Annotated in this window: 89 protein-coding genes and 1 riboswitch (1 of these 90 running past the window's edge); of the genes, 41 read left to right on the top strand and 48 right to left on the bottom strand. The window is 68.0% G+C overall.

Annotated elements, in window-relative coordinates:
- The 4 genes from tuf to rpsL all read right to left on the bottom strand — a co-directional run.
- The coding region (gene tuf / locus BM436_RS24065) for an elongation factor Tu (RefSeq protein ID WP_093558081.1) at positions 1-947 on the bottom strand (947 nt) is incomplete at its 3' end.
- A 74-nt stretch (positions 948-1,021) separates the two neighbouring features.
- Entirely contained in the window at positions 1,022-3,127 is a 2,106-nt protein-coding gene (gene fusA, locus BM436_RS24070; RefSeq protein WP_093558082.1) for an elongation factor G, read from the bottom strand.
- A 110-nt stretch (positions 3,128-3,237) separates the two neighbouring features.
- On the bottom strand, positions 3,238-3,708 hold the full coding sequence (gene rpsG, locus BM436_RS24075; protein WP_093558083.1) for a 30S ribosomal protein S7: 471 nt from the start codon (positions 3,706-3,708) through the stop codon (positions 3,238-3,240).
- A gap of 139 nt (positions 3,709-3,847) precedes the next feature.
- A complete protein-coding gene (rpsL, locus tag BM436_RS24080; protein WP_093558084.1) occupies positions 3,848-4,231 on the bottom strand; it encodes a 30S ribosomal protein S12 in 384 nt (127 codons plus the stop codon).
- Positions 4,232-4,522: 291 nt separating this feature from the next.
- On the opposite strand from rpsL, the gene BM436_RS24085 reads away from it, so the two are divergent.
- From BM436_RS24085 to BM436_RS24095, 3 genes are read left to right on the top strand one after another with little or no spacing between them, the layout of a single operon-like run.
- Positions 4,523-5,473 (top strand): GlcNAc-transferase family protein, encoded by a 951-nt coding sequence (locus BM436_RS24085; RefSeq protein WP_093558085.1) that lies wholly within the window; start codon positions 4,523-4,525, stop codon positions 5,471-5,473.
- Positions 5,474-5,522: 49 nt separating this feature from the next.
- A complete protein-coding gene (locus BM436_RS24090; RefSeq protein WP_229490654.1) occupies positions 5,523-7,511 on the top strand; it encodes a phosphoethanolamine transferase in 1,989 nt (662 codons plus the stop codon).
- A 19-nt stretch (positions 7,512-7,530) separates the two neighbouring features.
- Positions 7,531-8,703, top strand: coding sequence for an acetyltransferase domain-containing protein (locus BM436_RS24095; RefSeq protein WP_093558086.1), 1,173 nt, complete (start codon positions 7,531-7,533; stop codon positions 8,701-8,703).
- On the opposite strand, the gene BM436_RS24100 is transcribed toward BM436_RS24095, so the two are convergent.
- From BM436_RS24100 to BM436_RS24110, 3 genes are all read right to left on the bottom strand, one after another.
- Positions 8,645-9,190, bottom strand: a complete 546-nt coding sequence (locus tag BM436_RS24100) for a GNAT family N-acetyltransferase (RefSeq protein WP_093558087.1) — start codon at positions 9,188-9,190, stop codon at positions 8,645-8,647. The genes BM436_RS24095 and BM436_RS24100 overlap by 59 nt on opposite strands.
- Positions 9,191-9,292: 102 nt before the next feature.
- On the bottom strand, positions 9,293-10,876 hold the full coding sequence (locus BM436_RS24105; RefSeq protein WP_229490656.1) for a MutS-related protein: 1,584 nt from the start codon (positions 10,874-10,876) through the stop codon (positions 9,293-9,295).
- 154 nt (positions 10,877-11,030) lie between these two features.
- Positions 11,031-14,117: a TonB-dependent receptor gene (locus BM436_RS24110; RefSeq protein WP_093558088.1), complete on the bottom strand. Its 3,087-nt coding sequence runs from the start codon at positions 14,115-14,117 to the stop codon at positions 11,031-11,033.
- Between the two features lie 350 nt (positions 14,118-14,467).
- Between BM436_RS24110 and BM436_RS24115 the strand changes: the two genes are divergently transcribed.
- The 8 genes from BM436_RS24115 to BM436_RS24150 all read left to right on the top strand — a co-directional run bounded on the left by BM436_RS24115 (position 14,468) and on the right by BM436_RS24150 (position 25,362).
- Complete coding sequence (locus tag BM436_RS24115; RefSeq protein WP_093558089.1) at positions 14,468-15,736, top strand: efflux RND transporter periplasmic adaptor subunit; 1,269 nt, start codon at positions 14,468-14,470, stop codon at positions 15,734-15,736.
- Between the two features lie 33 nt (positions 15,737-15,769).
- Positions 15,770-16,474 (top strand): ABC transporter ATP-binding protein, encoded by a 705-nt coding sequence (locus BM436_RS24120; protein WP_093558090.1) that lies wholly within the window; start codon positions 15,770-15,772, stop codon positions 16,472-16,474.
- Positions 16,475-16,478: 4 nt separating this feature from the next.
- On the top strand, positions 16,479-17,792 hold the full coding sequence (locus tag BM436_RS24125) for an ABC transporter permease (protein WP_093558091.1): 1,314 nt from the start codon (positions 16,479-16,481) through the stop codon (positions 17,790-17,792).
- Between the two features lie 18 nt (positions 17,793-17,810).
- Positions 17,811-19,046, top strand: a complete 1,236-nt coding sequence (locus BM436_RS24130; protein WP_093558092.1) for an ABC transporter permease — start codon at positions 17,811-17,813, stop codon at positions 19,044-19,046.
- A 138-nt stretch (positions 19,047-19,184) separates the two neighbouring features.
- The gene (locus tag BM436_RS24135; RefSeq protein WP_093558093.1) at positions 19,185-20,522 is read left to right on the top strand and encodes a sigma-54-dependent transcriptional regulator; all 1,338 of its coding nucleotides are present in this window, start codon (positions 19,185-19,187) and stop codon (positions 20,520-20,522) included.
- A 30-nt stretch (positions 20,523-20,552) separates the two neighbouring features.
- Positions 20,553-21,914: a sensor histidine kinase gene (locus BM436_RS24140; RefSeq protein WP_093558094.1), complete on the top strand. Its 1,362-nt coding sequence runs from the start codon at positions 20,553-20,555 to the stop codon at positions 21,912-21,914.
- A gap of 55 nt (positions 21,915-21,969) precedes the next feature.
- Positions 21,970-22,737 carry a spermine/spermidine synthase domain-containing protein gene (locus BM436_RS24145; protein WP_093558095.1) on the top strand — a complete coding sequence of 256 codons (768 nt, stop codon included), beginning with the start codon at positions 21,970-21,972 and terminating at the stop codon, positions 22,735-22,737.
- A gap of 195 nt (positions 22,738-22,932) precedes the next feature.
- Entirely contained in the window at positions 22,933-25,362 is a 2,430-nt protein-coding gene (locus BM436_RS24150) for a TonB-dependent receptor plug domain-containing protein (RefSeq protein ID WP_093558096.1), read from the top strand.
- On the opposite strand, the gene pdxR is transcribed toward BM436_RS24150, so the two are convergent.
- Complete coding sequence (gene pdxR, locus BM436_RS24155) at positions 25,359-26,912, bottom strand: MocR-like pyridoxine biosynthesis transcription factor PdxR (RefSeq protein WP_093558097.1); 1,554 nt, start codon at positions 26,910-26,912, stop codon at positions 25,359-25,361. The genes BM436_RS24150 and pdxR overlap by 4 nt on opposite strands.
- 88 nt (positions 26,913-27,000) lie before the next feature.
- Between pdxR and BM436_RS24160 the strand changes: the two genes are divergently transcribed.
- Positions 27,001-27,648, top strand: coding sequence for a pyridoxamine 5'-phosphate oxidase family protein (locus BM436_RS24160; protein WP_093558098.1), 648 nt, complete (start codon positions 27,001-27,003; stop codon positions 27,646-27,648).
- A gap of 49 nt (positions 27,649-27,697) precedes the next feature.
- Here BM436_RS24160 and BM436_RS24165 read toward each other — a convergent pair whose 3' ends face one another.
- The 10 genes from BM436_RS24165 to BM436_RS24210 form a co-directional block, all read right to left on the bottom strand.
- Positions 27,698-29,425: a hypothetical protein gene (locus BM436_RS24165; protein ID WP_229490658.1), complete on the bottom strand. Its 1,728-nt coding sequence runs from the start codon at positions 29,423-29,425 to the stop codon at positions 27,698-27,700.
- Positions 29,422-31,509, bottom strand: a complete 2,088-nt coding sequence (locus BM436_RS24170; RefSeq protein WP_093558099.1) for a DUF4175 family protein — start codon at positions 31,507-31,509, stop codon at positions 29,422-29,424. Before BM436_RS24170 ends, BM436_RS24165 begins: the two co-directional genes overlap by 4 nt.
- Positions 31,493-32,563 carry a BatA domain-containing protein gene (locus BM436_RS24175; RefSeq protein ID WP_093558100.1) on the bottom strand — a complete coding sequence of 357 codons (1,071 nt, stop codon included), beginning with the start codon at positions 32,561-32,563 and terminating at the stop codon, positions 31,493-31,495. Before BM436_RS24175 ends, BM436_RS24170 begins: the two co-directional genes overlap by 17 nt.
- Complete coding sequence (locus tag BM436_RS24180; RefSeq protein WP_093558101.1) at positions 32,560-33,450, bottom strand: DUF58 domain-containing protein; 891 nt, start codon at positions 33,448-33,450, stop codon at positions 32,560-32,562. Before BM436_RS24180 ends, BM436_RS24175 begins: the two co-directional genes overlap by 4 nt.
- Before the next feature lie 13 nt (positions 33,451-33,463).
- Complete coding sequence (locus BM436_RS24185; RefSeq protein WP_259741441.1) at positions 33,464-34,468, bottom strand: AAA family ATPase; 1,005 nt, start codon at positions 34,466-34,468, stop codon at positions 33,464-33,466.
- Positions 34,469-34,470: 2 nt separating this feature from the next.
- Positions 34,471-35,091, bottom strand: coding sequence for a DUF4159 domain-containing protein (locus tag BM436_RS24190; RefSeq protein ID WP_093558102.1), 621 nt, complete (start codon positions 35,089-35,091; stop codon positions 34,471-34,473).
- A gap of 102 nt (positions 35,092-35,193) precedes the next feature.
- Complete coding sequence (locus BM436_RS24195; protein WP_093558103.1) at positions 35,194-36,531, bottom strand: TldD/PmbA family protein; 1,338 nt, start codon at positions 36,529-36,531, stop codon at positions 35,194-35,196.
- A 13-nt stretch (positions 36,532-36,544) separates the two neighbouring features.
- Positions 36,545-38,182: a TldD/PmbA family protein gene (locus BM436_RS24200; RefSeq protein ID WP_093558104.1), complete on the bottom strand. Its 1,638-nt coding sequence runs from the start codon at positions 38,180-38,182 to the stop codon at positions 36,545-36,547.
- Between the two features lie 89 nt (positions 38,183-38,271).
- Positions 38,272-39,609, bottom strand: coding sequence for a TldD/PmbA family protein (locus BM436_RS24205; protein ID WP_093558105.1), 1,338 nt, complete (start codon positions 39,607-39,609; stop codon positions 38,272-38,274).
- A 16-nt stretch (positions 39,610-39,625) separates the two neighbouring features.
- Positions 39,626-41,263, bottom strand: a complete 1,638-nt coding sequence (locus BM436_RS24210; protein ID WP_093558106.1) for a TldD/PmbA family protein — start codon at positions 41,261-41,263, stop codon at positions 39,626-39,628.
- 372 nt (positions 41,264-41,635) lie between these two features.
- Between BM436_RS24210 and BM436_RS24215 the strand changes: the two genes are divergently transcribed.
- From BM436_RS24215 to aqpZ, 4 genes are all read left to right on the top strand, one after another.
- Positions 41,636-42,442, top strand: a complete 807-nt coding sequence (locus BM436_RS24215; protein ID WP_093558107.1) for a class I SAM-dependent methyltransferase — start codon at positions 41,636-41,638, stop codon at positions 42,440-42,442.
- A gap of 189 nt (positions 42,443-42,631) precedes the next feature.
- Positions 42,632-44,203 (top strand): methyl-accepting chemotaxis protein, encoded by a 1,572-nt coding sequence (locus tag BM436_RS24220; protein ID WP_093558108.1) that lies wholly within the window; start codon positions 42,632-42,634, stop codon positions 44,201-44,203.
- 109 nt (positions 44,204-44,312) lie between these two features.
- Positions 44,313-44,897 (top strand): transporter substrate-binding domain-containing protein, encoded by a 585-nt coding sequence (locus tag BM436_RS24225; protein WP_093558109.1) that lies wholly within the window; start codon positions 44,313-44,315, stop codon positions 44,895-44,897.
- Positions 44,898-44,992: 95 nt separating this feature from the next.
- Positions 44,993-45,721 carry an aquaporin Z gene (gene aqpZ, locus BM436_RS24230; RefSeq protein ID WP_093558110.1) on the top strand — a complete coding sequence of 243 codons (729 nt, stop codon included), beginning with the start codon at positions 44,993-44,995 and terminating at the stop codon, positions 45,719-45,721.
- On the opposite strand, the gene BM436_RS24235 is transcribed toward aqpZ, so the two are convergent.
- Both BM436_RS24235 and BM436_RS24240 read right to left on the bottom strand, forming a co-directional pair.
- The gene (locus tag BM436_RS24235) at positions 45,722-47,353 is read right to left on the bottom strand and encodes a serine hydrolase (RefSeq protein ID WP_229490660.1); all 1,632 of its coding nucleotides are present in this window, start codon (positions 47,351-47,353) and stop codon (positions 45,722-45,724) included.
- A gap of 20 nt (positions 47,354-47,373) precedes the next feature.
- Positions 47,374-49,227, bottom strand: coding sequence for a M1 family metallopeptidase (locus BM436_RS24240; RefSeq protein WP_177307459.1), 1,854 nt, complete (start codon positions 49,225-49,227; stop codon positions 47,374-47,376).
- A gap of 119 nt (positions 49,228-49,346) precedes the next feature.
- A riboswitch (yybP-ykoY riboswitch) is annotated at positions 49,347-49,455 on the top strand.
- Positions 49,456-49,544: 89 nt separating this feature from the next.
- Here BM436_RS24240 and BM436_RS24245 point away from each other — a divergent pair.
- Positions 49,545-50,120, top strand: a complete 576-nt coding sequence (locus BM436_RS24245) for a TMEM165/GDT1 family protein (RefSeq protein ID WP_093558111.1) — start codon at positions 49,545-49,547, stop codon at positions 50,118-50,120.
- Between the two features lie 5 nt (positions 50,121-50,125).
- Here the strand turns inward: BM436_RS24245 and BM436_RS24250 are convergent, their stop codons facing one another.
- Both BM436_RS24250 and BM436_RS24255 read right to left on the bottom strand, forming a co-directional pair.
- Complete coding sequence (locus BM436_RS24250) at positions 50,126-58,864, bottom strand: GH36-type glycosyl hydrolase domain-containing protein (protein ID WP_371859663.1); 8,739 nt, start codon at positions 58,862-58,864, stop codon at positions 50,126-50,128.
- 189 nt (positions 58,865-59,053) lie between these two features.
- Complete coding sequence (locus BM436_RS24255; RefSeq protein WP_093558113.1) at positions 59,054-60,616, bottom strand: aminotransferase class V-fold PLP-dependent enzyme; 1,563 nt, start codon at positions 60,614-60,616, stop codon at positions 59,054-59,056.
- A gap of 127 nt (positions 60,617-60,743) precedes the next feature.
- Here BM436_RS24255 and BM436_RS24260 point away from each other — a divergent pair, with 127 nt between their 5' ends.
- A complete protein-coding gene (locus BM436_RS24260; RefSeq protein ID WP_093558114.1) occupies positions 60,744-61,226 on the top strand; it encodes an Lrp/AsnC family transcriptional regulator in 483 nt (160 codons plus the stop codon).
- Entirely contained in the window at positions 61,226-62,389 is a 1,164-nt protein-coding gene (locus BM436_RS24265; RefSeq protein WP_093558115.1) for an HPP family protein, read from the top strand. The genes BM436_RS24260 and BM436_RS24265 overlap by 1 nt, the downstream gene beginning before the upstream one ends.
- Here the strand turns inward: BM436_RS24265 and BM436_RS24270 are convergent.
- Complete coding sequence (locus tag BM436_RS24270) at positions 62,386-63,009, bottom strand: helix-turn-helix domain-containing protein (protein ID WP_093558116.1); 624 nt, start codon at positions 63,007-63,009, stop codon at positions 62,386-62,388. The two genes, BM436_RS24265 and BM436_RS24270, sit on opposite strands and share 4 nt — an antisense overlap.
- Before the next feature lie 185 nt (positions 63,010-63,194).
- Between BM436_RS24270 and BM436_RS24275 the strand changes: the two genes are divergently transcribed.
- On the top strand, positions 63,195-65,009 hold the full coding sequence (locus BM436_RS24275; protein ID WP_093558117.1) for a DUF885 domain-containing protein: 1,815 nt from the start codon (positions 63,195-63,197) through the stop codon (positions 65,007-65,009).
- A gap of 82 nt (positions 65,010-65,091) precedes the next feature.
- Here the strand turns inward: BM436_RS24275 and BM436_RS24280 are convergent, their stop codons facing one another.
- The 3 genes from BM436_RS24280 to BM436_RS24290 form a co-directional block, all read right to left on the bottom strand.
- A complete protein-coding gene (locus tag BM436_RS24280) occupies positions 65,092-65,403 on the bottom strand; it encodes an Mpo1-like protein (RefSeq protein ID WP_093558118.1) in 312 nt (103 codons plus the stop codon).
- Position 65,404: 1 nt separating this feature from the next.
- A complete protein-coding gene (locus tag BM436_RS24285; RefSeq protein WP_093558119.1) occupies positions 65,405-66,007 on the bottom strand; it encodes a helix-turn-helix domain-containing protein in 603 nt (200 codons plus the stop codon).
- 387 nt (positions 66,008-66,394) lie between these two features.
- A complete protein-coding gene (locus tag BM436_RS24290) occupies positions 66,395-67,930 on the bottom strand; it encodes a class I adenylate-forming enzyme family protein (protein WP_177307462.1) in 1,536 nt (511 codons plus the stop codon).
- A gap of 185 nt (positions 67,931-68,115) precedes the next feature.
- Between BM436_RS24290 and BM436_RS24295 the strand changes: the two genes are divergently transcribed.
- On the top strand, positions 68,116-68,559 hold the full coding sequence (locus BM436_RS24295; protein WP_093558121.1) for a PaaI family thioesterase: 444 nt from the start codon (positions 68,116-68,118) through the stop codon (positions 68,557-68,559).
- A 40-nt stretch (positions 68,560-68,599) separates the two neighbouring features.
- Here the strand turns inward: BM436_RS24295 and BM436_RS24300 are convergent, their stop codons facing one another.
- The 6 genes from BM436_RS24300 to BM436_RS24325 all read right to left on the bottom strand — a co-directional run bounded on the left by BM436_RS24300 (position 68,600) and on the right by BM436_RS24325 (position 74,280).
- Positions 68,600-68,794 carry a hypothetical protein gene (locus BM436_RS24300; protein WP_093558122.1) on the bottom strand — a complete coding sequence of 65 codons (195 nt, stop codon included), beginning with the start codon at positions 68,792-68,794 and terminating at the stop codon, positions 68,600-68,602.
- A gap of 17 nt (positions 68,795-68,811) precedes the next feature.
- Entirely contained in the window at positions 68,812-70,470 is a 1,659-nt protein-coding gene (locus BM436_RS24305; RefSeq protein WP_093558123.1) for an acyl-CoA dehydrogenase family protein, read from the bottom strand.
- A gap of 30 nt (positions 70,471-70,500) precedes the next feature.
- Positions 70,501-72,150 (bottom strand): methyl-accepting chemotaxis protein, encoded by a 1,650-nt coding sequence (locus BM436_RS38545; protein ID WP_093558124.1) that lies wholly within the window; start codon positions 72,148-72,150, stop codon positions 70,501-70,503.
- Between the two features lie 53 nt (positions 72,151-72,203).
- Positions 72,204-72,959 carry an SDR family oxidoreductase gene (locus BM436_RS24315; RefSeq protein WP_229490662.1) on the bottom strand — a complete coding sequence of 252 codons (756 nt, stop codon included), beginning with the start codon at positions 72,957-72,959 and terminating at the stop codon, positions 72,204-72,206.
- Positions 72,960-72,972: 13 nt separating this feature from the next.
- On the bottom strand, positions 72,973-73,242 hold the full coding sequence (locus BM436_RS37220; protein WP_177307464.1) for a YciI family protein: 270 nt from the start codon (positions 73,240-73,242) through the stop codon (positions 72,973-72,975).
- Between the two features lie 177 nt (positions 73,243-73,419).
- On the bottom strand, positions 73,420-74,280 hold the full coding sequence (locus tag BM436_RS24325) for a helix-turn-helix domain-containing protein (protein ID WP_093558126.1): 861 nt from the start codon (positions 74,278-74,280) through the stop codon (positions 73,420-73,422).
- A gap of 168 nt (positions 74,281-74,448) precedes the next feature.
- Here BM436_RS24325 and BM436_RS24330 point away from each other — a divergent pair, with 168 nt between their 5' ends.
- Positions 74,449-75,345 carry a LysR family transcriptional regulator gene (locus tag BM436_RS24330; RefSeq protein WP_093558127.1) on the top strand — a complete coding sequence of 299 codons (897 nt, stop codon included), beginning with the start codon at positions 74,449-74,451 and terminating at the stop codon, positions 75,343-75,345.
- 18 nt (positions 75,346-75,363) lie between these two features.
- On the opposite strand, the gene BM436_RS24335 is transcribed toward BM436_RS24330, so the two are convergent.
- The 8 genes from BM436_RS24335 to BM436_RS24370 all read right to left on the bottom strand — a co-directional run bounded on the left by BM436_RS24335 (position 75,364) and on the right by BM436_RS24370 (position 87,372).
- Positions 75,364-77,010 (bottom strand): GMC family oxidoreductase, encoded by a 1,647-nt coding sequence (locus tag BM436_RS24335; protein ID WP_093558128.1) that lies wholly within the window; start codon positions 77,008-77,010, stop codon positions 75,364-75,366.
- Between the two features lie 7 nt (positions 77,011-77,017).
- On the bottom strand, positions 77,018-78,523 hold the full coding sequence (locus BM436_RS24340) for an aldehyde dehydrogenase family protein (RefSeq protein WP_093558129.1): 1,506 nt from the start codon (positions 78,521-78,523) through the stop codon (positions 77,018-77,020).
- Positions 78,524-78,557: 34 nt separating this feature from the next.
- The gene (locus tag BM436_RS24345) at positions 78,558-81,014 is read right to left on the bottom strand and encodes an efflux RND transporter permease subunit (protein WP_093558130.1); all 2,457 of its coding nucleotides are present in this window, start codon (positions 81,012-81,014) and stop codon (positions 78,558-78,560) included.
- Positions 81,004-82,143 (bottom strand): WD40/YVTN/BNR-like repeat-containing protein, encoded by a 1,140-nt coding sequence (locus tag BM436_RS24350; protein WP_093558131.1) that lies wholly within the window; start codon positions 82,141-82,143, stop codon positions 81,004-81,006. The genes BM436_RS24345 and BM436_RS24350 overlap by 11 nt, the downstream gene beginning before the upstream one ends.
- Positions 82,144-82,178: 35 nt before the next feature.
- Positions 82,179-83,540 carry a DUF1329 domain-containing protein gene (locus BM436_RS24355; protein WP_093558132.1) on the bottom strand — a complete coding sequence of 454 codons (1,362 nt, stop codon included), beginning with the start codon at positions 83,538-83,540 and terminating at the stop codon, positions 82,179-82,181.
- 13 nt (positions 83,541-83,553) lie between these two features.
- The gene (locus tag BM436_RS24360) at positions 83,554-85,200 is read right to left on the bottom strand and encodes a DUF1302 domain-containing protein (RefSeq protein WP_093558133.1); all 1,647 of its coding nucleotides are present in this window, start codon (positions 85,198-85,200) and stop codon (positions 83,554-83,556) included.
- Between the two features lie 158 nt (positions 85,201-85,358).
- Entirely contained in the window at positions 85,359-85,880 is a 522-nt protein-coding gene (locus BM436_RS24365) for a DUF3237 domain-containing protein (RefSeq protein WP_093558134.1), read from the bottom strand.
- Between the two features lie 10 nt (positions 85,881-85,890).
- The gene (locus BM436_RS24370; protein ID WP_093558135.1) at positions 85,891-87,372 is read right to left on the bottom strand and encodes an aldehyde dehydrogenase; all 1,482 of its coding nucleotides are present in this window, start codon (positions 87,370-87,372) and stop codon (positions 85,891-85,893) included.
- A gap of 159 nt (positions 87,373-87,531) precedes the next feature.
- On the opposite strand from BM436_RS24370, the gene BM436_RS24375 reads away from it, so the two are divergent.
- Genes BM436_RS24375 through BM436_RS24385 form a run of 3 tightly spaced genes read left to right on the top strand, consistent with a single transcriptional unit; the run spans position 87,532 to position 89,154 of the window.
- On the top strand, positions 87,532-88,200 hold the full coding sequence (locus tag BM436_RS24375; protein WP_229490664.1) for a nuclear transport factor 2 family protein: 669 nt from the start codon (positions 87,532-87,534) through the stop codon (positions 88,198-88,200).
- Positions 88,201-88,231: 31 nt separating this feature from the next.
- Positions 88,232-88,762 carry a 2,4'-dihydroxyacetophenone dioxygenase family protein gene (locus BM436_RS24380; RefSeq protein WP_093558136.1) on the top strand — a complete coding sequence of 177 codons (531 nt, stop codon included), beginning with the start codon at positions 88,232-88,234 and terminating at the stop codon, positions 88,760-88,762.
- The gene (locus BM436_RS24385) at positions 88,759-89,154 is read left to right on the top strand and encodes a nuclear transport factor 2 family protein (RefSeq protein WP_093558137.1); all 396 of its coding nucleotides are present in this window, start codon (positions 88,759-88,761) and stop codon (positions 89,152-89,154) included. Before BM436_RS24380 ends, BM436_RS24385 begins: the two co-directional genes overlap by 4 nt.
- Here BM436_RS24385 and BM436_RS24390 read toward each other — a convergent pair.
- Complete coding sequence (locus BM436_RS24390) at positions 89,151-90,104, bottom strand: alpha/beta hydrolase (protein WP_177307466.1); 954 nt, start codon at positions 90,102-90,104, stop codon at positions 89,151-89,153. The two genes, BM436_RS24385 and BM436_RS24390, sit on opposite strands and share 4 nt — an antisense overlap.
- 181 nt (positions 90,105-90,285) lie before the next feature.
- Here BM436_RS24390 and BM436_RS24395 point away from each other — a divergent pair, with 181 nt between their 5' ends.
- The 10 genes from BM436_RS24395 (at position 90,286) to BM436_RS24440 (ending at position 101,036) form a co-directional block, all read left to right on the top strand.
- Positions 90,286-91,968: a GMC family oxidoreductase gene (locus BM436_RS24395; RefSeq protein WP_093558138.1), complete on the top strand. Its 1,683-nt coding sequence runs from the start codon at positions 90,286-90,288 to the stop codon at positions 91,966-91,968.
- A gap of 94 nt (positions 91,969-92,062) precedes the next feature.
- Positions 92,063-93,421, top strand: a complete 1,359-nt coding sequence (locus BM436_RS24400) for an MFS transporter (RefSeq protein ID WP_177307468.1) — start codon at positions 92,063-92,065, stop codon at positions 93,419-93,421.
- Positions 93,418-94,335, top strand: a complete 918-nt coding sequence (locus tag BM436_RS24405; RefSeq protein ID WP_093558140.1) for an SDR family oxidoreductase — start codon at positions 93,418-93,420, stop codon at positions 94,333-94,335. Before BM436_RS24400 ends, BM436_RS24405 begins: the two co-directional genes overlap by 4 nt.
- A gap of 131 nt (positions 94,336-94,466) precedes the next feature.
- Positions 94,467-94,997, top strand: a complete 531-nt coding sequence (locus BM436_RS24410) for a VOC family protein (RefSeq protein WP_093558141.1) — start codon at positions 94,467-94,469, stop codon at positions 94,995-94,997.
- A 3-nt stretch (positions 94,998-95,000) separates the two neighbouring features.
- Positions 95,001-96,122, top strand: coding sequence for an alpha/beta hydrolase family protein (locus BM436_RS24415; protein WP_093558142.1), 1,122 nt, complete (start codon positions 95,001-95,003; stop codon positions 96,120-96,122).
- A 2-nt stretch (positions 96,123-96,124) separates the two neighbouring features.
- The gene (gene leuC / locus BM436_RS24420) at positions 96,125-97,531 is read left to right on the top strand and encodes a 3-isopropylmalate dehydratase large subunit (protein WP_093558143.1); all 1,407 of its coding nucleotides are present in this window, start codon (positions 96,125-96,127) and stop codon (positions 97,529-97,531) included.
- Between the two features lie 13 nt (positions 97,532-97,544).
- Positions 97,545-98,174: a 3-isopropylmalate dehydratase small subunit gene (gene leuD, locus BM436_RS24425; RefSeq protein WP_229490666.1), complete on the top strand. Its 630-nt coding sequence runs from the start codon at positions 97,545-97,547 to the stop codon at positions 98,172-98,174.
- A gap of 12 nt (positions 98,175-98,186) precedes the next feature.
- Positions 98,187-99,848 carry an FAD-dependent oxidoreductase gene (locus BM436_RS24430; RefSeq protein WP_093558145.1) on the top strand — a complete coding sequence of 554 codons (1,662 nt, stop codon included), beginning with the start codon at positions 98,187-98,189 and terminating at the stop codon, positions 99,846-99,848.
- A gap of 13 nt (positions 99,849-99,861) precedes the next feature.
- Positions 99,862-100,086, top strand: coding sequence for a DUF2783 domain-containing protein (locus BM436_RS24435; protein WP_093558146.1), 225 nt, complete (start codon positions 99,862-99,864; stop codon positions 100,084-100,086).
- Positions 100,083-101,036: an MBL fold metallo-hydrolase gene (locus tag BM436_RS24440; RefSeq protein WP_093558147.1), complete on the top strand. Its 954-nt coding sequence runs from the start codon at positions 100,083-100,085 to the stop codon at positions 101,034-101,036. Before BM436_RS24435 ends, BM436_RS24440 begins: the two co-directional genes overlap by 4 nt.
- Before the next feature lie 60 nt (positions 101,037-101,096).
- Here the strand turns inward: BM436_RS24440 and fdhA are convergent, their stop codons facing one another.
- From fdhA to BM436_RS24470, 6 genes are all read right to left on the bottom strand, one after another.
- Positions 101,097-102,299, bottom strand: coding sequence for a formaldehyde dehydrogenase, glutathione-independent (gene fdhA, locus BM436_RS24445; protein ID WP_093558148.1), 1,203 nt, complete (start codon positions 102,297-102,299; stop codon positions 101,097-101,099).
- Positions 102,300-102,333: 34 nt separating this feature from the next.
- Positions 102,334-103,074: an acetoacetyl-CoA reductase gene (phbB, locus tag BM436_RS24450; RefSeq protein ID WP_093558171.1), complete on the bottom strand. Its 741-nt coding sequence runs from the start codon at positions 103,072-103,074 to the stop codon at positions 102,334-102,336.
- A 62-nt stretch (positions 103,075-103,136) separates the two neighbouring features.
- Positions 103,137-103,907: an SDR family NAD(P)-dependent oxidoreductase gene (locus BM436_RS24455; protein WP_093558149.1), complete on the bottom strand. Its 771-nt coding sequence runs from the start codon at positions 103,905-103,907 to the stop codon at positions 103,137-103,139.
- A 44-nt stretch (positions 103,908-103,951) separates the two neighbouring features.
- Positions 103,952-104,737 (bottom strand): enoyl-CoA hydratase/isomerase family protein, encoded by a 786-nt coding sequence (locus BM436_RS24460; RefSeq protein ID WP_093558150.1) that lies wholly within the window; start codon positions 104,735-104,737, stop codon positions 103,952-103,954.
- Between the two features lie 13 nt (positions 104,738-104,750).
- Positions 104,751-106,298, bottom strand: a complete 1,548-nt coding sequence (locus BM436_RS24465) for a class I adenylate-forming enzyme family protein (protein ID WP_093558151.1) — start codon at positions 106,296-106,298, stop codon at positions 104,751-104,753.
- 20 nt (positions 106,299-106,318) lie between these two features.
- Positions 106,319-107,557, bottom strand: coding sequence for a thiolase family protein (locus BM436_RS24470; protein WP_093558152.1), 1,239 nt, complete (start codon positions 107,555-107,557; stop codon positions 106,319-106,321).
- Between the two features lie 165 nt (positions 107,558-107,722).
- Between BM436_RS24470 and BM436_RS24475 the strand changes: the two genes are divergently transcribed.
- The 5 genes from BM436_RS24475 to BM436_RS24495 all read left to right on the top strand — a co-directional run bounded on the left by BM436_RS24475 (position 107,723) and on the right by BM436_RS24495 (position 113,649).
- On the top strand, positions 107,723-108,250 hold the full coding sequence (locus BM436_RS24475; protein ID WP_218164921.1) for a nuclear transport factor 2 family protein: 528 nt from the start codon (positions 107,723-107,725) through the stop codon (positions 108,248-108,250).
- A 46-nt stretch (positions 108,251-108,296) separates the two neighbouring features.
- Entirely contained in the window at positions 108,297-109,895 is a 1,599-nt protein-coding gene (locus BM436_RS24480) for a GMC family oxidoreductase (protein ID WP_093558153.1), read from the top strand.
- On the top strand, positions 109,892-111,046 hold the full coding sequence (locus tag BM436_RS24485) for a CaiB/BaiF CoA transferase family protein (RefSeq protein ID WP_093558154.1): 1,155 nt from the start codon (positions 109,892-109,894) through the stop codon (positions 111,044-111,046). Before BM436_RS24480 ends, BM436_RS24485 begins: the two co-directional genes overlap by 4 nt.
- 307 nt (positions 111,047-111,353) lie before the next feature.
- A complete protein-coding gene (locus BM436_RS38550; protein ID WP_143133299.1) occupies positions 111,354-112,889 on the top strand; it encodes a methyl-accepting chemotaxis protein in 1,536 nt (511 codons plus the stop codon).
- 40 nt (positions 112,890-112,929) lie between these two features.
- Positions 112,930-113,649, top strand: coding sequence for a substrate-binding periplasmic protein (locus BM436_RS24495; protein WP_093558156.1), 720 nt, complete (start codon positions 112,930-112,932; stop codon positions 113,647-113,649).
- A gap of 11 nt (positions 113,650-113,660) precedes the next feature.
- Here BM436_RS24495 and BM436_RS24500 read toward each other — a convergent pair whose 3' ends face one another.
- Entirely contained in the window at positions 113,661-114,392 is a 732-nt protein-coding gene (locus tag BM436_RS24500; protein WP_093558157.1) for a substrate-binding periplasmic protein, read from the bottom strand.
- A 258-nt stretch (positions 114,393-114,650) separates the two neighbouring features.
- On the opposite strand from BM436_RS24500, the gene BM436_RS24505 reads away from it, so the two are divergent.
- Positions 114,651-115,343: the 5' portion of an EAL domain-containing protein gene (locus BM436_RS24505; protein WP_177307470.1), read on the top strand. 2,268 nt of this gene lie beyond the right edge of the window; 693 of the gene's 2,961 nt are visible here — the first part of the coding sequence; it begins with the start codon at positions 114,651-114,653; its stop codon lies beyond the right edge, outside the window.

Below are 115,343 nucleotides of genomic sequence, written 5' to 3' on the forward strand. Positions count from 1 at the left end.
TTCGACAGCACATAGATCTCGCCGGTGAAGTGGTTGTGCGGCTTGATCGAGCCTGGCTTCGCCAGAACTTGACCACGTTGCACGTCTTCACGCTTGGTGCCGCGCAGCAGCAGACCGACGTTGTCGCCGGCTTGACCCTGGTCCAGCAGCTTGCGGAACATTTCCACGCCGGTGCAGGTGGTTTTCACCGTGTCGGTGATGCCGACGATTTCGATCTCTTCGCCGACTTTGACAACGCCGCGCTCGACACGACCGGTCACCACGGTGCCGCGGCCGGAGATCGAGAACACGTCTTCCACTGGCATCAGGAAGGCGCCGTCCACTGCGCGCTCTGGCGTAGGGATGTAGCTGTCCAGCGCGTTGGCCAGGGCCATGATGGCTTCTTCGCCCAGCGGACCGGTGTCGCCGTCCAGTGCTTTACGTGCCGAACCCTTGATGATCGGCAGGTCGTCGCCTGGGAACTCGTATTTCGACAGCAGCTCGCGCACTTCCATCTCAACCAGTTCCAGCAGCTCTTCGTCGTCCACCAGGTCGCACTTGTTCAGGAACACGACGATGTATGGAACGCCAACCTGACGGGCCAGCAGGATGTGCTCGCGGGTCTGTGGCATTGGGCCGTCGGCGGCGGAGCACACCAGGATCGCGCCGTCCATCTGCGCGGCACCGGTGATCATGTTTTTGATGTAGTCGGCGTGGCCTGGGCAGTCAACGTGGGCGTAGTGACGGTTGGCGGTTTCGTATTCAACGTGCGCGGTGTTGATGGTGATGCCGCGCGCTTTTTCTTCCGGTGCGGCGTCGATCTGGTCGTACGCTTTGGCTTCGCCGCCGAATTTCTTCGACAGAACGGTTGCGATCGCAGCGGTCAGGGTGGTTTTGCCGTGGTCGACGTGACCGATGGTGCCTACGTTGACGTGCGGTTTAGTCCGCTCGAACTTTTCTTTTGCCATTTTATTCTTCCTTAGAACAAGATTTAAAGTTGACCGGCCGGGGGATCGACCCGCGGCCGGCCAAGCATTTGATTTTACTTCGCTTTAGCGGTGACGATCGCGTCGGTCACGTGCTTAGGCGCTTCGGAGTAGTGCTTGAATTCCATCGTGTAGGTCGCACGGCCTTGCGTCGCGGAACGCAGGGTGGTCGAGTAACCGAACATTTCCGACAGAGGCACTTCAGCTTTGATGATCTTGCCACCGCCGCCTGGGATTTCGTCCATGCCCTGCACCATACCACGGCGGGACGACAGGTCGCCCATCACGGTACCGGCGTAGTCTTCCGGCGTTTCCACTTCCACCGCCATCATTGGCTCCAGGATGACTGGAGCCGCTTTGCGGCAGCCATCCTTGAAGGCCATCGAAGCGGCCATCTGGAACGCGTTTTCGTTCGAGTCCACATCGTGGTACGAACCGAAGAACAGCGTGACCTTGACGTCGACCACTGGGTAGCCGGCCAGCACGCCGGTGTTCAGCGTGCCGCGCACACCCTTTTCAACCGCAGGGATGTATTCGCGTGGAACGGTGCCGCCCTTGATGGCGTCAACGAACTCGAAGCCCTTGCCCGGCTCTTGCGGCTCGATCTTCAGAACCACGTGGCCGTATTGGCCGCGGCCGCCCGACTGCTTGACGAACTTGCCCTCGGACTCTTCGCAGGTCTTGCGGATGGTTTCGCGGTAGGCCACTTGCGGCTTGCCGACGGTCGCTTCCACGCCGAATTCGCGCTTCATGCGGTCGACGATAATTTCCAGGTGCAGCTCGCCCATACCACCGATGATGGTCTGGCCGGATTCCTCGTCGGTCTTGACGCGGAACGAAGGATCTTCCTGCGCCAGGCGGTTCAGCGCCAGGCCCATTTTTTCCTGGTCGGCCTTGGTCTTAGGCTCGACAGCCTGCTGAATCACAGGCTCGGGGAACACCATGCGCTCCAGGATGATGATCGACGATGGATCGCACAGGGTTTCACCGGTGGTCACGTCTTTCAGGCCCACGGCGGCGGCGATGTCGCCGGCGCGCACTTCCTTGATCTCTTCGCGCTGGTTGGCGTGCATCTGCAGAATACGGCCCAGGCGCTCTTTACGGCCTTTGACCGAGTTGTACACGGTGTCGCCCGAGTTCACGGTGCCGGAGTACACGCGGAAGAAGGCCAGCTGGCCGACGAACGGGTCGGTCATGATCTTGAAGGCCAGCGCCGAGAATTTCTCGTCGTCGGCGGCTTTGCGGGAGGTCGGCTCTTCGTCCTCGTCGGTGCCCTTGACGTCTTCGATGTCCAGCGGCGAAGGCAGGTACTCGATGACGGCGTCCAGCATGGCCTGCACGCCCTTGTTCTTGAAGGCGGTGCCGCACAGCATGGGAACGATCTCGGAAGCGATGGTGCGGTCGCGCAGCGCCTTCTTGATCTCGGCTTCGGTCAGGTCGCCTTCTTCCAGGTACTTGTTCATCAGGTCTTCGTTCGCCTCGGCGGCGGCTTCAACCATCTTCTCGCGCCACTCGGCGGCGGAATCGGCCAGCTCGGCCGGGATGTCGACGTAGTCGAACTTCATGCCTTGCGAAGCGTCGTCCCAGATCACGGCCTTCATCTTGACCAGGTCGATCACGCCCTTGAAGTTCTCTTCGGCGCCGATCGGGATCTGGATCAGGACAGGGTTCGCCTTCAGGCGGGCGCGCATCTGCTCGTAGACCTTGAAGAAGTTGGCGCCGGTGCGGTCCATCTTGTTCACGAAGGCCAGACGCGGCACCTTGTATTTGTTGGCCTGGCGCCATACGGTTTCCGACTGTGGCTGAACACCGCCCACTGCGCAGTAAACCATGCAAGCACCGTCCAGCACGCGCATCGAGCGCTCGACTTCAATGGTGAAGTCGACGTGGCCCGGGGTGTCGATGATGTTGATGTGGTGCTCTGGGAAGTTGTTCGCCATGCCCTTCCAGAAGCAGGTGGTCGCCGCGGAGGTGATGGTGATACCGCGCTCTTGTTCCTGCTCCATCCAGTCCATGGTGGCTGCGCCGTCGTGCACTTCACCAATCTTGTGGTTCACGCCGGTGTAGAACAGCACGCGCTCGGTGGTGGTCGTCTTACCGGCGTCGATGTGAGCGGAAATACCGATATTGCGGTAGCGCTCGATGGGGGTCTTGCGGGCCATAGTTGATCCTAAATCTTTGAATGAACAAAACCGGACGCCATTTTTTCACAAAAATGAGCCCGGCTTCGTACAATGAATAAATGGCCGGGAAGCTGTCCCGGCCGAATTTATTAGAAGCGGAAGTGCGAGAACGCCTTGTTCGCTTCAGCCATGCGGTGGACTTCGTCGCGACGCTTCATCGCGCCGCCACGGCCTTCAGCCGCTTCCATCAGCTCACCGCCGAGGCGTTGTGGCATGGATTTTTCGCTGCGCTTGTTGGCGGCTTCACGCAGCCAGCGCATGGACAGGGCCATGCGGCGCACTGGGCGGACTTCAACCGGCACTTGGTAGTTTGCACCACCGACGCGGCGGGATTTCACTTCAACCAGCGGCTTGGCGTTGTTGATCGCGGTGGCGAACACTTCCAGCGGATCCTTGCCCGATTTGGTGGCGATGTGCTCGAAGGCACCGTAGATGATGTTTTCAGCGACCGACTTCTTACCGGACAGCATCAGAACGTTCACGAACTTGGCGACATCGGTGTTGCCGAATTTTGGATCCGGCAGAATCTCGCGCTTGGGTACTTCACGACGACGTGGCATATCAATTCCTTTCAATCTTCAGTTGAGCTTGCGACGATATGTTTCGCAACCTCGCGGATCACCATCATAGTGGTCCACTTACTCGGCCAGTACGACCGATTACATTCACTTAGTTAGCTGCAACCAGGCGAAACTTGTCTTACTTCTTGCCAGCCTTGGCACGCTTCGCGCCGTACTTCGAGCGAGCTTGCTTACGGTCTTTAACGCCCTGGGTATCCAGTGCACCGCGAACCATGTGGTAACGCACACCCGGCAAGTCTTTCACACGGCCGCCGCGCAGCAGGACCACGCTGTGCTCTTGCAGATTGTGGCCTTCGCCGCCGATGTACGAAATCACTTCGAAACCGTTGGTCAGACGCACTTTGGCGACTTTACGCAGTGCCGAGTTAGGCTTCTTAGGAGTGGTGGTGTATACGCGGGTGCATACGCCACGCTTTTGCGGGCAGTTTTCCAGTGCCGGCGATTTGCTCTTCACGCGCAGGGAAACGCGTGGGTTGCGAATCAATTGATTGATGGTTGGCATCGTTCTTAATCCAACAAAATACTACGTTGACAACCCGCACAGCCAAAACGCTGTCCGGGGGCTAAAACCTAGACCCAAGCTACCGGCACCGAAGGCACGAACAGCCACTCACGCAGAGCGGCCCGTTTTGCGTATACGATGCGCAGGATAAAATGAGAACTCGCGAGTATAGACTGGTGCGCAACCGCGGTCAACCGCTTTTGCACATTTTTGCGGCAAGGGCGCAGGCCGCGGTTGCATGCCCCACGGGAACTGTTACTATTTCCGGCAACCCACCGCTGGAGCGCGCGCTTGAACCAGAACATCTTCGTCAGCCTGGCGTCCTACCTGGATCCCATGCTGTTTTTCACCCTGAACGACGCCATCGCCAAGGCGGCCCGGCCGGAGCTGCTGCGCTTCGCCGTGGTGGACCAGAACCACGCCAGCCAGCGCGAGGCGATCGCCGCGCTGCCCTTCGCCGGCCAGATCCGCTACCTGCACGTGCAGGTGCAGGACACGCTGGGCGTGTCGTGGGCGCGCAACCAGGCCTTCTCGCTGTACGACGGCGAGCAGTACCTGCTGCAGATCGATTCCCACATGTGCTTCGAGCCCGGCTGGGACGAGGTGCTGCGGCGCCAGCACAGCCAGTTGCTGGCGCGCTCGGCCAAGCCCATCCTGAGCACCTACCCCTACCGCTTCGACATGGTGGACGGCAAGCCCGAATACGTGCGGCCCGAGGGCAAGACGGTGCTGGTGCTGCGCCCGCACCCGGACACGCCGCTCACCCCCAGCGAGGTGGTACTGCGCTTCATCGCCAAGCACCTGTTCACCGACCAGCCGGTGCCGGGCTGCCACATCGCGGCCGGCTTCGTGTTCTGCTGCGGCAACTTCATCGAGGAAGTGCCCTACGATCCCTATCTGTACTTCCACGGCGAGGAGCAAAGCCTGGCGGTGCGCGCCTACACGCGCGGCTGGGACATCTTCCACCCGCTGCACGTGCCGATCTACCACCTGTACAAGGCCGCCAACACGCCGCACGAGACCCACCACTGGCATGGCGAGGTGAACAACCAGCGCGCCTTCACCGGCAGCTACCTGACGGCGCGCGCCGCCAGCCGCCTGAACCGCCTGCTGTGCGGCGACGGCCTGCCCGGCGCCTACGGCCTGGGCTCGGTGCGCACGCTGGAGCAGTTCGCCGCCTTCAGCGGCATCAATTACCGGCTGCGCCAGGTGGGCGACCCGTTCAACGGCCAGCTGTGCTGACCGGGCGGGCCGCACAAAGCGCTCGCCGGGTGGGCCAAAGGGCCCGATAATGGGCGCCTTCGCCCCCACCCTTCGTCCCATGCGCGTGCAACCCGGCCCCCTCTTCCTGCTCCTCAGCTACATCGCCCTGTCGGCCGTGCCCTTCGTGCCGCTCGCCATGGGCAAGCCGGTGGACCAGCCGTGGCAGATGCTGGGCATGGAGATCGTGGCCTGGACCGCCGTGTGGGCCGCCTTCAAGCGGCCCGCCTACTTCCACTGGCTGCTGCTGCCGGCCTTCCTGGCGCTGCCCACCGAGGTCTACCTGATCATCTATTACGGCCAGGGCATCTCCACCCATCACCTGGGCATCATCGCCGAGACCAGCCCCAAGGAGGCGATGGAGTTCCTGGGACGCACCGTGTGGCTGATGGGCGCGGTGCTGCTGACGGCCATCGCCTGGTTCGTCGCCGGCTGGCGCATGGCCTTCAAGACGCGCGCGCTGGACTGGAACGACGCCTCGCGCTGGGTGGCGCTGGCCATCGTCGGCGTGCTGGGCGGCGTGGCCGCCTACGGCTGGGAATTCGGCGTGGCCGGCAAGCCGGCGCCGCCCAAGGCCGCCCCGGCCAAGGCGCCGGCGAAGGCGGCGGACAAGGCATCGGCCAGTGGAGCGCCCGCCGCCGGCGCTTCCGCGCCCACCGCGTCGGCCGCCGCCTCGGGCTTCGGCGACGTCGTCCCCGGCGAGGACGAGGAGGAGGTGCAGGACGCGGTGGAGGCCGACGAGGCCCCGGAGACCGGCTCGGTGCCGGCCGCAGGCCGCACCGGCTGGAAGCTGCGCCCGCTGGCGCACTGGGCGCGGGTGCCGGTGGAGTTCGACGCCTTCACCGGCACCTGGCCGTTCGGCCTGATGGCGCGCGGCGTGGACTTCTACAAGGAGCGCCAGCACCTGGCGGAGCTGGGCAGCCGCAGCGGCGCCTTCACCTTCAAGGCGCGCCAGGCCGAGCCGAACGAGGAGCCGGAGGTGGTGGTGCTGGTGATCGGCGAGTCCTCGCGCTACGACCGCTGGAGCCTGAACGGCTACCAGCGCGAGACCAATCCGCTGCTGTCCAGGGAGGGCAACCTGGTGGCGCTGCGCGACGTGATCACCGCCGTTTCCGCCACCCGGCTGTCGGTGCCCGTCATCATCTCGCGCAAGCCGGCGACGCAGAGCCTGCGGGACGGCTTCGCCGAGAAGTCCTTCATCACCGCCTACAAGGAGGCCGGCTTCAAGACCTACTGGCTGTCGAACCAGATCTCGTTCGGCCAGTTCGACACGCCGGTGTCGGTGTTCGCCAAGGAGGCGGACGTGATCCAGTTCCTGAACCTGGGCGGCTTCACCAACAACTCGAACTTCGACCAGATCCTGCTGGCGCCGCTGAGGCAGACGCTGGCCGCGCCCGCGCCGAAAAAGCTGATCGTGCTGCACACGCTGGGCAGCCACTGGAACTACAGCCAGCGCCACCCGGCCGAATTCGACAAGTGGAAACCGTCGCTGTACGGCGTGAACAAGCCGGCCTACACGGACCTGCGGATCAAGGAACAGCTGAACAACAGCTACGACAACTCCGTGCTGTACACGGACTGGTTCCTGTCGCAGGTGATCGCCGCGCTGAAGTCGGCGCCGCTGCGCAGCTCCCTGGTGTACGTGTCCGACCACGGCCAGACCCTGTACGACGGCGCCTGCCGCCTGGCCTTCCACGGCCACAACACGCAGTACGAGTTCCACGTGCCGGCCTTCGTCTGGTACTCGGACCAGTACAAGGACCGCTACCCGGACAAGGTGCGCCAGCTGGAGCGGCACAGAAAGTCGCGCCTGGCCACGGAGAACATGTTCCACACGCTGCTGGACCTGGGCGACATCCGCTATCCGGGCGAGCGCCTGGAGTGGAGCTTCGTGAACAAGCAGTTCAAGCACCACAAGCGCTACGTCGACAGCTATGGCTGGACCAACTACGACAACGCCATCGTCAAGGGCGCGTGCCGCGAGGTGATCGACAGGAACAAGCCGCTCAAACAGGACTAGCGGCCACACGGGAGACGACATGATGGCTGACACGGAAACCACGGCGCGGCTGCAATCGATCGACATGCTGCGCGGGCTGGTGATCGTGCTGATGGCGCTGGACCATGTGCGCGACTTCTTCGGCCCCGCGCCCTTCCAGCCGGAGGACCTGGCCGCCACCACGCCCGCGTGGTTCTGGACGCGCTGGATCACCCACCTGTGCGCCACCGTGTTCGTGTTCCTGGCCGGGACCTCGGCCTGGCTGCGCGGCGCGAAAGGCGGCGCCGGCGCGGACCGATCCGCCCGCAGGCGCGAGCTGTCGCGCCATCTCGCCACGCGCGGCGCCATGCTGGTGGCGCTGGAATGGACCTGGATCAGCTTCAGCTGGCAATTCGGCTACGAGGTGATGATCGCGCAGGTGATCTGGGCGTTGGGGATGGGCATGATCGCGCTGGCCGGCCTGGTGTGGCTGCCGCGCCCTGCCATCGCCGCCTTCGCCGCCGCGCTGATCCTGGGCCACAACGCGCTCGATGGCTGGCGGCCGGGCGGCCTGCTGTGGCAGGCCCTGCACCAGGGCGGCTTTTATCCGCTCGCTGGCGGCTTCGGCATCGTGTTCATGTACCCGCTGGTGCCCTGGGTGGGCCTGATGGCGGCCGGCTACGCGTCCGGCCCCGTGTTCGCGCTGCCCGCGGCGCGGCGCCAGCGCCTGCTGCTGGCCGCGGCGGGCGCGCTGCTGCTGGCGTTCGCGCTGCTGCGCGCCTGGAACGTGTATGGCGATCCCCAGCCCTGGTCGCCGCAGGGGCGCGGCTGGATGTTCGACCTGATGTCGTTCGCGCGCGTGCACAAATACCCGCCGTCGCTACAGTACCTGTGCGTGACCGGCGCCATCGGCCTCGCCCTGCTGGCGCTGTTCGAGCGCGTGCGCGCGATGGCTCGCCTGCTGCCTTTCGTGCTGGCGTTCGGCCGTTCTCCGCTGTTCTTCTACACCATCCACATCGCGCTGATCCACCTGCTGGCGGGGGTGCTGTTCGAGGTCCGCTTCGGCGCCGCGCCCGAATTCGTCGACGGCTCGCTGCGGCTGCCGGATGGCTACACGCCTTCGCTGCCGGTGGTGTACGCCGCGTGGGTGGCCATCCTGTTCATCATGTACGGGCTCACCCGGCTCTGGCAGCGGCGGCGGCGGCCACTCCGCCCCGCCGCGCCAGCCATCTGAAGACGGTGGTGCCGTCCTCGTCGGTGGCGATGCCCAGGCGGGTGAAGCCCAGCTTGCGCACCAGGCAGGTCGACGCCACGTTGGACGGCTCCACCTGCGCCAGCACTTCGCTGGCCTCGCCGCTGTCGAACGCCAGTTCCAGCAAGGCGCCGACGGCGGCGCCGCCTATGCCCTGCCGCATGCAGGCGGGCGCCACCGCGTAGCCGATCTCGACCCGGTCGCCATACGGTTCGTCCTTGAAGCCGCAGCCGCCGACGATGTAGCCGTCCGATTCGCGGACGATGTAGAAGGTGCTGCACCAGAACGCCGGCTTGCCCTCGGCCAGCTGCCGCAGGGCCCGCTCGGCCACGAACGGGGGCGGCAGCGCGCCGTCGATGAAGCGTTCGGAGGCCGGCGCTTCCGACGCCGCGATCGCGCGCAAGTCGTCCACCGGAACCACGCGCAGGGCCACAGCCGTTTCGGATCTCGTGCTCCCGGTGGTCGACATACGGGCCTCCCATATTCAATCGGACATGTGCATCCGCACCCTTTCAGAGTAGCATAATTATTGCATTACGGAAATAACTCTTAAATGAGTTTTAACGCGCTCTTATACCTCGCTCAATACATGGCCGCATTCCGACGGGTGGGCGAGGTAGTCGCTGAGCCAGTTGTGCACGCTCAGCGCCTTGGACTCGATGGCGGGGCCGAAGCCGCGCTCGGCCAGCAGGGCGATGCCGTTGGTGCGCGCCAGCACGCCGGGGCGCACGCGCAATCGGCCGCCCTCCTCGCCCACGCACAGCGGGGCCAGCGCGTGCTCCAGCAGCGGCGCCAGCACCAGGTTGTGGGACGAGACGAGCACCGTCCCGGAGCGCGCCAGCGTGTCCAGCACGGCCGCCGCGGCGGACACCGATTCCAGGTGGTTGGTGCCCCGGAATATCTCGTCGATGATGAACAGCGCCGGTCCCTTCGCGGCCAGCGCCAGCAGCTCCCGCGCGCGCCGCAGCTCGGCGATGTACAGGCTTTCGCCGCCGGCCAGCGAATCCTCGCTCTGCATGCTGGAATACACGGGCAGCGGCGGCACGCTGGCCGCGTCCGCGTAGCAGAAGCCGAAGGCGCGCGCGGTCACCAGGTTCAGGCCAATGGTGCGCAACAGCGTGCTTTTTCCGACGCCGTTCTGGCCTGAGATGAAGGCGCCCCGCCCTCGCAGCTCCAGCGTCAGCGGCGTGGCCTCGTCCAGCAGCGGATGCACCACGCCGTCCAGCGCGATCGCGCCATCGCCGCCGGATTCGGCAGACTCGCCGCAATCGCCGGACTCGCCCAGCCCGGCCCAGCAGAAGCGCGGCGCTTGCCCCAGGTGGCGGGCCAGCGCGATATCGGCCTCCAGGTTGGCGACCAGCAGGTAGCTGCCGCGCAGGAAGCCGCGCAGGGCCAGGAAGGCGTCACGGCTGGCGTAGTAGTGGCGGATGTTCGACAGCCATATCCAGTCGTTGTACTCCTTCACGCCCGGCATGGCGCGCGCCAGCGGCGAGCGGCCCAGCTTGCGGCTGGCCTTGCCCGCCAGCGACGCGTCCGGCCGCAGCGCGGCGACGCAGGCGTCCACGGCGGCGTCGGCGGGCAGCGCGCCCACCAGGCTGTGGACGCGCAACTGCTGCTGCAAGGCCGTCACCAGGCGTTCCCAATCCTGGGCGCGCTGGTAGTAGGCGGTCTGCATGGCCATCAGCGCCAGCCACAGCGCCACCGCCACGATCCATCCCGGCGCCCAGAAAAAGGCGCCCGCCAGCGACGCCAGGAAGACCAGCGGCAGCAGGGCCAGGCAGCGGCTCCAGCGCGGCGAGGGTGGCGGCCCCTCGCCGAACAGCAGGCCGGCCACGTCGGCGTCGGCCGCGCGCAGGCCGCCGCAGGCCTGGTGCAGCCGCTCGCGGGTCGCGCCGTCGTCCACCAGCAGGCGCACGCGCGCGATGGACTCGGCCGAGGCGGCGGCGCCGCGCAGGCGGCCGTGCAGCATCTGCCTGCCGAAAATGCTCGTGTCCCGGCCCAGGCGCTCCGCGTACCGCTCCAGCAGCAGGTCGCGCCAGGTGTGGTCGTCCAGGCTGTCCGGGCCGGACACGGCGGCGTGGTACATGGCCACGTCGCTGGGCGCGAACGGGTAATCGATAACCGGGGCCTCATAGCCCATCAACATCTTCAGCATGGCGGATCGCAAAGTGGACACCGTCGTCAGATGTGTCCGGTTGTCAACTTTTCAAGCATAAAAAAAACCGCCGCCCGGGATTGCGGCGGCGGAAACTGACTGCGGGACTAGTGCAGTCGGGAGATAAGGGACGGCCGCCGAGGCGGCCTCGAAATCAGAACTTCATGCGCAGGCCCAGCGAGTAGGTGCGGCCCGGCGAGTATTGCGAGAACGTGGCGTTGGAGAACTGGAAGTAGGTGCGGCGCGACGCCCGGTTCAGGTTGACGACGTCGAACGACAGCGTCGGCCAGCCATCCTTGTCGAACACCTGGTCCAGTTCCACGCTGGACGAGAAGTCGAGCTGCTTGTAGTCGCTGACGAACAGCGCGGCGTCCGGAATGCCGTTCTGGTTGCCGCCGGAGACCTGGCTGCCTTTCGAGAAGGTGTGCGACAGGCGCGCCATGTAACCGTGGTTGTCGTAGTAGACGCCAAAGTTGTTGGTGCGCTTCGGTACGCCCAGCGCGATGAAGCCGGCCGAGCCCTCGCCGCTGGCGCGCTGGTTGATCAGGGTGACGGTCTCGCTGAAGCCGAAGCCGCGCAGCGGCAGCAGCTTGTCCAGCGGCTGCACCCAGCCCAGTTCCAGGCCGCGGATGCGCAAGGTGCCGGCCGCGTTGCGGGGACGGGTCAGCACCACGGTGGCGGCGTCCGGGCCGCCGCGCGAGTTGATGGCGCTCTGCTGGTTGGGCGCCAGCGAACCGTAGGTGACGCCGTAGGCCGCCAGCGCGCTGAACGGCATGGTGATGTTCTCGTTGACGGTGAAGCCGTCCACCTTCTTCTGGAACGCGGTCAGGCTGACGTAGCCTTCGCGGCCGGTGTACCAGTCCAGGCCCAGGTCGATATTGTCCGACAGGTAGGGCGTGAGGCCGGCGTTGCCGACGCTGCCGATGTCGGCCGACGGCGACGAGAAGTTGATGCCGGGGCGCAGCGCGTTCGGATCGACGCGGGTCATGCTGCGCGACGCGGCGGCGCGGGCCACCAGGTCGCTGCGCAGCGTGAGGGCGGCCGTGGCGGAGGGCAGCGTGTTGCTGTACTCCGTCTCCTGGTACACCCACTGGCTCAGGTTGGGATACTTGCTGCCATTGAGCGGCAGCGCGGCGTTGCGCGGATCGGTCTGCGAGTTGAACGAACCCACCGACTGGCGGGTGCGCACGTGGCGCACGCCGGCGTTGTAGCGCAGCTCGTAGCCCAGCGGCTTGGCCTCGCCGCCGATCTCGGTGTAGACGCCGGTGGCCTTCTCTCCGATGTAGCCGGCGCTGGCGCCGGTGGACGAGGAGCCGGCGTCCGGAGCGGTGCTGTTGTAGTGGTCGTAGTTCGCGTCCTTGCGGAAGCGCGCCCAGTCGATGATGGGCTTGCCGTACGGGCCGGGCACGATGTAGCCGCCCAGCGCGGCCAGCGGTATCAACGAGCCGCCGTAGGTCAGCGCGTCGTTGCGGCCGGCGGTGTAGCCGGTGCCGAAGCCAGGATACAGCGCGGCGGCGCTGGCGCCCGGCGTGTTGGCGCCGTCGCAGGCCGGCGCGCCGTTCGGGCCCGGCAGGAACACGCTGGGGTTGTTGCCGCACACGGCGGCCTGCCACGCGGCCGAATTCTCCTGCGCGCGGATGCGGCGGTTGATGTCGTCGAAGGCCACGCCGCCCTTGACGCTGAAGGCCTTGTCGCCCCAGGTCAGGTCGGCGCGCGCGCCCTTGGTCTTGGTTTCGCGCAGTTCGTTCTGGATGTTGACGCGGCCGCCGCCCCACACGTAGCTGGCCGGGTTGTTCAGGTCCAGGCTGGAGCTGATGTTCGGCACGCCGCCGTTGTTGTTGTCGTAGGTGACGGTGTTGCCGCCGTTGACCGCGGTGATCGGCATCACCGTGGGCGCCTCGTGGCTGAAGCGGCTGCGGTTGTAGTTGGCCTGCGCCTCCAGTTTCAGGGTCGGGCTCAGCTTCCATTCCATGCCGGGGTTGAAGCCCAGCAGGTCCACCTTGTCGTGCCGCGGCCCGTATTCGATGAAGTTCAGGCTGTTGGCGAAGGTGCCGCCGGTGGCCACGCAGCCCTTGCTGCAGTCGGAGCGGTCCACCGTCATGTTCAGCGGGATGGCGGCGTTGTTGCGGACCGCCCAGTTGTAGGCGACGCGCTGGGCCTCGTCGTCCTTCTTGCTGTACATGGTGTCCAGGTAGAAGTGCAGGTTCCCGGTGGGGCGGTACTCGGTGCTGAAGATGGCAGAGATCTTGTCCTTGGTGCCGAAGTAGTCCATGGTGCGCCCCAGGCGCGGCACGATGGCGTTGTCGATCTGCTGGATGGTCAGGCCGGGATTGTGCGCCAGCAGGAAGGCCTGGTCGATGGGCGTGCCGGCCACCAGGCCGTTGCCGGCGTTGGCCGGCACCACGGACGGGATGGTCCAGTTGCCGCCGCCGGTGTTGTTGCGGGTGGCCGAGGTGTTCTGCGACGCCGACAGGTTGGCGTTGGTCCAGCCGACCGACTCGAAGCCGGTGGTGCGCGTTTCCTGGCGCGAGAAGGAGATCCCGCCCAGCACGCCGAAGGTGCCGCCCCAGGTCTGGCTGCCCAGCAGCGAGCCGCGCATGCCGGCCTTGTCGGCGATCTGGGTCTTGGTGCCGGTCAGGCTGCCGGCCACGTAGCGGCCTTCCTTGTCGAAGGGCCGCGCGCTGCGCAGGTTGACGACGCCGGCGGCGCCGCCCTCGAGCATCCCCGCCGTCGGGCTCTTGCTGACGGTGAGCTTGGTGAACAGGTCGGTCGGCAGCAGGTCCAGGTCGATCTCGCGGTTGCTGTTCTGGCCGTCGATCGGGCCGGACGAGGCCACCGCGATCTGCGCGTTGTTCAGCAGGACCTTGGTGAAGCTCGAGCCCAGGCCGCGGATCTGGATGTTCATGCCCTCGCCCGTCACGTCGCGCGCCACCTGCACGCCGGGGATGCGGCTGAGCGACTCGGCGATGTTCTTGTCGGGGAATTTGCCGAAATCCTCGGCGTTGATGGAGTCCTGGAAGCCGACCGCCTCCTTCTTGTCGCGGGCGGAGGACAACAGCGAGTTGCGATAGCCGCTGACCTGGACGGTCTGCATGGGCTGGGCGGCCTCCTGGGCGGCGCCGGGGCTGGCCGGGGCCGCGTCCTGCGCGTAGGCCTGCGAAATGAGGCCGGCCATGACCGTGAGGCCCAATGCCACCTGGCGGCGCGCCCGCACGGCGGACCTTCCGTGTTGCTTCATCATCTTTAAGTCTCCTGTGGTGTTCTATTTTTGATGCTTGCAGCTCAGTGTAGAAGCGCGCAATGACGTTGTCAACAATTTCTAACATTAAATGTTATACGCAACCATTCACCTCTCTCAGAACAGGAAACCGAAGCTCCGGTAGCCGGCGGGATCGGCTTCGTTGCGCTTCGACATGGAATGTTATACGCAATCATTGCCCCGGACGGTGCTTGTCCGGGCGGACGGCGGCGGACAGGCGGACACGGACGGACAGCGGACATGGCCTATCGGATTCCATTGAAAACAAGGACTTAGGCATTGGCACGAATCATGCGTTAGTGACCACAACCGCATACCCTTATTCGACCGCCATGATTCGCGACACCTCACACCAAGACACCGTCATCGCCCCGCCCCCGCGCCAGCACCTGAAGCGCAAGGCGATAGGCGCCGCCATCGCGCTGGCCGTGGCGGCCGGCGGCGCCCTGCTGTTCCAGACCTGGAGCGGCAGCAGCCACTCGGTGAACGCGGCGCGCCTGCGCATCGCGGAGGTCAGCCGCGGCACGCTGGTGCGCGACGCCGCCGTCAACGGCCGCATCGTGGCCGCCGTCAGCCCCACCCTGTATTCGACCTCGCCCTCCACCGTCACCCTGAAGACCCACGCCGGCGACACGGTGAAGAAAGGCGACATCCTGGCCGTGCTGGAATCGCCCGACCTGGCCGATGAGCTCAAGCGCGAGCAGGCCACCTACACGGAACTGGCGGCCGAGGTGGCGCGCCAGCAGATCCTGGCGCGCAAGCAGAAGATGCTGGCCAGGCGCGACGCCGACACCGCCGAGATCGACCGCCTGTCCGCCCAGCGCACGCTGGAACGCTACGACAGCGTGTCCAACGAGGGCGTGGTGGCCAAGATCGACTACCAGAAGGCCAGGGACGCGCTGCAGGCGGCCGAGATCCGCGCCCGCCACGCGGCGCAGGCGGCCGAACTGGAGGGCGACAACGTGCTGCTGGAGCTGAAGACCAAGTCCGCCCAGCTGGAACGCCAGAAGCTCAACCTGGCCAACGCCCAGCGCAAGGTGGACGAGCTGACCGTGCGCGCGCCGGTGGACGGCTTCATCGGCACGCTGTCGGTGCCGAACCGCAGCGTGGTGCAGGCCAACGCGCCGCTGATGACGCTGGTGGACCTGTCCGCGCTGGAGGTCGAGGTCGAGGTGCCCGAAACCTATGTGGCCGACATGGGCCTGGGCATGAGCGCCGAGATCCAGGTCGGCGCCACCAAGGCCATGGGCAAGCTGTCGGCGCTGTCGCCGGAAGTGGTGAAAAACCAGGTGCTGGCGCGCGTGCGCTTCAGCGGCGCGCAGCCGGAGGGCCTGCGCCAGAACCAGCGCGTGTCGGCCCGCCTGCTGATCGACGAGAAACCGAACGCCCTGATGCTGCCGCGCGGCTCCTTCGTCGAGTCCGAGGGCGGTCGCTACGCCTACGTGCTGCGCGACGGCGTGGCCGTGCGCACGCCGATCAAGCTGGGCGCCACCAGCGTCAACGCGGTGGAAATCCTGGGCGGCTTGAAACAGGGCGACAAGGTCGTCATCGCCGGCACCGAGACCTTCGAGAACGCGGAACGCGTCTCGATCAAGCAATAAGATCAACCGAACAATCCCACCCACGAGGCCACCATGCTGCGCATGCAAAACCTGAGCAAAGTCTACCGCACCCACATGATCGAAACCCACGCGCTGCGCGGCTTCGAGATCAACGTCCAGCAGGGCGAGTTCGTCACCGTGACCGGCCCCTCGGGCTCCGGCAAGACCAGCTTCCTGAACATCGCCGGCCTGCTGGAGGAGTTCACCGACGGCGAATACATCCTGGACGGCACCAACGTGAGGGGCCTGGACGACAACGCCCGCTCGCGCCTGCGCAACGAAAAGCTGGGCTTCATCTTCCAGGGCTTCAACCTGATCCCCGACCTGTCGCTGTTCGACAATGTGGACGTGCCGCTGCGCTACCGCGGCTTCAACGCGGCCGAGCGCAAGGAGCGCATCGAGGACGCGCTGGCCAAGGTGGGCCTGGCCTCGCGGATGAAGCACTATCCGGCGGAGCTGTCCGGCGGCCAGCAGCAGCGCGTGGCGATCGCGCGCGCGCTGGCCGGCACGCCCAAGCTGCTGCTGGCCGACGAGCCGACCGGCAACCTGGACACCCAGATGGCGCGCGGCGTGATGGAGCTGCTGGAGGAGATCAACGCGCAGGGCACCACCATCCTGATGGTGACGCACGACCCCGAGCTGGCGGTGCGCTCGCAGCGCAATGTGCACATCATCGACGGCCAGGTGTCGGACCTGGTGCGCAAGGCGCCCACCCTGGTGGCCGCGAAAGGGGTGTAGGCGCATGTTCTCCTACTACTTCATGCTCGGCGTGCGCAGCCTGCGCCGCAACCCCGCGCTGACCGCGCTGATGGTGGTGACGCTGGCGGTGGGCGTGGCGGCCAGCATCGCCACGCTGACCATCCTGCACGTGATGTCCGGCGACCCCATCCCCCACAAGAGCGAGCGCCTGATCGTGCCGCTGGTGGACAACGGCCCGCTGCAGGGCTACACGCCGGGCGACAAGCCGAACGACCGCCAGCTGTCCTATATCGACGCGGCCAACCTGCTGGCCGGCAAACAGGGCGACCGCCGCACCGCCATGTACGGCGTGGCCGGCCCGGTGGAGCCGGCGCGCAAGGACTTGAACGTGTTCACGGCCAGCGGCATGGCGCCCACGCGCGACTTCTTCGCCATGTTCGACGTGCCCTTCCTGCACGGCCAGGCCTGGAGCGGGCAGCACGACGCCGCCGGCGCCGACGTGGTGGTGCTGAGCCGCAAGCTGTCCGAGAAGCTGTACGGCGGCGCCAACCCGGTCGGCCAGCGCGTCGCCCTGATGGGCCACGAGTACCAGATCACCGGCGTGATCGACAGCTGGAACCCGATCCCGCGCTACCACCGCATCATCGGCGGCAGCGGCGCCTTCGGCACCGAGGACGAGTTCTACATCCCCTTCTCCTCCGCCATCCGCCACCAGTACAGCCACAACGGCAGCATGAACTGCACCGCCGACCGCGATCCCGGCTTCGACGCGCTGCTCAAGTCCGAATGCACGTGGATCCAGTTCTGGTACGAGCTGCATTCGGCCGGCGACCGGCCCGCCCTGCACAACTACCTGAACGCCTACGCCGCCGAGCAGCACAAGCTGGGACGCATGAAGCGCAAGGCCGACACCCAGCTGTACAACGTGATGGAATGGCTGGAGTTCCTCAAGGTGGTCGGCAACGACAACAAGCTGTCGGCCTGGCTGGCGTTCGGCTTCCTGGTGCTGTGCCTGGTGAACACCATCGGCCTGCTGCTGGCGAAGTTCTCGGTGCGGGCGCCGGAGGTGGGCATCCGCCGCGCGCTGGGCGCCTCGCGCAAGGAGATCTTCGCGCAGTTCCTGATCGAGACGGCGGTGGTCGGCCTGGCCGGCGGCGTGCTCGGGCTGCTGCTCGCCTTCGGCGCGCTGGCGCTGATCGCGATGCAGTCCAAGCAGCTGACGGTGGTGGCGCACATGGACTGGTTCATGCTGGCGATGACCTTCCTGATGGCCGTGACGGCCGCGATCCTGGCCGGCCTGCTGCCGACCTGGCGGGCCTGCCAGGTGACGCCGGCCCTGCAACTGAAATCACAATAATCCGAACGGAGCACAGACATGGAATTCCGTCCCATCCTCTCCTCGCTGATGCGCAACAAGACCGGCCCGGTGCTGGTGGCCGTGCAGGTCGCGCTCAGCCTGGCCATCCTGGCCAACGCGCTGCACATCGTAAACATCCGCCAGGCCGTGGCCGCGCGGCCCAGCGGCGTGCAGGCCGAGCGGGACATCTTCCACCTGCAGGTGCGCGAACTGAGGGAGCAGGGCCACGAGCAGCAACTGGCCACGCAAAAGGCGCAGACGGCGACGCTGCGGGCGGTGCCGGGCGTGGTCTCGGTGGCCAAGACCAGCCAGGTGCCGCTGTCGCGCTCCGGCAGCTACAACAGCGTGTCGGCGGACCTCAAGCAGGACAAGGAGAGCGGCATCGCCGCGTTCTACGTGTCGCCGGACTCGCTGGTCAAGACCTGGGGCCTGAAGCTGGTCGAGGGCCGCGACTTCAACGACGCCGACGTGATGGAGATCGACCAGAACACCAGCAAGGAATTCCCGGCCGTGATCCAGATCACCAGGGCCATGGGCGAGAAGGTGTGGCCCGGGGCCACCAGCTTCCTCGGCAAGACGCTGTACATGGGCGTGGGGCCGGACGCCAAGCCGGTGCGCGTGATCGGCGTGATCGACACGCTGCAATCGCCCGGCGCGCAGGTCAACGTGGACGGCGGCACCAGCGTCGTCACGGCGGTGCGGCTGACGGGCGACTCGAACGCCACCTACACCGTGCGCGCCGAGCCGGGCCAGCGCGACCGCGTGATGAAGGAGGCCGAGGAGGCGCTGCGCCGCGCCGGCAACAACCAGGTGGTGGTGAAGGCGAAGACCATGGACGAGGACCGCCAGGAGCGCTACCGCGCGGACACCGGGCTGTCGTGGATGCTGATCACGGTCAGCGCGCTGCTGCTGCTGATCACGGCCAGCGGCATCGTCGGCATGGCCAGCCTGTGGGTGACGCAGCGGCGCAAGCAGATCGGCGTGCGGCGCGCGCTGGGTGCGCGGCGGATGGACATCCTGCGCTACTTCATCACCGAGAACGTCATGATCACGACGATCGGCGTGGTGGCCGGCGTGCTGCTGGCGCTGGGCCTGAACCAGCTGCTGGTGAGCGCGCTGGAAATGGCGCGGCTGCCGGCCGGCTACATGCTGGCCGGCGCCGGCGTGTTCTGGACGCTGGGCGTGTGCGCCGTCTACGGCCCCGCCTGGCGCGCCGCCTCCACCTCCCCCGCCCTCGCCACCCGCAGCGCCTGAAGTTGCTCCACCTACATCGGTGTCAGGCGCGACATTCGGACACGAGCTCTTCGCTCGCTCCCAAAATGTCCGAATGTCGCGCCTGACACCGATGTGGTGGCGGTAACTTTTCGGGGGGTTTTGCGGTATGCTGGCGGGATGCCTACCGTATTGATAATCGACGACAACGCCGCCATCGCCGTCGCGCTCGAAGTGCTGTTTTCGCTGCACGACATCGACGCGCTGCGCGCCGCCTCGCCCGAGGAGGGCCTGGCCCTGCTGGAGAAACGCTGCGGCGCGATCGACCTGGTGATCCAGGACATGAACTTCACCGCCGACACCACCTCCGGCGAGGAGGGCGTGGCGCTGTTCCGCGCCATCCGCAAGCGCCACCCGGACCTGCCCGTCATCCTGCTCACCGCCTGGACCCACCTGGACGCCGCCGTGGACCTGGTCAAGGCCGGCGCGGCGGACTACCTGGCCAAGCCCTGGGACGACCAGCGCCTGCTGGCCACCGTGACCAATCTGATCGAACTGGGCCAGGCCAACCGCGCGCTGGCGCAGCGCATGCGCAGCGACCTGCGCATGCGCCGCGACCTGGAACGCCACGACCTGCGCGGCATGGTCTGGCAGGACCCCGCCACCGAGCGCGTGATCCACCTGGCCTGCCAGGTGGCGAAGTCCGACGTGCCGGTGCTGATCAGCGGCCCGAACGGCGCCGGCAAGGAGCGCGTCGCCGAGATCATCCAGGCCAATTCGGCCGTGCGCGAGGGCCCGTTCGTGGTGCTCAATTGCGGCGCGCTGCCGGCCGAGTTGATCGAGGCGGAGCTGTTCGGCGCCGACGCCGGCGCCTACACCGGCGCCTCCAGGGCGCGCGAGGGCAAGTTCGAGGCGGCCGACGGCGGCACGCTGTTCCTCGACGAGATCGGCAACCTGCCGCTGGCCGGCCAAATGAAGCTGCTGCGGGTGCTGGAGACGGGCCGCTTCGAGCGCCTCGGCTCGAACCGCGAGCGCCAGGTGCGGGTGCGCGTGGTGAGCGCGACCAACGCGGACCTGCAGGCGATGATACGGGCCGGCACCTTCCGCGAGGACCTGTTCTACCGCCTGAACGTGATCGAGCTGACCCTGCCGCCGCTGGCCGGCCGCCCGCTCGACATCCTGCCGCTGGCGACCCATTTCCTCGACGGCCGCAAGACGCTGGACGCGGGCGCGCAAGCCGCGCTGCAGGCGCACGCGTGGCCGGGCAATGTGCGCGAGTTGAAGAACGTGATGGCGCGCGCCTGCCTGCTGGCCGGCGGGGACGTGATCAAAGCGTCCGACCTGGGCCTGCCGGCCGCCGCCGCGCCGCTGGCGGCGCCGGACGCGGAGCCGGACCGCGAGGCGATCGCGCAGGCGCTGCGGCGCGCGCACGGCGTGGTGGCGCAGGCCGCCGCCGAACTGGGATTGTCGCGCCAGGCGCTGTACCGCCGCATGGAGCGGCTGGGCATCGCGCGGTGATGGCCGCCGCCGCGCCGCCGGGACGGCGCCATGCCCGCTGACCGCGCCGCCAAAGGCATCCGCCTGTCCCTGCTGACCCGCTGGTCCGCCCTGGTCGGCACCCTGCTCACGCTCGGCATCCTGATCGCGCTGGCCCTCACCCGCCTGCTGCCGGACCAGCCGGTGCTGGTGGTCGGCATCTGCCTGCTGGCCGTGATCCCGCTGGCGATGATCACGATACGCGCGCAACTGGAGCACATCCTGTCGCTGTTCCGCGCGCTCACCGGCACCGTAACCAGCTACAAGGACGGCGACTTTTCCTTCAGCCTGCACTGGCCGCAGAACGACGAGTTGAGCGACCTGGTGGCGGCCCACAACGAACTGGGACGCGTGCTGCGCGAACAGCGCCTCGGCCTGGTCCAGCGCGAGCTGCTGCTGGACACCATGGTGCAGAACACGCCGGTGGCGATGCTGCTGGTCAGCGAGGGCGGCCCCATCGTGTACGCCAACGTGGCCGCGCGCCAGTTGCTGCACCAGGGCCGCCGCCTGGAGGGCCACCGCATCGACGCCATCCTGGAGCAGGCCACGCCCGCGCTGCGCGAGGCGATGGCGCGCGGCGGCGACGGCCTGTTCACGGCCGGCGCCGACGCCGATGGCGCGGACGAGGAGGACGTGTACCACCTGGCCCGCCGCAGCTTCAACCTGAACGGCCGCCGGCACGAGCTGCTGCTGCTGCGCCAACTGACGCAGGAACTGCGCCGCCAGGAGGTGCAGACCTGGAAGAAGGTGATACGCGTGATCAGCCATGAGCTGAACAACTCGCTGGCGCCATTGACCTCGCTGGCGCACTCCGGCGCGGAGCTGGTGCGGCGCGGCCAGACCGAGCGCCTGCCGCAGATCCTGGCCACCATCGAGGAGCGCAGCCGCCACCTGGAAACCTTCATCCTCGGCTACGCGCGCTTCGCCAAGCTGCCCACGCCACGGCTGGAGGAGCACGACTGGGCCGCCTTCACCGGCCAGTTGGCGCACCAGGCGCAATTCACGCTGGCCGGCGAATTGCCGCTGGAGCGCGTGTTCTTCGACGGCGCGCAGATGGAGCAAGCCTTGCTGAACCTGCTGAAGAACGCCCACGAATCGGGCTCCCCGCCCGAGGGCGTGAGCCTGGAGGTGCGCCGCGTGCAGGGCGTGGTGCGGATCGACGTGCAGGACCGGGGCCCGGGCATGAGCGAGACGGTGTTGACCAACGCGCTGGTGCCCTTCTACTCCACCAAGCGCAGCGGCACCGGCCTGGGGCTGGCGCTGGCGCGCGAGATCGCCGAGGCGCACGGCGGCCGCATCACGCTGGCCAACCGCGACGGCGGCGGGCTGACGGTGACGATGGTGTTGCCGCTGCCGGCGGCGCAAGGAACTTAGGTTCCCGCCTGCGCGGGAACGACAGGCCCCGGGACTGTTTGGTAAACTGCGCCCCATGAACAAACCCGCCTCCCTCCGCTTCGACCAGCCCGGCCATCCCCCGGCCACCATCACCGAATACCAGGGCGTGCGCTCGCTGCACCTGGGCACCTCCTGGGTGCAGGGGGCGATGCGGCTGTCCAAGCCGGACGCGATCGAACTCGAATACGTGCAGATGATGATGATGTGGATGCTGTTCCAGGACAATCCGCGCCACATCGTGCAGCTGGGCCTGGGCAGCTCGGCGCTCACCAAGTTCTGCTACCACCGCTTCCCCCTGGCGAAGGTCACCGCCGTGGAGCTGAACCCGAACGTGATCGCCATCTGCGAGTCGCAATTCGGCCTGCCGCCCAACGACGGGCGCCTGAACGTGGTGGAGATGAACGCGCTGGACTTCGTCATGGACCCGGCCAACCACGGCACGGTGGACATCCTGCAGGTGGACCTGTACGACGAGGAGGCGCGCGGCCCGGTGCTGGACACGCCGGAGTTCTACCAGGCCTGCTTCGACTGCCTGGGCGAAAACGGCGTCATGACCACGAATGTGTTCGGCGAGTACATGAACTACGGTAAAAACCTGGAGGCGATGGAGCTGGTGTTCGACGCGGTGGTGTGGTTGCCCGAGGTGCACGACGCGAACATCATCGTGGTGGCGTTCAAGCGGGCGCCGTCGATCGATTTCAGCGTGCTGTACGAGCGCGCCGGCGTGATCAAGAACCGCATGAACCTGCGGGCCAAGACCTGGGTGGACGGCTTGAAATCGTGGATGCTGGACCAGCAGTAGCCGGACGCACAATTAATCAGATTAATATATATCTCACTGGAAATCACGATTTATTAAATATAGTTCGTCATTTCCGGTTATTCCGTGGTTTTTGTGTCAATAGGCCTTTGTGCACCGTTACGGTGCAGGTAGTATTTTCGCGCGATGATCGAACGGCATCATTGCGCGAAAAGAAACCACACGAGAGAAGCCCATATGACCAAAGCCCCACCCCTCTTCCGACGCACCCTGATCGCCAGCGCCATCCTGCTGGCCGCCTCGCAGGCATACGCACAGACCGCACCCGCCACCACGGGTGAGGAACAGACCGTGGTCGTGCTGGGTTCGCGCTCGACCGCCAAGACCGCGCTGGACACGTCCGCGCCGGTCGGCCTGATCAGCATGAAGGACATGCAGTCCGCCGGCCCGCTGGAACTGGGCAAGCTGCTGCAGACGCTGGACCCGTCGTTCAACTTCTCCACCACCTTCATCAGCGACGGCACCGACATCATCCGTCCCGCGACCCTGCGCTCGCTGGGCCCGGACCAGCTGCTGGTGCTGGTGAACGGCAAGCGCCGCCACCAGCAGGCGCTGGTGAACGTGCAGCAGACCATCGGCCGCGGCTCGGCCGGCACCGACATCAACGCCATTCCGCTGGCGTCCATCCACCACATCGAGGTGCTGCGCGACGGCGCCGCCGCCCAATACGGCTCGGACGCGATCGCCGGCGTGATCAACATCGTGCTGAAGTCGAACGTCAACGAGACCGCGCTGAGCGGCCAGCTGGGCACCACCAAGGAGGGCGACGGCGACATGTTCTCCGGCAGCGTGAACCGCGGCTGGGCGCTGGGCGAGAACGGCGGCTTCCTCAACGTCACCCTGGAAGGCCGCAAGCGCGAGGAAACCAACCGCGCCGGCGTCGACTCGCTGCGCGTCAATCCGCCGCGCGTGACCCAGCGCATCGGCGACAGCGACGCCAAGGACGCCTACCTGTGGTGGAACGCGGCCCTGCCGATCGACAAGGCGAGCGAGTTCTACGCCTTCGGCGGCTTCTCCAAGCGCAAGGGCGATTCGTCCGGATTCTTCCGCTCCAAGGGCGACGGCCGCAATGTGCCGTCCGTGTATCCGGAAGGCTTCCTGCCCAACATCCGCACCACCGTGACCGACGGCTCCTACGCCTTCGGCTACCGCCGCGACCTGGCCAACGACTGGAAGGCCGACGTCAGCATCAACCACGGCATGAGCGAGCTGGCCTTCCACGAGAAGCAGACCATCAACATCTCCTACTGGTACGAGCCGAAACCGGGCGGCGGCATCTACGCGCAGTCGCCGTTCGAGGCCGACACCGGCACGCTGAAGTTCAACCAGACCACCTTCAACGCCGACGTCAAGGGTCCGGTCAAGCTGGGCGGCGAGGAGATCTTCGTGGCCACCGGCTTCGAATACCGCCAGGACAACTACCAGATCATCGCCGGCGACCCGGTGTCCTACCAGTACGGCCGCACCAACAACCCGGCCATCGTCATCAAGGACCAGAACGGCGGCGTCGCGGCATCGGGCACCCAGGGCTTCCCCGGCTACACGCCGTCCACGGCGGTCGACGAGGGCCGCCACAACATCGCGCTGTTCCTGGACACCGAATACCGTCCGGTCAAGGACCTGCTGCTGGCCGGCGCCGTGCGCTACGAGAAGTACTCGGACTTCGGCAACACCGTCACCGGCAAGTTCAGCGCGCGCTGGGACCCGTCCAAGCAGTTCGGCCTGCGCGGCAGCGTGTCGTCCGGCTTCCGCGCGCCGGGCGTGCAGCAGAAGTTCTACAGCTCCGTGTCCACCAATCTGAACCAGGCCGGCCAGCTGACCGAGACCCTGACCGCGCGCGAGGGCAGCACCGTCACCACGGCGCTGGGCATCAAGCCGCTGAAGGAGGAAACCTCGCGCAACGCCAGCTTCGGCATGGTGCTGCGTCCGGCCACCAACATGTCGCTGACGGCGGACGTGTACCAGATCAAGATCAAGGACCGCATCGTCTTCTCCAGCGAGATCTCGCCCGAAGCGGGCGGCGGCCCGATCGCCAACGTGCTGAATCCGCTGGGCGTGGGCCAGGCGCAGTTCTTCACCAACGCGGTCGACACCCAGACCCGCGGCCTGGACATCGTGGCCGACCACACCACCCGCTTCACCGGCGCCACCCTGGTGCTGTCCGGCCAGCTGGGCTTCAACAAGACCGAGGTGACCAAGCGCCACTCGCCATCGAGCCTGCTGAGCGGCGCGCAGCTGTTCAACCAGGCGCAGGTGACGCTGATCGAACGCGGCCAGCCGCGCAAGCACCACGTGGTGGCGGCCGACTTCACCACCGGCCCATGGAACGTGAACGCGCGCGCCAACTACTACGGCGAAGTGCAGGGCGAGGGTTTCAGCCCGCTGCAGACCTGGGCCGCCAAGTGGCTGCTGGACATGTCCGGCCGCTACAACTTCAGCAAGAAGACCAGCGTCTCGGTCGGCGTGAACAACGTGTTCGACACCTTCCCGTCCGAATGGACCAACGGCGGCGACTTCCCGAAACTGGGCTTCAAGTACTGCTGGGAGACCTGCCCGTTCGGCGTGAACGGCCGCTCCATGTACGTGCGCTTCGACACGGCGTTCTAAGCGCCGTTTGACAGGGAGCGGTCCCGCCGGGCCGCGCCCTCGTAGGCCGCCAGGTGGACCACGGCGGCCAGCCGCCGCGCCAGGCCGTCCATGCGCTCGGCCGGTATCTGGGCGTAGCCCAGCATCAGGCCGCGGCAATCCGGCACGCCATCGGTGGCGTGCGCGCTCAGCGCGTGCGCCACCACTCCCTCCTCCATCAGCCTGTCGCTGATTTCCCCGTCGTCCAGTCCCGCGTCGTCGAAGCGCAGCGCCAGGTGCATGCCGGCCGACGCGCCCACCACTTGCGCGATGCCGCCCAGGTGCTGGCGCAGCGCCGCCTGCAACGCGTCGCGCCGCTGGCGGTACAGGCGGCGCATGCGCCGCAGGTGCAGCGCGAACTGGCCGCTGCGCAGGAACTCCGCCAGCGCCAGCTGCTCGGCCACGCGCCCGCGCGCGCTGGACTGGGCGCGCATGGTCGCCAGCGGCCCGGCCAAGGCGGCCGGCACCACCAGGAAGCCCAGGCGCAGCGAGGGGAACATGGTCTTGCTGAAGGTGCCCAGATAGAGCACCGGCGCGTCCGGCGCCAGGCCCTGCATGGCGGGCAGCGGCGGGCCGTCGTGGCGGAACTCGCTGTCGTAGTCGTCCTCGATGATCAGCGCGCCCGCCGCGCGCGCGTCCGCGATCAGGCGCAGGCGGCGCTCCAGCGACATCACCGTGCCCAAGGGGTATTGGTGCGAAGGCGTGGTGTAGACCAGCTTGGGGGGCCGCTCGCGCCAGTCGCCGGCGGTGGGCGCCAGTCCCTGCGCGTCGACGGAGATGCCGGCGATGCGCAGGCCGGCGCCGCGGAAGGCCGCCTGCGCGCCGGCGTAGCCGGGGTTCTCGATCCATACGGTGTCACCCTCGTCGGCGCAGACGCGCGCGCACAGATCCAGGCTGCTCTGCGTGCCGTCCGTGATGAACACCTGGTCCACGCCGCACAGCACGCCGCGCGAGGCGCGCAGATAGTCGGCGATGGCGCCGCGCAGCGCCGGCTCGCCGGCCTGGTCGCCGTAGTTCAGCTGCACGGTGCCCATGCCGCGCCAGGCGCGGTCCAGCAGGCGGCGCCACAGCGCGGTGGGGAAGGCGTCCAGCGCGGGCACGCCGGGGACGAAGGCGCCCATCATGTCGGCCGGTCCCGCCACGGCGCGCAGGTCGCGGGCGCGGCGCGACAGCATCGGCGCGGCGGCGGCGTCTTGTACGCCGTCGCCACCGGTGGCGCGGTCCGGCCCCGGCGTGGCGCCACCGCCGCCGGGTGGCCGCGCGATGGCCGCCGCCACCGGCGCCACCACCGTGCCGCCGCGGTCGCTGACGACGAAGCCCTCGCACGCCAGCTGCTCGTAGGCGTAAAGCACCGTGTTGCGCGCCACGCCCAGTTCGGACGCCAGCGCGCGCGTGGCGACCAGGCGCGTGCCCGCCGCCAGCGTGCCGTTGCGGATCGCCGCGCGCAGGCATTCGTGCAACAGGCGCTGGCGCGGCCAGGCGCGCTGGCCATGGTCGCGGGTGTAGGTGTCGAGCAGCAGGGCGTAATCCATCATGGCTCCATTAAATTGAACATCGCTGGACCTTATGACGGGGCCAGCGAGCCATTATATTCGCGCTTCAACCAATTGAAGGGAGATCATGACCACCCATTCCACCGCCCGCACCCGAGTGCGCCGCATTCCCACCAACGCCGCCTACGACACGGCGACCCTGCACGCGATCATCGACGACGCCTACGTGTGCCACATCGCCTTCAGCGATGATGGCGGCCCGCATTGCATCCCGACCGCCTGCTGGCGCGAAGGCGATCACCTGTACATCCACGGCTCGAACGGCAGCCGCATGCTCAAGCGGCTGACCGAGGACGAGTGCTGCGTGACGATCACGCACGTGGACGGCCTGGTGCTGGCGCGCTCCGCATTCAACCACTCGATGAACTACCGTTCGGCGATGGTGTACGGGCGCTTCGAGGTGGTGGAGGGCGAGGCCAAGAAGGCGTCGATGGAGGCGTTCATGGAGAAGCTGGCGGCCGGCCGCCAGGCCGAGGTGCGCGGCGGCAGCGACAAGGAATACGCGGCGACGACGGTGATGCGCATCCCGCTCGCGGAAGCGGCCTGCAAGGTGCGCAAGGGCGGCCCGGAGGACGACGCCGAGGACATGGCGATCGAGGTCTGGACGGGCGTACTGCCGCTGCGGCGCGCGCAAGCCGCGCCGATCGCGGCGGAGGGCAACACGCTGCCGCAGCCGGCCTATGTCCAGGCCTGGCAGCACAACACGATCTACTAAGCGGGCTGAGCCCCATTTGGGGCCTGGCCCCAAATGGGGCTCAGCCCGCTTAGCGGCGCTCGCGGAACCACAGGGTGAGCATGGCGAGCGTGAAAAGCAGCGCGAAGGGCCAGGCGGGGTAGGCGGGGCCGGTCGCGGCGGCGTTTGTCGCAGCCGGCGAGCGGGCGGCGTAGGCGGCGGTGGCGTCGTGGCGCAAGGCGCGCTGCCAAGCCGGCCAGTCGTTCGCCGCGTGGACGTAGACGCGGTGAACGTTGTCACCGCTGCGCAGCGCCTGCCAGCCGGAGCGCGCCGGCCAGAACGCGGCGCACACGGCGTCCGCCTTGTCGGCGCGGGGCTGCCAGTTCACGGACGCTTGCCCTTCGATCTCCAGCGCGCCGCCCGGGCTGGCGCCCTGCGCGCAGATCTCGGTGCGCAGGCCGGCGACCGGCATGGCGGCGGGCTGCAGCCAGGCCAGCTTGCGCGCGCTGCCAATGGCGGCCTGGTCGAGCAGTCCCTGCCACCAGTGGCCCAGCGCGGCCGGGGCGGTGATGGCGTAGCGGTGCCAGTCGCCCACGCCCAGCCACACGACGCGCCCGCCCTTCCAGTCGCGCTGCCACAGCCAGGGCTTGCCCTTGGCGTCCCGCGCCAGCACGGTCCATGGCGCGCCAGCCTGCTCCGCCGGGTTGAGCGCGGCAGGCGCCAGCGCCAGCTGGGTCGTACCGGAACCGAACTGGCGCGCGTCCTCCTTTTCGGTGGTGGCGGACTGGGGGACCAGCCGCAGCCCCAGTTCGCGCTGCCAGACGCCCGCGTCGGCTGCATTCCCGGCCAGGACGATCAAGGGGACGCCCTGCGCTGTTTGCGCCAGCAGCGCGGCGCGCGCGGGGACGGACGCGCTTTCGAACCAGGCGGCGTCGATGAAGCGCGCATGCACCTCGCTCAGGGCGGCGCGCGCGGTCTCGCTGCGCGCGAGACCCTTGCCCAGCGTGGTTTGCCAGTCGGCGATGGCGTTGCTGTCCGTGAGGAGCTGGTTCAACACCCGCGTGTCGAAGGAAGGCGCGCCGAAGCGGCCTTCGACCTGCAACGGGATAGGCGCCTCGACTCGCAGCGGCACCGGTCCTTCCGCGATGGTTTTGCCGGCGCCGTCGAGCAGGCGCGCTTTCAGCGTGAGGGTTTCGGCCAGCGGCGGCAGCCACTGCACGGTGAGCCGCGCCGGCGCGCCGGACGGCTCCTTGCCGGATTCGGCGAGGATTTCGCCGTTCTCGGCCAGCAGTTGCAAGCGCCAGCCGGCGGCGGGCCGCGTGCGGTGCGCGGTGAGCGTGAACTGGCGGCCGAGCGGCAGCGCGCGCGGACTTTCGAGGCGCAGCAGGTCGACCTCCGGCTCGGTCCATCGCAAGGGGCGGGCTGGAAGGTCCCGCCATTGCGCAGCGTGCAGGCCGTGGCCGTCCAGGACGATGGACCGCGCGCCCGGCACGGCCAGCAGCGCGCGTGTCATGGCGTCCGGATAGCCGCGGTTCTCGGTGGCCAACGCCACTTCCCCACCCGCCGCGCCGGGACCGCGCGGCGCGGACAGCAGCGCCCACAGCGCGAGCGCCGCGACGAGGACCAGGGCGGCGTCCGGCCATTTGCGCTTGCGCGCGTACATGGCCGCGCTAAGCAGCCCGGCCAGCAGGCCAGCGAAAAGCACCACCACGGGTAGGCCCGATGCGGGCAGGCCCCACGATGCCAGGGCCGATCCAGCCAGGTCCAAGGCGCCAGAGCTCCGCGCGCCAAGTTCCAATACCGCGCCGCTAGCGCTCATGGCTGCTCCTTGCCGCGCCAGGCCTGGCCGAATTTCGTGTCCGACCGCGGCCGGGCCTGCAGCACCACCGGCACCTCGGTGAGCGTGCCGCGCAGCCAGGCGCGCAGCTCGTCGCGGCAGGCGTGGCAGCCGTCGGCCACGTCCTGCACGGCGCGCTGGGCGGCCAGCTTCTGTTCATCGTTGGCGATGCGGGCGGCGATGACGTCGCGCGCGGTCTTGCTCCACAGCGCGGGCAAGACGCCCCCAGCGCCCAGCGACTGCACCAGTTCGCGCACGTCTTGCGGTATCACGTCGTTGGCGGCGCCCTGCGCGCGCTTGTAGCTTTGCGCGCCCACCACGTCGCCGCTCATGCGCTTTTCCTCCTTGATCGCCGGCGGCACGAAGGCGGTGCGGTGCAGGTAAACGCGCTCGGCTTGCTGCAGTTCCTTGATGGCGGCCAGCGCCTTGTATTCCGGCGGCAGCGCGGGCTTCGGCGCGATGGCGCGCAACTGCTTCTCCGCCTCCCACATGGCTTTCAGCGCACGGCGCAGCACTTCCTTGGTCTGCGGGTCGAAGATCGTGGCGTTGTCCGCCTCGTCGTGGGCGTGGCCGAACCGCTGCAGCACATTGTCCATTTTGCCGAAGCCGCCCGGCGCCGGGGCCGAACCGCCGTGGTCGTGGCTATCGCCGGGGCCGTGCTCGTCGTCGCCGAAGAGCGTGGATTCCTCGCCCAGGAACTGGCCGTAGCGCAGCCTTAGCTTGGCCTGGTCGCCGGCGATGGCCTCGCTGCGGGCCCGGAGTGCGGCCGGGCCGAGCTTGGGCATGTCCGCCACCAGTTGTTCGGTGTCGATGATGATCTGGCGCTGGCTGCGCAGGTTCTCCGGCTTGACCAGGGTGGGCAGCGCGGTGGCGTCCAGGCTTTCGGCCTGCGGGCCGGGCAGGCGCAGCGTGTAGGTCGGCGATTGCACTGTATGGGGGTGCTCGGGCGCGTTGTCGGTGGCGCGCACGAAGAAATAGAGTTCGTCGCCCGGCTCCATGCCCAGCTCCTCCAGCGACCAGTTCTTTTGCCATTGGCGGCCGCGCGGGTCGTTCGATTGCGGCAGCGGCATTTCCTTGTCGCTGAAGCGGATGTTTTCCCCGCTGCCGCGCGCGAGTGTCATGTGCAGGCTGGCGCGGACGATGCCGTAGTCGTCGCGCGTGGAAACCGAAAGCTGCACGTTCTTCGCGCCGGCGGCCAGCAGGTGGATCGCTTCCTTGGGCGCGGCGATGGCGACCCGCGGCGGCTGGTCCGGCGTGACGAGGATGTTGTGGCGCGCGGTGGGCAGATGGCGGGCTCGCCAGAACACGGACTCGGTGGCCTTCCAGGCGGCGCACTCCCGCGCCACCGGCAGCGACTGGCCGTCGCTCAGCTCGACCGCGGACGCGGGTTCCCCCGGGCGCGCGAAGCACCAGCGGACGTCGCTGTACTGCGGGATCTGGATGTCCTTGGCGGCGGTCTCGAACGCGGCCGCCTTCGTGTATGCGGGCGGGGTGACGCGCAGGGTCAATTCGCCTGGCGCCGCCGGCCTGGCGGCCGCCGAAGCGCTCGACGCCGCCGGCTTCGGCGCCGCCACCTGTTGCAAGGCCCAGGCGGCGCCCGCCGCCAACAGGCTGAGGATGAGGGGCAGGACGCGCCATCGCACGCGGGTGCGGGCGATGGCGCGGTAGCCGTCGTCGTTCAGCACGTCGAGCAGGCGGGCTTGCAAGCGTTTGCGCTGCAGCCGCGCGATGGCGGAGGCGGGTTCGCTGGCGAGCAGCTCGCTGCTGTCCTCCAGCGCCGGGAAGGCGGCGTCCAGCCAGCGGGGCCACTCGACGGCCAGGCGGCGGCGCAGCGCGCGCAGGTCGAGTATGAGCCAGATCAGACCAACGCCCAGCAGGAAGAGTGGGATCGCGAATGGCGGCAGGCCGGCGGCGCCTTGGGAGGCGGTGCGCGGGCCCGCCACGGTGAGCGCACACACCAGCAGCGGCGGCAGCAGCACGAGCGCCCACAGCGGCGCGCGGCGCAGCAGGAACGCGCGCCAAAGACGGCGCTGGACGGTGGCGCGGAAATCAGCGTCGACGGACATGGCTTAGCAGACGTTCAAGGACAAACAATGCCAGCAGCGCGTGGGCGAGCCAGGCGGCGGGGGTGGTGTCCGGCATCGCCAGCGGCGCGCCGCGGCCGGCGGGCAGCGACAGCGCGGGCATGGCGTAGGGTTGCGCGGGGTACGCGAGCGCTTGCCAGGTTTCGTAGAGCGCGCGGGCGGAATCGGCATCCGCGGGCGGCCAGTTTGACGAGGCCCACAAGCGGCCGCGCGGGCTGTCGGCGATTTGCAGGGCCACGCCGTTGATGCTGAGCGCTTGCGCCGGGGCCCGGGTCGCGGCGGGCATCAGCGGCAGGGCATCCGGGGGCAGCCACCATAGCGGCGCGCGCCAGTCGGCCGGTGGCGCCGCGGCGCGGTCCCAGACGATCAGCTCGGTCTTCGCGGTTGGCGCGTCGGCCAGGATGTAGCGGCTGTTGCCGGTGCCGGCGGCGTCGAAGGCGGCGAACAGCGCGCGCCAGGCGGCCAGGCGCTCCCGGGGAGCCGACAGCGCGATGTGGCGCTCCTTGATGGGCGATTCCGCTGAGGGAAGCGTGGACGCGGGCGGAATTCGGATATCGACGGCATGGGCGAATTGTGGGATCCGCGCGGGCATGGGCAGCGACGCGGCCAGTATCAGCACGCGCGCGCCGGAACGCCATTCGTGTTCGTTTGCCTGCAGCCAGGCGAGCGCGCCAGCGGGCAACGGCGTGCGCCGCGCATCCTGGAAGCCAGCGGCCGCGATCTGCCGCTCGATCCAGGCGGCGCTTGCCGGTGGCGTGGTGAGCGCGGGATCAATCAACACGGTGTCGGCGCGCCAGGGGATGGTGGTGACGGCCAGCCACGCGATCAGCGCCACCAGCAGCAGGCAGCGCACGGCAAGCAGCGCCACGTCTTCCCAGCGCCAGATGCGTAGTTGCCGGGGCGGCGCGGCGGGCAGGAAGCGCGCGGTGGCCAGCGGCTCGGCCTTCACGCGCTGGCGCTTCTGGCGGTGCCACCATATCGGCAGCAACAGAACCGGCAGCGCGAGCCACCACAATGCCTGTGCGCTGGCGATCATGGCCGCCTCGCCGATGCCAGTTGCAGCCAGCCGCGCAGCGCCGCTGCAGGTGCCTGCTCGATGCGGGCCTCGTAGTACGGAAAGTCGCGCTGGCGGCAGTCGGTGGACACTTGCGCGAAGTGCGCCGCCAACGCCGCGCGGTAGGCTTCGCGGTCCGCGCCTTGCAGGCGGTGCAAGCCCGCTCCCGCTTCCGGATCCCGATAGCCGGAGCCGGCGCGGAAACTGGCGTCCACCTCGGCCTGCGTGCGCAAGGACATCAGGCGCACGTCGTGCCGCATGCCGCGCAGCCGCATCAGCGCTTCGCTCAGCGGCGATGGCCAGTCGAGGAAGTCGCTGGCGGCGAACACCAGGCTTTGCGCGCGGGCGAAATGCAGGCAGGATTTGAGCGCGTCCGCGTCCGGCAGCACGCCCTCGGGCCGGGCCTTCGACAGCGCGGCCAGCACGCGCCGCAACTGGCGCGGCCCGCGCGAGGCGGGTGTGAACTCGGCCCTGCCGCCGGTGCAGACGATCAGCCCGAAGGCGTCGCCCTGGCGCTGCGCGATGGCCGCCATGCAGGCCAGCATGGTGCGCGCGTACCAGAGCTTGTCGATGCCGGGCATGTCGTGGCTGCGCTCGGCCATGGACGCGGTGGCGTCCAGCCACAGCCAGACGGCGACGTGGCTGTCGCGCTCCGCCTCGCGCACGTAGTAGCGGTCGGCGCGCGCCAGCAACTTCCAGTCCACCCGGCGCCATTCGTCGCCGGGGGCATAGGCGCGGTACTCGGAGAACTCCACGCCGGCGCCGCGTTCGCGGCCCGCGTGGATGCCATGGCCCAGCCCCGCCAGCACGTGGCGGATCACAAGGTCCAGGTCCGAGGTGTGCGCCAGCAGCGCGGGTGTTTCAAGCATCTTGGCCTGGGCCTCAGTCCGGGCGCACGTCGTTGCGCAGCGCGGCGAGGATGTCGGCGACGGCGATGCCGTCCGCTTCCGCCTCGAAGTTGCGCAGCACGCGGTGTGCCAGCACCGGCAGCAGCATGGCGACGATGTCCTCGCGCGTGACGGCGAGGCGGTTGTGCATCAGCGCGCGCGCCTTGGCCGCCAGCACCAGCGCCTGGCCGGCGCGCGGACCGGCGCCCCAGCCGACGTGCTTTTGCACGGCGGCGACACTGCTCTCCTTCGGCCGCGTGGCGCGCACCAGGCGGGTCGCGTACACCAGCAGGTGCTGGCCGATCTCGATGTCGCGCACCAGCTGCTGCAGGCGCAGCAGGGTCGCCACGTCCATCACCGGCTCGGCGTCGGCCAGCCCGGCGTGGGTGGTGGCGGACACCATGGCCACCTCCTCCGCCTCGGTCGGATAGCCGACGTCGATGCGCAGCAGGAAGCGGTCCAGCTGCGCCTCCGGCAGCGGGTAGGTGCCGGCCTGCTCGATGGGATTCTGCGTGGCCAGCACGAAGAAGGGACGCGGCAGCCTGTGCGTCTGGCCGGCGAAGGTCACGCAGCGTTCCTGCATGGCCTCCAGCAACGCGGACTGGGTCTTGGGCGGCGCGCGGTTGATCTCGTCCGCCAGCAGCACCTGGGTGAACACGGGGCCCCGCTGGAAGCGGAATTCCCGCTTGCCGGTGGCGTGGTCCTCCTCCAGGATCTCGGTGCCGACGATATCGGAAGGCATCAGGTCCGGCGTGAACTGCACGCGGCGGAACTCCATCGCCGTGGCCTGCGACAGCGACTTGACCAGCAGCGTCTTGCCCAGCCCCGGCACGCCCTCCACCAGCGCGTGGCCGCCGCCCAGCAGGCAGATGATGAGCGAGTCGATCACGTCCCGCTGGCCGACGATCACCTTCGACATGCTGGCCTTCAGGGCCGCCACCTTGGCGCCCAGCGCGCCGATTTCGTTCTCGTCCCAGGACGAGGAATCATGCAAAGACACGGTCAAGCTCCCAATGCGTACTGAATAATGTTGACTGCGAAGCGGGTGTTGTCGATGGCCAGCCAGCGCTTGTTGCGGAAGTCGTAGTCCCACTCGCAGCCATAGTCCTTGTTGCTGTACAGGACCCGCACCCGGCCGTTGAATTCGATGGCCTTCAGGTAGTCGTGCACCAGGTCGTCGCCCCAGCCGTTCAACTCCACGCTGGTGTTGGGCGGGCCGTCGAACTTGAAGAAGCTCGAATAGACCGGGTGGTTGTTCGGGATCTTGTTCAGCGCGCGCTTGCCGAAGATCCTCGCCATCTCGGCCTCGAACGATTTCGCGAACAGGCCGTCGATGTCGTGGTTGCAGTCGTCCACGAAGACGAAACCGCCGCCCCGCACGTAGCGCTCGAAGTTCTTGCGCTCGGCGGGGGTGAACTGCACCAGCTTGTGGCCGGCGAAGTAGCAGAACGGCGCCTCCAGCATCTTCGCGTCGGACAGCGCCACGATGCGCTCCACCGGGTCCACCCGCAGTGTGGTGTACTCGACCAGGGAGTTGAGCACGTTGCTGGGCATGCGGACGTCCACGTCCCAGTCGCCGGACTCGTAGGTCAGGCGGGTGAAGTAGAAGTCGTGGCTAGGCATGGGTTAGGTCCTGGACCGGCGGCGGGAAACCGGGGACAGACCCTCCGCGCCACACGCCGTCGCGTAGGCATGGGTCGCTGAACGCGGGTCTGTCCCCAGTGCTCATACCGCATCCGACAGCGACGTGAAGTTGAAGTCGCGGATCTTCATCGCCGGCAGCAGCATCTGGAAGCGCGAGCCGACGCCGCCCACCACCACCGGCTTGCCCAGTTCCTCGATGTTGTTCAGCATGGACACCGGGCTTTCGTTGAAGCGGAAGTTCTTGATCGGATGCTTGATCTTGCCGTTCTCGATGTAGAAGGTGCCGTCGCGCGTCAATCCGGTCAGCGCCACCGATTGCGGGTCCACCATGCGGATGTACCAGAGGCGCGTGACCAGCACGCCCTTCTTGGTGCCGGCGATCAGTTCCTCCGTGCTCTTGCTGCCGCCAGCCATGATGATGTTGCCGTGCTGCGCGGTGGCGCGCTTGCCGTTCTTCCCGGCCCAGAAACGCGAGTAGTCCAGCGTGGACACGACGCCGTTCTTGATGATGTCGGTGCGCTCGCGCGCCTGCATGGTGGCGCCGTCCCAGGGCAGCACCGGCACGTCCGGGTTCCACGGGTCGGCCCACACGTTCACCTGCTCGTCGTACAGCTTGTCGCCCAGGCGGTTGGCGCCGCCCTTCTTGGACAGGAAGCTGCGACCCTCGTCGGCGCGGCGCGCGTCGAAGGCGTTGAACATGAAGTTCAGCATGTCCGACGTGGCCGCCGGCTCCAGGATCACCGTGTAGCGGCCCGGCTCCATGGCCTTCGCGTCCACCGATCGCACCGCCTTCTCGATCGCCACGTTGGACGCCTCGCGCGCGTCGAACCGGCCCGCGTCGTTGGCGTAGCGGGTGGCCCAGCCCGAACCCCGGCCGTCCTCCGTGCGCGCGGTGATGGTGAAGCCCAGGTTGCTCAGTTCCTGGTAGCCGAACAGGCCATTGGAGTTGGCCAGCGCCTCGAAGCCGGTGGTGTCGTTGAAGAAGCCGGCCGCCTGCAGCTTGGCCTTGCGCGCCGCGTCTATGCTCTGGAACGCCACCTCGGCGCGGTACTCGGGATCGATGTCGGCCGTGCGCTTGCTCCAGGTGGGCGTGGCCTTGTACTGCTGCGGCTTGATCGCCGGCAGGAACTCCGGATTCTCCGGCGCCAGGCGCGCCACGTCCTCGGCGCGGCGCACGGCCTTTTCCAGCGACTTGTCGTCGAACTCGTTGATCGACGCCGCGCCCACGCGCTTGCCGAAGGCGACCGTCACGCTCAGCTGCGTGTTCTCTGTGAGGCCGGCGGTGGAGACGGCGTTGTTGGCGTAGCGGATATTGCCCGAGCGGCTGCCGCTCAGGCCCACCTCGCACTGGTCCGCCTTCGAGTAGGCGATCACCTTGTCGCAAACGCGCTTCGCTTCTTCCTGGTTCAGAAATTTCATCTGGCGCTGCTCCTCAGCCGATCTTGCGGGCGGTGTTGATGACGTTCACGCCGTTGAAGCGCGTGGTGCTCGATCCGTGCGACACGGCGCTCACCTGCGGCGGCTGGCCCTTGCCGTCGAAGAAGGAGCCGCCCATGCGCCAGTCGCGCTCGTCGCACATGGCGGCGCAGGCGTTCCAGAATTCCTGGGTGTTGGACTGGTAGGCCACGTCTTCCACCTGGTTGACGATCTTGCCGTTCCTGATCTCGTAGAACAGCTGGCCGCCGAACTGGAAGTTGTAGCGCTGCTGGTCGATGGAGAAGGAGCCGCGTCCCAGGATGTAGATGCCCTTCTTCACGTCGGCCACCATCTCGTCCGGCGTCATCTTCCTCTTGCCAGCCGCGAGGGACACGTTGGGCATGCGCTGGAACTGCACGCTGCTCCAGCTGTCGGCGTACGAGCAGCCGTGCGATTCCTTCTCGCCGATCACGTGGGCCTGGTCGCGCGTGGTCTGGTAGTTCACCAGCACGCCGTCCTTGATGATGTCCCAGCGCTTGGCCTTCACGCCCTCGTCGTCGTAGCCGACCGCGCCCAGCGAGCCGATGGCGGTGCGGTCGGCCACGAAGTTGACGATGTCGGCGCCGTACTTGAATTTCTTCGATTCCCACTTGTCCAGCGTGGCGAAGCTGGTGCCGGCGTAGTTGGCCTCGTAGCCCAGCACGCGGTCCAGTTCCGTGGCGTGGCCGACGGATTCGTGGATGGTGAGGAACAGGTGCTCGGGGCTGAGCACCAGGTCGTACTTGCCCGGCTCGATGGATTTCGCGGTCAGCTTCTCGCGTGCCTGGCGGCCGGCGGCGCGGGCGTCCTCGATCAGGTCGTAGCCGTTCTTGTACAGCTGGGTCACGCCGCCGGCGGCGCGCACCTTGTTCCCGGCCTTCGCGTCGAAGAACTCGTAACCCATGCCGGCCGGCGACGACAGGCCGTCGCGGGTGCGGAACTTGCCGGTGGCCTTGTCCACGGCGGTGGCGGTGAACGGGGACCACAGGCGGTGCACGTCCTGGTCGATGTAGGAGCCGTCGGTGGAGGCGAAGTACTTCTGCTGGTTCACCTGGAACAGCATGGACTGCATGAAGCTCGCGCCGGCGTCCATGCCGGCCTTGTTGGCGGCGATCAGCATCTCGGCCTTGTCCTTGATGGGCACCGTGCGCCAGTCCTTGATGTACGGCGTGGACCAGGCCACCTCGCCCACGCCCTTCACCGGCGCCAGGCGCACGGGTTCGGTCTGCAGGCGGGCGTTGGCCTTGGCGATGGCGACCGCCTGGCGCGCGGCGTCGGCCACGGAGTCCAGGGTCATCACGTTGGTGGAGACGAAGCCGTAGGCGCCGCCGGCGATCACGCGCACGCCGACGCCGCTCGATTCGGTGTTGACGATGTTTTCGACGTTCAGGTCGCGGGTGGTGATGAACTGGTTCAGGTAGCGGCCGACGCGCACGTCGCAATAGCTCGCGCCGGCCTTGGTGGCGGCGTTCATCGCGGCGTCCGCCAGCGATTTCTTGAACTGCACGGCCATGGGGTTGAGCAGCTCCTCGGCCGCGATGGCGTTGCCGAACACCGGCACCAGCATGGCGCCGCCGGACAGCGCGCCCACTTTCAGAAATGTACGTCGTTCCACATCTACTCCTGGTTCAAGTTTAGTACAAAACCCACCGCAAGGGCTGGGGTCAGACCCCCAGGGGTCTGACCCCCGACTTCGCCTTCGGGTTACACCGCGTCCGACAGCGAGGTGAAGTTGAAGTCCCGCACCTTCATCGCGGGGATCAGCATCTGGAACGGCGACTCGTCGCCGCCCAGGATCTCGGGCTTGCCGATCTCGTCGATGTTGTTGAGCATGGTGACCGGGCTTTCGTTGAAGCGGAAGTTCTTCACCGGGTGCTTGATCTTGCCGTTCTCGATGTAGAAGGTGCCGTCGCGCGTCAGGCCGGTCAGCAGCACGGTTTGCGGGTCCACCATGCGGATGTACCAGGTGCGGGTGATCAGCACGCCCTTCTTGGTTTTGGCGATCAGCTCCTGCGTGGACTTGTTGGTGCCCGCCATGATGAAGTTGCCCGGCGCGCCAACGGCGCGCTTGCCCTGCTTCCGCGCCCAGAAGCGCGAGTAGTCCATCGCCGCGACCTTGCCGCTCTTGATGATGTCCATGCGCTCGCGCGCCAGCATGGTGTTGGTGTCCCACGGCGTGACGGCGATGTCCTTGTCCCACGGGTCGGACCAGATGTTGACCTGCTCGTCGAACAGCTTCTCGCCCAGGCGGTTGCCGCCGCCCTTCTTCGACAGGAAGCTGCGGCCCTCGTCCGCGCTGCGCGCGTCGAAGCCGTTGAACATGTAGGCCAGCAGGTCGGAGGTGGCGGCCGGCTCCAGGATCACCGTGTAGCGGCCAGGCTCCAGCGCCTTGGCGTCCACCGAGCGCAGCGCCTTCTCGATCGCCACGTCGGAGGCCTCGCGCGCGTCGAACCTGGCGACGTCGCCCGCGTCGCGCCGCACCCAGCCCGATCCGCGGCCGTCCTCGGTGCGCACGGTGCAGGTGAAGTTCAGGCCCGTGTTCTCCTGGTGGCCGAACACGCCCTTGGAGTTGGCGATGGCCTCGAACGCGGTGCTGTCGGTGAAGAAGCCGGCGGCCACCAGCTTGTTCTTGCGGCTGTTCTCGATGCTGTAGGCGGCCACCTGGGCGCGGAAGTCGGGATCGATGGCGGCGGTGCTCTTGCTGTAGGTGTCGCTGGCCTTGTACTCCTGCTTCGAGACGGTGGACATGAACTCCGGGTTTTCCGGCGCCAGGCGCGCCAGGTCCTCGGCGCGGCGCACGGCCTTTTCCAGCGACTTGTCGTCGAACTCGTTGACGGTGGCGGTGCCCTGCTTCTTGCCGTAGGCGACAGACACGGACAGCTGCGTGTCCTCGACCAGGCCGGCGGTGGAGACGGCGTTGCGCGCGTAGCGGATATTGCCCGTGCGGTTGCCGGTCAGCTTGACCTCGCATTCGTCGGCCTTGGTCAGGGACAGCACCTTGTCGGTGATGCGCTTCGCTTCTTCCTGATTCAGAAATTTCATGTTCTAGTCCTTAGCCTTAGCCGATCTTGCGGGCGGTGTTGATCACGTTGATGCCGTTGAAGCGCGTGGTGCTGGCGCCGTGCGACACGATGCTGACCTGCGAAGGCTGGCCCTTGCCGTCGAAGAAGGAGCCTCCCATGCGCCAGTCGCGCTCGTCGCACAGGGCGGAGCAGGCGTTCCAGAACTCCTGGGTGTTGGACTGGTAGGCCACGTCCTCCAGCGGCTGGGTGATCTTGCCGTCCTTGATCTCGTAGAACAGCTGGCCCCCGAACTGGAAGTTGTAGCGCTGCTGGTCGATGGAGAAGGAGCCGTCGCCGACGATGTAAATGCCCTTCTTGACGTCCTTGATCATCTGGTCCGGCGTGAGCCGCTTCGTGCCGGCCTTGAGCGACACGTTGGGCATGCGCTGGAACTGCACGCTGCTCCAGCTGTCCGCGTAGGAGCAGCCGTGCGACTCCTTCTCGCCGATGATGTGGGCCTGGTCGCGCGTGGCCTGGTAGTTCACCAGCACGCCGTCCTTGATGATGTCCCAGCTCTTGCAGCGCACGCCCTCGTCGTCGTAGCCGACCGCGCCCAGCGAACCGGCGGCGGTCTTGTCGGCGACGATGTTGACCATGTCGGCGCCGTACTTGAATTTCCTCGACTTCCATTTGTCCAGCGTGGCGAAGCTGGTGCCGGCGAAGTTGGCCTCGTAGCCCAGCACGCGGTCCAGCTCCGTCGGGTGGCCGACCGACTCGTGGATGGTCAGCCACAGGTGCTCGGGGCTGAGCACCAGGTCGTACTTGCCCGGCTCGACGGATTTCGCCGTCAGCTTGGCCTTGGCCTGCTGGCCGGCCGCGCGCGCGTCCTCCACCAGGTCGTAGGACTTGCGGTACAGCGTGGTCACGCCGCCGGCGGCCTTGAACTTGTCCTCGGCGCGGCCGTCCAGGTATTCATAGCCCATGCCGACCGGCGTGGACAGGCCGGAACGGGAGCGGAACTTGCCGCTGGTCTTGTCGACGGCGGTGGCGAAGAAGGGCATCCACAGGCGGTGCAGGTCCTGGTCGATGTAGGAGCCGTCGGTGGAGGCGAAGTACTTCTGCTGGTTCACCTGGAACAGCAGCGATTGCATGAAGCTGGCGCCGCCGTCCAGGCCGGCCTTGTTGCCGGCGATGAGCAGCTCGGCCTTTTCCTTGATGGGCACCGTGCGCCAGTCCTTGGTGTAGGGCGTGGCCCAGGCCACCTCGCCCACGCCCTTCAGCGCGGCCAGTTGCACCGGTTCGGTCTGCAGCCTGGCGTTGGCCTTGGCGATGGCGACCGCCTGGCGCGCGGCGCCGGCCACGCCGTCCGGCGACATGTCGTTGGTGGCGGCGAAGCCGTAGGCGCCGCCCGCGATCACGCGCACGCCGACGCCGGCCGATTCAGTGTTGGTGACGTTCTCGATGTTCAGGTCCCGGGTGGTCAGGAACTGGTTCAGGTAGCGGCCGATGCGCACGTCGCAGTAGCTGGCGCCGGCCTGGGTGGCGGCGGTCATGGCCGTGTCGGCCAGCATCTTCTTGAACTTCACGTCGACCGGCTTGAGCAGCTCTTCGGCCGCGATGGCGTGGCCGAACGGGGGCAGCAGCATTGTGCCCAAGGCAAAACCGCTAATGTTGAGAAATGCGCGTCGTTCCATATTATCTCCAAAAGAACACTGCCGGGTTTTGCGGCCGGGGGACTGCCTTGTGGGCTGTCCTGCGCCGCGAAATCTGTAGACTAGTCAACAAGCAATAAAGGGATGCGTTCTGCAAGTTCCATGCCATTTGTGAAATGGCCCGCTGGCCGGGCGGCGCGGTGTCCGGGGCTGTCCGAAGTGTCCGCGCGAGTGTCCGAACGCTGTCCGAGCGGACCGCTTCGGACAGTATGTAACGTCTTGTATAGGCCGCGTAACGGCGTGTATATCGGCGCCGCGACATTCCGCTTGACCCATGTTGCAAGTTCAACCATTATCGCCGCACGCGACCGGCACGTGTCGCGCCACCGACCTTCCAAAACCAAGGAGATTTGCATGAAACGACTGTTACTGGCCGCCGCCATCGTGTGCGGCGTGGCCGGCCCGGCGCTGGCGGACGACGCCCTGAAGGCGGCCATCGCCAGCGGCACCCGCACGCCCGCCAACGTGGAGCGCGACGCGCAGCGCCATCCGTATGAAACGCTGACCTTCTTCGGCATCAAGCCCACCATGACGGTGGTGGAACTGTCGCCGGGCGGCGGCTGGTACACCGAGATCCTGGCGCCATACCTGCGCGACAAGGGCAAGCTGATCGCCGCCGGCGCCACGCCCGGCTCGGCCAGCGAGAACGTGCGCAAGGGCGCCGCGCGCTTCCAGGAGAAGCTCGACGCCGTGCCGGCCGCCTACGGCAAGGTGCAGCTGGGCGCCTTCGAACCGGGCAACGGCGTGTACAACTACGCGCCCAAGGGCACGGCCGACATGGTGCTCACCTTCCGCAACGTCCACAACTGGATCGGCACCGGCGACGCCAACATGAAGGCGCTGTTCGCCAGCGTGTACGACGCGCTGAAACCGGGCGGCGTGTTCGGCGTGGTGGACCACCGCCTGCCGGCCTCGGTGAAGCAGGACGAGAAGGCCAGCAGCGGCTACGTGCACGAGGCCTACGTGATCAAGCTGGCGGAGAACGCGGGCTTCAAGCTGGCCGGCAAATCGGAGGTGAACGCCAACCCCAGGGACAAGGCCGACCACGAGGGCGGCGTGTGGGCGCTGCCGCCAACCTACGGCAACAAGGACAAGGACCGCGCGAAATACGCCGCCATCGGCGAGAGCGACCGCATGACGCTGAAGTTCGTGAAACCTTAAGGCCGCAACCCAGGGGACAGACCCTCCGCGCCACGCGCTGTCGCAACGGCACGGGACGCGGAACGCGGGTCTGTCCCCGGCTCACGCCGCGTATCTCTGTAGTTTTTTAGCACAGATCGCCACAAAAACGCACGAACGATCTCTTTTTTGCACGAGAATGTTTTCCTCACGTTCCATCCGAGGATAGCCATGCGCCAGAACCTGCCCGTTACCGCGATCGAATACCAGATGGAGGAAGGCCGCCCCATCGTCTCCAAAACCGATCTGAAGGGCAAGATCACCTACGTCAATCCCTACTTTGCGGAAGTGAGCGGCTTTTCGCAGGAAGAGCTGCTGGGCGCGCCGCACAACCTGGTGCGCCATCCGGACATGCCGGAGGCGGCCTTCGCCGACCTGTGGGCGACGCTGAAAGCCGGCCAGTCCTGGACCGGCATGGTGAAGAACCGCCGCAAGAACGGCGACTTCTACTGGGTGCTGGCGAACGTGACGCCGGTGCTGGAGAACGGCCGCGCCACCGGCTACATGTCGGTGCGCACCCGGCCGGGCCGGCAACAGATCGAGGAGGCGGACCGGCTGTACCGCGCCATCGCGGCCGGCAGCGCCGGCAACGTCGCCCTCAAGCAGGGCCGCGTGGTGAAGACCGGTTTCGCCGGCAAGCTGGCGGGCCTGCGCACGCTGAGCATCCGCGCCCGCATCAACACCGGCCTGGTGGCCTTCAGCGCCATGTTCCTGCTGATGGGCGGGATCGGCGTGAGCCAACTGAACGGCGCCGCCGCCGGCTGGATGGGCGGACTGGCGGGCCTGGGGCTGGCCTTCACGCTGCTGCAGGCCTACGCCTTCCAGAAGGCGGTGGGCGCGCCGCTGCACCACGCGCTGGAGGCGGCGCGCACGCTGGCCGGCGGCGACCTGACCAGCGACATCGACACCTCCCGCGGCGACGACATGGGCCAGATGCTGCGCGCGCTGCAGCAGATGAATGTGAACCTGCGCGCCATCGTCGGCGACGTGCGCTCCAACGTGGAGTCGATGCGGGCCGCCACGGGCGACATCGCGGCGGGCAATATGAACCTGTCCCAGCGCACCGAGTCGCAGGCCTCCAGCCTGGAGCAGACGGCGGCCAGCATGGACCAGTTCTCGTCCACCGTGAAGCAGAACGCGGAGCACGCGCGGCAGGCCAGCCAGCTGGTGGTCTCGACCACCGAGGTGGCCACGCGCGGCGGCGATTCGGTGGCCAGGGTGGGCGCCACGATGAGCGACATCAGCGCCTCGGCGCACAAGATCGTGGATATCATCAGCCTGATCGACGGCATCGCCTTCCAGACCAACATCCTGGCGCTGAACGCGGCGGTGGAGGCGGCGCGCGCCGGCGAGCAGGGACGCGGCTTCGCCGTGGTGGCCTCCGAGGTGCGCAACCTGGCGCAGCGCTCGGCGGCCGCGGCGCGCGAGATCAAGGGGCTGATCGACGATTCGGTCAAGCAGGTGACGCTGGGCGACAAGCTGGTGGGCGAGGCGGGTCAGACCATGTCCGAGATCATCGGCTCGGTGCAGCGCGTGGCCGGCATCATGACCGAGATCGCCGGCGCCAGCCAGGAGCAGACCGGCGGCATCGCGCAGGTGAACCGCGCGGTGTCGGAGATGGACCAGGGCACGCAGCAGAACGCGGCGCTGGTCGAGGAGGCGGCGGCCGCCGCCGCCAGCCTGGACGAGCAGGCCGCGCAACTGGCGCTGGCGGTGTCGATGTTCCAGGTGCGGCGGCGCTGACTTCCCGCGCCTGCTGGAACTGGCGCTGGACAAGACGATCGCCAGCGACGGCCCGTACGAGATCGTCCAATACGGCTACAAGCTGACCAATCCGCGCCAGGCCGCGGAGGTGAAGAACAATGGCGTGATCGACGTGATGTGGGACGGCAGCAACCGCCAGCGCGAGACGGACTTGCTGCCGGTGCGCGTGTCGCTGCTGAAGGAACTGAACGATTACCGCCTGTTCCTGATACGCGCCGAGGACGCCGACAAGTTCGCGGCCGTCAAGACACTGGACCAGCTGCGCGCGCTGACCGCCGGCGCCGGCGTGAACTGGCCATCGACCGACGTGCTGCGCGCCAACGGCCTGCCGGTGATGACGTCGATAGACTATGAATACCTGTTTCCCATGCTGCGCGTGAAGCGCTTCGACTACATGCCGCGCGGCGCGCACGAGGCCTGGTCGGAACTGGCCCAGCACGAGGGCGAGGGACTGGCGGTGGAGCGCACCATCTTCCTGCACTACCGCGTGCCCTATTACTTCTTCGTCAGCCGCGCGCGGCCGGCGCTGGCCGCGCGCATCGAAAGGGGATTGCGGATCGCGCAGAAGGACGGCAGCTTCGACCGCCTGTTCAATTCCATCCCCGCCTTCCAGCGCGGGATGGAGGAGATTGCAGCCCGCAAGCGGCGCGTGTTCGAGCTGCACCTGCCCTGAGAAGCTGAAAAGATAGACAAAAGGGCAACCGCAAGTTAGAGTCTGCCGATGCGAAATCGATCGCAACTCCCATCAACTTCGGTGAAGGAACGGCAATGAGACAATACGGCGCGGAATTCTTTGGAACATTTTGGCTGGTGCTGGGCGGCTGCGGCAGCGCGGTGCTGGCGGCGGCGTTTCCCGGCGTGGGCATCGGCCTGCTGGGCGTATCGCTGGCCTTCGGCCTGACGGTGCTGACCATGGCCTACGCGATCGGCCACATTTCAGGCTGCCACCTGAACCCGGCGGTGTCGATCGGCCTGTGGGCCGGCGGACGCTTCCCCGCCAACAAGCTGCTGCCCTACATCGTGGCCCAGGTGCTGGGCGCGATCGTCGCCGGCGGCGTGCTGTACCTGATCGCCAGCGGCAAGGCCGGCTTCAGCCTGAGCGCCGACTTCGCCTCGAACGGCTATGGCGAGCACTCGCCGGGCGGCTACTCGCTGCTGGCGGCGCTGGTGACGGAAGTGGTGATGACGATGATGTTCCTGATCGTGATCCTCGGCGCCACCGACGGCCGCGCGCCGGGCGGCTTCGCGCCGCTGCCCATCGGCCTGGCGCTGACGCTGATCCACCTGATCAGCATCCCCGTCACCAACACCTCGGTCAATCCGGCGCGCAGCACCGGCGTGGCGCTGTACGTGGGCGACTGGGCGGTCGGCCAGCTCTGGCTGTTCTGGCTGGCGCCGATCGCGGGCGCCCTGCTCGGCGCGCTGGTCTACCGCCTGATCGGCAGCAACCAGGCGAGCCTGCAGGCGGTGCCGCAAACGGAACGCAACGCCGCGTAATCAGGGCTTTTTCACGGGCGCGAGATCGAGGTCGGCGAAGTCGAAGCTGAAGTCGGTCTCGCCGGACACCGGCGCCATCCTCACGCGCTCGATGCTGCCGTCCGGATTCAGCGAAAACGTCACATAGGCGTCGGCGTTGAGATGGCGCTGGCGCCAGCGGACGATGAAGCTGTCGTGCTGGAAGTGCTCCAGATCGCCCGTCAGGTCCGGCGTGCGCGCGAAGCGCATCACCTGCCGGTCCCCCTCCCGCCGTATCGTCACCTGGCCGTACCAGGGGTCCTGGTAGTCGCCCTCGTACGCCGCCAAGGCCAGCGAGGGCCGCGACGCCGCGTCGCGCGCGGCGGCGGCCTTGGCCACCTTGGCCAGTTCCTCCCGGTGCCGTTTGCGCTCGTCGTCCGCGACGATGGAGATCCAGTCGCGCGTGGAGCCGCCCAGGTAATGGTCGAGGATGCGCCACTGCAGCGCGTTCATCGAGCCGCCGTTCTCGGCGTTGGTGAAGATCGCCACGCCCAGCCTCTCCTCCGGCACCAGCAGCACGCGCGAATAAAAGCCCAGCAGCGCGCCGCCGTGCAGGGCCAGCTTGCGGCCCTTGTAGTCGCGCAGCTGGAAGCCCAGGCCGTAGGCGTTGAAGTTGGGACGGGTGGCGGCCAGCGCGCCCTTGGGATCGGGGATGCGCATGGCCGTTTGCGGGCTCCACATCTCGGCCAGCTGCTTTTCGCTGATGAGCTGAACGCCGTCCGGCGTTCTGCCGCCGTCCAGCAGCATGGCCATCCAGCGCGCGATGTCCTCCGCGTTGCTGTTGATGCCGACCGCGCCCTTGGCGTTCTCCACCGGCACAGCCGGCACGGCGACGGTGCGCTCGTCCACGCGGCTGTGCGGCGCGGCGTGGTCCGCCGCCCGCAGCATCGCGGCCTGGCTGGTGGTGGTCGCTTGCATGCCCAGCGGCGCCAGGATGCGCTCGCGCATCGCCTCCTCCCATGACTTGCCCGTCTTGTCGGCGACGATACGGCCGGCCACGATGTAGTGGACGTTGTCGTAGGCGTAGCCGTTGCGGAAGCTGGTGGCCGGCCGGATGAAGCGCAGCCGGGCGATGATCTCGTCGGTGCTGTAGGTGCTGCTCGGCCACCACAGCAGGTCGCCGGCGCCCAGCCCAAGGCCGCTGCGGTGCGTGACCAGGTCGCGGATGGTCATGGCGCCGGTCACGTAGGCGTCGCGCATCTGGAAGCCGGGCAGGTGCTGGATGACGGGATCGTCCCATTTCAGCTTGCCCTCGTCGACCAGCATGGCCAGCGCGGCGGCCGTGAAGGCCTTGGAGTTGGAGGCGATCTCGAACAGCGTCCGGCCGGTGACCGGGGCCGGCTCGCCGAGCTTGCGCACGCCGTAGCCCTTGGCCGCCACCACCTTGCCGTCCTTGACGATGGCGATGGCCATGCCGGGGACGTCGAAGGTCTTGAGGACGCGGTTCACGTCCGCGTCCAGGTCGTAGGCGGCCCGCTGCGCGGCCGCGGCGGGGGCGACGGCCACCTCGTGCGCGTGGAGGTTCGGCGCCGACAACGCCGATAACGCCAGCAGCAGCGGCGGCAACAACGAAACCCGCGACGCCGGCGACGGCGCGCCGCCTTTCCTCATCATCGGGCTCTTCCTCATCGCGCTCATTTCCTGTTCAGCACCTTGTCCACATTGGCCTGGGTGTCCGGGTGGTAGCGCGGGCGCGCCTGCTTGTACAGGGCCAGCGCCCATTCGCGGTCGGTGGGGCTCTTGAACAGCGCGGTGTACAGCGGCACCACGAACTTCTTGCGGCCCACCTTCATCAGGAAGGCGCTCAGCGGTTCGCGCACGTCGTGGCCGGCCTTCACGGACGCCAGCTGGAAGCGGAACGCCACCTCGTTGTTGCCGCTCCTGGCCAGGCCGAAGGCATGGTCCAGCTCCTTCAACTGGGCGGCGGTGGCCTTGCCGTCGATGCCGTTCAGGAAGTGCATCCATTCGATGGCGATCCAGTTCTTGGTGTCCAGCGTCGCCGTCGTCAACTCGCCCTTCAGCCACTGGTCGCGCTGCGCGTCCAGCGCGGTCAGGCGCGGCGACACGGCGCGCTTGGCGGTGCCGGGCACGCCGGCGCCGTGCAGCCATTCCTCCAGTTCGTTCTGCGTCATCACGTCCGGATACTTGTCCAGCAGGTTCTTGCGCAGGTAGGCCACGAACTGCTCGGTGGTGGCGGACTGGAAGGCGTGCTGGTCGAACCAGCCGCGCAGGAAGGGATCGAACACCTCGCGGCCGGCGCGCTGCTCCAGCGTGTGCAGCAGCCAGGCGCCCTTGGGATAGGCCAGGCCCTCGTCGGTGTAGGTCTGGGACGGGTTGCCGTCCGGGTCGCGCGTGATCAGCGCCTGCTTCGCGGTCGGGATGTCCTTGAGCGAGATGAACAGCTCCTCCTGCTCCAGCTGCAGGCCCATCTGCGCCACCTCCGCGCCGTAGATGCTTTCCACGATGCGGGTGGTGACGTAGGTGGTGAAGCCCTCGTTCAGCCACCAGTGCTTCCAGGTGGCGTTGGTGACCAGGTTGCCGGACCAGGAGTGCGCCAGTTCATGCGCGATCAGGTCGACCAGGCTGCGGTCGCCCGCGATCATGGTCGGCGTGAGGAAGGTCATGCGCGGGTTTTCCATGCCGCCGATGGGGAAGGACGGCGGCAGCACGATCATGTCGTAGCGTCCCCACCGGTAGGGGCCGTACAGCGCCTCGGCGGCGGCCACCATCTTCTCGGTGTCGGCCAGCTCGTAGGCGGCGGCCTCGATGCGCGCCGGCTCGGCGTAGACGGCGGTGCGCGGGCCGAGGTCGCGCACCTCGATCTCGCCGATGGCGATGGCCAGCAGGTAGGACGGGATGGGCTGCGGCATCTTGAACTTCCAGCCGCCGGCGCCGGTGGCCTTGGGGTCGTTCTCGGCGCTCATCACCACGCGCAGGCCGGACGGGGCGTCCACCCGCGCGCTGTAGGTGAAGCGCACGGCCGGCGTGTCCTGCACCGGCGCCCACGACCGCGCGTCGATGGTCTCGGACTGGCTGAACATGAAGGGCCGCTTGCCGGACATGGTCTGCTGCGGCGTCATCCACTGCAGCGCGGGCGCGGTGGGGGCGGTGCGGTAGTAGACGCGCACCTTCTCCGGCTGCGTTGGCAGCGAGATGCGCAGGGCCTGGCCCTTCTCGGGGTCCGGCTTGTCCAGCATGTAGGAGGCGGCGCTCCAGCGGCCGTTGGGCTGCAGCACCTGCACGCGGGCGATGTTCAACTGGCGGGTGTCGAGCACCAGCGCGCGGGCGGACTTGTCCAGCCAGTTCAGCGTGAGCTCGGCGTAGCCGGACAGCGTCTTGCTGCCGAAATCGGCCTTCAGGTCGAGGTGCAGGTTGGTGGTGCGGACCTGGTCGTAGCGCGCGTAGCTGAGCGGGTCGGCGTGGGCGGCCATGCCGATGCCGGCCAGCAGCGCGCACAGCGTTCTGCGCAGAGGGATAGTCGTTCGCATAGGCTCATTCGTCTTGTTGAGAAAAACGCCCGCCATGTTCGTGACTGGCGAAGCGGCGGTGCAGAATAGCATACCCAGGCGCCCGTGAACCGCGCGGCGCGGCGCGCTCGCTGTGCTATCATGCGGCCTGAACTTTGGGGAGTAGTCGGCTTCCGGTCCCGCCGGAAGAACCTGTGTCAACATGATCGGCCCGCAGGCCGTGGCGCAGGTGGCCAGCACCGCTGGCTTGACGAGACCATTGATCGAGGGGCGGCCGCTATGGGCCGGAGCCGCCCTTGGATCATTGGTTAACGTCCGGCCCTTGAGATCACCCCATCATGGAAGCTTTCCTCATCTCCGCGGGCATCGTGGCCCTGGCCGAAATCGGCGACAAAACCCAGCTGCTCGCCTTCCTGCTCGCCGCGCAATTCCGCCGTCCCGTGCCCATCGTGCTGGGCATCTTCACGGCCACCGTGCTCAACCACGCCTTCGCCGGCGCCGCCGGCGCCTTCGTCACCACCCTGCTGGGGCCGGACGCGCTGCGCTGGGTGCTGGGCCTGTCCTTCATCGCCATGGCGGGCTGGATACTGGTGCCGGACGAGATCGACGAGGACGCGCGGCCGGCGGCCAGGTACGGCGTGTTCGCGACCACGGTGATCGCCTTCTTCCTGGCCGAGATGGGCGACAAGACGCAGATCGCCACCGTGGCGCTGGCGGCCCGCTTCGACAGCCTGGCGGCGGTGGTGATGGGCACCACCCTCGGCATGATGCTGGCCAACGTGCCGGCCGTCTACCTGGGCAGGAGCGCGGCCACCAGGGTGCCGCTCAAGCTGGTGCACGGGATCGCGGCGCTGATCTTCGCGGCGCTGGGCGTGGCGACCCTGCTGGGGGCGGGCGACGGCCTGATTGGCTGACGTCGTCACTGCCGCGGCAGGCCGAGGATCACGCGGTGCGGCTGGCCGTCGTCGACCAGCGGGATGTCGTTGCCGGCCTGCGCAACCCCGTCGACCGTCAATCCCGGCGCGCCGCGCGCCACCTCGATCGTGTATTCGCTGCCGCCGAAGCGGTAGCGCAGCGTGTAGCCGTCCCAGTCTCCGGGAACCTTGGGATCGAGGGTCAGCTTGTCGGCCGAGCGCGTCAGGCCCAGCAGCGATTCCAGGATCAGCCGGTACATCCAGCCCGAGGACCCGGTGTACCAGCTCCAGCCGCCCCGGCCCACGTGCGGCGACACGGCGTACACGTCGGCCGTCACCACGTAGGGCTCCACCTTGTACACCATGCTCGACTCCCAGGTCGAGCCGTGCCGCACCGGATTGATCATCCGCATCAGCTCCCAGGCGCGCTCCACGTTGCCCATCTTGGCGAAGGCCATCACGGTCCAGATCGCGGCGTGGGTGTACTGGCCGCCGTTCTCGCGCACGCCCGGCACGTAGCCGCGGACATAGCCCGGATTCGGGTCGGCCTTGTCGAACGGCGGGTCGAGCAGCTGGATCAGGCCGTGGTCGCGCCGCACCAGGCGCTGGTCGACCTGCTCCATGGCGCCGTGCACGCGCTCCTTGTTGGCCGCGCCGGACAGCACGCCCCAGCTTTGCGAGATGGAGTCGATCTGGCATTCCTCGTTCTCGTGCGAGCCCAGCGGCGTGCCGTCGTCGAAATAGGCGCGGCGGTACCACTGGCCGTCCCACGCGTTCTGCTCGACGTTGGCGGCCAGCTTGCCCGCCTCCTCGCGGCACTCGGCGGCGAACGGGCCGTCGCCCTTGCGCTCGGCCACGCCGGCGAAGCGCTGCAGCACGTCGAACAGGAAGAAGGCCAGCCACACGCTCTCGCCCTTGCCCTCCTCGCCCACCTTGTCCATGCCGTCGTTCCAGTCGCAGGAGCCGATCAGCGGCAGGCCGTGCGCGCCGAAGCGCAGGCCGTTGCGGATGGCGCGCACGCAGTGCTCGTAGACGTCGCCCGTCTGCGCCGAGCGCACCGGCAGGTCGTAGTAGGAATCCTCCTCCTGCTTGACGGGGCGCCCCTCCAGGAAGTGCACCACCTCGCCCAGCACGCTGACGTCGCCGGTGCTGGAGACGTAGCGCCACACGGCCAGCGGCAGCCACAGGTAGTCGTCCGAGCAGTGCGTGCGCACGCCGCGGTCCGACGGCGGGTGCCACCAGTGCTGCACGTCGCCCTCCAGGAACTGGTGGGCGCAGCACAGCACGATGTGGTCGCGCAGGATCCTCGGTTCGGTGTGCACCATGGCCATCGCGTCCTGCAGCTGGTCGCGGAAGCCGAAGGCGCCGCCGGACTGGTAGTAGCCGCTGCGCGCCCACATGCGGCAGGCGATGGTCTGGTACATCAGCCAGCCGTTGGCGATGACGTCGATGGCCGGTTCCGGCGTGGTGATCTGCACCGCGCCCAGCACCCGGTCCCAGTGCGCGCGCACGGCCGCCAGCGTCTCGCGCGCGGCGGCCAGGCCGCCGTGCTTCTGCACCAGGCTGGAGGCGTCGGCGTTGCGGCGCCCGCCCAGGCCGAGGATGAACACGATCTCGCGCTCCTGGCCCGGCATCAGGTCGAACGGCGCCTGGATCGCGCCGCAGCTGTCGAGCGCCGTGCCGACCTTGCCGGACAGGCGCGAGCGCTTGAGCGCGGCCGGACTGGCCAGCGTGCCGTTGCGGCCGACGAACTCGGCGCGGTCGGCCGTCACCGAGCGCAGGCTGGCGTCGGCGTTGAAGAAGGCCACGCGGCCGGAGAACTCGGTGTTGTACGGGTTCCTGGCCAGCAGCGCGCCGCTGACCGCGTCCACCTCGGTGATGATGTGCATGCCGGACTTGGAGCGCATGTCGCCCAGCACCCACTCGACGTAGCCGGTGACGGACAGGCGGCGGTTGATCAGCGAGTCGTTGCGCACCTTGATGACGGTGTAGCGCACCGGCGCGTCCAGCGCCACGAAGGTGGTCAGCTCGGAGGTGACGCCGGCCTCGGTGTGCTCGAACACGCTGTAGCCGAAACCGTGGCGCGTGACGTAGTCGCCGGCGCCGCGGGCCGGCAGCGCCGTGGGCGACCACACCTGCCCGCTCTGCTCGTCGCGCAGGTAGAAGGCCTCGCCGCTGGCGTCGGACACCGGGTCGTTGTGCCACGGCGTGAGGCGGTACTCGTGCGCGTTCTCCTGCCAGGTGTAGGCCTGGCCGCTCTCCGAGATCACGCTGCCGAACTGCGGGTTGGCCAGCACGTTGGACCAGGGCGCCGGGGTGCGCTGGTTGGCGCCGGTGACGATCACGTACTCGCGGCCGTCGGCCGAGAAGCCGCCCATGCCGTTGTCCAGGATCAGCCCGTGCGGGCGGCGCGTGTTGGGGCCGGCGTCCGAATACTCGCCGCGGGTGTCGGCCATCAGCGGCGGCATGCGCAGCGGCGCCGGGCCGGGCCGCTTGATCTGCTCGGCCAGCGTGCCGCGCTCGTCGCTGACGATGACGCGCGCCACCGACTGCAGCAGCACCCGGTCGTCCGGCGCGATCTGCTCGCCCATGCGCACGAAGATGCCGCCCGGGCGGTCGATGGCCTGGGCGTCGATGCCGGAGGCGATCAGGCCCATGATCTGGTCGTGCAGCGCCTGGCGGTAGCCGGACAGGTCCTCGTACCAGATCACCAGGTCCACCACCAGCCCCTTCAGGCGCCAGTAGGCGTGCGCCTGCACCATCTGGCGCGCCAGCTCGATGTTGGCCGGGTCGCGGATCTGCAGCAGCACGATGGGCAGGTCGCCCGAGATCGCGTAGGCCCACAGGCCGGACTGGCCGCGCTGGTTGCGCGTCAGGATGCCGGCGTCGGCGCGCAGCGCGGCGTTCGGGTAGATCACGCTGTTGGCCAGGCGGCCGTACAGCTGGGCGTCGGTCTCGCTGGCGTTGAGCTGGCGCAGCACCACCTGGCTGTGGGTCCAGGCCAGTTCGAACACGCGGTCGGCCAGGTGGCGGTCCTGGTACTTGTCGATCAGGTGCAGCGCGGCCTCGCGCGTGTCGGTCATGCCGGTGACGATGTCGACCACGGCCGACTCGTCCGGCTCCAGCACCACCTGGTAGCGGATCGCCACGATGGGGTCCAGCACCGAGCCCTCGGCGCCGCTCAGCGGCCCCTCGTCGATCATGGCGCGCGGCGCGATCGCCGTGTTGCCGCGGCCCAGGAACTTCGAGCGGTCGGTCTCGTAGGACACGCTGCTGACCGAGGCGTCGTGCAAGGTCATCAGGTGCAGCATGTAGGGCATGTGCTCGTCCTTGCCGCGCGGGCGGCGGGTGCACAGGATGGCCGTCTCGTGCGGCAGCACCTCGGTCTGCACGAACAGCTTGGAGAAGGCCGGGTGCGCCGCGTCGGCGGCGGCCGGCGCCATCACCACCTCGGCGAAGCTGGTCACCTCGATGGTGCGGCGGCGGTCGGACTTGTTGGTGATGCGGGTGCGCCGCATCTCGATGTCGTCCTCCGGCGAGACCACGATCTCGGTGTACAGCTCCAGTTCGCGGTCGGTGCGGCGGAACTCGGCGCGGCCCTCGGAGAAGATCACCTCGTACTTGCGCGGCTCGACCAGGGTGGGCTGGTAGGTGGTGGACCAGAAGGCGCCGTCCTCCAGGTCGCGCACGTAGCAGAAGTTGCCCCAGTTGTCGCGCGTGCTGTCCTCGCGCCAGCGGGTCACGGCCAGGTCCTTCCAGCGGCTGTAGCTGCCGCCGGCGTTGGTCACCATCACATGGTAGCGGCCGTTCGACAGCAGCTGCGTCTCCGGCACCGGCGTGGCGGCCTGACCCAGGATCCGCATCGGCATCATGGACTGCTCCTGCGCCGTGCTGCGGATGGCGGCCTGCTCGGCCGTGTTGGAATAGAAGGCGCCCGCCTGCGGGCTGCGCTCCTGCAGCACCAGCAGCGTCGATTGCAGCAGCGGGTCGGCCTCGAAGCGGCGCTGCATGGGCCGGTCGTGCAGCAGGAAGCTCAGCGCCAGCAGGCCCATGCCCTGGTGGTGCACCATGAAGGAGCGGATCACCGCGTGGCTCTGGCCGCGCGGCAGGCGCGCCGCCGTGAAGTCGACCGCCTCGTAGAAGCCGTAGCGGCCCATGAAGCCCATGGCGGCCATGCGCTGCAGGTTGACGCACGCGGCCTCGGCGCGCACCATCAGGCCCAGCATGGTGGCGTAGGGCGCGATCACCAGGTCGTCCGCCAGGCCGCGCTTCAGGCCCAGGCCGGGCACGCCGAAGGCGCGGTACTGGTAGTTGAGCGAGGCGTCGGTGGTGTTGTAGCCGGACTCGGAGATCCCCCACGGCACGCTGCGCTGCTTGCCGTACTCGATCTGCGCGGTGATGACGGACTGGTAGGTCTGGTCCAGCAGCGTCTCCGGGTAGTTCGGCATCACCAGCAGCGGCATCAGGTATTCGAACATGGAGCCGGACCACGACAGCAGCACCGGCTCGCCGTTCAGGATGCACAGCTGGCGGCCCAGCGCGAACCAGTGCTCCTGCGGCAGCTGGCCCTGGGCGATGGCGACGAAGCTGGCCAGCCGCACCTCGGAGGCCAGCAGGTCGTAATAGCTGGCGTCCAGGCGCCGCTCGGTGACGTTGTAGCCGATCGCCAGCAGGTTGGTGGTGGGGTTGAACAGGAAGCCGTATTCCACCTGCGCGTATTCCTGCGCCTGGCGCGCCAGGTCGGTCAGCTCGGCGATGCGCTCGCGCGCCCTGATGCTGCCGCGCTCCACCAGCGCCGCCAGCACCTGCTGGCGTTCGCGTTCGCTGGGCGCCAGGTCGGACTGCGGGCTGCCGCTGGCCGGCATGCCGGCCAGTTCGCGCAGCGTGGGGATGCGCATCATGTTGGCGTCGAAGATCTCGCCGGCCGTGATCCACGGCGCCAACTCCAGCAGGTCGTCCAGCGCGGCGCGGCACTGCGCGGCCAGCGCCGCGGCCCAGTGGCGCACGGCGGGGTCGGCGGCGGCCTCGTGGCCGGGATCGAAGGCGGCGCTGGCCTCGGCCGCGCGCTTGAGCCAGGCGTGCATGTCGACCAGGCTGGCCGGGAACAGCGGCAGCACGGCGGCGGCGTCGCGCCGCAGCGCCAGCAGCTGCTCGGGCACGGCGGCGCCGGCCGCGGCGGCGGCCTCGTGCAGCACGTCGATGGTGGTGACGATGCCGTCCAGCAGTTGCACGCCGGCGATGGGCTGGTCCAGCTGGTGCAGCAGGCCCTGCTGCAGGGTCAGCAGGTGGCCGGCCAGGTTGCCGCTGTCCACCGTCGAGATGTAGACGGGATGCAGCGGCTTCATGCTCAGCGTGTCGTACCAGTTGTAGAAATGGCCCTGGTGGCGTTCCAGCTGGGCCATGCTGCGCATGGTGGCGGCGGTGCGCGCCACCAGCTCGCCGCCGCCGATGTAGCCGAAGTCGTGCGCGCTCAGGTTGGCCAGCAGCGCCATGCCGATGTTGGTGGGCGAGGTGCGGTGGGCGATCACCTGGGTCGGATGCTCTTGCATATTGTCCGGCGGCAGCCAGTTGTCCTGGGGTCCGACGAAGGTTTCGAAATAGCCCCAGGTCTTGCGCGCCAGCGTGTGCAGGAAGCGGTTCTGCTCCTCCGTCAGCACCGCCTGCTCGCGCGGCAGCGGAAGGCTGATCCACCACGCCACCACCGGCGCGCCCAGCCAGGCCGCCAGGAACAGCAGCGCCGGGCCGATCGCGCCCGGGCGCCAGGCCACCAGGGCGGCGCCGGCCGCCAGCGCGATGGCGGGCGAGGCCCACATGCCGCGCCAGTGGTCGGCCAGCGAGTCGCCGCCGCGCGCCAGCGCGGAGGCGCGCCATTCCAGCAAGTGGCGGCGCGAGAACAGCAGCCGCCAGCCGGTGCGCACGATGGCGTCCAGGCTGATGTAGCTTTCGTAGGGCAGGAACACCAGCGTCAGCAGCGCGTGCGCGAAATGCAGGCGGCTGCGCCACAGCGATTGCGCGATGTGCTGGCTCCACAGCGTGTCGCGCGGCCGGCGCAGCAGGTCGTACACGGCGCTGGCCAGCGGCGGCAGGAAGATCACCGCCAGCACGGCGGCGGTCCAGTACCACGGGTTGGGCAGCGCTATCCAGGCCAGCAGCAGCGACAGGGTCAGCACCGGCGCCACCAGGCTGCGGCGCAGGTTGTCGAACAGCTTCCAGCGCGACAGCGCGGACAGCGGGTTGCGCTCGCGGCGCCGGGCCTGGGTGCGCGCCTGGGCGCGGGCCTGCGTCCCCTCGCGGTCGGCGCCCGGCAGCGGCGTGGACGGCATCAGCCACGACAGCAACTGCCAGTCGCCGCGCATCCAGCGCTGGCGGCGCGTGATGTCGTCGCTGTAGCGGGCCGGGTATTGCTCGTAGAGCTGGGCGTCGCTCAGCAGGCCGGCGCGCAGGTAGCAGCCCTCCAGCAGGTCGTGGCTGAGGATGCGGTTCTCCGGCAGCCGGCCGCCCAGCACCTGCTCGAACACGTCCACGTCGTAGATGCCCTTGCCGATGAAGGAGCCCTCGTAGAACACGTCCTGGTAGACGTCGGACACGGTGCGGGTGTAGGGGTCGATGCCCGGCTCGCCGCCGCACAGCTTCTCGTAGCGCGAGGCGTTCTCGCTGGGCAGGCTGACCGCCACCCGCGGCTGCAGGATGCCGTAGCCCTCGACCACGCGGTTGCGGTGCGGGTCCACCCGCGGCCGGTTCAGCGGGTGCTGCATGGTGGCCACGAACTGGCGCGCGGCGTCGCGCGGCAGCTGGGTGTCGGTGTCGAGCGTGATCACGTAGCGGATGGTCTCCAGCTCGCCCACGTCGCCCACCACCAGCGAGAAGCATTCGCGGGCGCCGCCGCGCAGGAAGCGGTTCAGCTCCTCGAGCTTGCCGCGCTTGCGTTCGCGCCCCATCCACACGCCCTCGGCGCGGTTGTACAGCCGCGGCCGGTGCAGCAGCAGGAAGGGGCCGTTGGACGCGTGGCCGGCCGGCCCGGCGGTGGCCGCCGCGCCGTGCGGCGTGACGTCCTCGCCGGCCGTGTATTTCTGGTTCAGGCGGCGGATGCCCTCCTGCGCCTGCAGCAGCAGCGCCGCGTCGGACGCCAGCGTCTCCTCCTTGGCGTCGGCGAAGTCGGTCAGCAGGCAGAAGCGCAGGTTGCGGTCGCGGTTGGCCAGGAAGCGCACCTCCAGCTGCTCGATCAGCTCGTCGACGTTCTCCTTGCTGTAGATCAGCGTGGGCACGGCCACCAGCGCGCGCGCGTTGGACGGGATGCCGTCGCGGTAATCCATGCGCGGCAGCGGGTTCGGGCGGGTCAGCAGCGTCGCGGCCCAGTTCACCAGCGCCAGGCCCAGCTGGGTGCTGGCCAGCAGCGCCAGCACGGCCAGCAGCGCCAGCGCCCAGCCATCCACGCCGTCGCGCATGGCGCGGTCGAACATCATGCCGGCCGCCACCACGGTGACGGCGGCCACCGCGCCCAGGTAGGACGTCAGCGGCGAGGCGCGCGCGGTGCGCTGCAGCGCGTCCCACATCGGCCAGCGCACGCCGGCCTGTCGCTCCAGCGCCAGCACGCCGCGGTCGACCAGGTAGAAGCCGACGTGGCCGTGGCGCGGGTCGCCGGTGTCGCGGTTGTTGCGCGCCAGTTGCAGCGCCATGGCGGCGATCTCCTGCTCGCTGAGACGCGAACGGCGGGCGAGCTTCTCGATCACGTGGCGGTACTGGTCGCGGGTGGAGAAGTCCATCTCGCCGTAGACGTCGACCGGGTCCATGCGCAGGGTCTGCTCGACCACGCTCATGGTTTCGACGAACTCCTGCCAGTCCATGGTGCCCAGGAAGCGCAGGCTGCCGATGCTGTTGGCGATGGAGACCTGCTCGGCGGCCTGCTGCTGGATCTCGGCCTGTACCAGCTGCTCGATGGTCTGGCCGGTCTCGGCCAGGCGGTGGGTCAGCCAGGTCAGCGCCAGGTTCAGCGCCGTGCTCTGGCCCTGCATGCGGCGCGCCAGCTCGGCCACGAAGCCGCTGGTGATGGGCGGGTTGGAGCGCGCCATGTCGGCCACCAGCAGGATCAGGCCGCTGGGGTTCTTGTCGGCGATCTCCATCATCTGGTCGGCCCAGGTGTTGGCCAGGTCGCGCTGCAGGCGGTTCTCGGCCACGCGCGCGGCCACCCGGCGCAGGTTCTCGATCAGCGCCAGGCGCAGCATGATGGGGATGGCCCACAGCTCGCCCAGTTTCAGCTTGGTGACCTCCTGGTAGGCGTCGACGAAGCGGCACAGGCTCTCGGGATCGACGCGGCCGTCGCCGTGGGCGATGATCTCCAGCGCGATCTGGTAGACGCGCGGGGTGCCGTCGGGCGCGCCCTTGGCCAGGCGCGGCAGTTCCTTGCTGTAATTCTTGGGCAGGTGGCGCCGCGCGGTGCGGATCTGCTCCTCGATCAGGTAGGAGTTGTCCAGCAGCCACTCGGAGGCCGGCGTGATCTGTCGCGCGGTCTTGACGGCGGCGGTCAGCTCGTCGCAGGTGCGGGAAATGACGTCGGCGTTCTCACGCAGACGCGCCAGCAGACGGTCGGGGCCGCCGCGCGGGCTCAGTTCATGGTTGGCGGCCAACACCTTGCCATGGGCCGCCATCTGCAGCGCGCTGAACAGCTCGGCGCGCAGCGGGGAATCATCATCCTCCGCGCCCGTCGGCGACGCACCTGCAGTAGCCTCCCGAAAACCAAACTTTATGCCGCGCAAGAAAGGGGGATGCTCGTTCAATTGGACCTCGCTGTTTTCCCTGATGAGGGATGTCAAAGTATGGTCCGAACGATAGTACGGAGGCGCACGCATGGTCACTGTGCGCTAGCGTACACATCCAGGGTGCGGCGCAACAAAAAGCGAACCGAGCCCCATTTGGGGCCAGGCCCCAAATGGGGCTCAGTTCGCTTGCAGGGCCATGCCGCCGGCGAGGTCGTAGGCTTGGGCGTAGCCCAGGCGCCGCAGGCGGGCGGCGGCCTTGCCGCTGCGGGCGCCGCTGCGGCACAGGAACACCAGGGGCGCGCCGTCGCCGCCCAGCCAGCCGGGGATGTGCTCGTCCAACCGGCCCAGCGGCACGTTCAGCATGGCGCGGCCGGCCGGGCCGGCGCCCGCGCCGGCCATGTGCTCGTGGCTTTCCCGCACGTCGACCAGGACGGCGTCCGGGTGGTCGCGCAACATTTCTTGCAGCGCAGCATGGCTGAGGTGCATGTCCGCCGGCGCTTCGCCGGTTTCGTCGCCGTTATCGGCGTGCAACACATCCTCCGGCGGCGCCGGCGGCCGTTCGGACGCGCGCAGCGCCTCGCCGCAACGGGCGATGCGCTCGCAGGCGGCGGCAATGTCGGCCTCGGCCACCAGCGGGCCGAAGGACATGCGGATGGCGGACGCGCTGCGCCACAGCGGTACGCCCATGGCCTGCAGCACGTAGCTGGGCGCGGCCTTGGCGGAGGAACAGGCGCTGCCGGAACTGACGCGCACGCCGGCAGCGTCGAGCACGTCCATCAATTCGCGGCTGGACAGGCCGGGCACGGAAAAGTTCAAGGTGGTGGGCAGCGCGTGCTCGAACGGGGCGTTGAACACCACGCCGGGCCAGGCCTGGCGCAGGCTGGCCGCCAGGCGGTCGCGGAAGCCGCACAATTCCTCGTGCGCGTGGAACACGCCGCCCCGCTCCAGCGCGGCCAGCACGGCGTCCAGCGCGGCCACGCCGGCCATGTTCTCGGTGCCGGAGCGCAACGCGCCCTCCTGGCCGCCGCCCACGATCAGCGGCGTGAACGGGGCGCCGGCGCGCACGTACAGCATGCCGATTCCCTTGGGCGCGTACAGCTTGTGGCCGGAGAACGGCGCGTAGTCGATGCGGCTGCGCGCCAGGTTCAACTGGAACTTGCCCAGCGCCTGCACGCAATCGACCAGCCAGTAGGCGCGGCTGCCGCTGGCGTTCAGCACTTGCTCGATGCCGGCGATGTCGGACAGCACGCCGGTCTCGTTGTTGGCCGCCATGGTGCACAGCATGGCCGTTCGCGGCAGCAGCGCGGCCAGCCCGGCCAGGTCGTGGCGGCCGTCGCCGTCCACCGGCAGCGCGCTCAGCTCGAGATTCAGGCCGAGCAGCCGGTTCCAGTGCGCCAGGCTCTCCGGCACGGCCTTGTGCTCGGTGGCGCCGTAGACCAGCAGCGAACCGATGGCCTCGCCGGCGTCGCGCCGTTCGCGCAGCGCGCACAGGGCCGACAGCACGGATGTCTGTATGCCCTCGGTGGCGCCGCTGTTGAACATCAGCCTGCCCTCGCCCACGCCCAGCAGCCGCACGGCGCGGCGGCGCGCGCCGTCCAGCAGCGCGCGCGCCCGCAGGCCGCTGGAGTGGGTGCTGCTCGGGTTGCCGTAGCAATCGCGCATGGCGTGCACGGCGGCGGTGACGGCGGCGGGAAGGACGGGGCTGGTGGCGTTGCCGTCGAGGTAGATTTCGTTGTGCATGGCGTGATGTGCGGAAATGTTTCAGGTACCGGACAGCTTACGCAAGGGCGCGAAACCATACATTCCAAATCCGGCTGATAAAGCGCATAATTCAGCATACACATGCTATTTTTTTCCGATTTATAGAATGAACCAACTCGACCGCCACGACTACGCCATCCTGGGCGCGCTGCAGCTGGACGGCACGCTGTCCGTCGCCGAGCTGGCCGAGAAGGTGGGGCTGTCCAGCACGCCCTGCTGGAAAAGGCTGAAACGGCTGCAGGACGAGGGCTACATCGAAAAGCGCGTGGCCATCGTCAACCGGCGCAAGGCCGGGCTGCCGGTGACGGTGTTCGTCAGCGTGCGCACCAGCCAGCACGACGAGAAATGGCTGGCCCGCTTCGCCGCCGCCGTCGAGGCGCTGCCCGAGGTGCAGGAATTCCACCGCATGAGCGGCGACATCGACTACCTGCTGAAGGTGGTGACCACCGATATCGAGGGCTACGACCGCTTTTACAAAAAACTGATCAGGGCCACCCAGCTGTCCGGGGTATCATCGGCGTTCTCCATGGAACAGATTAAATACACCACCGCGCTGCCGCTGCACCTGGTCTCGCACGGAACACCCTGATGAACTTTCTGACCTCGCTACTCCCCGCCACCAGCCACACCTCCTTCCGCGAACGCGCGCGGGCCTGCTCGGGCGCCATCCTGGCGCTGCTGGCCACCGGCCTGCTGAGCCGCGCGATGCTGCCGGACCACCTGACTTTCGCCTTCCTGGCCGCGCCCATGGGCGCCTCCGCCGTGCTGCTGTTCTGCCTGCCCGCCAGCCCGCTGGCGCAGCCCTGGTCCGTCATCGGCGGCAACGTCGTGTCCGGCCTGGTCGGCGCGGCCTGCGCGCGCTGGCTGGGCGGCGGCGCGCCGGTGGCGGCGCTGGCCGTCTGCCTGGCCATCGCCGCCATGTTCGCGCTGCGCTGCCTGCATCCGCCCGGCGGCGCGGTGGCGCTGACGGCGGCCATGGGCGGGCCGGCGATCCTGGCGGCCGGCTTCGAGTTCCCGCTGGTGACGGTGCTGCTCAACTCCACGCTGATGGTGATCGGCGCCATGGCCTACAACAACCTGACCGGGCGCCGCTACCCGCACCAGCAGCAGGCGCCGCACCCGAATCCGCACGCCACGCAGGACCCGGTGCCGACCATGCGGCTGGGCTTCAAGCCCGAGGACCTGGACGCCGTCCTCAAGCAATACAACCAGGTGCTGGACGTGAGCCGCGACGACCTGGAGGAGATCTTCATCCAGACCGAGCTGCAGGCCTACAAGCGCCGCTTCGGCGTGATCCGCTGCGGCGACATCATGTCCAGGGACGTGGCGACGGCGCAATTCGGCACGCCGCTGGAAAGCGCGTGGCGCGAGATGCGTTCGCACCGCGTGGCGGCGCTGCCGGTGCTGAACCGCGCGCGCCGCGTGATCGGCCTGGTCACGCAGGGCGACTTCCTGGACCGCAGCGGCCTGGACGACTACGCCGGCATGCGCGCCCGCCTGCGCGGCTTCCTGCGCCGCAGCGGCGTGACGCACACGGAAAAGGCGGAGGTGGTGGGCCAGATCATGAAGGCCAAGCCGGTCACCGCCACCGTGGCCACGCCCATCGTGGAGCTGGTGGCGCTGATGGCCGACTCGGGCTACCACCACATCCCCGTGGTGGACGCGGAGGAGCGCTTCGCCGGCATCGTCACCCAGTCCGACCTGGTGGCGGCGCTGTACGAGAACCGGCTGGCCGAGGCGCCCGCCGCCTAAGGTTCGACTCGGCGCCTGCGGGAAAAGTGCCAGTCGACCACGAAGCGGATGGCGCACGCGAACAGCGTCATTTGAAGGTACAAGGACGCGGCGGCCCGCGGCGACGCGCTAAAGCTGGAAAACAATAAAGCCACAGCGCCGAAGATGAATCCAAATTGCGCCGTCCGGCGCGCCGGCGTGGCAAGGGCGATCCGGCCAGAGAAGTACCAGCCAAAACCGGAATAGAGCGCAGTGGCGATCGCGACCATGCACGCCAGGTTAATGACGCTCAATGGAATATGTTCCGATGGAAACCACATCGCACTCCCCGCCGCGATGAACGCAAGAAATGAAATCAGGCCCGCGACACCATAACGCCTGGGGACAGTGCCCGCTGGCGACGGCGCGGGCATTTCCGTTTCGCGTGCCCCGGCATCGGGTTCCGACAGATCGCGCACATGGATCTTGAAGGCCGCGGCGAGGGCCATTTTGGTCTCCCTCGACGCACTTCCATCCGCTTCGACCCGTTGAATCGTGCGAAGGCTCACGTCCGTGATTTCAGCCAATTGCTCCTGAGACCAGGCGCGGTCCGTGCGCATGCGCCTAACGGCTTTTGCATTTATCTTCATTTCGTCGTCCATTGTGAGCTCCAGTTTGTGAAGAACGGGACTGGAGGATGCACAGCTTACACCGAAAGCGCCACGACAGATTGCCGCCAACCGGGCGACACTTGCCCGCCAACCTACCGTTTACGGCGGTCTGCCCAGTGGATCGCGGCCCGGCAATGACGTAACATTGGCGTTCCCCTCATTTCAGGATCACGACGATGAAGCATCGCATCACCCTGGGCGTTTTGGCCACCGCCATCCTGCTGGCATGGGCGCCCGCCCGTGCCGCCGCCCCCTCGGCCACCCACGCCGCGGAAACAGCGCCCGCCACCAGCGCGGCCTACGCGAAAAAACAATTGCTGGCACTGGCCGACGAGTACTACGACGCCATCGCGCAGTACGAGCCGGTGGACGCCACGCAGAACGGCGACAACCGCTTCGACGACCGGATCGGCATGAGCATCGCGCCCGCCGTGCGCGCGAAGCAGTACGCCAAATACCACGCGTACAGCAAGCGCCTGAAGGCGATACCGCGCGCGCGGCTGAACCGCGGCGACCGCATCAACTACGACGTGCTGGCCTTCGAGCTGAAAACGCTGCTCTCCTTCGAGCGCTTCCCCGAGCACCTGCTGCCGCTGAACCAGATGGACAGCATGCCGGTGACCCTGGCGAACTTCGCCGGCGGCGAGGGCTCGCAGCCCATCGCCACCGTGAGGGAATACGAGGCCTACCTGAGCCGCCTGCGGCAACTGCCGGCGTGGATAGACCAGGCCATCGCCAATATGCGCGTCGGCATGCGGCAAAAGGTGGTGCTGCCGAAGGCGCTGGTGGTGTCGCTGCTGCCGCAATTGAAGAAGCTGGCCAGCGCCAGCGTCGAATCGAACATCTACTACACGCCCATCGCCAGACTGCCGGCTTCCTTCGCGGACGCCGACAAGCGGCGCCTGACGGCCGCCTACCGCGACACCATCGCCATCAAACTGAACCCCGCGCTGGAGCGCCTGGTGGCGTTCGTGGAGACGGACTACCTGCCGGCCGCGCGCGACAGCTCGGGCTGGAGCGCCCTGCCGCAAGGCGCGGAGTGGTACGCGGCGGCCGTCGCGGACTCCACCACCACCAGCCTGCGCCCGGAGGAGATCCACGCCATCGGCCTGAAGGAGGTGGCGCGCATCCAGCAGCAGTTCGCGCTGCTCGGCCCCAAGCTGGGCTACACGGGACCGGCGGCGGGCCTGCCGGTGTGGGTGTCCGAACAGCCCAAGTTCCACCCGTTCAAGACGGAGGACGAGGTGCAGGCGGTGTACCGCCAGCTGAACGACCTGCTGGACACCAAGCTGCCGGCCATGTTCACGCTGGTGCCCAAGGCGAAGCTGGACCTGCGCCTGGAGCCGGAGTTGAGCCGCGCGACGGCGGCCGACCACTACACGGCGCCGGCGGCGGACGGTTCGCGGCCTGGCGTGTTCTGGTCGGTGGTGAACGATCCGGCGAAGTACGGCAGCACGGGCATGAACACGCTGTTCCTGCACGAGGGCAAACCGGGCCACCACTTCCATATCGCGCTGACGCAGGAGATGGACCAGCCGAAGTTCCGCCGCTTCGGCGGCAACAACGCCTTCACCGAGGGCTGGGCGCTGTACGCGGAGACGCTGGGCAAGGAGATGGGCCTGTTCGAGGATCCGGCGCAGTACTTCGGCCACCTGAACGACGAGCTGCTGCGCGCCACGCGCCTGGTGGTGGACACCGGCCTGCACGCCAAGGGCTGGACGCGCGAACAAACCATCCGGTACATGCGCGACACGCTGGGCTACGACGCGGTGGCCAAGAGCGAGACGGAACGCTACATGGCGTGGCCGGGCCAGGCGCTGGGTTACAAGATCGGATCGCTGAAGATCGTGGAACTGCGCCAGCGCGCGCAGCTGGCGCTGGGCGACAAGTTCAGCCTGCCCAAGTTCCACGAGGTGGTGCTGGGCGACGGCACCGTGCCGCTCAGCCTGCTGGAAGCCAAGGTCGACGCCTGGATCGCTGCATCAAAATAAACCACGGAAGGATCTTGGCGGAATAGCCGGGGGCGCCGAGCCGGGGGCGCCGAGTCCCGCTATTCCGCCATGTCCATAAGCGCTACCAGCGCACGCGGCCGGTCAACATATCGCGGTACATGGCCCAATCGCCGATGAAACTATAAAGGGGATATTTGAACGTGGCGGGCCGGTTATGCTCGAAGAAGTAATGGCCTATCCAGGCGAAGCCATAACCGGCCAGCGGCATAAACCACAGCAGGCCGTAAGCGCCGCGCGCGATGGCTGTAATCAGCAATAACAGGACGATGGTGGAGCCGACGAAATGCAGGCGGCGACAGGTGGAATTGGCATGTTCGCGCAGGTAAAACGGATAGAACTCCTTGAAACTCCGGAATCGTCCCGCTGCATCCATGTCAATTCTCCTCGACGCGGCTCACATAATTCAAATCCGTTTCATCGCCCCACACGAAGACTTTCGGCTCGCGCAATACCTGGACCAGGAATTGCTGCTGCTCGCGCAAGCGGCGGCGGAAGTCGGGCAATGAATACAGGTTGGGATTGATCTTGCGGCGCAAAATACGTTCGGCCACCGGCAAGCGGGACAACAATTCGCCATAGCTGGTGTTATCGCCGATCAGCAGCAATTCGATTTTATCCTCGCTGGCTTCCTGTTCCTTGGCGGTGGCGCCATAAACAAAGGCCACGTTAAGTACATCGCCCAAAGGCGACAGCGCGGAATTCAACACGCTGACCAGGCCGAAGGTTTTGCGCACCAGGCTGGATAATTCGGCGTACACCAGGCTGTCCTTGTTTGGCCGGAAGCGGCGCACATTGCCGATCCGCTCGGAAACAATCAAGCCCGAATCATGCAGCCGGCGCAATTCGCGCTGGGCCGACGCGCTGCCCAAACCCGTGAGGCGCATGATCTCGTTCAAGTGGAAGCCGTCATTGACGCGGACGAACATCAAGCCCAAGAGCTTCTGCTGGGCGGGGGTGAAGAGGGCTTGGGCGATCATGAGCCAAATCTTAGCACGTAACCGCCAGATTCTGGCACAAGGAAAGCGAGCTCCCACTCTACCACGCGCGTCCCGCCGAGGCCGCCATAGGGGGACGGCGGCGCGGCGCCGCGACGGCATCGCCGGCGTGATGTATTTCCTGCGCGACATGCCGACGGGGCAACGGCGCCGCGCCCCGCGCGCCGTTCGCTCCCGGCGCGGACGCGCGGCACAAAGTCCTCGTATTTCCAGGGACGCGTGCTATATTGAAGGTGCGTGGTGTTGGTGCGCCGGAGTGTAAAAGCGAGACCGGACAGACATTGCGCAAATGGCCGCTCCTCGGAGCGGCCATTTCTTTTTGGCGGGTATATTGACGGGTATATCGATGAGTATATTGGCCGAACCGGATTAAATCATCCGCGAGCGCCCTTGCCAATGCGGCGCGCGCAGCGCCGTCTTCATAATCTTGTCGCTGGCGTTGCGCGGCAACGCGTCGTGGAATTCAATACGGCGCGGCCGCTTGAATCGCGCCAGATGTTCCGCGCAAAACTCTTCAATCTCCCCGGCGGTGGCAGTCATGCCGGCATGCAGCGCCAGCGCGGCGCACACCGTCTCGCCATATCGCTCGTCGGGAATACCGAACACCGCCACCTCCCGCACCGCCGGATGCGTGGCGATCAGCGTCTCGATTTCCTTGGGATAAATATTCTCGCCGCCGCTGTTGATCACATCCTTGATACGGTCCACCAGGGTAAAGAAACCCTGCTCTTCGACGCGGGCCAAATCGCCGGAATAAATCCAGCCGCCGCGGATGGTTTCGGCCGTGGCGGCGTCGTTGCGCCAATAAGCCATCATGCCCATGCGCGATTGCTCGACCACGACTTCCCCTATTTCGCCGACCGGCACTTCCGCGCCATCCTGGCCGATAATGCGGCAAGCCGTCAGCAACGCCTCGCGCCCGGTGGTCTGTGAATGGCGTACGTGATCTTCCGCGCGCAAAATACCCACCATGCCGCATTCGGTCGAACCATAAATCTGATTAAAGCGCACGCCGCCGAATACCCGCAGCGCCTTGTCGAGCACTTGCGGGGCGATCGGCATCGAGCCGTAAAAGATTTTGTTCAGGCTGGAAAGATCGTAGGACGGCACGTCCGGATGGTGGGCCAGCAAGCCCACCGTGGTCGGCACCAGGATCGCCAGCGTGACGCGGTGGCGCTGGATCAGCGCGAAGATCGTGGCGGGATCGAACCTGCCGCGGTGCACGATGCCGGTCGCGCCCATGAACAGGGCCTGGTTCAGCGCCATGTTCATGCCGGCGGTGTGGAACAGCGGCACCGCGATCAGGTAGACGTCCTCGTGCACCAGGCGCGTTTCGATCGCGGTGGCGGCGAACATGCGGAAGAACTTGGCGTGCGAGAACAACACGCCCTTGGGGCGGCCTGTCGTGCCGCTGGTATACAGCACCATGGCGGCGCTGTCGGGATCGACCGCGACCTCCGGCGCCGTGGCGGGCCGGTCCGCCATCAACGCTGCCAGGCTGTCGTCCCCGCCCGGGGCGAGCAGCACCAGGGCCGGCGGCCGGGCCAGCGCGGCGATGGCTTCGCGCGCCGCCGCCTCGAACTCCGGCTCCAGGAACAGCATGGCCGGTTCGGCGTCGGACAAGACCTGGCCGATTTCGGCCGCGCCGAAGCGGAAATTGAGCGGTACGATCATGGCGCCGCACTTGGCGACCGCCTGCAGCACCACCGCGTACTCGAGCCGGTTGTGCGACAGGATGGCGACACGCTCGCCCGCGCCGATGCCGGCCACCAGCAGCGCGTGCGCCAACTGGTTCGAGCGCGCGTCGAGCTGCGCGTAGGTGACGCTTTCCTCGCCCATCACGAGCGCGGGTTTGTGCGGATAGCGCTGCGCGTTCAGGCGCGACAAGTCTCCGATGACCAACATGGCGTTTCCTGCTTTCTGTTTGATTGTTGCAGTACGCTCCAGGCCGCTTGGCCGGGGAGCGCGTCCGTTTTCCTTATGCTGGATTAGACCCCGGGGACGCCGCCGCGCGCAGTCCTGTCTACAGAGGACAATTGTCATGCTTAGGGAGGACACCGCCGGGCGCGCCGGCGTATTACCTTCTTGGCATGAACAGCGACCATCAACTCCTACTTCAATTCCTGGCCGGGGACGGCGCGCCGATGCCGGTCCATTCCAATCCCCTCGCCGTCGACCTCGGCGCCACGCTGCTCGAGGCCGACGCGCGCACCGGGTCCTTGACGCTCGGCTTCGAACCTGGAGAACGTTTCCTGCAAGGCAACGGCGTGATCCAGGGCGGCATCGTCGCCACCATGCTGGACTTCGCCATCGCCTTCGCGGCGCTGGCGCGGCTGCCGGAAACCCGCTCGGCGGTCACGGTGTCGCTCAATGTCCATCTGGTCAAGCCGGCGCCGGCGGGGCGCTACGTGGCGCGCGGCACGGTCCAGCGCATGGGCGGCAAGCTGGCCTTCATGCAGGCGGAATTGCGGCGCGCGGACCAGGCCGACGTTGTCGCGAGCGCAACGGCGGTCATGGCGGTGCTGACCGTTTGACCAGGCCGTGCGAACGCCGCGCGGAGGGCGGCGTTCGACATCAGTGCGGCATGCGGAACACGTCTTCCACGCTGAATGGACGCGCCGGCATGTGCGGATAGTCATTCGCGGTCGCGGCGGGCGGGTGCCCCTCGGGCGCGGCGCCCTCGAAGGCGGTGATCGTTCCCAGCGCCGCCAGGCCGGCAACCAGCGCCAGCAGCCGCCTCCATCCACCCGATTTTTTGTACGGTTTCATTCAGAGCCTCCTTGTGCTTACGCGTTGAACACCTCGTCCGAGTGGACGCCGACATCGATACCCTGTACGACCCGCCGCGCCAGGTGGCCACATTCCGGCAGCATGGCCTCGCGGAAGAAAGCCGCCGCGGCCCGGGTCCTGGCCGGATGCGGCGCTTGATCGGCAGCCGCCTCCAGCCTGCCCCAGGCGGCGCCGGCGGCGAGCAATCCCGTCAGCCGCAGATAGTCGATGGCGGCCGCGCCCGCGCCGGAGCGCGACATCAGCGCGGCGCTGGCGTCTTCCCAATGGCGCTTCGCGTCGCCCAGCGCCCCGCGCGCCACCGGCGGCGCGGCCTCCATCGCGTCCTCCACCTCGCGCGCGAACGCCTCCCTCGGTGCGCCGCCGGCCATGCGCAGCAGGCGGTCGGCCAGCGTGATGGCCTGGATGCCGTTGGCGCCCTCGTAGATCTGGGTGATGCGCGCGTCGCGCAGTATCTGTTCGACGCGATACTCCGTCAGGTAGCCGTAGCCGCCGTGGATCTGGATCGCCAGTTGCGCCGCCTCCACCGCGCTGTCGGACGCGAAGGCCTTGCAGACCGGCGTGAGGAAATCGACCAGCGGCTGGTTGGCGCCCAGCTCGTGCTCGACGTCGACCCGGTAGACCAGCGCGCGGCAGCCCTCCACCAGCGCCATCTGCGTCAACAGCATGCGCCGCACGTCTGCGTGGCGGTGCAGCGGCACGGGGCCGGCGCCGTCGCCGCCCTTGCCCTGGCGGCGCCCGGCGGCGTAGATGCGCGAGCGCTGCGCCGCCACCTCGGCCAGCGCCACGCCCTGCACGCCCACCTCGATGCGCGCCGCGTTCATCATCTCGAACATGCGCGCCAGGCCTTCGCCCTCGCCGCCCAGCATCCGCGCCTCGGCGTCGTCGAAGGCCAGCTGGCAGGTGGGCGAGCCGTGCAGGCCCATTTTTTCCTCCAGCCGCAGGCAGGCGATGGCGTTGCGCCGGCCGTCGGGCAGCACCGCCGGCGCCAGGAACAGGCTCAGGCCCTTCACGCCCGCCGCCGCGCCGGGCGTGCGCGCGAGCACCAGGTGGACGATGTTGTCCGTCAGGTTCTGGTCGCCGCCGGAGATGAAGATCTTGTCGCCGCTGAGCAGGTAGCCGCCGTCCGCTTGCGGACGGGCGATGGTGCGGGTCTGGCCCAGGTCGGAGCCGGCCTGCGGCTCGGTCAGGCACATGGTCGACAGCCACTCCCCGGAGACCAGGCGCGGCAGGTAGGCGGCGCGCTGCTCCGGCGTGCCGGACGAGGTGATGACGCGGATGGCCCCCGCCGTCAGGCCGATCAGCAGTTGAAAGGACAGGCTGGCGCCGGCCAGCATTTCGGACACGGCGCTGGCCAGCACGTGCGGCAGGTGCTGGCCGCCGTGTTCCTCGGCGCCGGCCAGGGTCGGCCAGCCGGCGTCGCGATAGGCCCGGTAGGCGGCGACGATGTGCGGCGGCAGCTTGACCCGGCCCTCCTCCAGAACGAGCGGGGCGCGCTCGGTGAGCCCGTCGAGCGGGTCGATCTCGGCGGCGGTGAAGCGCGCCGCCTCGGTGAGCACCTGGTTCGCGATGTCCTCGTCCCAGCCGGGCAGGCGGGCGCACTGGGCGCCGTGGCGCAGCGTGAAAAGGATGGAGGCGAGCTGAGACTGATAATCCATACATGCTTTCAATAAGGGTTGCTATACCGGTCAGGCTTCGAGCCGCAACAATCCGGCACGCGGCGCGCCGGATTGCTCGTGCTCGTGTTCGTGTTCGTGTTCGTGTTCGTGTTCGCTCAGCCTGAAGGCGCCGACCAGCCGCGTCAGCTCCAGCGCCTGCTCGCGCAGGCTGCACGCCGAGGCGGTGGCCTGGCCGACCAGCGCGCCGTTTTGCCGCGTCACGCTGTCCATCTGGCCGACGGCGTCGTTGACCTGCGCGATGCCGGTGTGCTGCGCGCGGCTCGCCTCGGCGATCGCGCCGACGATTTCCGTGACGCGCCGCACGCTGTCGACGATGTCGGTCATGGTCGCGCCGGCCTGGTCCGCGAGCTTGCTGCCGGCGGCGACCTTCTCCACCGAGTCGTATATGAGTTCCTTCACTTCCTTGGCCGCGCCGGCCGAGCGCTGGGCCAGGTTGCGCACCTCGGAGGCCACCACCGCGAAGCCCCGTCCCTGCTCCCCGGCGCGCGCCGCCTCCACCGCCGCGTTGAGCGCGAGGATATTGGTCTGGAAGGCGATGCCGTCGATGACGGCGATGATGTCGACGATTTTCCTGGCCGAGGCGTGGATGTCCTCCATCGTGCCGGTTACCCGGGCGACCACCGCGCCGCCCTGGGTGGCGACCGCCGACGCGGTGGTCGCCAGCTGGCTGGCCTGGTGGGCGTGGTCGGCGTTCTGCCTGACCGTCGCGGTCAGCGTCTCCAGCGACGACACCGTCCGCGCCAGCGAGCCGGCCTGCTGCTCTGTGCGGGACGACAGGTCCACATTCCCCGACGCGATCTCGCCGGTCGCCGCGCCGATCACCCGCGCGCTGGCGTGCACCTGGCCCAGCATGTGCTCCAGCTTGTCGCGCATCCTGCGCATGGCGTGCAGCACGCTGGACTGGTCGCCCGGCGCCAGTTCGATATGCATGTCGAACCGGCCGTCGGCGATGCGGTCGGCGATGTCGACGGCGTAATCGGGTTCCCCTCCCAGTTTGCCCGTGAGGTCGCGCGTGAGCAGCCAGGCGATCAGCAGGCCCAGGGCCACGGCCGCCGCGCCGATGGCCAGCATCAGCGTGCGTCCCCGGTCGGCGGAGGCGCGCGCGTCGGCCGCCGCCCGGGCGTTGTTGCTCTCCTCCAGCGCGATCAATTCCCCCAGCGCCGCGGTCCACTGCGCCTGCACCGGCGCCATTTGCTGGAACACGTTGAAGATCAGGCTTTCCTGGCCGGCGAAGGCCAGTTCGATCGCCTTCTCGACATGCGGCTTGGCGGCCTCGCCGCTCGCGTTGATCTTGCGCAGCAGTTCCAGCTCCCTCGCGGACTTGCCCGGCTGGGCGGCGAACAGCGCGGCCAGCCGCTTGCCGGCGTCGGCGTACAAGGCCTCCTGCTGGCCGATGCGCTCGCGCTGGTCCTGCATGTCCGAGGCGAAGGCGCCCACCAGCGAGATATTGCGCAACGCGATCATGCGTTCGTACACCGTGTCGCGCATGTGCATGGCCAGCTTGCTCTTCAGGTTATTGGTGCCGGTGATTTCATCGATGCGGGCCTGCATCTCGCGCATGTGGCTCACGCCCACCACGGTCACGACGAAGAGCAGCGCCGAGACGGCGCCGAAACCCAGGCGCAACCGGGCCCCCACTGTCAGCTTGGGCAGTTTCATGTCGATGTCTCCTTCGTTGCACGCGTCGCCGGTGGGCCGGTCTTCTGCGTTTTTTAGAAACTGGCCAGCCCCGCGTCGACCAGGAAATCAGTGCCCGTCACATAGGAGGCGTCGTCGGAAGCCAGGAACAGCACCGCCGCCGCCACCTCCTCCGGCCGCCCCATGCGCTTCATGGGACTGTGCTCGCCCATTTGTTCCAGCATGGCCGGCACCGCCTCCGCCGCCAGTCCAATGGTGCGCGCGGTGATCGGCGTCTCGATCGGACCCGGGCTGACGACGTTCACGCGTATGCCCAGGCCAACCAGTTCCGCCGCCAGCGTGCGGCCCAGCGAGCGCACGCCCGCCTTGCTGGCCGCGTAGAGCGAGGTGGTGGGCAGGCCTTTGAGCCAGCCTATCGACGAGGTGAGGAGAATGGAACCGCCCTTGCCCATCATGGGCAGCGCCTTCTGCACGGTGAAGAAGACGCCTTTCAGGTTGACGTCCATCACCTGGTCCCACAGCCGCTCGGTGATCTCGGCGGCCGGCACGAAAGCGCCGATGCCGGCGTTGACGAACAACACGTCGATGCGGCCGTGGCGTTCGCGCACCGCCGCCATCAATTCGTCGATCTGCCCCAGGTCGGCGCTGTCCGACGCCAGCGCGAACGCGCCATGGCCGATTTCCTCGGCGGCGGCGCGCAGGGACTCGGGATTGCGGCCGGTGATGACGACGCGCCCGCCTTCCCGCGCGAACGCCTTGGCCGAGGCCAGGCCGATGCCGCTGTTGCCGCCGATGACCAGCACCACCTTGCCGTCGAAACGCATGTTCATGTTGCGCCCCTCCCTACAAAATCGACATGCGTTCGATGGTCACGGTCTTGATCCGCCCGCTCTGGCGGAAGGGATCGCCGGCGACGAAGGCCTCGGCTTCGGCGCGGGTGTCGAAATCGGCCACGATCAGGCGCCCCTTCGGCTGGCTGGCCGCTTCGTCGAACAGGGGACCGCCCATCCGGACCCGCGGCCCGAGCGCGTTGATATAGCTGATGTGCCGCGCCAGTTCGGCCTCGCCGACGGCGACGGCTTGATCGTCCAGTTGATAAATCATGTAAGCCATTGCTTGCTCCCTTTTGGCCCCGCGTTTGGTTTGAGCCTTAATGTACGCCGGGGCCGCGGCGTTGGATGTCGTACCAAAACCCGACAGGAGGGGCAGGCGGCGCTCCGGGCAACGCGCCGCGGGCGCCGGATTTGGCCCGGCGCCTGACATGGGTGCATCGTAGGGGATGAAGAGAGACTACTCGGCGCCGGCCAGCTCCGCCGCCAGGTCGGCCTTGCCGTCGCCCGGGGAACGCTGGCGCAGCACGGTGGCGAACAGTTCGCGGCGCGAGCTGACGCCCAGCTTTTCGTAGGCGCGCGTGCGGTAGGTGATGACGGTGGTGGGACGGATGTGCAGGTCCTCGGCGATGCGCTCCGTCGTCACGCCGTCCAGGATGCGCAGCAGCACTTCGCGCTCGCGCATCGTCAGGCTGGGACACAGCTCGTGGATGCCGTCCGTGACCAGGTTGCGGTAGATGGTTTCGCCGTCGACGTCCGAGGCGTAGTGCTGCGCCGCGCAGCTGGCGAACAGCGGCGCCAGGTCGAGGAAGCTCTGCACCTCCGAGGACGTGAAGCAGCCGGCGCTGCGGTCGCGGTACAGATTGGTCGACACCCATTGGCCCTTGCCGACCTGCACCAGCGCCGCAAGGCGGTCGATGATGCCGATGTGGTCGTAGCAGGCGACGCGGTAGTCGATGTCGCTGACGTCCTGCCCGCTCTGCCGGTGCACCAACATGCGCGCCTCGCCGGACGAGGGCGGCATGGTGCGGATCAACGGCAGGATGCCGTCCTTGCGGAAGAAGTCGCGGATGTACAGCGTGGCGGTGTTGAAGGTCACCCAGTGGTTGCTCAGGCTGGCTCCTGACAGCAGGCGCGGATTGCGGTCGGCGTCGTAGGCGAACATGGTGCAATGGTGCACGGGCATGAAGCTCTTCGTGATCTCGAGGATCTCGGTGGCGAGCGCCGCGCGGTCCTTGTTGCCGATTTCCCGCACCAGGCGGGCGATCTGTCCGGCGGCGACGGGTAACTTCGACTGGCTTGAGTTGACCATCCAATGCATTGCTGTCTCCTGATTTGTAGTAGTGCACAGCCTTATGACGCTGTGTCGTCTTCGCTTCACTCCCCGTCCCTGCTGTTTGTAATTCCCTGTTGCCGTAATCGAGAATAGGACGGTTAAGGTATAAAAACAAGAGCTATAATTTCTATATCCTCCATAAATTTTTTCGATATGTTCAACGTCACGATACCCTCGCTGGACCAGCTGAAAATCATGGTCGCCGTGGTCGACACGGGCAGCTTTTCGGCCGCCGCGAAAATGCTGCACCGCTCGCAGCCGGTGGTCAGCTACGCCATCGCCAACCTCGAGGCGCAGCTCGGCATCACGCTGTTCGAACGCAAGGGCCAGCGGCCCGTGCTGACCGAGGCGGGGAAGACCGTGCTGGCCTACGCGCGCCGCATCAGCCTGGTGACCGACGAGATGCGGGCCGGCGTCTCCGGCCTGATCCAGGGTGTCGAGAGCGAGGTGTCGATCGCGGTCGACGTGTTGTTTTCGACCGACATCCTGGCGGCGGCGCTCAAGGCCTTCGCCGACCAGTACCCGAGCGTGGTGCTGAAGCTGCGCATGGACGCGCTGGGCGGCGTGGCGCAACTGGTGCTGGACGGCGTGTGCAGCATGGGCATCAGTTGCCTGGTGCGCGACTGGCCCGACCAGATCGAGGCGGAGGACTTCGGCGTGCTGCGCATCGTGCCGGTGGCCGCGCCCGGCCACCCGCTGTCCGCCCACAAGGGGCCGATCCCGGTGTCCATCCTGCGCGAGCACGTGCAGCTCGCGCTGAGCGACCGGACCCGCCTGACCGAACACCACGACCTGGCCATCAGTGGCATCCGTTCCTGGCGGATCAGCGACCTGGGCGCCAAGCACGCCTTGCTGCGCGCCGGCATAGGCTGGGGCCATATGCCCGAACACATGGTGCGCGACGATCTCGCGTCCGGCCGCCTGGTGAAGCTGTCGCTCAACGCGCGCAAGGGCGGCAGCCAGCCGTATACGATGATCCACCGGGTCGACGCACCGCCCGGACCGGCCGGCCGCTGGCTGTTCGAGAAGCTGGTCAGCATTTCAAACTGAGCCCGCGCCGGGCCGGCTTCACGCCGCCCACGGCGCCGCTTCCGCCGGCAGCTTGCGCCCGCGCAGCAGGTCCGCCGCCACCTCGGCCAGCATGATGGTGGCGGCGTTGGTGTTCGCGCCCGGCACGGTGGGCATGACCGAGGCGTCGACCACGCGCAGGCCGTCGATGCCGATCACGCGCAGCTGCGGGTCCACCACCGCGTCCGGACCGACACCCATGCTGCAGGTGCCGACCGGATGCTGGCACACCACCGCGTTCTTGCGGATGTAGTCATCCAGCTCGGCGTCGCTTTGTGCCTCCTCGCCCGGCTGGAGCTCGTGCCCGGTGAGCGCGGCCTGGTCGCCGCTGCGGTAGACGCGGCGCGCCTCGCGGATGCCGTTGCGCAGCGTCTCGAAATCGCGCTGGTCCGAGAACAGGTTCATGTGGATCCCCGGCAGCGTGCGCGGATCGGCCGACTTCAGGCTGATATGGCCACGGCTGTAGGGGTGCAGTATCACCACGCCCAGCGAGAACACGTGGCCCTGGCGCCGCGTCAGTCCCGGGAACCAGGGCTTGGCGTCGAAGCGGATCGGGTTGCCCATCAGCTGGATGTCGGGCTGCTTCAGCTCCGGCCTGGTGCGGATGATCATGTTGCAGCTGTTGATCTGCGTCGCCATCGGGCCGCGCCCGAACACGGCCCAGTTCATGGCGTGGCGCGCCAGTCTGTCCATGCGCAGCTGCTTGAGGAAGGTCACCGGGCGGGTCGCCGCGAACTCCATCATCACCGTCGGATGCTCGGACAGGTTGCGGCCCACGCCGGGCAGGTCGGCCTGCACCTGGATGCCGTGGCTTTGCAGCTCCCGGGCCGGGCCGACGCCGGACAGCATCAGCAGGTGCGGCGAGTTGAAGGCGCCGGCCGACAGGATCACCTCGCGCGCCGCGCGCGTGGTGCGCAGCACGCCCTCGTGCTCGTATTTGACGCCGGCCGCCCTGCCCCGCTCGATCACCACCTTGTGCGTCAGCGCGCGCAGGCGTACCGTGAGGTTGGGCCGGCCCAGCGCGGGCCGCAGGTAGGCCGCCGAGGTGCTGGCGCGGCGGCCGCGCCGGTCTATCGTGGTCTCGCCCTTGGAGAAGCCCTCGGGCCGCGCGCCGTTGATGTCGGCGCTGAGCTGGTGGCCGGTGGCGGCGCCGGCCGACATCAGCTGCTCGTGCAGCAGCAGCGTGGTGTCGATGGATTGCACCGGCAGCGGCCCGCTGTCGCCGTGGAAGTCCGACGCGCCGCGCCAGCTGCGCTCCATGCGCTTGAAATAGGGCAGCACGTCGGCGTAGCTCCAGCCCGCGCAGCCGAGGTCGCGCCAGCCGTCGAAGTCGAGCGGATGGCCGCGCATGTAGAACATGCCGTTGATCGACGAGGAACCGCCCAGCACCTTGCCGCGCGGGAGCCACAGCGGACGGTTCCCCAGATGCGGTTCCGGCTCGCTGAAATAGCCCCAGCCGAAACGCGGGTCTATCATCGCCTTGAGGAAGGCCACCGGCATTTTCAGGTAGGGATGCTTGTCCGGGCCGCCGGCCTCCAGCAGCAGCACGCGGCAGGCCGGGTCCTCGCTCAGGCGCGCGGCCAGCACGCAGCCGGCGGAACCGCCGCCCACCACGATGTAGTCGAAATCGTCGTCGTCGCGCTTCATGATGACCTCACAGGCCGATGGCCACGGTTTTCAGTTCGGTGTAGGCCAGCACGCCCTCGCGCCCGTTCTCGCGGCCCGTGCCGGATTGCTTGTAGCCGCCGAAGGGCAGCGAGAACTGCATCGGCGGCGCGCCGTTGATCTCGATCAGGCCGGCCTTGATGCGGCGCGCCATTCTGTGCGCGGTGGACAGGCTGCCGGTCCACACGCTGGCCGCCAGGCCATACACGCTGTCGTTGGCCAGCCGCGCCACGGCGTCCAGGTCCTCGTCGTCGAAGGGCATGGCCGCCACCACCGGGCCGAAGATCTCCTCCTTCACCACGCGCATGCCGGCGTTGACGCCGGTGAGGATGGTCGGCTGCACGAAGTAACCGGCGCCGCCCACGCGCTCGCCGCCGGCCGCCACGTGCGCGCCCTCCTCGCGCCCCGCGTGCACATAGCCCATCACGCGGTCGAGCTGGGCCTGCGAGACGACCGGTCCCAGCACGGTGTCGAAGTCCAGGCCGGAGCCTATCTTCAGGTGGCTGGCGATGCCCTGCATGCCCTCCACAACCTGGTCGTAGACCTTGCGGTGGATGAACAGGCGCGAGCGCGCCACGCACACCTGGCCGGTGTTGAAGAACACGCCCATGGCGGCGTGCTCGATCGCCTTCGGCAGGTCGGCGTCGGCGAAGATGATGTTGGGCGACTTGCCGCCCAGTTCCAGCGTCACGCGCTTCATGGTGCGGGCGGCGGCGGCCATGATGTGCATGCCGGTGCCGGTCGAGCCGGTGAAGGAGATCTTGTTCACGTCCGGATGCTCCACCAGCGCCTGCCCGGCGTCCTTGCCGAAGCCGGTGACGATGTTGATCACGCCCTCGGGGAAGCCGGCCTCCAGCACCATCTCGGCCAGCTTGATGGCGGTGAGCGGGGTCTGCTCGGCGGGCTTGAGCACCACCGTGCAGCCGGCCGCCAGCGCCGGCGCGATCTTGCCGACGGCCATGGCGAACGGGAAGTTCCAGGCGGTGATCAGGCCGCACACGCCGACCGGCTCGCGCAGCGTGTAGGCGTGCCACTCGCCGGGCGCGGAAATGACGGGCGGGGTTTCGCCACCCAGCTTGGTGGCCCAGCCGGCGTTGTAGCGCAGGCACTCGGCGGCCATGGCCACCTCGCCGTGCAGCGCCACCATATAGGGCTTGCCGTTGTTGAGCGTTTCCAGCAGGGCGATGTCCTCGGCGTGCGACTCGATCACCTCGGCCAGTTTCCACATCAGCTTGGCGCGCTCGGAGGGCGTCATGCGCGACCAGGGGCCGCTGTCGAGGGCGCGGCGCGCGGCCTTGACGGCGCGGTCGACATCCTCTGCGCCGCCCGCCGCGGAGCGGGCGAAGGCCAGGCCGACGGCGGGGTCGTAGACGTCGAAGGTCTGGCCGGAGGCGGCGGCCACCAGCTGGCCGTCGATCAGCATCGGCTGCGGGTGCTCGGCGTAATGGGCTTTCAATGCCGCGGCCTTGCCGGCGAGGGGGGAGGTGGCGCTCATGGTCGGTTCCGTTTCAATGTGCGTTGTTCGAGATTCATGTCGGCATCCTGTCGATGGTGGAAGTCGCGTGCTGGACGCGCGCGGCGGGGCCGGCCTGCTTGCCCGCGCCGGCCGGCTGGGGCGATGGCTTGAGCAGGAACACCGCCAGCGCCGGCAGCAGGATCAGCGCGCCCAGCATGTTGGCCAGGAAGCAGAACGCCAGCAGGATGCCCATGTCGGCCTGGAACTTGATCGGCGAGAAGGCCCAGATGACGACGCCCACGGCCAGCGTCACGCCGGTCAGCAGCACCACCTTGCCGGTGAAGTGCAGCGCCTCGGCATAGGCCTTGGACAGCGATTCGCCTGCCCGCAGGTGGGTCAGCACGATGCTCAGCACATACAGCGCGTAGTCGACGCCGATGCCGACGCCGAGCGCGATCACCGGCAAGGTGGCGACCTTGACGCCGATGCCCAGCCAGACCATCAGCGCCTCGGCCAGCACGGAGGTCAGCACCAGCGGCAGCACCGCGCAGATCACCGCGCGCCAGGAGCGGAAGGTGACGAGGCACAGCAGGCACACCGCGCCATAGACCCAGTACAGCATGTCGCGGTTGGCCTGCTTGACCACCTCGTTGGTGGCGGTCTCGATGCCGGCGTTGCCGGCGGCCAGCAGGAACTTGCCGTCCGGGCCGTCGTGCCGGGCGGCGTAGTCGGCCACCACTTTCGAGACGCGCTCCAGCGTCTCGGCCTTGTGGTCGGACAGGAAGATGCGGAGCATGGACAGGCTGCAAGGCTGGTTGAGCAGGGTGCGCGGCGCGTTCTTGACGAAGCCGTTCAGCAGCTCCTGGCTGGGCACCAGCGCGAACCACTTCGGATTGCCTTCGGTGAACTGGCCGGTGATGCCCTTGTTGAAGGAGGCGAAGGAGTCGGTCGCCACCACGCCGGGCTGCTGGCGCAGTTCCCATTCCAGCGTGTCGATCTTCTGCAGCAGGTCGTAGTTCATGCATTGCGCCGGCGGCGAGGCCACCATGACGATGAAGACGTCGCTGCTGTTGGCGTAATGCGCGTTGATGTAGGCGCTGTCGCGGTTGTAGCGCGAATCGGTGCGCAGCTCCGGCGCGCCGGGATCGAGGTCGCCCGTCTTCAGGTCCAGGCTCACGCGCCAGCCGCCCACGCCCATCAGCAACGCCACGGCGATGGCCAGGGCGGCCGCGCGCGGCGTGGTGAAGCGGTCCAGGAAGCGCCACAGCGCGTGCCGGTTGGCGGCGGCCAGCGCAGCGTCCTCCTCGCGCAGCGTGCGCAGCGCGGCCGCCTGGTTCACGCCCGTGTAGCTGAGCAGGATGGGCAGCAGGATCAAATTGGTGAACACCAGGAAGGCGACGCCGATGCTGGCCGTCAGCGCGAGCTGCTGGATCACCGAGATCTTGATCAGCATCAGCACCGCGAAGCCGATCGCGTCGCACAGCAGCGCGGCGAAACCGGCCATGAACAGGCGGCGGAAGGTGTAGCGGGCCGCCACCAGCCGGGGGAAGCCGCGGCCGATGTCCTGCATCACGCCGTTCATCTTCTGCGCGCCGTGGCTCATGCCGATGGCGAACACCAGGAAGGGCACCAGGATGGTGTAGGGATCGAGCTCGTAGCCGAGCAGCGGCAGCACGCCGAGCAGCCAGAGCACCGCGATGACGGAGCAGAACATGACGATGGCGGTGCTGCGCGCGCAGCGCGTGTACCAGTAGACGATGGCCGTGGCCAGCGCCATGGACAGCATGAAAAAGCCCGCCACCTGGCCCAGGCCGTCGATCAGGTCGCCCACCACCTGGGCGAAGCCGACCACGTGGATGCGGATGTCGCCGCCCTCGTATTTGGCGCGTATCTTTTCGATCTTTCCGGCCAGTTCCGCGTAGTCCAGCGCCTTGCCGGTCTCGGTGTCGAAGTCGAGCAGCGGCACGTACAGCATGCTGGACTTGAAGTCGGGCGCGACGATGCGGCCGATCTCGCCGGAGCGCTCGATGTTCAGGCGCAGCCTGGCCAGGCTGTCGGGCGATCCGTCGTAGGTCTCGTCGATGACCTGGCCGGCGTCGATGCCCACCTCGGTGATGCCGATCCAGCGCATGGTCGGGGTCCACAGCGACAGCATGAAGGGCCGGTCCACGCCGGCGACCAGGTAGACCTCGTCGTTGATCTTTTGCAGCGTCTGCAGGTAGGCCGGATCGAGGATGCTCCCGCCCTTGCGCTCGACGACGATGCGCAGCACATTGCCCTGGCCCGCCAGGTCGGCCTGGTTGTCCTTGAAGTTCTGGATGTAGGCGTGCTCCTTGGGGATCATGCGGTCGAAACTGGCGTTCAGGCGGATGGCCGGAATTTGCCAGGCCAGGCCCGCCGTCACCAGCACGCAAAACAGGATCACCAGCGCGCGGTGGTTGAACAGCAGCCGTTCCAGCCAGTTGCCGGAGCGCGGATCGAAATCGCGCGCGTCCATCGCCTCCCGGTCCATCTTGATATCACCGGCCATTGCCGCCTCCATTGCCCCGCGCCGCCGGCGCGAGCTTGTCCTTGTTAATCTTCGCCATGCCGCCCAGGCTGGCGACCAGCAGGTCGCCGTTCGCGCTTTCGGCCATGGCCGTCAGCGGCGCGCCCCATTCGAAATCGAGGCGCGCGAAGCGCTTGCCGCCGTCGTCGCTGACGAACACGCGGCCGGCCTGGTTGCACAGGGCGACGCGGCCATCGCGCAGCCGCAGCGCGCAGTTGAAGGTGGCCTTGCTGTCGCCGACGTCGGCCGCTTGCCAGCTGGCGCCGCCGTCGTTGCTGAGATAGGCGTTGCCCTTCAGGCCGTAGACCAGCATGGATTCCGGTCCAGTCGCCGCCCCCGTCGCCGGCGCCAGCGCGATCGCTCCGAACAGGCTGCCCTTGTACGGGAAGGCCACGGCGGACAGCGGCGCGCCGGCCGCCGCCGATTTCAGCAGCAGGCCCTGCTCGCCCACGGCCATCAGGCCGTCGCCCGCCACCGCCAGGCCGTAGAGGTGGAAGCCGCCGCTGTTGGGAAACTGGGCGGCGATATTGCGCCAGGTGGCGCCGCCGTCCTTCGATTCGATGGCCAGGTTGTAGGCGCCGACGGCGACGATGTGCCGCTCGCTGGAGACCAGCAGTTCCAGCAGCGGACGGTCCGGCGCCTCGCCGACGCCTGCCGCTGCACCGTCGGCCAGCGGCAGGCTTGCCGCGGCCAGGCCGTCCATCTGCTTGACCCAGGTTTCGCCGCCGTCGTCCGTGCGCAACACCACGCCGACGTGGCCGACCGCCCAACCCGTCTTCTGGCTGGCGAAGCGCACCACGGTCAGCGTCACGTCGACCGGCACCGAGCGGGCGTTGCGCCAGGTGGCGCCGTTGTCATCGGACAGGGCGACCACGCCATGCTCGCCGACCGCGACCAGTCGTCCGCCGGCGCGCGCCACCGACAGCAGGCTGGCCCGCTCCGGCAGCGCCGCCGGGCGCGCGGCCCGCGCCAGCACGACGGCGGGACCGGAGGGAGCGGTTGGGCTGGCGCCACCACCAGGCGCGGCGTTGGCCGCGATGGCCGCCCCCGGCAGGGCCGGGAACAGTCCGGCGCACGCTGCCAGGCAGGCCCCGGCCAGGGAGGAACGCATGGGAATCCTATCCTTGCTCATGACGGCGGCCCGGCTCAGCGCACGCCCGAGCGCTCAAGCGCCTGCGTCGAGAAGAAGTCCGCCGGCAGCTGCTTGAAGGCGATGCCGCCGGGCGCGGTGTTGATCACGTTCTGCACCGTGTAGGCCTTGGACTGCACGTTGTAGATCAAATTGGTGCCCATCATGGCCAGCGGTACATCCGGGTAGATGAAGGTCAGCAGGTTGATGTTTTTCCAGAACTGGCCCTTGGCGTCCCACTGGTCGCTGATCACCACGTTCCAGGTATCCTCGTCCAGGTAGAAGCGGCGCTTGGGCACGGTGTGGCGGGCGCCCGATTTCAGCGTGGCGTCCACCACCCACACGCGGTGCAACTCCCAGCGCACCAGGTCGGGATTGGCGAACTGCGGCCCGATCACCTTGTCCAGATCCGCGGCATGGGTGAAGTTGTTGTTGTTGTAGGGGACATAGATCTCCTTCTTGCCCAGCAGCTTCCAGTCGTAGCGGTCGGTCGCGCCGTTGAAGCCGTAGGCGTCGTCGTAATTGGTGACGCCCGAGGTGTACGGGAAAGGCACGTCGTATTGCACGCTCGGGATCTTGCGCAAGCGCCGCTGGCCGGTCAGGAAGGTCCAGCCGTTGGTATCCTGGTTGATCGGATCAACCGGCCCGAGAATCAGCGTCTTCTCGCCCGCCGAGTAGGCCGGCGCCGTCAATTCGACCGATGCCGTGCCGCGCAGCTTGCCCTCCCAGGTGTCCTTGCGTCCACCCTGGTAGTAATAGGGGTTGGACTCGCTCAGGATGTTGCTGACCGAAAGGGAGCGTTTGCCCGACGAGGACACGAACCAGATGTCGGCCGTGGTCTGGCGGTCCGCGCCGCGCCAGTTCCACATCGCGTTGAAAATCGCCTCCAGGCCTGTTTTCGGGATCGGGAACGGCACACCACCCTTGTAGTTCGGCGCCGTGGTCATCACTTCGCCGGTGAGCTTGGTGTTGGTGGCGTTGAAGTAGGTGTTGTCATAGACGTATTGCGGCGCGATCGCGGTGCGGTGGGTCGGGTAGACGTCGAGACGGAAGCCCGGATAATTCTTCAGCAGGTGCCTGGTGCCGTCGGCCAGTTTGTCGGCGTACTGGTCGGCGTTGTCGGCCTTGATCGTCAGCAGCGGCTTCTCGTCGGCGAACATGGCCGGCGGCAGGCGCGCCTCGCTGGATTTGGCCTGGACCGTCTTGCCGGTCCAGGCGGGGATCGTGCCTTCCTTGTTGCCGGCCTTTTCCGCGCCCATCGGCGTCAGCGTCGATTTCAGTTGTTCGGCTTCCTGCGGCGAGACGGCGGCCAGGGTGGAAGTCGCGGCGAGGGACAGGCTGGCGGCCAGTCCGGCGAGGATGCGGTGCTTGTGGTTCATGGTGCGTTTTCCTTTAGAACGAGTAGCTGACATTGGCGGCGACGTAGTCGCGGTCAAGATAAGGACTGGCGCCGTCCCTGGCCGTGTAGCGCGTGTAGTTCACGCCGCCGCGCCATTTCCCCTCGTAGGTGAACTTGAGGCCGAGCGACACCGAGCCGCCGTGCGCCGCGCCGCCCGCGAAGGCCGGGTCCACCACCGAGGGGCCGGAGAAGTTCCAGCTGACGTTGACGGGCATCGTCAGGTCCATGCCCGGCAGCGGCTGATACCACTTCGGTTCGAACGTCATGCCGGTGCCGAAAGCCTTGCGCACGCGCGTGGGGTCGATGAAGGCCTCGTTGCGGGTGACCTTCATCAGGCGGTGGCCGCCGATCTCGCCGACGAAGTCCGCCGCGTCCCACAGGCCGCTCGGGCCGAAGGACTTGATCCAGGACACCTGCGCGTGCAGCGTGTCGCCCACCGCGTGCAGGAAGTTGCCGGTGCCGTTGACGGCGATGGCGCCCGGCGCGACGTTCAGGTTCACGCTCATCAGCGGCAGGTTGTGGCGCACCGAGATCTCGCCGGACACGTTGGCGTCGCCCAGCAGCGTGGCGAAGCTGGCGCCGGCCAGTTCGATCTTCTGTGGATACAGGAAGAAGTAGTTGCCGATGGTGGCGCCCCCGGCGATGAAGCCGCTCAGGCCACCCGGGGCGGCGGTGATCTGCGTGTAGACCTGCGGCGTCTTGTCGGAATAGCGCAGGTAGTAGAAGCCGAAATCGCGGCCGGCGTCGGCGTCGCGGTATTTGGCCGCGATGCCCCACTGGCCCTTGGAATCCGGCGCCTTGATGTCGGCGCCGCGCTCGATGTAGATGTTGCCGAAGGGGAGGCCCTGCACCGCGTTGATGCGCTCGCCCCCCTGGAACACCAGGTCGCCGGTGGAGAAGTAGCTGCCCGGGCCCGGCACGCGCGTTTCGCGGTATTCGAACTGGTGGTAGGCGGCGATGTCCCATTGCGGCGTCAGCGAGAACGCGGCCGACAGCTGGTTCACCGGCATGAAGATTTCCTTGGTGGTCGCGCCGGGCAGGCTCAGGGCCTTCATCGCGTCCACCGGGCCCATGCCGGCGGCGATGCCGTTCGACGCCAGCAGCAGGCTTTCGCCCCACAGCAGCGTGTGGCGGCCCAGGCGGAACGACAGGTTGTGTTCACCGATGTCGAAACCGCTGTGCACAAAGGCGTTCAGCAGTTCGACGCGGCGGCCGTTCACGTCGCGCACATAGCTGGTGAACTGGTCGTTCGGCACCGACCAGGAATTGACTTGGCCGAGGGGAATGGGACGGTGGGAGCGGTTGTAGACCCGGTCGTACCAGGCGGCGGCGCTGACGCTGACGCCGGTGTTGGCCTTGTCCTTCAGGATGTAGTCGAATTCGGACAGGATGTCGGCGCGGTTGGTGACCAGGTCGCCGCGCGCGAAGGAGTAGTCGCCGTCGTTGGTGTTCGGGTTGGCCAGGATGGCGGCGGCGGGGCCGGTCACGCGCTGGCCGACGCTGTACTTGAGCGTGTTATCCCAGCGTATCGTGTAGCTGTCGTTGTTGACCAGTTCCGCGGCCAGCACGTCCTGGGTGGCCGCCAGCGCCAGCAGCGCTGCCGACAAGGCGGTGCGGCGCTGTGGTGTGAATTTTTTCATCTTTCGTCTCCGTTCTTTTTTGTGTGCCGCGCACGCGATGCCGTGGCGGTTTCTTTTGTCGACCGCTCCAACCTCTTGCCGGATTGGTGATGCCGTCGAGCTTACCTTTGGACTTTTTCCGCATCTGTCATCCCGACAGATGACAACCGGCGAACGACTCAGAGCACCGCGTAATAGCGGATCAAATTGCCGTCGCCCTTGCGCTCGCCGATGCCGACGATCACGTGCCGCGTGAGCCAGTCGTGCGGCCCGGTCTCCACCTCGAAGGTGGGGCTGGCGCGCAGGTAGTAATCGGCGTGGTCGACCGGCGGGCCGTCGTTGAAAATCCACTCGCGGATGCGCGGCATGACGTCCGGCGCGCGGCCCCACAGGAAGCCGCGGTTGAGCAGCAGGATCAGCGTGCCGTCGTCGGCCTGCAGCATGTAGCGGGCGTCCGTGGCCAGCACGCCGTCCGGCCGGAACAGCGACCAGTCGCCGCCGGTGCCCGGCAGCACCTTGCCGTTCAGGCGCGGCCCCTCGACCGTGCCGCTGTCGATGTAGACGGCGCCGCGCCCGGCGCCCGTGGGCATGTTCTGGATGTGGTGCACACGCGTGAAGTGCAGCCGCACCTGGAACAGGAACTCCAGGCGCGCCTCGTTCACCGTCGACTTGCCGGTGAAGGTTTCGGGTATCGCGGTCATCGAAGCCTCCCTAGATCGACGGCGCGCCGTCCAGCAGCACCGTCTTGGTTTCCGTGTACGAGGCCAGTCCCGCGCTGCCACCCTCGCGGCCGATGCCGGACTGCTTGAAGCCGCCGAAGGGCAGGAATGGGTCCATGCGGAACGCGTTCTGCGACAGCGCGCCGGTGCGCACGCCGCGCGCGATGCGGTAGGCGCGGTCGTTATCCCTGGTGAACACCGCGCCGAACAGGCCGAACGGCGAATCGTTGGCGATCCGCACCGCCTCGGCCTCGTCGTCATAGGTGAGCAGCGCGATCACCGGGCCGAAGATCTCCTCCTGCGCGATCGTCATCTTGCTGTCCACGCCGGCGAACAGGGTCGGTTCCAGATAGTGCCCCCGCGCCGGGCCGGCCGGCCGCCCGCCGCCGCACACCAGGCGGGCGCCCTCCTCGATGCCGCGCGCGATGTAGCCCTCGACACGGTCCAGCTGCCGCTTCATCGCCATCGGTCCCATCTGGGTGTCGGCCTGGTAGGGGTCGCCCACGCGGATGGCTTCCAGTTCGGCCTTCAGCGCCTCGGTGAAACTGGCCTGGCGCGCGCGCGGCACGATCACCCGGCTCAGCGTGGCGCAGACCTGGCCGCTCAGCATGGAGATGGTGCCGGCCAGGGTGCGCGCGGCGGCGGCCTCGTCGCAATCGTCGAGCAGGATGGCGGCCGACTTGCCGCCCAGCTCCAGCGTGCAGCGGGCGATGCGGTCGCCGCAAACCGACGCGATGCGCCGGCCCGCCACCGTGGAGCCGGTGAAACTCACCTTATCCACGCCGGGATTGCGGACCAGGTAGTCGGCCGCCTCGCGGTGCGACGGCACCAGGTTGACCACGCCGTCCGGGAAGCCCGCCGCCTCGGCCGCCTCGGCGATGATGTAGGCCTCCAGCGGCGTTTCCGGCGAGGGCTTCATGATCACCGCGCAGCCGGCCAGCAGGGCCGGGGCGATCTTGTTGACCAGGATGGCGAAGGGCGCGTTCCACGGCACGATGGCGGCCACCACGCCGACCGCCTCGCGCACCACCAGCGCCGCGCCCTGGCCGTCGAAGGCGCGGTGGCTTTCGACGAAGGGGAAGCCGCCGGCCAGCGAGGCGTAGTGCTCGATGTTGTGCAGCGTGCCGCCCACCATGAAGGGCGCGAACGAGGCCAGCGCGCCGACCTGCTCGGTCCACGCGGCGGCCAGTTCCGCGCTGCGGGCGCCCAACTCGGCGCCCAGCCTGCGCAGGGCCGCGGCGCGGTCGGCGGGAGACATGCGCGGCCAGGGGCCGTCGTCGAAGGCCTTGCGCGCGGCGGCCACGGCGGCGTCCATGTCCTCCTCGCTGGCCTCGGCGACCACGGCGCACACACGCTCGGTGTGGGGCGAGACGATCTCGATGCGTCCACCTTTTTTCGGCGCGGTCCAGCGCCCGTTGATAAACAGCTTGTCCGCATGTTTCAGCCGGATTTCCACTCGGGCGTCGTCGCGCATTTGATGTCTCCTGTTGTTGGTTCGGTGATGGTCTTTCTACTGAGCGCAGCTTAGGACGCGGTGGGCGGCGGCGATGTCCGCTGTAAGGACGACAAGCGGCACGTCGTCTTTGCGGCGGACATCGCGCGCGGCCCGCGCGGCATAGGATGGGAAGACAAAATGCAAGGGGAAGGCATGGACCGGCACGAGGAAATGACGCAACGCATCGCCCGCCTGGAGGACAGGCTGGGGCGCCTCGAGGACATCGAGGAAATCCAGCGCCTGCAGCGCATGTACGGCTATTACATCGACAACCGGCTGTGGCCCGAAATGGCGGCGCTGTTCGCCGACGAGGGCGCGGCGATGGAGATCGGCCGGCGCGGCCGCTACACGGGCAAGGAACACATCCTGCCCTTCCTGCGCGAGGTGCTGGGCCAGGGCCGGGACGGCCTCGCCAGGAATGAATTCATCAACCACATGCAGCTGCAAGGCGTGGTCACCGTCGACCACTCGCGCCAGCGCGCGCAGGGCCGCTGGCGCGCGCTGATACAGGGCAGCCCGCCGCCCGGCGGCACCGCCATGCTGTGGGCCGAGGGCGTGTATGAGAACACCTACGTCCGGGAAAACGGCGTATGGAAGATCGCGCTGCTGTGGTGGGTGCCGACCTTCTACGTGTCCCACCCCGGCTATGAGAGCGTGTCCTTCGCCAGCGGGCCGCAAAGCGACAGCCTGCCGCCCCAGGCGCCCTCCGTGCCGCCCGTGGCCGCGCTCGGCCGCAGCTTCCCCCCGTTCCACTACTGCCACCCGGTCACCGGCGAGGAAGTGGTCCGTGTCACTTCCGAACCGTAAGCACACCACTTCAGGAGATATCGTGCATCCCATGGAAACCATCGTCCACAGCCTCGGCTCCCTCGCGGCGCCCATGGCGCTCCACGTCGGCACCGACGACCTGCCCTTCGCCGAGGATTTCGGCGCCCCCGGCGTGCGCCTCAAACTGCTGGCCGCCGATGTCGAGGGCGGCTGGTTCGCGGTGCGCATCCGCTTCGCGCCCGGCGTGGAACTGCCGCCGCACCAGCACACCGGCGCGGTGCACGCGTTCACGCTGTCCGGCGAATGGAGCTACCTGGAGCACGCCGGCTCGCCGCCGAGCAAGGCCGGCTCCTATCTGTACGAACCCGCCGGCACCAGCCACCGGCTGAAGGTTGCCGACCACAACACCGGCGAGACCGACGTGTTCTTCATCATTTACGGCGCGATGCTGGTGCAGGACCCGGACGGCAACGTGGTCGCGGTGTTGGACGCGCACAGCCATTTGCGCGACTGGCCAAACGCCCTGCGCGCGCAGGGCGCGCCGGTGCCGCCCATCATCGAGGGCGGGCGGGTCCGGTACACGAACGGAGAGCCGCAATGATCGATCTCGAGGCCTATGAGCGGTACGTGGCCAAATTCAACGCGCGCGACTACGAGGGCGTGCTGTCCCACTTCGCCGAGGACTTCGAGATCCGCTTCGCCGGCCACACCTTCCGGGGGCGAAAGGATTTCATGCGCTTCTATGGCTTCTTCCACGACCACGTGAGCGAATCGATACGGCTTGACGCGCTGGCCTCCAGCGACACGCTGCTGGCGATCGAGGCAAGTGTGCGGCTGGAGGCGAAATCCGACCTGACGCCGGCCATGCTGGCCGAACAGGGCCTGGAGCGCATCTTCCCGCTGCGGGCCGGCCAGGTGGTGGAGATGAACCAGTTCATCCACTACCGCCTGGAGAACGGCAAATTCGTCAGCGTGGTGTGCGCGCTTGTTTAATTCAGGGCCCGCTGAAGGGCATTCAGGTATCCGGCGCGCGCCGCCTGGCTGATGGGCGCGTCCGGCACGAACAGCTCGAAGCCATGGAAGCCGCCCGGCCACACATGCAGTTCGGTCGCCACCCCGGCCTCGATCATGCGGGCGCCATAGGCGATGATTTCATCGCGCACCAGGTCCAGCCCCCCAACCATCAGGTACGCGGGCGGCAAGCCTTTCAGTTCGGACGCGCGCGCGGGCACCGCGTAAGCCAGGGCGCCGCCGTGATCGCGTTCGCCGAGATACGCCGGCCAGGCCTGCAGCGACTTGGCGCGGCTCCAGGTCCTGTCGTCGGTCACCTCGTGGCTCGACGGCGTGACGTGGCGGTCGTCGAGGCAGGGGCACAGCAGAAACTGGAACGCCAGCTTGAATTCCTCCTTGTCCCGCGCCATGAGCGCCAATCCGGCCGCCAGTCCGCCGCCGGCGCTGGCGCCGCCCACCGCGATGCGCCTGGCGTCCACGCCAAGCGCCGGCGCTTCGGAAAACAGCCAGGAGAGCGCCGCGTAGCAGTCTTCCGTCCCGGCCGGGAACGGGTGTTCGGGCGCCAGGCGATAGTCGACCGACACGACAACGGCGCCTATGGTCTCGACGATCTTTTCGCAGAACAGGTCGTCCTGGGCCGGCAGGCCGAGCGTGAAACCGCCGCCGTGGATCCATAGCAGCGCCGGACGGCCTTCGCCCGCGTGGCGCGGGCGGTAGATGCGCACCGCCACATCGGGCGCGCCGGCCGGGCCGGCGATGCGCCTGTCCTCCGTGAGCACCGCGTCGCTGGGCAGCTGGCCGATCCGCGCCGCGCCGAACATCTCCAGCATGGCGCGCCGGGCGCCCGCGATATCGATAAGGGGATCCGGTAACACCGGCATCGCGCAATAGGTTTCCCTCAGCGCGCGGTCCATTCTCTGCACAAAATCCATGCCATCTCCTGGTTTCGTTGTTTTCAGCGGCAGCCCGCATGCCGCAGCATAGGACGGGGGAGGCCGGCGCGGCGTCCGCCGCAAAGACGACACGCCGCGTTGTCGTCTTTGCGGCGGACATGGCGGCCGGCCGTGGCCCCCTAAGATGGAATCATCGTAGCAATACCCACCAGGATTTCAGATGACCGCCCAATTCGATTTCGTTATCGTCGGCGCCGGCTCCGCCGGCTGCGTGCTCGCCAATCGCCTGTCGGAGGATCCCGCCAACCGGGTGCTGCTGCTGGAGGCCGGGGAGCGGGACAGCCACCCCATGGTGGCCATGCCGGTGGCCTGGTTCCCCGTCTCCAACCTTCCCGAACTGGGCTGGGGCTACGCCACCGAGCCGGAAAGCGCCACCGGCGACCGCGTGCTGCCGCAGCCGCGCGGCAAGCTGCTGGGAGGCACCTCGTCCATCAACGGCATGCTCTACAGCCGCGGCAATGCCGGCGACTACGACCGCTGGCGCGATCTCGGCCTGCCCGGCTGGGGCTACGCCGACGTGCTGCCCTACTTCAAGCGCAGCGAAAGCAACTGGCGCGGCGCCGGCGCCTACCATGGCGGCACGGGTTATCTGTCCGTGTCGCGCCAGCCCGCCCATCCGACCATCACGCCGCGCATGCTGGAAGCGGGCAGGAAACTGGGTTACGCCGCGCTGGACGATTTCCATGGCGAACAGGCCGAGGGCTTCGGCCTGCCCGACTTCACGATACGGCGCGGTCGCCGGGACAGCACGGCGGCGGCCTATCTGCGTCCCGCCCTGTCCCGCAAGAACCTCACCGTGGTGACGGGCGCGCACACCACCCGCGTGCTGCTCGAAGGCGTCCGCGCGACCGGCGTCGAATACCTCAAGGATGGACAGACGCATGTGGCGCGCGCCGCAAGCGAAGTGCTCATCGCGGGCGGCGCCTTCAATTCGCCGCAGTTGCTGATGCTGTCGGGGATAGGCCCGGCCGATGAACTGCGCAAGCTGGGCATCGCTGTCCGCCACGACCTGCCCGGCGTGGGCAAGAACCTGCAGGACCACCCGCTGGTGGCGGGCGTGTTCGAGGCGGCCGTCGACACCACCTTCGACCGTGCCCTGCGTCTGGACCGGCTGGCCGTGTCCGCACTGCGCTGGAGGCTGAACGGGGGCGGACCGCTGGCCGCCAATCCCATGTCGGTCCAGGCCTTCGTGCGCACCCGGCCCGAACTGCAATGGCCGGACGCGCAGTTCCAGGTCAGCCATGTGTCGATGATGGCGCGGCCCTGGTTCCCCGGATGGCGCGCGGGCGCCGGCCACCAGTTCACGGCGGCGATGCTGAACGTGCGTCCCGGCTGTTCCGGCGACGTCACGCTGCGCTCGGCCGACCCGCTGGCGGCGCCGCGCATCCGCCTCGGCCTGCTCGCCACCGAGGCGGACCGGCGCACCGCGCGCGACATGCTGAAGTTCCTGCGCACCTTCTTCGCCACCGCGCCGGTGGCCGGCATGGTCAAGGCGGAGCTGGCGCCCGGCGCCGCGGTGCGCAGCGACGCCGAACTCGACGCCTACATCAAGGCCACCATCCAGACCGGCATGCATCCCACCAGCAGCTGCGCCATGGGCGTCGGCGAGTACGCGGTGGTCGACGCCCAACTCAGGGTGCGGGGCCTGGAGGGCTTGCGCGTGGTGGACGCGTCGGTGATGCCAGATATCGTCAGCGGCAACACCAACGCGCCCACCATCATGATCGCGGAGAAGGCCTCGGACATGATATTGCGGCGCGCGCCGCTGTTGCCGGAGGCGGTGTCGACAGCGGCGGCGCCCCGGAGCACGGCCGCCATGCCTCGGCAAGAGGCGGCGGCATGAACGCCGGCATGGTGGCCGTGCCGGTGCCGCTCTGCGCCGCCGGCACGCTGCTGCTGAGGCAACAATGGCAAGCTCATTGAAAGACGGAGCGCACATGGACCTCAGGCCAGGCCCCGGCGGTATGCGGGACGTCGCGCAGTTGATCGACGAGCGGCCCCTCAGTGGCTTCCAGATCCGCGTCATCCTGCTGTGCTGCCTGACCGTGCTGCTGGACGGCTACGACATCCAGACCATGGCGCTGGTGGTGCCCTCCCTGGCGCAGGAGTGGAACATGCCGGCTTCCGCCTTCGGCGTGGCGTTGGCCGCGTCCCTGCTCGGCATCGGCCTCGGCTCGGCGTTCGTGGCGCCGTTCGGCGACCGCTGGGGGCGGCGGCCGCTGATCATCGGCGGCCTGTGGCTGGTCGGCGTCGCCTCCATCGCCACCGGCTTGGCGAGCACGCTGCCGGTGCTGCTGGCCGGCCGCTTCCTCACCGGCGTCGGCCTGGCGATGGGGCTCACCAACGCCACCGCGCTGGTGTCGGATTACGCCCCGGCCAGGCGGCGCGCGGCGCTGGTCACGCTGATGTTCTGCAACGTGGCCCTGGGCGCCTTCAGCGCCGGATTCAGCGCGCCCGCGCTGATCGGCCATTTCGGCTGGCGCAGCCTGTTCATCATCGGCGGCATTCTGCCCCTGGTCCTCGGCGTGCTGCTGCTGTTCGCGCTGCCCGAATCGCTACGCCTGCTGGTGGCCGGCAAGCCCGGGCACCGCGCCATCGCGCCCCTGCTCGCTAGGCTGTTCCCCGATGTGAACCCGGCGTCCATCCACGCGCAGCAGCGGGACCAGGAGCGGGACCAAGGGCAGGATCAAATTCGGCGGCGCAGCGTGGCCGAACTGCTGTCGCCCGCCTACCGCCACCGCACCTTGCTGCTCTGGTATATCTTCTGCCTCAACCTGTTCGTGCTCTACCTGCTGATCAGCTGGCTGCCGTCGCTGCTGCGCGAGGCAGGCTGGGAAGCCGCCGCCGCGATGCGCGGCGCGGTCATGATCCAGTTGGGCGGCATCGCCGGCGGCTTGCTGATTTCGCTGGCCGTGGACAAGGGCAAAGCCGGCGGCGCGCTGCTGTGGGCGTACACGGTTTCCGCCGCGTCCCTGGCCGCGTTCGCGCTGCTGCCGGCCACGCCGCCCGTGTGGAATACGCTGCTGGTCGTCCTCGGCGCCGGCATTTCCGGCAGCCAGCTGGCGCTGTACGCGCTGGCCGCCGGCTTCTATCCCCCGGCGCTGCGCGCCACCGGCTTGGGCTGGTCGACGGCCATCGGCCGCGCCGGCGCCACGGCCGGGCCGGTCGCCGGCGGACTGCTCATCCAGTTGCAACTCGGCGCCACTGCTACACTCGGCATGTTGGCCGCGCCGCTGCTGTTATGCGCGCTGGGAGCATGGCTTTTACCCCATAACCACAACAGGAGATCAGCATGAGCATCATCGTCACCGGCGCGTCCGGCAACTTCGGCCGCAAGGCGGCCGACCTGCTGCTGGATAAGGTTCCAGCTTCCGAACTGATTTTGATCACCCGCAGGCCGGCCGCGCTGGCCGCCTACGCGGAGCGCGGCGCGCAGGTGCGCTACGGCGATTTCGACGAGCCGGCCAGCTTGGCGGCCGCCTTCGCCGGCGGCCAGCGCATGCTGCTGATCAGCACCGACCAGGTGGGCGGCGAGCGCCTGCGCCAGCACCGCGCCGCCATCGACGCGGCGGTGGCGGCCGGCGTCCAGCAGATCGCCTACACCTCCTTCATCGGCGTGGGACCGGACAACCCGGCCATCAGCACCGTCGAGCACACGGCCACCGAGGCCATGCTGCGCGCCTGCGGCGTGCCCTACACCTTCCTGCGCGACAGCCAGTACGCCGACGCCATCGCCCAGTTCGCGCTGCCCGGCGCGCTGGCCATGGGCGCGTGGATGAGCAGCGCCGGCGACGGCCGGATCGCGCTGGTGGCGCGCGAGGACTGCGTGGCCTGCGCCGTAGCCGTGGTCAGCACGCCGGGCCACGAGAACAAGATCTATGACATCACCGGGCCGGAACTGCTGTCCTACCGCGATTGCGTGGCGCTGGCGGTCGAGCTGTCGGGCAGGCCGCTGGCCTACGACGCCGTCACCGACGAGCAGAAGCTGGCCTTCTTCGACAGCATAGGCGTGCCGCGCCGCATCGAGGACGGCATGGAGAACAGCCCGATACCGTGGCCGGGCGAGGAGATGGTGAGCTTCGAGCGGGCCATCCGCGAGGGCCATTTCGCCGTGCTGAGCGACCATGTGGAGCGGCTCACGGGACGCAAGCCCAAATCGCTGCGGCAGGTGTGCATGGAGAACATCGACAAGCTACGCCTGGCCGCCTGACGCGCCCCCTTTCCCTCTCCATCCTCCAACGCCCCGCTTCGCCGGGGCGTTGTCGCATTTGCGTACGACAGCGCCGCTGCCCCATCTGTTTAACATGGGAACCAACAGCCCAGCTCCTGAAGGAAATCGCGATGCCATCATTTGTTCCAGTCCGAGGACTCCACCACTTTGCGTACCGCTGCAAGGACGCGGAGGAGACCCGGCGGTTTTACGAAGACATACTCGGCCTGCCGCTGGTGCATGTCATCCGCAACGACCACGTGCCGAGCACCGGCGAATACTGCCCCTACGTGCACATCTTCTTCCAGATGACGGACGGCTCCCACATCGCCTTCTTCGACCTGGGCGACGACGTGCGGCCCGATCCCTCGCCCAACACGCCGGCCTGGGTCAACCACCTGGCGCTGCGCGTCGACTCGCTCGACGACCTGAAGGAGGCCAAGGCGCGGCTGCAGGCGGCCGGGGTCGAGGTGCTGGGCCTCACCCACCACCACATCATCGAGTCCATCTATTTCTTCGACCCGAACGGCATCCGCCTCGAACTGACCACGCCCATCGTCACGGACGAGGAAATGCAGCGCCTGGCGCGACAGGCCCACCAGGACGCGCGTGAATGGGCGCTGGAAAAACAACAGCGCCGCGACGCGGCCCAGGGAGCGTAGGCCATGGCCGAACTGAAGCTCGCGGTCATCGACGTCAAACCCGGCGCGGCGATGGAAAGCCAGTCCGGCCTGCAGATGCTGCGCCCGCGCATCTACGGCGCCTACGCCGAGCCGGCCGGCAAGAAGAAGATCGCCGCCATCGTCATGCACCCGGCCAGCAATTTCATGGGCCACTACCTGCTGCAACCGCTGGCCGAACGCGGCATCTGCTGCATGGGCCTCAATTCGCGCTACGTCAACAACGACTCCGTGCTGCTGATGGAGCGCGTGATCCAGGACCTGGGCGCGGGCGTGAAATTCCTGCGCGAGGCCGGCTACGAGAAGGTGGTCCTGATCGGCAATTCGGGCGGCGCGGCGCTGTCCTCGTTCTACCAGGCGCAGGCCGAGCAGCTGACGGCCCACCATTTCGCCGACGGCGATCCGACCGGGCTCAGTCCCGAAGACCTGCCGCCGGTGGACGGCATCGCCCTGTGCGCGGCGCACGAGGGGCGTTCGCGCCTGCTGCTGGACTGGATCGACCCCTCGGTCATCGACGAGAGCGATCCGCTGGGCGCCGATCCCGCGCTCGACATGTTCAACCCCGCCAACGGTCCGTCCTATGGCGCCGAATTCCTGGCGCGCTTCCGCGCCGGCCAGAAGGCCCGCCGCGACCGCATAGAGGACTGGGCGCTGGCCCGCCTGCGGCTGCTGCGCGCCAATCCGGCCGGCCCGCGCGACCAGGCCTTCGTGATCTATCGCACGCTGGCCGACCCGCGCTGCCTGGACTTGTCGCTGGACGCCAACGAGCGCGCCGTCGGCAGCGTCTGGGGCGACGCCCGCTCGGTCAACTACGCCGGCAACTCGATGGGACGCTACACCTCGCTGACGGCCTTCCTGAGCCAATGGTCGTCGCGCTCGCAGGCGGACGGCCCCAGCAACCTGGCCAGGACCAGCGTGCCGGCGCTGCTGATGACCTATACCGCCGACGCCTCGACCTTCCCCAGTACGCGCGACGCCTGGCTGCGCGCCGCCGGGGACCGCATCCGCAATATCGACATCCGCGGCGCCAACCATTACCTGGCCGGGCAACCGCTCCAGGTGGAGCGGGTGGCGGACGAAATCGCCGCCTGGGCGCGGGCGCTCTGACCATGCCCAGCCTGTTCAGCAAAATCTGGGACCGGCATGTGGTCGCGCAAAAGGACGACGGCGCCACCCTGCTGTACATCGACCGGCAACTGGTGCACGAGGTGACCAGCCCCCAGGCCTTCGAAGGCCTGCGGGAAGCCGGCCGACCCGTGCGGCGCCCGGCGACACTGCTCGCGGTGCCGGACCACAACGTGCCAACCACGCCGGACCGCACGCTGAGGATAGAGGACGCGCAGAGCCGCGAGCAGATCGCGCTGTTGCGCCACAACGCGCGCGAGACCGGCGCCACGCTGTTCGACCTGGACGACGCGCGCCAGGGCATCGTGCATGTGGTGGCGCCCGAGCAGGGCTTCATCCACCCCGGCATGACGGTGGTGTGCGGCGACTCGCACACCGCCACGCTGGGCGCGTTCGGCGCCATCGCCTTCGGCGTCGGTACCTCCGATGTGGAACACGTGCTGGCCACGCAGACGCTGTGGCTGGCCAAGCCGCGCCAGATGCGGGTGCGCGTCGAAGGCCGTTTGCAGCCCTGGGTGGGCGCCAAGGACCTGATCCTGGCGCTGATCGCCCGGATAGGCGCGGCGGGCGGCACCGGCCACGCCATCGAATACTGCGGCGAAGCGGTGCGCGCCCTGTCCATGGAAGAGCGCATGACGGTCTGCAATATGACCATCGAGGCGGGGGCGCGCTTCGGCCTCGTCGCCCCCGACGACACCACCTTCGCCTACCTGCGCGGCCGGCCTTACGCGCCCGGGGCGGAGCACTGGCAGGCCGCGCTCGCGGAATGGCGCGGCCTGGCCTCGGACGCCGACGCCCAGTACGACGCCGAACTGGTGATCGACGCCGCCGCCATCGCGCCACAGGTCACCTGGGGCACCAGCCCGGAGGACAGCCTGCCGATCGAAGGCCGGGTGCCGGATCCGGCCGCCGCCGGGAGCCCGGCGCTGCGCGAGCGCATGCGGCGCGCGCTGGACTACATGGGCCTGGCCGCCGGCGCCGCGTTGACGGACATTGCCATCGACCGCGTCTTCATCGGTTCCTGCACCAACAGCCGCATCGAGGACTTGCGCGTGGCCGCCAGCGTGGCGCGGGGACGGCGCGTCGCCCCGGGCGTGGCGGCGATGGTGGTGCCCGGCTCCGGCCTGGTGAAGCTGCAGGCCGAACGCGAAGGGCTGGACCGCGTCTTCATCGAAGCCGGCTTCGCCTGGACATTGCCGGGCTGCTCGATGTGCCTCGGCATGAATCCGGACCGGCTGCTGCCGGGCGAGCGCTGCGCCTCCACCTCCAACCGCAACTTCGAGGGACGGCAGGGACCGGGCGGGCGGACGCACCTGCTGAGCCCCGCGATGGCTGTCGCCGCCGCCGTGACGGGCCGGCTGTGCGATGTGCGCGCGCTGGAAGCGGCATGAACGGAACCGTATCGTGAGCCCCCCATTCACCCGCTTGCACGCCGTGGCCGCGCCGCTGGACCGCGCCAACGTCGACACCGACGCCATCCTGCCCGCCCGGTTCATGAAGACCGTCAAGCGCGGCGGCCTGGGTTCCGCCCTGTTCGACGCCTGGCGGCGCGGCGCCGGCGGCGCGCCGAACCCGGACTTCGTGCTGAACCGGCCGGCCTACGCGGCCAGCCGCATCCTGGTCGCCAACGACAACTTCGGCTGCGGTTCCTCGCGCGAACACGCGGTGTGGGCGCTGGCCGACGCCGGCATACGCTGCGTGATCGCCCCCAGCTTCGGCGAGATCTTCGCCGCCAACTGCCTGAAGAACGGCGTGCTGCCCGTCGCGCTCCCACCGGCCGTGGTGGCGATCCTGCTGGCTCTGCTGGCCGCGGTCCCCGGCGCCGAGCTGACCGTGGACCTGGAGGCGCAGCACGTGCTCACGCCCGGCGGCCAGCGCCACGCTTTCCATATCGATCCATACGCCAAACACTGCCTGCTGCTGGGGCTCGACGACATCGCCGTGACGCTGGAACGGGCGGAGGCGATCACTAGCTACGAACAGGCGCGGCGCGCGCGCACGCCCTGGCTCTTTGAAGACATCCGCGCGACCTGAAGGAAGAACACCATGCCTGAAACCAGCAACAGCGCCGCCCCGGCGGCCGACTCCGGCGGCTACACGCTGCCGACCTATCCCTATGTCACGCCACCCGAGCTAAGTGGCGGGGACCGTGGCGTCTACCCGGTGGTCATCGTCGGCGCCGGCCTGTCCGGCCTGACGCTGGCCTGCGACCTGGCCAACCGCGGCATCGCCTCGGTGCTGCTCGACGAGGACGACACCATCGGCGTGCGCGGCGCCTCCAGCCGGGGCATCTGCTACGCCCAGCGCAGCCTGGAGGTCTTCGACCGCCTCGGCACCTATGAGCGGATGCGGGCCAAGGGCATCACCTGGTCCACCGCGCGCGTGCTGTCCGGCGACGAGGCGCTGTATTCGTATGACCTCAGCCTGGCCAGCAAATCGAAGCAGCCGCCGTTCATCAACCTGCAGCAGTTCTACGTCGAATGGTATCTGGTGGACCGCATCCAGGCGCTGGGCAGCACCGACATCCGCTGGCGGAACCGCGTGCTCGACGCCAGCCAGGAGGACGGCCACGAGGGTAGCCACGTCTTGCTGACCGTCGGCACGCCCGACGGCGAGTACCAGCTGCGCGCGCAATGGGTGCTGGACGCCGCCGGCGTGGCCAGCGTCACGCGCGACAAGCTGGGACTCGACACCCACACCCACAATGGCCACGACCGCTGGTGCATCACCGATGTGCGCTTCAAGAAGCCGCTGCCGGTGGAGCGCTGGACCTGGATCGAGGCGCCCTTCAACGAGAACCGGGGCGTATGGCAGCATCTGATGGCGGACGGCGTCTGGCGCCTGGACTTCCAGATGGAGGCCGACGCCGACCCCGCCTATGTGGCGCGGCCGGACGTGGCGCATGAACGCGTGCGCGCCATGCTGGGGCCGGACGTGGAATTCGACATCGTGTGGGTGGGCGCCTATTCCTACCGCCGGCAGCTGCTGGACGATTACCGCGACGGCCGCGTGTTCTTCCTGGGCGACGCGGCGCACGTGACCAACCCCTTCGGCGCGCGCGGGGGCAACACCGGCATCCAGGACGCCGACAATCTGGGCTGGAAGCTGGCCCTGGTGCTGCAAGGCCAGGCCCCGGAGGCGCTGCTCGACAGCTACAACGCCGAGCGCCGCTACCTGCAGCTGCACAACACCAAGGTCACCGATCGCAGCGGCCGATTCATGTCGCCGCCCACGCCGGGCGAGCGCCACCTGCGCACCGCCGTACTGGGCCTGGCCCGCAGCTTCCCCTTCGCCCGCGCCATCCTCAATCCGGGCCGCATGTCGGCGCCGGTCGACTACGTGGAAAGTCCGCTCAACGGCGGCCTGGGCACGGCCGAGGGCAAGGCGGTGCCCAATCTCGCGCTGGGCAATGGCCGCTGGCTGGCCGACCTGGTGCGCGAAGGCACGGCCTTCGTCGCGCTGGCGTTCGAGCGGGTGCCGGCGGGCGTGGTCGCCGCCGGCCTGTCCACGCTGGGCGAGCGCTATCCACTGCGCGTGCTGACGCTGGACGCCGGCTCGGACGAGGTGCTGGCCTTCATGACGGAGATAAACGCGCCGGTTGGCTCGATCGCGCTGCTGCGTCCCGACCTGCACCTGGCCACCGTGCTGAAACAGCCCAGCGCCGCGCTGCTGGAACGCGCCCTGCGACGCGCGCTCGGCCATCCCTGACCCTGGAGCCACCATGAAAACCGACTTGAACATCCCCGACGCCGACGGCTTCTACGAAGCCCTGACCCGGGCCCACGACGGCCTGGACGAAAGCGGGAGCCATGTGTTCCTCGCCAGCCTGGCGCTGCTGCTGGCCAACCAGATAGGCGACCAGGCGATTTTGCTCGACTGCATACGCGCCGCCCGCGAAAGCGTGGCCGGCGTTCCATCCACCCAACCACAAGAGGTCAACCCATGAGTGTTTCATTCGCATCCGCCGCCGACACCAAGGAGCAGCGCCCCAGAGTGGTCGAACTGGGCCGCGACGTGTACGGCTACATCAGCGAGTTCGATCCCAACTGCGGCTTCATCGTCGGCGACGACAGCATCCTGGTGGTCGACACCCGCCCCACGCCGAAGATGGCGCGCTCCTTCATCGAGGACATCCGCCAGGTCTCGGACAAGCCGATCAAGACCGTGTTCCTGACCCACTACCACGCGGTGCGCGTGATGGGCGCCAGCGCCTTCGAGGGCGCGACCGTCATCTCCAGCCGCGGCACGCACGACTGGATCGTCGAGCGCGGCCAGGCCGATTTCGAGTCCGAGGTGTACCGCTTCCCGCGCCTGTTCCAGGCGGTCGACGAGGTGCCGGGCCTGACGATGCCGCAACTGTCCTTCGACGGCTGCATGAGCATGTGGTTCGGCGACCGCGAGGTGCGCTTCCAGCAGTTCGGGCGCGGCCACTCGCAGGGCGACGCCATCTGCTGGCTGCCGGCGGACGGCATCGTGTTCTCCGGCGACCTGGTGGAAAACCGCTGCGGCGTGTACGCGGGGGACGCCTACATCCGGGAATGGATGGGCATACTGGACACCCTGAAGAAGCTCGAGCCGCGCGTGCTGGTGCCAGGCCGCGGCGCGGCGGTGTTCGACGCGACGGCGTCGGCGGCGGCGATCGACATGACGCGCGACTTCCTGCAAACGCTGCTGGACACGGTGGCCGCCGCGCAGGCCCAGGGAGGCGACCTGCGCGCCTGCTACGAGGCGGCGCAGGCGGCGATGCGGCCGCGCTTCGGCGACTGGCCGGTGTTCCAGCACGTGCTGCCGTTCGACGTCTCGCGCGCGTTCGACGAGCTGGCCGGCATCGCCGATCCGCGCGTGTGGACGGCGCAGCGCGACCTGGAGTTGTGGGCCGCGCTCAAGACCTCATGAATATGAAACAAGCAAAAAAGCCGCGCGGTGCGCGGCTTTCTATTCTGCTGCACGTGCCGCTCAGGCGGCGCGCTTGAGCAGATTGTGCGGGTCGATCACGAACTTCTTCGGCGCGCCGGCGTCGAACTCGCCGTAGCCGGAGGGGGCATCGTCCAGCGAGATCACCTGCACGCCGACAATGTCGGCCACCTTGATGCGATCCCACAGGATGGCCTGCATCAGCTGGCGGTTGTACTTCATCACCGGCGTCTGCCCCGTGTGGAAGCTGTGCGACTTGGCCCAGCCCAGTCCGAAACGGATGCTCAGCGCGCCGCGCCGCGCGGCCGCGTCGATCGCGCCCGGATCGTCGGTCACGTACAGGCCCGGAATGCCGATCTTGCCGGCGGCGCGCGTGATCTCCATCAGCGAATTGAGCACCGTGGCGGGCGCCTCGGCCTGGGCGCCGGCGTGGCCGTGGCCGCGCGCCTCGAAGCCCACGCAATCGACCGCGCAATCGACCTCCGGCGTGCCCAGGATCTGCGCGATCTGCTCGCCCAGCGTGGCGTCCCGCGACAGGTCCACCGTTTCGAAGCCGACCGAGCGCGCGTGGGCCAGGCGCAGCGGATTGACGTCGCCGACGATCACGACGGCCGCGCCCAGCAGGCGGGCCGACGCGGCGGCCGCCAGGCCGACCGGGCCGGCGCCGGCGATGTAGACCGTGGCGCCGGGGCCGACGCCGGCGGTGACGGCGCCGTGGTAGCCGGTCGGCAGGATGTCGGACAGGCAGGTCAGGTCGTTGATCTTTTCCATCGCGCGGTCGCGGTCGGGGAACTTCAGCAGGTTGAAGTCCGCGTAGGGCACCATCACGTATTCGGCCTGGCCGCCGATCCAGCCGCCCATGTCGACATAGCCATAAGCGCCGCCGGCGCGCGCCGGATTCACGCTTTCGCACACGCCGGTGTGCTGCTCCTTGCAGGTGCGGCAGCGGCCGCAGGCGACGTTGAACGGCACCGACACGATGTCGCCCTTCTTGAGCGTTTCGACATCGCGGCCGGCTTCCAGCACCTCGCCGGTGATCTCATGGCCCAGCACCAGGCCGGTCGGCGCGGTGGTGCGGCCGCGCACCATGTGCTGGTCCGAGCCGCAGATATTGGTGGAAATGACGCGCAATATCACGCCATGCTCGATGGTCTTGCCGCGTGGGCTGACCAGTTTGGGGAAGGGAATCGATTGCACCTCGACCTTGCCGCCCCCGATATATACGACGCCGCGATTCTCGGCCATGCTTGTCTCCTGTTGGGATGGTTTTATTGTCGGTTCAGCACATGTGCTGGCCGCCGTTGATGGCGATGTTGGCGCCGGTGACGAAGGCCGCCTCCTCCGACGCGAGATAGGCGACCAGGCCCGCGACCTCCTCCGGCTTGCCGAGGCGGCCCATGGGGATTTGCGGCACGATCTTGCTGTCCAGGATGGACTGGGGGATGGCCGTCACCATGCGGGTGCCGATATAGCCTGGCGAGATGGTGTTCACCGTGACGCCCCGGCGCGCCACTTCCAGCGCCAGCGACTTGGTGAAGCCGTGCACGCCCGCCTTGGCGGCGGAATAGTTGGTCTGCCCGAACGCGCCCTTCTGGCCGTTGACCGAGGAGATGTTGATGATGCGCCCCCAGCCGCGATCGGCCATGCCCTCGCAGACCTGCTTGCTCATGTTGAAGATGGAGTCGAGGTTGGTGCGCATCACCAGGTCCCAGTTGATCTTGTCCATTTTCTTGAACGTCATGTCGCGCGCGATGCCGGCGTTGTTGACCAGCACATCGACCGGACCGACATCCCGCACGATTTGCGCCACGCAGGCGCTGGCCGAGTCGTAATCGGCCACGTCGCAGGGATAGGCGCGGAAGTCGTGGCCCTGTTCCCGCATCGCGGCCAGCCACTCGCCGGCCTTGGTGTTGCCGGGCGAGTGGGTCGTGATGACCCGGTAGCCCAGCGCCGCCATCTTGATGCAAATGCCCTCGCCCAGCCCGCCCATCCCGCCCGTCACCAGTGCTATTCTCGTCATCATTCGTCCCCATGTGTGATTGCGTACGCCACCCGCGTGGCGTCCCGGTGCGCCGCCCGCGTTTAACGCGGTGGCGGACGGGTGCCGCCGTCCAGGCGTATCACTTCGCCGTTCAGGTAGGGGTTCTCGATGATGTGGCCGACCAGCGCGGCGAATTCGGCGGGGTCGCCGCCGCGTTTCGGGAATTCCATCGTCGTCACCAGGTAGTCACGGACCTCTTGCGGCAGGGTGCTCACCAGCGGCGTCTCGAACAGGCCGGGCATGATGGCGCACACGCGCACGCCATGCTCGGCCAGGTCGCGCGTCAGCGGCAGCGTCATGCCGACCACGCCGGCCTTGCTGGCGGCGTAGGCGACCTGCCCCATCTGGCCCTCGGTCGCGGCGATCGACGCGGTGTTGACGATGACGCCGCGCTCGCCGCTCTTGGCGACCGGGTCGTTCTTCAGCATTTGCGCGGCGGCCAGGCGGATGATGTTGAAGGTGCCGACCAGGTTGACGTTCAGGATGCGCATGAACGCCTCCATCGAGTGCGGCCCCTTGCGGCCGACGATGCGGGTGCCGCCGCCGATGCCGGCGCAGTTGACGCAGATGTGGATGGTGCCGAAGGCCTCGATGACGGCGGCGATGCCGGCTTCGGCCGAGGCCTCGTCGGCCACGTTGACCTTGACGTAGATGGCGTTGCCCGGATGGGCGTCGGCGAATGCTTGGCCGCGCTGGTCGTCCAGGTCGAAGATGGCGACCTTGCCGCCGGCGGCGAGGATGCGTTCGGCCGTGGCCTGACCCAGGCCGGACGCGCCGCCGGTGATGATGGCGATTTTGTTATCGATGTTCATGAGTGGTGATTCCTTTCGAAGGTTGCCGGGTGCGGCTGGGAGGTTTAATAGCCTTTGAATTCGGGCTTGCGCTTCTGCGCGAAGGCCGCGCCGCCCTCGTAGGCGTCGAAGGAATGGAGGTGGTCCTTCACCACCATCTTCTCGGCGCGCAGGGCGGTGGCGGTGGGCTGGTCGTAGCTGTCGTTGATCAATTGCTTCATGCGCTTGAGGCCCAGGGGGCTCTTGGCGGCCAGCTTCTCGGCCAGCGCCTGCACCTCCTCCTCCAGCGCCTCGGCCGGCACCACCTTGTTGACCAGGCCGAATTCCTTCATCTCGGCGGCGCTGAAGAAGTCGCCGCTGTACATGATGTAGCGGGCGCGGTTGATGCCGACGATGCGCGGCAGGCGCACGCTGGAGCCGCCGCCGGGCAGCATGCCGACGTTGGAATGCGCGTCGCCGATCTTGACGCCCTCGGCGGCGATGACGAGGTCGCACATCATCGTCAGTTCCAGGCCGCCGCCGCAGGTCAGGCCGTTGAGCGCGGCGATCACCGGCTTGGTCATGCCGTTCAACTCGTTCTCCATGCCTTGCGCGGCGTCGAGGAAGGTCGGCTCGTCGCTGGGCGGCGCGTCCGGGTCCGGCTTGGACTCCAGGTCGGCGCCGGAACAGAAGGCGCGGCCCTTGCCGGAGAAGACGATGACGCGCGTCTCCTTGTCCGCGCGCATGGCCGCGAGGGCGTCGCGCAGCTCGTTCATGGTGTGGGTCGACATGGCGTTGAGCTTGTCGGGACGGTTCAGGTACAGCCACGCGACGCGGCCGCGCTTTTCCACTTGCAGATGTTCATAGGTCATGTGTTTTTCCCCTTTAAATATTGCGGCCCTGGCCTTGCCAGAACCGCGCGCGCACTTCGCGCTTGAGCACCTTGCCCACCGGGCTGCGTGGCAGCTCCGGCCATACTTCAAACGATTTCGGCACCTTGTAGCCGCCCAGGCTGCGGCGGCAGAACGCTTCCATCTCGGCCGCGTCGAACACGCCGCCGGGCTTGAGCTGGACGACGGCCTTGATGGCCTCGCCCCACAGCTCGTCCGGCACGCCGACCACGCTGCAGTCCTGCACGGCGGGATGGGCCAGCACCACCTTCTCGATCTCCGAGGGGAAGATGTTGAAGCCGCCGGAAATGATCATGTCGCGCTTGCGGTCGACCAGGTACAGCCAGCCCTCGGGATCGAGGTAGCCGATGTCGCCGGTGTGGTGCCAGCCGTGTTCGCGCGCCCTGGCCGTCTCCTCCGGGTTCTTGTAATAGCCCCGCATCACCGAATTGCTGCGCACGACGATCTCGCCGTGCTCGCCCGGCGCCAGCAGGCCGCCCTGCTCGTCCATGATGGCGACGCGGGCGAACGGCGAGGCGCGCCCGCAACTGGCCAGGCGGCGGCTGTCCGGCGCGGCCAGCACGTCCACGTGGTCCTGCGGCGAGAAGAAGCTGATGTTGACGCCGCACTCGCTCTGGCCGAAGGCGGTCATCATCACCGGCCCGAACACGCCGATGGCTTCCCTCACCTTGTCCGGCGACATGGGCGCGGACGCGTAGTTGAAGTAGCGCAGCGAGGAATAGTCGTAGTTGCGCACGTCCGGGTGGGCCAGCAGGCGGTAGACGGCGGTCGGCGGCAGGAACAGATGCGTCACCCGGTGCCGTTCGATGGCCTCCATCACGCGCACCGGATCGAAGGCGGGCAGCATCACGTTGGTCGCGGCCATCGGCAGCAGGGCCAGCGCGCCGCCGCCGGCGGCGTGCGTCATGGGCGCGGCCACCAGGTGGACCGGATGCGCGTGCGGCTGCAGGGCCAGCGTGCCGGCGATCATGGTTTCCCAGCAGGCGTGGCTCATCACCACGCCCTTGGGCCGGCCGGTGGTGCCGCCGGAGCTGAACAGGGTGATGGGGTCGTCCCGGCTGGCCGGGGTCTCCTCCGAGCGTTCCGCCGTATCGGCCAGCCACGCGTCGAAGCCGACATGGCCGGTGGCGGCGCTGTCGAGGCAGATGGCGCGGCGGATGCGCGGGCAGGCCCGCAGCAGCTCGTGCGCCTGGTCCGCGAACTCCGCGCTGTAGAACAGCAGCTCGGTGTCGGTGTTGTCGAGCACGAAGGCGGTGTCGCCGACCAGGTTGCGCACGTTCACCGGCACCCAGACGCAGCACGCGCGGATGATGCCGATCACGCACTCGAAGGCGCGCGTCGCGTTCGGCGCGTAGACCGCCGCCTTGGCGCCGGCGGCGACGCCGTCGCGCCGCAGCGCGTTGACGATGCGGTGCGACAGCGCCTGGACCTGGCCATAGGTCCGGCCGCCCGCGTCGTCGACCAGGAAGGCGCGCGCCGGATCGCGCGCGGCGCCCTTGTCGAAAAAGTCGATGAGTTGCATGGCCGTGATCCCGATGCGGCTCAGTCGCGGCCGAGCAAGGTGACGCAGGTGATCGCCTCCTCGACGCCGATGAAGCCGCCGCCGTTGCAGGACAGGCCGAAACGCGCGCCTTCCACGCCGCGCTTGCCGGCCTCGCCGCGCAGCTGCGTGACCAGTTCGTGAATCTGCGCCAGGCCGGTGGCCGCCACCGGGTGGCCCTTCGACTCCAGGCCGCCGGAGACGTTGACCGGAATGCGGCCGCCCAGGGTGGTGTCGCCGCGTTCGGCCATCAGGCCGCCCGCGCCGAACTCGCACAGGCCCAGGTATTCGGTCTGCGCGATTTCCGCGTAGGCGCTGGCGTCGTGCACCTCGGCCACCGAGATGTCCTTGGGACCGATGCCGGCCTTGTCGTAGGCCTCGAAGGCGGCCAGGCGGCAGGCGGTGTTCTCGACGTCCAGGAAATCGCGGTCGGTGCCGCTGCGCATCACGCTGGCCAGGATGCGGATGGCGCGCTTGCCGTTGAAGCGCTTGAGCGCGTCGGCCGAGCAGATGATGGTGGCGGTCGCGCCGTCGCTGATGGGGGCGCACATCGGCAGCGTCAGCGGCCAGGCGATCACGCGGCCGGCCAGGATCTCCTCGATGCTCATCGCGTTCTGGAACTGCGCCAGCGGATTCATGGTGGAGTGGCCGTGGTTCTTGGCCGCGACGGCGGCGATCTGGCGCCAGGTGGTGCCGTGCTTCTTCATGTGCTGCTTGGCGTTGATCGCGTAGGCGTCCATGAAGATGCTGCGCATGGCGGGATCGATCACCACCGACGGCGGCGGCACCACGTCGGCCACCAGCGGGTTGTAGGTTTCCAGGAACCTGGTGACGGCGGCCACGTCGTCGGGCTGGTTGAAGGCGGCGAAGCGCTTCTCGGCGTCCTTGGTGTTGAGCTTTTCCGAGCCCACCGCCAGCGCCACGTCGGCGAAGCCGCCGGCCACCTGGGAATAGGCCAGGTTGAGCGCGGCGCCCGAGCCGCTGCAGGCGTTTTCCACGTTGAACACGGGGATGCCCTCGATGCCGAGCGCCCGCAGCGCGTGCTGGCCCTTGATGCCGTACTGTCCCTCGATCGCGCCTTGCACGGTGTTGGCGTAAAAGGCCACGCCCAGGTCGGACGCCGTCGCGCCGGCGTCCGTCATCGCCAGGATCACCGCTTCGCGCGCCATCGCCGCGCAGGACTTGTCCATGTGGCGGCCAAACGGCGTCATGCCGACACCGATTACGAATACATCTCTCATCTCGCGTTCTCCAGTTGCTCGTCCAGGTTGTGATGGCTTCATGTTATCGACGCTGGTTTTTATTGCTGTCGTATTGAAGAGCTACACGCTGTCGTCTTTGGGTGGGACTGTGGCGCCAGGCGTTCGCGCCTACATTGGCGGCATACCTACAAGGAGACTGGCCACATGAACAACAACGCCATGACGGTGGAACAACGCCTGAACCAACTGGAGGACCGCTTCGCGATCGAGGACTTGATCGCGCGGTACGCGTGGGCGCTGGACACGGGCGACGTGGACGCGCTGGTCGCGTGCTTCGTGCCCGACGGCGCCGTGATCGAGGACGTGTTCGAGGAGGCCGACCACTGGCGCGGCCACGCCGAGCTGCGCCGCCTGGGCGAGCACTATCGCAACGTGCCCAACTTCCCCGGCCGCCAGCACCACGTGACGCAGATCCAGATCAGCGGCGCCGGCGGCAAGCGCGCCGTGCGCTCCTTCGCCTTCGTCAGCGAGTGCCAGAACGAGCCGCCGTTCCCGGTGCGCTTCGCCGGCTATTACGAGGACCAGGTGGTCAAGGTGGACGGGGCATGGCTCTTCAGCGAGCGCCTGATACGCCTGTGGGACGGCCCCGTGCTGCGCAACTTCCCCGGCCACGGCGAGAAGATCGCGCGCAAGCGCCCGCCGCAACTGGTGATCCGGCCGAATCCGAACTGAAAATCCGGCCTGAAGATTTTCGACGCACACATAGGGGAGCGGTGTCATGGTGGTTGATATTGTTGTGATCGGGGGCGGCTCGGCGGGCTGCGTGCTGGCCCATCGCCTGTCCGAGGACGGGCGCTATTCGGTGCTGCTGCTGGAGGGGGGCGCGTCGGACAAGCATCCGTTCACCCGGGTGCCGGTCGCCAACATCATGGCGGTGCAGAACCCGGCGTTCGACTGGTGCTACCAGCTCGAGCCCGACGCCTCGCGCGGCGGACGCACCGAGCACTGGGCGGCAGGCAAGCGGCTGGGCGGCGGCAGCGCCATCAACGGCATGATGTTCATCCGCGGCCACCGGCACGATTACGACGCCTGGGCCAAGGCCGGCAATCCAGGCTGGGACTACGCCTCCGTGCTGCCCTACTTCAAACGGCTGGAAACCAATATGGGCGGCGCGGACGCCTCGCGCGGCGGCGACGGTCCGCTGTCGGTGGCCGAGGTGGCGATGCGGCACCCGCTGACCGAGGCCTGGGTCGACGCCGCCACGCAGGCCGGCATTCCGCGCAGCGCGGACCTGAACGGCGCGGTGGCCGAGGGCGTCGGCTATGTGCAGGCGTCGCAGCGCAAGGGCTGGCGCCATTCGACGGCTGCCGCCTATATCTGGCCGGTGAAGAAGCGCGCCAACCTGCGCGTGGAACTGGAGGCGGTGGCGAGCCGCATCCAGGTGCGCGACGGGCGCGCGGTGGGCGTCGATTACGTGCAGGGCGGGGTTCTCAGGAACGTGAGCGCGAGGCGCGGCGTGGTGCTCAGCGCCGGCGCGCTCGCGTCGCCGAAACTGCTGATGTTGTCGGGCATAGGCCCCGCCGCGCAGCTGCGCGAACACGGCATCGAAGTGGCGGTCGACTCGCCCGGCGTCGGCGCCAACCTGCAGGACCACGCGGGCGTGCACTTCTCCTGCGAAGTCAATGTGCCGACGCTGAACAGCGACCGGAGCAAGGTGAACGGCCTGCTGCACGGCCTGAACTTCCTGGCGCGCGGACGCGGCCCCCTCACCTCGCCGATCGGCCACGCGCAAGCCTTCGTGAGCACGCGCAAGGACGCGCCGGCGCCGAACCTGCAACTGATCATGGCGCCACTCGCCTTTGAACTGGACGACAAGGGCGCGATCCGCCTGTGCGAACAGCCGTCGATCAGCACCATGGTGTCGGTCAACCGTCCGCAAAGCCGGGGCACGGTCGGCCTGCGCTCGGCCAACCCGGACGACAAGCCGGTCATCCACCACCGCCTGCTCGGCGTCGAGGACGATCTGGACCAGCTGGTGGAGGGACTGGAACTGGTGCGCAAGATCGTCCAGCAGCCCGCGCTGAGCAAGCACTTCGTCGGCGAGATGCGGCCGGGCGTGGCCCTGCAATCGCGCGCGCAGCTGCGCGAGTTCGCCCGCATGGCCGCCTGCTGCATGTACCACCCGGCCGGCACCTGCAAGATGGGCGACGACGCCGACAGCGTGGTCGACCACCGCTTGCGCGTGCGCGGCGTGCAGGGCCTGTGGGTGGCCGACGCGTCGGTGATGCCGACGCTTCCGGCCGGGAACATCAACGCGACGGTCGTGATGATAGGCGAACGCGCCTCCGACCTGATTAAAGAGGATTTGGCGGCATGAGCACGAATACATTGAACCCGGCCGCCCGGCGCGGCCCGCTGCACGGCGTGCGCATCGTCGAATTCCGCGGCATCGGCCCGGCGCCGTTCGCCGGCATGCTGCTGGCCGACATGGGCGCCGAGATCCTGCAGGTGGCGCCGCCCGGCCAGGCCGCGCAGATGCCGGTGCCGGAGCACAAGGACCCGATCTGGCGCGGCCGCAGCCGGCTGGCGCTGGACCTGAAGCAGCCGGCCGCGCGCGCCGCGCTGCTCGACATCCTGCCGCGGGTCGACATCGTCATCGAAGGCTTCCGTCCGGGCGCGATGGAGCGCATGGGCCTGGGGCCGGAGCAGTGCCTGGCGCGCAACCCGGCCATGGTGTTCGGCCGCATGACGGGATGGGGCCAGGACGGGCCGCTGGCGCAGGCGCCCAGCCACGATCCGAACTGCCTGGCCATCACCGGCGCCCTGCATTCGATCGGCAGTGCCGACGGCGCGCCGGTGCCGCCACTGAACCTGGTCGGCGACCTGGGCGGCGGCGCGCTCTACCTCGCCATGGGGGTGCTGGCGGCGCTGGTGCACGCGCGCGCCAGCGGCCAGGGCCAAGTGGTCGACGCGGCCATGGTCGACGGCGTTGCTTCGCTGATGGGCATGGTGTACGCGATGCGCGACCACGGCATCTGGAGCGACCAGCGCGGCGTGAACATGCTGGACGGCAGCTGCCCCTTCGGCAGCGCGTATGAAACGGCGGACGGCAAATACATGGTGGCCGTGTCGCTGGAGCCGCCGTTCTACCAGGCGCTGCTCAAGGGGCTGGGACTGGAGCAAGAGGAGCTGCCGGCGCAGTACGACCGTGCCGGCTGGCCGGTGCTGCGGCGCCGCTTCGCCGAGGTGTTCAAGACCCGCACGCGCGCGGAATGGACCGCCATCCTCGAACACGCGAACGCCTGCGTGTCGCCGGTGCTGGACATGGGCGAGGCCGTGCATCATCCGCACAACCAGGCCAGGGGGGTGTTTGTCGGCGGCGAGCATCCGGTTCCGGCGGCCGCGCCCCGCTTCGGCGCCACGCCCACCGCGCACGCGGCGGCCGACCTGGGACCGGCCGCCGCGCTGCTGGCCGACTGGGGGGTGGGGAAGGCGGAAATAGCCTTGATAATCGGATCAAGCCAATAAGAACAGACTTTATTTTCCGAGCAGGAATTAACAATCTATTTTTTATTAGCTCCGGCGATTATGAACAGAGTCTATTTTCACCCCTTCATAATTGTTCATTCCGTTGGGAAATGACAACGTTTTCAATGATTAACAAGTCGCCTACGACTTTCATCCGCTAATATATTCCGCGAGGGAATAAAAGTTTCCACCCTCAAAGTAAATGACAAAGCACTGTTTCAAGTGGCACCTTGTACGGGAGCACGCAAAACAAGGCGTTATCTGAACAGTGCTTGAGTTTTCTTATCGACGGTTATGGGAGCAGTGAGTGAAGGTCCACAGTATAGCGTTCCGCCTGAATTTCAGATTTCTGGTCATTATAACTTCGCTGCTTTCCCTCTTTGGCGCTGTCAATTACGTCAAGACCAAGGGAGAACGGGAAGCCGAGATTGAACGGCAAGTACAGGCGGCGATCAGCCGCATGACGATGAGTTTGCCCATCGCGATATGGAATTCCGATAAAAAAGGGGTGGAACAGGGATTGCGGGCCGAAATGTCGGCTGGATTCATCGTTGGCATTGTTATTAATAATGGCCCCAAGATTATCGGGGGAACGGGACGCGCGGCCGACGGCTCCGTGACAATCGGCGCGGACAAGCCGCGGCAGTCCGACGCCAGCCGTAGCGCCAAGCTGGCGTACATCGAGGACGGCAAACCCAATCCGGTCGGCGAGGTCACGGTTTTCATCGCCTACACCGAAATGCACGGCGCCTTGCACAACGACCTGATGTGGCTGGCCCTGGCCATTTTCGTGCTCAACGCCGTGCTGCTATTCGCGCTCTCCCACAGTTTGAATTCAGTCGTGCTGCGGCCTTTAAAGCAGGTGCGGGAAGCCCTCCACAATATCGCCGTGGGCGACGTGGATTTAACGAAGCGCCTACCGGCAAGCATCAATGCCGAATTTACCGAAGTCGCCGACAACTTCAATACCTTCATCGGCCGCTTGCAAAAAATCATAGAACAAGTGCACGAAGGAACCGATCTTATCGCGGCGGCCTCTTCCGAGATCGCCACCGGCAATCTCGACCTGTCAGCCCGCACCGAATCCCAGGCCTCGTCGCTGGAGGAAACCAGCGCCGCGATGGCCGAGTTGACCAAGACCGTCAATCAAAACGCGGGCAATGCCAAGACCGCCAATCATCTGGTGCAATCCGCTTCCGACATCGCCGGCAAGGGTGGCGTGGCGGTCGCCAAGGTGATCGCCACGATGACCGAGATTAACGACGCCTCCCACAAAATCGTCAACATCATCGCCGTGATCGACAGTATCGCTTTCCAGACCAATATCCTGGCGCTGAACGCGGCCGTCGAGGCGGCGCGCGCGGGTGAGCAGGGACGCGGCTTCGCCGTGGTGGCGTCGGAAGTGCGCAACCTGGCGCACCGGTCCGCGGCGGCGGCGCAGGAAATCAAGACGTTGATCAGCGACTCGGTCGACAAGGTCGGCACGGGCACCGAACTGGTGAACCAGGCCGGGCAGATAATGAATGAGGTCGTCACCAGCGTCAAACAAGTGACGGAAATCATGACCTCCATCATGACCGCCAGCGAGGAACAGACAGTGGGCATCGCCCATGCTTGCGAGGCGATCAGCTTGATGGATCAAACGACCCAGCAAAATGCGGCGCTGGTGGAGGAAGCGGCCGCCACCGCCGACTCCTTGAAAGTACAGACGGCGGCCTTGGAGACGGCGTTGAGCGTGTTCCGTCTTTCCGAAACGGCGCCGCGCCTCGCCGCCGTCCCCTCCGCGGCCGTCCAGGCGCCCATCGCCGCGCGGGAGCGGCGCATAAGAATATCCGCCGCTTGATTTGGCGGGATTTAAACTTTACTCCTTAGGAAAGAAACCGATGATGAAAAACAAAAAATGGCTGTGCACGTTGTTGGCTTCGGTGGGCGTTTTCTCTTCCGCCATTGCGGAAGAGGTGACGCTGGGACGCAACCAAGGGCTCGCCGACCAGTGGGTGGCGGCCAAGCTCATCACCGATATCGGCAACAAGGCGGGCGTCACTGTGAAGGTCAAACCCCTGCCCGCCGCGCGCGCCAACGAACTGAACCTGTCGGGTGAAATCGACGGCGAGATCGCGCGCATTGACGCCTATGCCGCCAAAAATCCGACGCTGGTACAAAGCAAGCCCTTGTATTACTACCTGGTTTCCACCGCGTTTGGAAAGAAGGATAAATCGGTTTCGTCGATCGCCGATCTGAAGCAATACCGCGTCGGCATCATCCGCGGCGTGGCGCACGCGATGACCGTCACCGCGGGAATGAAAGTCACCGAGGTAAACGGGCCTGAGCAATTGTTCTTGATGCTGGACGAGGGCAAGATCGACATTGCCGTATCGAGCGAGATCGATGGCAATTACCGCTTGAAGAAAATGAAGCTCGGCGATATCAAGCCGCTGGCCACGCTGGCGAAATTCGACCAAGGCGCGATCTTCAATCCCGCCAAACGCCAGACCGCCGATAAACTGGCGAAAACCACCGCCGCGATGAAACAGTCCGGCGAACTGGACAAGCTTACCGCGCAGTATGAAAAGGAATTCCTCAGCACTGGCGTCGAGCCCTGAGCGGTTCTGCCTCAGTAGCCGTATTGCTGCAGGATGCGCGCCTGCGTACCGTCTTTTTGCATGGCGGCGCAGGCGTTCTCCCACTTGGCGGCGGTGGCGTCGTCCATGGCGCGCCCGCCCGCCAGATAGACATGGACGGGCTGCAGCACCGCGCCCAGGCGCAGCCGCAGCGTGGCCGCGCCCAACTGGCGCTGCTCGTGCTCCGCGATGCTCTGCGCCACCATCCACACGTCGATGCGTCCCCTGGCGAGCTTGCCAGCGTTGGCCGCCGAACTGACGGCCGGTTCCATGCGCGTGAAGCCCAGCGCGCGGGCCAGTTCCTCGGACGGACTGCCCATCACCACGCCCAGCCGCAGCGCCCGCGCCTCCTCCACCGTGGCGATGCCCACGTCGGTCGCCTCGCTGGCCACCAGCATGATGCGGTCTTCCCACAGCTTGCACAGCCAGCGGTACTGGTTCTCCAGGAGCGGCGAGCGGGCCAGCGTACCGACCGAGCCCGGCGCGCCGTTCAGCAGCACCAGTTCGCGGCGCAGCGGCACCGCGATGACCGGGCCGGCATGGCCGGCGCGGCTGCGCAGATCCAGCATCATCTCGTACAGCACGCCGCGCGGCACGCCCTTGTCGCGGTAAAACAGGGGGGCCACCTCGTACACGTACATGCCGGGCGGCTGGGCGCGCAGCGGCTGGCCCGCCGCCATCAGCAGCGCAGCCAGGACGGGGAACGTGCGCATGCGTAGCGACATGAACAGGGGAATTCCGAGGGGATATAACGTCAGCGTAGCACGCCGCGCGATGCTTGGGAGCAGGCGCCTGGGAACGATTTTTCCCTTGTTGTACGGCGGCGACCAGCCAACGTTCAGTGAACGCTGTGAAGACGCGGGCCAGTTCCACCGGAAAAACCTTGGTAAGGATTTCCCTACCAAAGTTCCGGGATACCCTGATGTATTTTCAAGGCGGGCCGCCGTACGATGGGCGGTCACCCGCCCTACTTGTCGCCTGCCATGATTCCACCTGCCGCCTGGGCGGTCCTCCTGCTGCTGGCCGTTTGCGCCATCACCCTGCAAACCCGCCGCGTACAGCGCCTGAAGGCGCTGGTGCGGGAGGGTGCGCTGTTCCGCGACATGATCAACCAGGTCAAGGACGTCGCCGTGACCGTGCACGACATGGCCGACGGCGGCCAAGTGCTCTTCGCCAACGACGCCGCCTGCCTGCACTTCGGCGTGCCCCGCGAAACCTTGCTGACCTGGCGCCCCCCCGACTGGGATTCCAACCTGGACACGGCCGCGATCGCGGCGCTCCACCAGCGCCTCAAGCATGGCGATTCGGAGACGCTCGAGACCACGCACCGCCTCGCCTCGGGCGAGATGGTGCCGGTGGAGGTGATGCTGCTGTGCCAGATGCACGAAGGCGCCAGCCTCACCATCGCGTACACGCGCAACATCCACGCCCGCCGGGCCGAGGAGGCGCGTCGCCTGGCGTATGAACGCGCCGAGGTCGAGCAGGCCGGCCTGCAACGCCTGTCCCGCTTCGTCGCCAGCACGCCCGGCTACTTCTACACCCTGAGCCTGCAAGCGGACGGCGGCGTCGCCCTGCCTTTCGTCAGCGCCGGCATGCAGGACATTTTCGGGCTGCAGCCGGGCGACATGGAGCACAACGCCACGCGCTTGCTGTCGGCCATCCATCCGGACGACTAC

Origin of the sequence: Pseudoduganella namucuonensis (assembly GCF_900116645.1) — a bacterium.
Lineage (GTDB): Bacteria > Pseudomonadota > Gammaproteobacteria > Burkholderiales > Burkholderiaceae_D > Rugamonas > Rugamonas namucuonensis.

What these genes read in the sequence shown, in the direction of transcription:
- fusA (WP_093558082.1), bottom strand. Translation starts at nt 3,127, where the DNA reads ATGGCCCGCAAGACCCCCATCGAGCGCTACCGCAATATCGGTATTTCC.
- rpsG (WP_093558083.1), bottom strand. Translation starts at nt 3,708, where the DNA reads ATGCCACGTCGTCGTGAAGTACCCAAGCGCGAGATTCTGCCGGATCCA.
- rpsL (WP_093558084.1), bottom strand. Translation starts at nt 4,231, where the DNA reads ATGCCAACCATCAATCAATTGATTCGCAACCCACGCGTTTCCCTGCGC.
- BM436_RS24090 (WP_229490654.1), top strand. Translation starts at nt 5,523, where the DNA reads ATGGGCGCCTTCGCCCCCACCCTTCGTCCCATGCGCGTGCAACCCGGC.
- BM436_RS24095 (WP_093558086.1), top strand. Translation starts at nt 7,531, where the DNA reads ATGATGGCTGACACGGAAACCACGGCGCGGCTGCAATCGATCGACATG.
- BM436_RS24100 (WP_093558087.1), bottom strand. Translation starts at nt 9,190, where the DNA reads ATGTCGACCACCGGGAGCACGAGATCCGAAACGGCTGTGGCCCTGCGC.
- BM436_RS24105 (WP_229490656.1), bottom strand. Translation starts at nt 10,876, where the DNA reads ATGCTGAAGATGTTGATGGGCTATGAGGCCCCGGTTATCGATTACCCG.
- BM436_RS24110 (WP_093558088.1), bottom strand. Translation starts at nt 14,117, where the DNA reads ATGATGAAGCAACACGGAAGGTCCGCCGTGCGGGCGCGCCGCCAGGTG.
- BM436_RS24115 (WP_093558089.1), top strand. Translation starts at nt 14,468, where the DNA reads ATGATTCGCGACACCTCACACCAAGACACCGTCATCGCCCCGCCCCCG.
- BM436_RS24120 (WP_093558090.1), top strand. Translation starts at nt 15,770, where the DNA reads ATGCTGCGCATGCAAAACCTGAGCAAAGTCTACCGCACCCACATGATC.
- BM436_RS24125 (WP_093558091.1), top strand. Translation starts at nt 16,479, where the DNA reads ATGTTCTCCTACTACTTCATGCTCGGCGTGCGCAGCCTGCGCCGCAAC.
- BM436_RS24130 (WP_093558092.1), top strand. Translation starts at nt 17,811, where the DNA reads ATGGAATTCCGTCCCATCCTCTCCTCGCTGATGCGCAACAAGACCGGC.
- BM436_RS24135 (WP_093558093.1), top strand. Translation starts at nt 19,185, where the DNA reads ATGCCTACCGTATTGATAATCGACGACAACGCCGCCATCGCCGTCGCG.
- BM436_RS24140 (WP_093558094.1), top strand. Translation starts at nt 20,553, where the DNA reads ATGCCCGCTGACCGCGCCGCCAAAGGCATCCGCCTGTCCCTGCTGACC.
- BM436_RS24145 (WP_093558095.1), top strand. Translation starts at nt 21,970, where the DNA reads ATGAACAAACCCGCCTCCCTCCGCTTCGACCAGCCCGGCCATCCCCCG.
- BM436_RS24150 (WP_093558096.1), top strand. Translation starts at nt 22,933, where the DNA reads ATGACCAAAGCCCCACCCCTCTTCCGACGCACCCTGATCGCCAGCGCC.
- pdxR (WP_093558097.1), bottom strand. Translation starts at nt 26,912, where the DNA reads ATGGATTACGCCCTGCTGCTCGACACCTACACCCGCGACCATGGCCAG.
- BM436_RS24160 (WP_093558098.1), top strand. Translation starts at nt 27,001, where the DNA reads ATGACCACCCATTCCACCGCCCGCACCCGAGTGCGCCGCATTCCCACC.
- BM436_RS24165 (WP_229490658.1), bottom strand. Translation starts at nt 29,425, where the DNA reads ATGAGCGCTAGCGGCGCGGTATTGGAACTTGGCGCGCGGAGCTCTGGC.
- BM436_RS24170 (WP_093558099.1), bottom strand. Translation starts at nt 31,509, where the DNA reads ATGTCCGTCGACGCTGATTTCCGCGCCACCGTCCAGCGCCGTCTTTGG.
- BM436_RS24175 (WP_093558100.1), bottom strand. Translation starts at nt 32,563, where the DNA reads ATGATCGCCAGCGCACAGGCATTGTGGTGGCTCGCGCTGCCGGTTCTG.
- BM436_RS24180 (WP_093558101.1), bottom strand. Translation starts at nt 33,450, where the DNA reads ATGCTTGAAACACCCGCGCTGCTGGCGCACACCTCGGACCTGGACCTT.
- BM436_RS24190 (WP_093558102.1), bottom strand. Translation starts at nt 35,091, where the DNA reads ATGCCTAGCCACGACTTCTACTTCACCCGCCTGACCTACGAGTCCGGC.
- BM436_RS24195 (WP_093558103.1), bottom strand. Translation starts at nt 36,531, where the DNA reads ATGAAATTTCTGAACCAGGAAGAAGCGAAGCGCGTTTGCGACAAGGTG.
- BM436_RS24205 (WP_093558105.1), bottom strand. Translation starts at nt 39,609, where the DNA reads ATGAAATTTCTGAATCAGGAAGAAGCGAAGCGCATCACCGACAAGGTG.
- BM436_RS24210 (WP_093558106.1), bottom strand. Translation starts at nt 41,263, where the DNA reads ATGGAACGACGCGCATTTCTCAACATTAGCGGTTTTGCCTTGGGCACA.
- BM436_RS24215 (WP_093558107.1), top strand. Translation starts at nt 41,636, where the DNA reads ATGAAACGACTGTTACTGGCCGCCGCCATCGTGTGCGGCGTGGCCGGC.
- BM436_RS24220 (WP_093558108.1), top strand. Translation starts at nt 42,632, where the DNA reads ATGCGCCAGAACCTGCCCGTTACCGCGATCGAATACCAGATGGAGGAA.
- aqpZ (WP_093558110.1), top strand. Translation starts at nt 44,993, where the DNA reads ATGAGACAATACGGCGCGGAATTCTTTGGAACATTTTGGCTGGTGCTG.
- BM436_RS24235 (WP_229490660.1), bottom strand. Translation starts at nt 47,353, where the DNA reads ATGATGAGGAAAGGCGGCGCGCCGTCGCCGGCGTCGCGGGTTTCGTTG.
- BM436_RS24240 (WP_177307459.1), bottom strand. Translation starts at nt 49,227, where the DNA reads ATGCGAACGACTATCCCTCTGCGCAGAACGCTGTGCGCGCTGCTGGCC.
- BM436_RS24245 (WP_093558111.1), top strand. Translation starts at nt 49,545, where the DNA reads ATGGAAGCTTTCCTCATCTCCGCGGGCATCGTGGCCCTGGCCGAAATC.
- BM436_RS24255 (WP_093558113.1), bottom strand. Translation starts at nt 60,616, where the DNA reads ATGCACAACGAAATCTACCTCGACGGCAACGCCACCAGCCCCGTCCTT.
- BM436_RS24260 (WP_093558114.1), top strand. Translation starts at nt 60,744, where the DNA reads ATGAACCAACTCGACCGCCACGACTACGCCATCCTGGGCGCGCTGCAG.
- BM436_RS24265 (WP_093558115.1), top strand. Translation starts at nt 61,226, where the DNA reads ATGAACTTTCTGACCTCGCTACTCCCCGCCACCAGCCACACCTCCTTC.
- BM436_RS24270 (WP_093558116.1), bottom strand. Translation starts at nt 63,009, where the DNA reads ATGGACGACGAAATGAAGATAAATGCAAAAGCCGTTAGGCGCATGCGC.
- BM436_RS24275 (WP_093558117.1), top strand. Translation starts at nt 63,195, where the DNA reads ATGAAGCATCGCATCACCCTGGGCGTTTTGGCCACCGCCATCCTGCTG.
- BM436_RS24280 (WP_093558118.1), bottom strand. Translation starts at nt 65,403, where the DNA reads ATGGATGCAGCGGGACGATTCCGGAGTTTCAAGGAGTTCTATCCGTTT.
- BM436_RS24285 (WP_093558119.1), bottom strand. Translation starts at nt 66,007, where the DNA reads ATGATCGCCCAAGCCCTCTTCACCCCCGCCCAGCAGAAGCTCTTGGGC.
- BM436_RS24290 (WP_177307462.1), bottom strand. Translation starts at nt 67,930, where the DNA reads ATGTTGGTCATCGGAGACTTGTCGCGCCTGAACGCGCAGCGCTATCCG.
- BM436_RS24295 (WP_093558121.1), top strand. Translation starts at nt 68,116, where the DNA reads ATGAACAGCGACCATCAACTCCTACTTCAATTCCTGGCCGGGGACGGC.
- BM436_RS24300 (WP_093558122.1), bottom strand. Translation starts at nt 68,794, where the DNA reads ATGAAACCGTACAAAAAATCGGGTGGATGGAGGCGGCTGCTGGCGCTG.
- BM436_RS24305 (WP_093558123.1), bottom strand. Translation starts at nt 70,470, where the DNA reads ATGGATTATCAGTCTCAGCTCGCCTCCATCCTTTTCACGCTGCGCCAC.
- BM436_RS38545 (WP_093558124.1), bottom strand. Translation starts at nt 72,150, where the DNA reads ATGAAACTGCCCAAGCTGACAGTGGGGGCCCGGTTGCGCCTGGGTTTC.
- BM436_RS24315 (WP_229490662.1), bottom strand. Translation starts at nt 72,959, where the DNA reads ATGAACATGCGTTTCGACGGCAAGGTGGTGCTGGTCATCGGCGGCAAC.
- BM436_RS37220 (WP_177307464.1), bottom strand. Translation starts at nt 73,242, where the DNA reads ATGGCTTACATGATTTATCAACTGGACGATCAAGCCGTCGCCGTCGGC.
- BM436_RS24325 (WP_093558126.1), bottom strand. Translation starts at nt 74,280, where the DNA reads ATGCATTGGATGGTCAACTCAAGCCAGTCGAAGTTACCCGTCGCCGCC.
- BM436_RS24330 (WP_093558127.1), top strand. Translation starts at nt 74,449, where the DNA reads ATGTTCAACGTCACGATACCCTCGCTGGACCAGCTGAAAATCATGGTC.
- BM436_RS24335 (WP_093558128.1), bottom strand. Translation starts at nt 77,010, where the DNA reads ATGAAGCGCGACGACGACGATTTCGACTACATCGTGGTGGGCGGCGGT.
- BM436_RS24340 (WP_093558129.1), bottom strand. Translation starts at nt 78,523, where the DNA reads ATGAGCGCCACCTCCCCCCTCGCCGGCAAGGCCGCGGCATTGAAAGCC.
- BM436_RS24345 (WP_093558130.1), bottom strand. Translation starts at nt 81,014, where the DNA reads ATGGCCGGTGATATCAAGATGGACCGGGAGGCGATGGACGCGCGCGAT.
- BM436_RS24350 (WP_093558131.1), bottom strand. Translation starts at nt 82,143, where the DNA reads ATGCGTTCCTCCCTGGCCGGGGCCTGCCTGGCAGCGTGCGCCGGACTG.
- BM436_RS24355 (WP_093558132.1), bottom strand. Translation starts at nt 83,540, where the DNA reads ATGAACCACAAGCACCGCATCCTCGCCGGACTGGCCGCCAGCCTGTCC.
- BM436_RS24360 (WP_093558133.1), bottom strand. Translation starts at nt 85,200, where the DNA reads ATGAAAAAATTCACACCACAGCGCCGCACCGCCTTGTCGGCAGCGCTG.
- BM436_RS24365 (WP_093558134.1), bottom strand. Translation starts at nt 85,880, where the DNA reads ATGACCGCGATACCCGAAACCTTCACCGGCAAGTCGACGGTGAACGAG.
- BM436_RS24370 (WP_093558135.1), bottom strand. Translation starts at nt 87,372, where the DNA reads ATGCGCGACGACGCCCGAGTGGAAATCCGGCTGAAACATGCGGACAAG.
- BM436_RS24375 (WP_229490664.1), top strand. Translation starts at nt 87,532, where the DNA reads ATGCAAGGGGAAGGCATGGACCGGCACGAGGAAATGACGCAACGCATC.
- BM436_RS24380 (WP_093558136.1), top strand. Translation starts at nt 88,232, where the DNA reads ATGGAAACCATCGTCCACAGCCTCGGCTCCCTCGCGGCGCCCATGGCG.
- BM436_RS24385 (WP_093558137.1), top strand. Translation starts at nt 88,759, where the DNA reads ATGATCGATCTCGAGGCCTATGAGCGGTACGTGGCCAAATTCAACGCG.
- BM436_RS24390 (WP_177307466.1), bottom strand. Translation starts at nt 90,104, where the DNA reads ATGGATTTTGTGCAGAGAATGGACCGCGCGCTGAGGGAAACCTATTGC.
- BM436_RS24395 (WP_093558138.1), top strand. Translation starts at nt 90,286, where the DNA reads ATGACCGCCCAATTCGATTTCGTTATCGTCGGCGCCGGCTCCGCCGGC.
- BM436_RS24400 (WP_177307468.1), top strand. Translation starts at nt 92,063, where the DNA reads ATGGACCTCAGGCCAGGCCCCGGCGGTATGCGGGACGTCGCGCAGTTG.
- BM436_RS24405 (WP_093558140.1), top strand. Translation starts at nt 93,418, where the DNA reads ATGAGCATCATCGTCACCGGCGCGTCCGGCAACTTCGGCCGCAAGGCG.
- BM436_RS24410 (WP_093558141.1), top strand. Translation starts at nt 94,467, where the DNA reads ATGCCATCATTTGTTCCAGTCCGAGGACTCCACCACTTTGCGTACCGC.
- BM436_RS24415 (WP_093558142.1), top strand. Translation starts at nt 95,001, where the DNA reads ATGGCCGAACTGAAGCTCGCGGTCATCGACGTCAAACCCGGCGCGGCG.
- leuC (WP_093558143.1), top strand. Translation starts at nt 96,125, where the DNA reads ATGCCCAGCCTGTTCAGCAAAATCTGGGACCGGCATGTGGTCGCGCAA.
- BM436_RS24430 (WP_093558145.1), top strand. Translation starts at nt 98,187, where the DNA reads ATGCCTGAAACCAGCAACAGCGCCGCCCCGGCGGCCGACTCCGGCGGC.
- BM436_RS24435 (WP_093558146.1), top strand. Translation starts at nt 99,862, where the DNA reads ATGAAAACCGACTTGAACATCCCCGACGCCGACGGCTTCTACGAAGCC.
- BM436_RS24440 (WP_093558147.1), top strand. Translation starts at nt 100,083, where the DNA reads ATGAGTGTTTCATTCGCATCCGCCGCCGACACCAAGGAGCAGCGCCCC.
- fdhA (WP_093558148.1), bottom strand. Translation starts at nt 102,299, where the DNA reads ATGGCCGAGAATCGCGGCGTCGTATATATCGGGGGCGGCAAGGTCGAG.
- phbB (WP_093558171.1), bottom strand. Translation starts at nt 103,074, where the DNA reads ATGACGAGAATAGCACTGGTGACGGGCGGGATGGGCGGGCTGGGCGAG.
- BM436_RS24455 (WP_093558149.1), bottom strand. Translation starts at nt 103,907, where the DNA reads ATGAACATCGATAACAAAATCGCCATCATCACCGGCGGCGCGTCCGGC.
- BM436_RS24460 (WP_093558150.1), bottom strand. Translation starts at nt 104,737, where the DNA reads ATGACCTATGAACATCTGCAAGTGGAAAAGCGCGGCCGCGTCGCGTGG.
- BM436_RS24465 (WP_093558151.1), bottom strand. Translation starts at nt 106,298, where the DNA reads ATGCAACTCATCGACTTTTTCGACAAGGGCGCCGCGCGCGATCCGGCG.
- BM436_RS24470 (WP_093558152.1), bottom strand. Translation starts at nt 107,557, where the DNA reads ATGAGAGATGTATTCGTAATCGGTGTCGGCATGACGCCGTTTGGCCGC.
- BM436_RS24475 (WP_218164921.1), top strand. Translation starts at nt 107,723, where the DNA reads ATGAACAACAACGCCATGACGGTGGAACAACGCCTGAACCAACTGGAG.
- BM436_RS24480 (WP_093558153.1), top strand. Translation starts at nt 108,297, where the DNA reads ATGGTGGTTGATATTGTTGTGATCGGGGGCGGCTCGGCGGGCTGCGTG.
- BM436_RS24485 (WP_093558154.1), top strand. Translation starts at nt 109,892, where the DNA reads ATGAGCACGAATACATTGAACCCGGCCGCCCGGCGCGGCCCGCTGCAC.
- BM436_RS24495 (WP_093558156.1), top strand. Translation starts at nt 112,930, where the DNA reads ATGATGAAAAACAAAAAATGGCTGTGCACGTTGTTGGCTTCGGTGGGC.
- BM436_RS24500 (WP_093558157.1), bottom strand. Translation starts at nt 114,392, where the DNA reads ATGTCGCTACGCATGCGCACGTTCCCCGTCCTGGCTGCGCTGCTGATG.